The sequence below is a fragment of the Microbulbifer bruguierae genome (assembly GCF_029869925.1).
GTDB classification, from domain to species: Bacteria; Pseudomonadota; Gammaproteobacteria; order Pseudomonadales; family Cellvibrionaceae; genus Microbulbifer; species Microbulbifer bruguierae.
This window is the reverse complement of sequence record NZ_CP118605.1, coordinates 4,298,092-4,385,000: the sequence shown is the minus strand read 5'-3', so window position 1 is coordinate 4,385,000 and position 86,909 is coordinate 4,298,092. Positions and strand designations below refer to the sequence as shown.

Genomic DNA, 86,909 nt, shown 5'->3' with positions numbered 1-86,909 from the left:
CTCAACCACCTCTCGGTGATCTCGAGAAGGGCGCGCATTATATCGAGCTCTTCTCGCTTGGCAAGCTCTTTTTTGAGAGCTTTTTTCAGGCTTGAAACCAGGCTAAACAGCGCTGACTTTCAACTCCTGAAGGGCTGCCGGAGCCCTGCGGTGTCGCCTTGGCGACCCCGTCGAAGTGGCGCGCATTATAGCGACCTCCCCGACCCTGGCAAGCTGTTTTTTGAATTTCTTTTTCAGGGAAAACCCTTTGAAAATCAACAACTTATCCTGCCAACCTCGCCGCCTCTGCAGCGGTGAGGGCGCGAACTATACTTAGTGGACACAAGCTTCGCAAGCAGTTTCAAAAAACTTTTTGCGGCCGCCCAGCGAAGGGTTCGCAAAGACTGGAGCTTCACTTTCCAGCGAACACTTCAGTCATAAAAAAACACCCTCCTGAGAGAGTGTTTTAAAGATGGCGGTGAGGGAGGGATTCGAACCCTCGATGAGTGTTAACCCATACGCCCTTAGCAGGGGCGCGCCTTCAGCCACTCGGCCACCTCACCGTACAACTTTTAAGACTCCTTTTTGCTGGGAGCCACCAGCGCCTCAGACAATTTGTCTTGGCTGCTGAAAGTGAGCGGCATCATACCAACGGCCAGACAAAAATCAATGGGGAATCAACAACTTTTTGTGATTTCTTGAGAATCGATGGCAAATTGTACAGATATAAAAAAAGGCCGCTATGCGGCCTTTTTCTGGCAGGTGTCTCTCAGTCCTGGTTACCGCTCTCGTCGGTGGACTGCTTCTCCCTCTGGATACGCTGATAGATTTCCTCGCGGTGAACAGCGACATCCTTCGGCGCATTGACCCCGATTCGTACCTGGTTGCCCTTAACACCCAATACGGTAACCGTCACATTGTCACCAACCATCAGTGTCTCACCGATACGGCGGGTTAAAATTAACATTACCTACTTCTCCTTGATCATCCTGTGATTTGGTACGACCGGTTATCCCTGGCCCGCACCTTGGATCATAATAACCCGAGATAACTGCAAACCGAGAACCTTGTCCGTCACTTTATTCAGTATTGCCCAGACGCCGGAAATCTCAATAGGTCGTACCGTGCGCCAGACAACCGAATTGCTATGGTTGCCGGCACAATCCATCACTCTGGTTATAGCTATTCTGTGACCTTGGGTTCAGACAGTTCAAACGCACTGTGAAGAGCCCTTACAGCCAATTCCAGATAACGCTCATCAATGATCACCGAAATCTTTATTTCAGAAGTCGTGATCATCTGGATGTTGATATTGTCTTCCCCTAGCGCTTCAAACATGCGCGAAGCCACATTTGCATGCGAACGCATGCCAACCCCGACAATAGAGACCTTGGCAATCTTATCGTCAGATACAACTTCCCGTGCACCCAATTCCTCAGCCACCCTCTCAAGGACTTTGCGCGCCTTGCTCAGATCGTTCCGGTGAACAGTGAACGTGAAGTCGGTTGTTCCGTCGACCGCGCTAATGTTCTGCACGATCACATCAACTTCAATATTTTCAGCCCCCACCGGCGCCAGGATACGGCAGGCCACTCCGGGGGTATCGGGCACGCCTCGGATTGTCAGTTTTGCCTCGTCGCGGTTAAACGCGATGCCGGAGACTACAGGCTGTTCCATCTCGTTGTTTTCCTCATCCAGACTAATCAGCGTGCCGCCACCCTCTTCAAAAGTTGAGAGCACGCGCAACGGCACCTTGTACTTCCCGGCGAATTCAACCGCACGGATCTGCAGGACCTTGGACCCCAAGCTGGCCATTTCCAGCATTTCCTCAAAGGTGATCCGGTCAAGACGACGGGCGCTATCAACTACCCGCGGATCCGTCGTATAGACGCCGTCCACATCGGTATAAATCTGACATTCCGTAGCATCCAGCGCTGCAGCCAAAGCCACCCCGGTGGTATCGGAACCACCGCGGCCGAGGGTGGTTATATTCCCCTCGTCATCAACGCCCTGGAAACCAGCGACCACCACAACCTTGCCAGCGTCCAGATCACGGCGCATACGTTCTACGTCAATACGCTGGATTCTGGCTTTGGTATGGGCGTTATCAGTCAGAATCTTGACCTGACCGCCAGTATAGGAGCAGGCGTCATAGCCACGTTTTTTCAGGGCCATACTCAACAGCGCAATGGTCACCTGCTCGCCGGTGGAAACCAGTACATCCATTTCCCGGGGGTCCGGGTGTTCCTGGATCTGGCGCGCCAGATCAATCAGGCGATTGGTCTCTCCACTCATCGCTGAGAGAACCACGACCATATCGTGCCCCTGGGCTTTGAAGCCGGCCACCTTGTCGGCAACAGCTTCGATACGCTCGATAGAGCCCACCGAAGTGCCGCCATATTTCTGCACGAACAAACTCATCGTTCCAGTGTTCCTTACTACTACCTTGCCCGCGTCACCTGACACGCGTGTGCCGCGCACTTAATCACCAAATTCCGGGCAAATCAACCGATAAACCCGACAATCGGCCCAAATTAACCTGACCAATTCACACTATTTGGCATTTCCAATGGATACTTCAGCGGATATTAGTTTTCACCCACTCGGGGATTGCTTTCAACAGAGCCGGCAACGCATCCACATTGACGCCACCACCTTGTGCCATATCCGGTCGACCACCACCTTTCCCGCCAAGTTCACCAGCGGCAAAACGCATCAGATCTCCAGCAGCCAGTCGACCAGTGAGGTCTTTGGTAACCGCTGCAATCAATGCAACCTTGTCCTCACCAGGCGCTGCCAGTAGCACAATCCCGCTACCCAGCTTGTTCTTCATCTGGTCTGCCAGGTCCCGTAGCGATTTCGCATCAGCACCTTCGACGGAAGCGGCCAGAAGCTTCACTCCACTGACTTCGACGGCCTGGCTGCTGAGGTCCCCACTGGCACCACTTGCCAGACGGGTTTTCAGCTGAGCCAATTCCTTTTCCAGCTTGCGATTGTTTGCCAGCAGCTGTTCCACTTTGTCTGCAACGTGATCGGGACGCGTTTTCAGCAGCGCAGCAGCATGATCAAGTCGCTGCTGAGCCTCATCGAACAGCGCCAGTGCATGTGCACCTGTCACTGCTTCAATTCGACGTTGACCTGAGGCGATACCACTCTCAGCGACGATACGCAGCAAGCCGATATCACCGGTCCGCTCCACATGGGTACCACCACACAGCTCTACAGAGAACGCCGCGTTATTGGTACGCTCCCCCATGGTCAACACACGCACGGTGTCCCCATACTTTTCGCCAAACAAGGCCATCGCACCCTTGGCTCTGGCCGTCTCGATATCGGTTTCTTCGGTCTCGACGGCTGTGTTCGCGCGGATCTGACTGTTCACCAGTGTTTCAATGACACGCAACTGTTTCACTGTCACCGCTTCCGGGTGCGAAAAATCAAAACGCAGACGCTCGGAGTCCACCAGAGACCCCTTTTGGGTAACATGCTCACCGAGCACTTTTCGCAGCGCCGCGTGCAACAGGTGTGTCGCGGAGTGATTCAGAGCGGTGGACTGGCGCACCTCATCAGCAACATCCGCCTCTACGCTATCGCCTACCGCAAGACTGCCACTCAGCATTTTTCCCTGATGTAAATGATGGCTACCGAGCTTGCTACAATCCATCACCTCGAAGCGATTGGCAGACGCCTGCAAATAACCACTGTCGCCAACCTGGCCACCAGACTCGGCGTAAAACGGTGTGCGGTCCAGAATAATCGCGCCGCTCTCCCCTTCTTCCAGGCGCTCAACCTGTTCGCCGTCCCTGAGTATGGCAACCACTTTGCCGGTACCCGCAGTCGCGTCGTAGCCGAGAAATTCAGTAGCACCTTCAAGATCCAGATTACCGGTGTAATCCACTTTGAACTTGCCCGCAGCTCGCGCACGTTCTCGCTGCGCTTCCATGGCTGCATCGTAGCCAGCCATATCCAGGGTCAAGCTTCGCTCGCGGGCAATATCTTGAGTCAGGTCGGTGGGGAAGCCGAATGTGTCGTACAGGGTGAACACCAGTTCTCCGGGAATTTCCGAGCCCCGTAACGATGAGAGCCCCTCTTCCAGTAGCGCCATGCCTTTGTCGAGGGTTTTGGCAAACTGTTCTTCTTCCTTGCGCAAGGCATTTTCAATAATGCTCTGCTTTTCGCGGAGTTCCGGATAGGCTTCACCCATCTGCTCGACGAGCGCGGCAACCAGCTTGTAAAAGAAGATGTTCTCGTGACCCAGTTTGTGTCCGTGGCGCACAGCGCGGCGGATGATGCGGCGCAGCACATACCCACGTCCTTCATTGGAAGGCAAAACACCGTCGGCGATCAAAAAGGCACAGGAGCGAATATGATCTGCGATCACCCGCAAGGATTTCTCTTCCAGGTTGGTGCAGCCAACGATTTCGCCTGCGGCTTTCAACAGCGCCTGGAACAGGTCGATTTCATAATTGGAGTGCACGCCCTGCATCACCGCAGCGATACGCTCCAGTCCCATGCCGGTATCTACTGAGGGCTTGGGCAACGGGTGCAGTTCACCATCGGCGGTGCGCTCGTACTGCATAAAAACGAGGTTCCAGATCTCGATGTAACGATCGAGGTCATCGTTGTCCGACCCAGGTGGGCCTCCCGGCACATCTTCACCATGGTCGTAGAAGATTTCCGAGCTCGGGCCACAGGGTCCGGTATCGCCCATCTGCCAGAAATTATCTTCATCCAGACGGGAGAAACGCTCGGCACTGACGCCAACTTCTTTCAGCCAGATATCTGCCGCTTCATCATCGCTGATATGCACCGTAACCCAGAGCCGCTCTTCCGGTAGCCCCAGTACTTTGGTAAGGAACTGCCAAGCGTACTGAATAGCCTCGCGTTTGAAGTAGTCACCGAAGCTAAAGTTGCCCAGCATTTCAAAAAAAGTGTGGTGACGGGCGGTGTAACCGACATTTTCCAGATCGTTGTGCTTACCGCCGGCGCGCACACAACGCTGAGAGCTGGCGGCACGTACATAGGGGCGGGTTTCCTGTCCGAGGAAGGTATCCTTGAACTGAACCATGCCCGCATTGGTAAACATCAGTGTCGGGTCGTTACCCGGCACCAGAGAACTGGAAGGCACCCGGGTGTGCCCCTGCTCGGCAAAGTAATCAAGAAATGCTTCGCGTATCTGTGCGCTCTTCATCCAGCCAAATTCCACATCGTCAGTAATAATTTTGCGGCGCCGCACGGAGCAGCACCAACCGTTCAGCCTTGCGGGTCCCCAGCAAGGCCAGCCTCAGGCATTTTGCGCTGGGCGAGTAAATGAATATGCAGGTGAAACACCGTCTGGCCGGCGCTGCGGCCGTTATTCACCACAAGCCTGAAGCCATCCTCCAGGCCCAATTGCCGGGACAGCTCGGAGGCCACCCACATCAGATGCCCTAACAGGGGCGCATCTTCCTTTTGCGCCTCCACCAGATTCACCAGCGGTTTACGGGGAATGATCAACAAATGTGTCGGTGCCTGGGGCGAGCGGTCTTCGATGACAATGCACTGATCGTCCTCAAAGATTCGCTTCGCTGGCACCTCTCCCGCCATGATCCGGCTGAATACACTCGGCTCACCCATATGGCTCGACCTCTTGTCTGATGGCAGCAGCGCTACTTTTCCAGCTTTTCGTCCACAGTGAGCTGCCGCGCCTCGGATTCGAGCATGACCGGAATGCCGTCCCGAATCGGATACGCCAGGCCACTGGCCTTACAGACCAGTTCCTGCGCTTCTTCACGGTATTCCAGCGGGGCCTTGCTGACCGGACACACCAGCAGGCTCAGTAATTTTTTGTCCATGATTCACCCTGCATCATCCCGCAGCCGGCAGTATCGCCGGGCTACCGGTCAAAAATGACCGCGTATGGTACAACGCTTTTCCGGGGTTTTCACGATCGACGGGAGAATTCCCGCGGCGGCAATGACAGCGCTGGAAAATCGCGCTCAACCGCCGGCATATCGACGCTCAGGCTGGACGCCGCGTCGGCACAGGGTGTTGAGATGTGCGACCAGCAGGGAGAGCGCTTCCTCTCCCACGCCGGGCTCATTGAATACTTCGTGGTAGGCATCAGGAAAGCGACTCAGGCGATGGGTTTCCCCCTCCAGCCGCTCAAACCAGGCGCGACTTGCCAGGGGATCGACCAACCGATCCCCCTCCGGTAGCAGCATCAAGCAAGGAACTTGGATCGCAGAGGGCTTCTGCAACAGGCGCTCCCTGCACCGCTGATATCCGGTAAACCAGCGCGGTGATACGCGGTCGTGCACCAGATCATCAGCCTCATAGGCTGCGACTATTTCTGGATCGCGACATATTCCATTTACATCCAGGCGATTGGGGAAGGAGAGCGCGGGAAATAGCCTGCCCAGCAGCCGGAGTAACGAGCTCTCCAGGACCCCAGGCTCTTTCGCTCCCCGGAACGCCGGTGCAGAAAGTATAAGGCTCTCCACCCGCCCCCCCTCCGATGGAAAAGCGACACTGCCGCAGGCAATGACCGCCCCCATACTGTGCCCCAGAAGATGTACCGGTCGTCCCGGGTTTTCATGGCGAATCAGGCGAACAAACCGGCACAGATCAATGCTGTAATGTTCAAACGCCTCGATATCCCCACGCCTCCCCGGGGACTGGCCGTGACCAAAATGGTCGGCCGCATAAACACTGTAACCACAGGTGTTGAGCTGCCTGGCAAGGCGCCGATAGCGCCCACTGTGCTCACCCAATCCATGGGAAACGACCAAAACACCGCGCGCATTCTCCACCCACCAACGTCGGTAATGCAGCCGGATACCGCGAGACTCAAAGTACATGGCGCTCTCCTCTTATTTTTGTAACCGCCTCATCGCCGCCTCGTTATCTATAAGCCCGACAGGCCGCCACCGCATTACACCATCCGCCGAGTAGTGCTTGCCGCTGCCCCTCAGGCATTTGCGGCAGAAAATCCTGCTCTATGTCCTGCAGGGATTCAGGTAGCTGCTCGCTCACCCAGATCCCCGCGCCAATCCCTGCCAGTAGTGCTGCCCCCACCGCCGTGGACTCGATCTGCCGGGGACGCTCCACCCGTAGCCGGGAAATGTCCGCCTGGAACTGCATCAAAAAATTATTCGCACTGGCGCCCCCATCTACCCGAAGGCACTGGAGATCTACCCCGAGGGCCTGGGCCATAAGATCTGCCAGTTCGTGGCTCTGATAAGCAATCGATTCCAGCGTCGCCCGAACCAGCTCTGCCCTGCCCGCACCCCGGGTCAAGCCAAAAACCGCGCCCCTGGCATCCGCATCCCAGTGCGGGGCCCCAAGACCACTAAAAGCTGGCACCAGATAAACGCCGCGGGTATCGGGAATACTGAAGGCAATCTGCTCACTTTCCGATGCCTGCGGGATTACCCCCAGATCATCCCGCAGCCACTGTACCGCCGCCCCGGCATTGAACACCGAACCCTCAATCGCGTACTGCGGCTGTCCGTGCTGGTCGCAGGCCATGGTCGCCAGAAGCCCTTCCGGTATCCGGGGGCGCCTGTAGCCTGCAATGGCCAGCATGAAACAGCCTGTGCCGTAGGTATTTTTCAGACTTCCCGGTCTGGTACAACCCTGACCGAACAAGGCCGCCTGCTGATCCCCGGCAACGCCTGAGATCGGAATTTGTGCGCCGAAAAACACGTCTGGGTCGGTAGTTGCAAACAGCCCTGCGGAGGGTCGGATGTCCGGAAGTATCGCCTGCGGACATTCGAACATCGCCAGTAGCTCATCATCCCACTGCTGTTTGTCGAGGTTATATAAGAGTGTGCGGCTGGCATTGGTGTGATCAGTAACATGGGCTTGGCCACCGGTAAGACGCCAGATCAGCCAGCTGTCGACCGTGCCAAAGGCGATTTCGCCGGTGTGCGCCTTTTGCAATAGCTCGGGATTCTCGCGGAAAACCCAGCTTAGTTTGCTGGCTGAAAAATAGGGATCCAGAAGCAGCCCCGTTTTTTCGCGCACCCCCTCTTCCAGTCCGCGGGACCGCAGCCCGGCACAGATCTCTGAGGAGCGGCGACACTGCCACACAATGGCCCGGTGTACCGGTTCACCGGTTTTGCGGTCCCAGAGGACCACAGTCTCCCGTTGATTAGTGATACCCAGCGCAGCCAGCGCACTAGCACCAATACCTGCGCGCTGCAGGGCCGCAGCGCAGACCTGTAAAGTCACTTGCCAGATTTCACTGGCATCGTGCTCAACCCAGCCCGGACGGGGATAATATTGGGGGAATTCAGAGTAACTGCGGCCCAACAGCCTGCCGTCACCGTCAAAAACAAACGCAGTGGTACCGGTTGTACCCTGATCTATGGAGAGAATCATCGCGGCTCGCTTGTTGTTATTCTGCGGAGCGGTTGTTTCTCAGCCAGTATATACCCTCATTAGGGCGCTGCGTCACCAGCGGTATCCAACTCAGCCAGCGCAAACTGAATCGCATCGGTAAAAAAGCCTCGATACGCCAGATACCTATGGCGGCGAGCTCGTTCTTTCTGCTGCGTTGCCCAAGGCAACGCAGGATCGATTCGCTGGCGAAATTTCCGCTGCAGTTGCTCCAGCGCCAACTGATACCAGTCGACGTCCTCCTGTAACTGCTCCATGGCAGTCTGCACAAGTACAGAGCGAACCCCCCGAAGCTGGAGTTCCTGGCGGATTCTCAAAGGCCCCTGCCCACGTTGTACCCGGGAGCGGCAAAATACCTCCGCGAACCGTTGGTCGGACTGATAGTTGAGTTCCTGCAGGCGTAGTAAAACACCATCAAAATCGGCATCAGGATGTTTCGGGAGCAACTTCTGGCGCAATTCGTGGCATGAGTGCTCGCGGCGAGACAGCAGCTCTAGAGCAGCTGTGAACAGTTTTTGGAAAGCTTCGGATGATTCCCGTGAACGAACGAGGGTATCGGGGGGAGAGTCAGAGAGGGATCCTAGCGACGGCCAATCAGAGAGACCGCCGCTGGTGCCTTGGGATGAAGACAAGATCAGTCTTCCGCAACGGCCACTGCTTCAGGCTTTGCGGGAATCGCATCACCCAGTAATTGCGCTCGCAGCTGGGCTTCGATCTCATCACGGATATCGGTATTTTCCTTCAGGAATTTGGCGGCGTTAGCCTTACCCTGGCCGATCTTGTCGCCCTTGTAGCTGTACCAGGCACCCGCCTTATCCACCAGTCCCAGTTTCACGCCGTAGTCGATGATTTCACCCAGCAGGTTGATCCCCGCACCGTACATGATCTGGAAATCGGTCTGCTTGAACGGAGGCGCCACCTTATTTTTAACCACCTTGACCCGGGTCTCGTTACCCACCACCTCATCGCCGTCTTTGACGGAGCCGATACGACGGATATCCAGACGCACGGAAGAGTAGAACTTGAGCGCGTTACCACCGGTGGTGGTCTCGGGCGAGCCGAACATCACGCCAATCTTCATGCGGATCTGGTTGATAAAGATGCACAGGGTGTTGGTGTTCTTGATGTTACCGGTCAGCTTACGCAGGGCCTGGGACATCAGCCGCGCCTGCAAACCAACGTGGGTATCCCCCATCTCCCCCTCGATTTCCGCGCGCGGGGTCAGCGCTGCCACGGAATCCACCACCAGTACATCAACGGCGCCAGAACGTACCAGCATATCCGTGACTTCCAGAGCCTGTTCGCCGGTGTCCGGCTGGGAGACAATCAGCTCGTCGACGTTAACCCCAAGTTTTTCAGCATAGATGGGGTCCAGGGCGTGCTCCGCATCCACGAAGGCGCAGGTACCGCCCTTGCGCTGAGCCTCGGCAATGACCTGGAGAGTCAGGGTAGTCTTACCGGAAGATTCCGGACCATAGATTTCAACAATACGACCCCGGGGCAGACCGCCAATGCCGAGCGCAACGTCCAGGCCCAGAGAGCCAGTGGAAATCGCGGGGATGCGCTCACGGCCCTTATCCCCCATGCGCATGACGGTGCCCTTGCCGAACTGGCGCTCGATCTGTGACAGCGCCGCCTGTAAAGCCTTGTCTTTGTTGGAATCCATGACCCTTCCCGTGTACTTGAAGATTGGTTGTGGGAAGGAGCTTAGAGAAAAATTACTGTATAAGCAACCAGTAATCCGAAATTGGTGTTCGGCCCCCTGGTCGCTACCCACAACCACAGTGCGAGGAAAGTGGATACTGAAAACTCAGCGTTTGCGGTGCTCCCGGGCAATGGCAAGCAGCCCTGTCAGCGCCTCCGCCACGGTCTGCGCCTGAACCTCCGCTCGACTGCCATTGAAGTGCATACAGCGGGCCTCCACCGCTACGGGCTCCTGACCCTGGCCGTGGGCCCAGGCTATCCACACAGTCCCCACCGGCTTGTCATCGCTACCGCCGTCGGGGCCGGCGATTCCGCTTACCGCTACCGCAAGATTGGCATCCAGCCGATTCAACACGCCCACCGCCATTTGCCGCACCACCGGTTCACTCACCGCCCCAAAGACCTCGAGATCCTCTGGATCGACACCGAGCAATCCGCGCTTGATACGATTCGCATAGGCAATGATGGCGCCGTCAAACCAGGCCGACGCACCCGATACAGAAGTAACTGCAGCGGCAACAGCGCCGCCGGTGCAGGACTCCGCCGTCGTCACCCGCCAGCGCAACGCCTGCAAATGCGCCCCGAGCTCCTCCGCCTGGTGCTGAATATTCAGATCAACTGCCACTACCCACTCCGCCCTGCCCCTGCTCGCCGCCGGCTTGCGTACAGGACGAAAACCGATAGGGAATATTACTCACTGGATCAAAGCCCAGCTCCAACGCCGCATCCAGCAGGTCCGACGGGATGCGGTGCAAAAGAATATCGCCCGTTGGCCCGCCACATACCGACGGGTACATGCGATCCGCCCTGACCCCACAGCGAGACTCGATTACCTTGACACCATTGCCAACCAGTTTGCCACGACTCTGCTCCACGGAAAGTCCACCGCCTTCGCACTGACGACTCCCCCGCGGCTCCACAACCCATATCGTTCCCGCCGCCCGCACCACGCCCTGTTCATCCTCACCTGCGGCGGGCATATCCTCCGGCGCGGGATCTGGAGCCGAGGCAGCATTTTTTTCCGGCGAACTATTCTTGGGTAACGCCTGATTACCGCTGCGGTCTCCGCATCCTGCCACACAGAATCCCACCAACATCACAGTGGCTACCGCCAGACTCTGCCAACTTCTCACTATCGCGCTCCTTGCCCAGTCAGTACTAATTTTCCAATTGCCGATCGTTCCGTGTCAGCTTAGTGCCAGCCAGACTCCTACGCCAAGCATCAGGCTGCCGGCGACCCGGTTAATCAGGCGCACACTTTCTGCACGATGGAGCAGCCGACTCAGGGTCCGACCACCACCGGCGTAGATCAGCAGGCACACAAACTCCAATGTGAGAATAATACCCAGCAGCACTGCCATCTGCGGCAACAACGGCTTGTCCTGAGCGATAAATGGCGGTAATAACGCAATGAAAAAAGCCCACCCCTTGGGATTGGCCACCGCGGTAACAAAGCCCTGCAGGACCATGGTTACCGCCCGGATTGGCGCAGGGCCTTGACCCGAGGGCTCCGCCAATACCATCCGCCCCCGCGCGCGCCACATCTGTATCCCCAGATAGATCAGATAAACGCCGCCGCAATACTTGAACAACTGAAAGGCCCCGGGGTACTTCAGCATAAACGCCGCGATACCTAACACAGCCGCAAGCGCCACCACCGCAACGCCACACAGCTCACCGAGCATCATCCACATGGTGCGGCGCACGCCGAAGGCCATCCCCATGGTCAGAGCCAGCGTCATACACATACCCGGGGTAATGGATACGAAGAAAAACGTGGGCACAAACAGCGCCAGTAGAGACCAATCAATCATTGCCCAGCGCACACTCAGTGATGCGTCCCGCTGTGATTGCCGTAGTGGCTGACGAACATACCAGCCAGCATCAGACCACAGCCGATCAGCTCTTTCGCGCTCAACATTTCATTGAGAAACAGCCACCCCGCCGCCACCGCAAAGACAGACTCCAGGCTCATAATCACCGTAGCGTGGGAAGGCGCCGCGCTGCGCTGCCCCAGAAGCTGGAACGTAAATGCAATTGCCGTGGAAAAAATCATCATATAGGCAATGGGCCAGGCGGCATCCAGTGCGGCCTGCAAGGTAGGCTGCTCAATCACAAAAGAGGCGATCGCCGATAGAATCCCGCACACCAGAAACTGGATCGCAGCAAGTCGCAGCGCGTCATAACGGTGTACCAGAAAATCTGCCGACAGCACCTGGATCGCGAACACGAAGGCACTGGCAAACACCATCAGGTCACCAATCAATTGCGCTTCTTCACTGAAGTCCGCCAACCAGTAAAGGCCGAACAGTGCTAGCGTTACCCCCGCCCAGGTCCAGCGATTGGTTTTATGCCCCAGCGACAGGCCGATAACCGGAACCAATAACAGATAAAAACCGGAGATAAAACCCGCGCGGCCGGCCGTGGTGTATAGCAGGCTGGCCTGCTGAAGGGCCGCCCCGAGAAACAGCCAGAAACCGAGCACCGCCCCCCCCGGCAAGCACTTTCGCCAGCGATGATGGACTGCGACCCCGCTACTTTCTCCGGGTTGCACATCACGCCGGGAAGAAAGCCAGTAAACCACCGGTATCAGTACCAGGCCACCGAGGAAAAAACGCCAGGCGTTAAATGCCAGTGGCTCAATATGCGCCATGGCAATTTTCTGCGGCACAAATGCAATACCCCAGAAAAGCGCCGCCAGTAACAACAGCAGTTCGGCCTTTGCCTGTTTCTGTTCCATAACAAAACACCTGTAAACACCAGCGTAAAACCTGCCGGTAGATGAGCACAATTCGGAAGCACTACCCCTCAATCGCCAGAATCTGGACGTTCAGGCGACAAATCAAAGGGGCTGAATAAGACTGACCATCAACTGCAGTGACTGACGCCCGCGAAACTCGTTGATATCAAGTTTGAACGCCAGTTTTACACGCTCCACCGGTACAACCGGTGCCGACCAGAGATCCGGGTCGATATTGAACGCAATAGCATCGATCGCCTGCTGCGGCGCAGATAGCGGTGCCACAGTCATTTTCAAGTGACGTTCGCCGACGATTCTATGTTGCAACAGCAGAAATTCACCATCGAATTCCGGCTCCGGGAACGCCTGCCCCCAGGGCGCACAGGCGCGCAGCAGGGCTGCGGTTTCCATGGAAAATTCACCACTCTCCAGCTCGCCATCGGTTTCGATGATTGCCTGCAGCTGGGATTCCTTGAGCCGGTCCCGCACCGCCTTCTCAAACGCCTCAGTAAACGCGGACAGGTTTTCCGCCCGCAGGCTCAACCCGGCAGCCATGGCATGACCGCCGAATTTGCTGATCAGCTCCGGGTTGGCCGCCGCCACATCACTCAGTGCGTCGCGTATATGCAGCCCGGCGATCGAGCGTGCAGAACCCTTGATCAAACCATTGTCGCCATCGGCAAAGGCAATCACCGGACGGTGAAATTTTTCCTTGATGCGACTGGCGAGAATACCCACCACGCCCTGGTGCCAGGCGGCATCGTACAGGCACAAACTCCAGGGCAATCCCTCCTCCGCCAGCTGTAGCTGATCCAGAGCGGCCATTGCCTCCCGCTGCATGCCCGCTTCAATGGCCTTGCGGTCCCGATTGAGCCCATCCAGTTCTGCCGCCAGCTCCCGGGCCTCCTGTGGATCACGGGTCATCAGACAGCGGATACCGGTGCCGATATCATCGAGACGACCAGCGGCATTGATGCGGGGACCGAGGATAAAACCAATATCTGTAGTGGAAAGTCGGCTGCGGTCCCTCCCCGCCACATCCATCAATGCCTGAATCCCCGGCCGGCAACGGCCGGCGCGGATACGGGCAATGCCCTGGTGCACCAGCACCCGGTTATTGTGATCCAGTGGCACCAGGTCCGCCACGGTTCCCAAGGCCACCAGATCCAGGTACTCCGCCATATTCGGCACCGCGATGCCGGTCTCCTCGAACCAGCCCCCAGCTTGCAGCACGCTCTTGAGGCGGCTCAAAAGATAAAAAATCACACCGACGCCGGCGAGATTCTTACTCGGAAATTCACAGCCTGGCTGATTGGGATTGACGATGGCATCCGCCAGCGGCAACTCGCTGCCAGGCAGATGGTGATCGGTGACGATGACGTTCAGCCCCGCAGCCTTGGCAGCCGCTACACCTTCGATACTGCTGATCCCGTTATCCACGGTAATCAGGAGGTCCGGGTGGTACTCCTGCGCCACCGCGACAATCTCCGGGGTCAGACCATAGCCAAACTCAAAGCGGTTCGGCACCAGGTAATCCACCGGCCCAGCCCCGAGGGCACCGAGCGCGAGGACAGCCAGGGTGCTACTGGTAGCACCATCCGCGTCGAAGTCACCGACAATCAGGATCTTGTGCTGATTGCGCACCGCATTCACCAGCAGGTTTACCGCCGCATCCACACCGCGCATGGACTCAGGGCTGCACAGGCGGGCAAGCTGGTGGTCCAGCTCGTCATCACTGGCGACGCCACGTCCCAACAGCACGCGCTGGAGAATTTTCGGGGTCGAAGAAGTAAAACGGCCAGTGGAAAAATCCACTGGCCGTCGTCGAATAATAGCGTTCATCGCGTCCGGTCGGCTTAAAAGTTACTGACTGTGCTGCAGTGTTTCAGCAGCGCCATTCTAACCCAGCCCCTCGGGTGCGACTCAAGCCAAAGAACGGGCAATAAAATCGTGTACCGCAGACAGTTCGTTATCCAGCACCTGCAAGCGCTCCTCCCGCTGCATAAGATCCTGCATGTGCTGAGGCAACGGGACCTGAGTACCGGGCAGCGCCTTGTCCACCGCCTCGCTGAACTTGGCGGGGTGCGCGGTAGCGAGACACACCATCGGCTCAGCACTGGAGCGGCGCGCCCTTCGGGCCGCCTCCACGCCGATAGCCGTATGCGGATCCAGCAGGTAGCCGGTAGCTTCGAACACTTCGCGAATGACTTCCACAGTACGCTCATCCGCCACTCGCTCGGAGGAGAAAAGGGTACGCGCTTTATCCAGTGCGCTCTCGTCAAGTTTCAGCGGCGCACTGCGATCTGCCAGTAACTCGGCAATCGCCAAGCCATTGCGATCGTAAAGATCGAACAGCAACCGCTCGAAGTTACTCGACACCATAATATCCATACTGGGCGACAGGCTGTGCACCAGTGGCTTGGGTGTATGGTCGTTGGCGCTGATGCAGCGGTGCAGGATATCGTTGGCATTGGTGGCAATCACCAGCTGATTAATTGGCAGCCCCATACCACGAGCCAGATAACCGGCGAAGATATCCCCGAAATTACCCGTTGGCACGGAGAAATTCACCGCGCGATAAGGTGCACCCAGACTCAGGGCCGCGTGGAAGTAGTACACGATCTGAGCCATGATCCGCGCCCAGTTGATCGAGTTAACTGCTACCAGGCGACGGCCATCGGGGAGAAACGACTGGTCTGTAAAACTGGCTTTCACCATGTTCTGACAATCGTCGAAGTTGCCTTCCAGCGCGATATTGAAGACGTTATCCGACAACACCGTGGTCATCTGTTTGCGCTGCACTTCCGACACGCGATTGTGTGGATGCAGAATGAAGATATCGATATTGTCGCAGTGGCGGCAGCCCTCAATGGCCGCAGAGCCGGTATCCCCGGATGTAGCCCCGAGCACGACCACCTTTTCTCCGCGCTTTTTCAGCAACAGGTCGAGTAATTGGCCGAGGAACTGCAGCGCGAAATCCTTGAATGCCAGTGTCGGCCCCTGAAACAGCTCCATTACCCATTCGTTGTGCGCGGTCTGTACCAGTGGCGCAATGGCGTCGTGCCGGAATGTCGCATAGGCGCGCTCGATAATTCCGCGCATCTCCGCTTCACTTAGATCTTCGGCAACAAATGGCCACATAATCCGGAACGCGAGCTCCTGATAACTCAGGCCGGCCATTTCGGCAATTTCCTCACGACTGAAACGAGGCAAGTTTTCCGGTACATACAGGCCGCCATCACTGGCGAGGCCAGTGAGGACGGTATCTGCAAAGCTAAGAGACGGCGCGCGGCCGCGAGTGCTGATAAATTTCACAGTAGTTCTGGTATTGGTTTCTGGTATTGATTCTGACAAATTCTTGAGAGGAAACAGCGAGCACAACACCTGCACCCGCCGGCAATCACCGTTCTGCGCAATCGGCAGTATTACGTATTAGCCCAGGGACTCGACCCGAATGCGTACAACCGGCCCCTGAATAGTATCCAGCGCCTCAATGCGATTAACTGCCTCCTGCAGCTGAGACTCGCGCGCGCGACTGGTCAACAATACGACCGGCACCAGCTCTTCATCTTCGGCCGGCTCGTGCTGGATCAGCGCCTCAATACTGATGCCCTGCTCACTGCAAATAGTGGCAACCTTGGACATGACTCCGGGCTTGTCGAATGCGGATATACGCATGTAGTAACTGGTCTCGGTGTCCCCCATGGGCAGCACTTCGTCCAGGGTTCCCTGACTGTCCTGGGTCACGCCTGCCAGTGGCACGCGTTGATCCGGGCGCACATTCAGGGTACGTGCGACATCGACGATATCGGCAATCACCGCTGACGCAGTTGCCTCGGCACCAGCACCCGCACCGTAATACAGTGTCGGTCCTACCGCATCGCCGTGCACCAGCACCGCATTCATCACACCATTTACATTGGCGATAAGGCGGCGCTGGGGAATCAGTGTCGGGTGCACCCGCAACTCGACACCCTCGCTGGTACGGCGAGCGATCCCCAGATGTTTGATGCGGTAACCCAGCTCATCGGCGTAGCGAATATCTTCTTTGGACACACCACTGATACCTTCGGTATACACCTTGTCGAATGCCAGCGGCATACCAAAAGCCAGGGAAGCCATGATTACCAGTTTGTGGGCAGCATCAATCCCCTCTACATCGAAAGTGGGATCCGCTTCGGCGTAACCAAGTGCCTGCGCCTGTGCCAGGGCTTCGTCAAAACTGCGCCCTTTTTCACGCATCTCGGTAAGAATGTAATTGCCAGTACCATTGATGATACCCGCCAGCCATTCGATGCGATTACCTACAAGGCCTTCGCGCAGGGATTTGATAATAGGAATACCACCAGCAACCGCCGCTTCATAGGCGATGGTGACACCCTTCTCTGCCGCCGCCGCAAACAGCTCATTACCGTATTCCGCGATCAGCGCCTTGTTGGCGGTAATCACATGTTTGCCATTGGCAATAGCTGTCAATACCAGTTCGCGTGCGACAGTAGTACCGCCAATCAGCTCCACCAGTACATCCACATCGGGATTGTTGGCCACATCAAAAATTTCGCGGGTTACTGTCAGCTGACTGGTATCGCAGACGGGGTTATCCCGGCGCGCACCGATCTGTACGATCTCCACCGGCCGTCCACAGCGGGCAGCAATTTCATCCGAATTGCGTGCCATCACATTGACCGTACCGCCACCTACGGTCCCAAGACCACAGATACCAATTCGCACCGCAGGTACTGAACCTGCCGCAGTGGGTTTTTCCGAGACTCTCGTGGTTTCGTCGGCAAATGCGCTCACAACTTCCCTCCGCGCATGACCCTAATGGAATACAGCGCAATAACTGGCGTTTAAATCAAAAAAAGGTCGACAACCATACTGAGAGACAAGGGAAATTGTCAATAAAATTGCGCAGGGCGACCCACCCTGTGAGCATTGTGCACCGGTCTGAGAATGCTATCCGACGCACAAACCGCACAACGACAAAGGCCGGCAAACGCCGGCCTCATAAAACTCCCTCAGGATCAATTAGTATCCGTCAGATACCCAGTGCTTTCGCCAGGGTTTCCGGTGGTACATAGCCCGGCACAACGGTGCCGTCTTCCATCACGATCGTCGGGGTACCACGCACGTCAATCGCCTCATTGCCCAGCTTGTACTGGGCCGCTACCGGATTGTCCTTGCACACATTGAGCGGGACGTTCTTGCGGTTTTTCAGATCCGTAAGCGTTTTATTCGGGTCATCTGCACACCACGCCGTAGCAATTTTTCGATAACCTACAGAGTTCACCCCAGCACGTGGAAAGGCGAGGTAGCGCACTTCGATGCCGCGGCGATTCAGTTCCGGCACATCGTTGTGCAGCTTCTGACAGTAGCCGCAATCCACATCGGTAAATACGTATATACGGGCCTTGGTCTCACCCTTTGGGGAATAGACAATCATATCCTTGAGATCCACCCCCTTCAGCACTGCAGCGCGACTGAGCCCACGGCGCTGTTCAGAGATGTTCACTACTCGCTCAGGCGTCACCTGGAACAGATCACCGGCAATAAAGTGGCCGCCATCCTTGGAGACAAACAGCACATTGCCGCCGTTTACGTCGACCTCATACAAGCCATTCACCGCACTTTCCCGCACCTCGCCAAATTGGGCATTTGGGCTGCTGGCGGCAAGTTTCGCCTTGATCTGACTAGCGACCGCTGCATCTACTTCCGCAACCGCGACCTGCCCGGCCGCGGCCAGCAACAACGAGGCAATAGCGACAAGAGGCTGTTTGAAAAAGGTCATGATTCTATTTGCTCCAGATTATTTGCTCTTCGACCACGGTGGTCGTTGCCGGTTCCAAGGGCGAAATTTCCATAAAGATGGGAACGCTACAGCGCCAATTGCACAGACTATAGCCAGTATGGCAGCAATACCAATGAACCGGACGGCTTGCGGCAGGTTTTACTACACCCACACCCGGATTGCCACCGCCCAGCCAGCCACAAACGATGGAAGCAGCCAGGAATGGGTCGGCAAGTCGCATTTTCGCGGCACAAAAAAAACCGGAGACATGCTCCGGTTTTTCGTGTCGCGCAGAAAACTCAGCCGAGCTTTTCTTTAATACGCGCTGCTTTACCAGTCAGGTTGCGCAGGTAGTACAGCTTGGCCTGACGAACGTCACCACGACGCTTCACGGCAACACTGTCAACCAGCGGGCTGTGCGTCTGGAAAGTACGCTCAACGCCAACACCGTGAGAGATCTTGCGCACAGTGAAGGATGAGTTCAGGCCGCGGTTACGCTTGCCGATCACAACACCTTCAAACGCCTGCAGACGCTCGCGGTTACCTTCTTTTACCTTTACCTGTACGACAACGGTGTCGCCCGGGGCAAATGCAGGCAGTTCAGCTTTCAGCTGTTCTTGTTCCAGCTGCTGGATAATTTTGTTGGTCATTTGGAGTTCTCCAAAAGGGATTTATGTAGCCTCACGGCTAGACCACCGAATTACTCACGCCTCCCGGCGAATTCGATATTACTCATTTTCTCCCGGCGACAGCTCCTGCAGAAACTCCTGCAGCAGTTTGCTCTGTTCCGGGGTCAGCGCCAGCTTCTCAAGAAGATCCGGCCGGCGCTGCTGCGTGCGCCCCAAGGCCTGCTTGAGACGCCAGCGGCGTATTCTCTCATGGTTTCCGGAAAGCAATACTTCCGGCACCTTTTGCCCCTGATAGTCTTCAGGGCGAGTGTAATGCGGGCAGTCCAACAAGCCTTGAGCGAAGGAATCCTCCACCGCAGACTGGTCATGCCCCAGGGCACCCGGTATCAATCGGGTAATGGCATCCACCATTACCATCGCCGCCAACTCGCCGCCACTGAGCACGTAATCACCGATTGACCACTCTTCATCAATCAATGACTCGACGATGCGCTCGTCCACGCCTTCGTAACGACCGGCCAAAAGCACCAGGTTGCCACTCTGTGAGAGCTGCTCGACACCCTGCTGATCCAACTGCCGCCCTTGGGGTGACAGATAAATGGATCTGGTCGGCCCGGCTTCCTCCGCCCAGTTGCGCGCTTCCATCAGCGCCTGCGACAGAGGTTCCGCCAGCATCACCATACCGGGACCACCGCCATAGGGGCGATCATCCACCGTGCGATGACGGTCAGCAGTGAAATCCCGGGGATTCCAACAGCGCACCTCAAGGAGACTATCCTTCACTGCCCGCCCACTAATACCGTAGTCGGTCAGGGCTGCGAACATCTCGGGGAAGATGCTCACCAGCGCCACGCGCTTGGCCGCCATCAGAACTCCGGATCCCAGATTACGGTTATCACACCGGCATCCAGATCCACGTCCGTGATGAATTCCCCGGGCAGATACGGAATCAGGCGCTCGCGCCCGTCGTCGCCGCCGCGAACCACCATCACATCGTTGGCTCCGGTCTCCATCAGTCGCACCACTTCACCGAAGCGGCATTCGCGACCTTCAAACTGACTCACCACCTGCAGGCCCTGCAGCTGGTGCCAGTAGTATTCGCCGTCGTCCAGTTGTGGCATTTCACTGCCGGCAACAGCGATATCCCGCTGACAATACTGGGCCGCGACATCGCGGTCATCCACACCCTTGATATGAACAACCAGGCCTTTGCCGTGGCGTTTGCCCGCGTCAATTTCAAGAGGTTGCCATTTGCCCTGACCTTTTGCCCCGGGATCCTGCAACCACCAGCGGGAAAATTGCAGAATATTTTCCATCGGCTCAGTAAAAGAGTGCACCTTCACCCAGCCTCGGACCCCGTACACCGCAGTGAGGCGCCCGACAGTGACCAGATCTTCGTTAACAACCGAATGTTCAGCCACGGACGTACTCCGGATTCGTAGCGGTCAGAAACGGAATCAGGCGGTTTCTTTCAGCAGCTTGCTGACGCGGTCAGACAGCTGTGCGCCCTGACCTACCCAGAACTCAACGCGATCACGATCAACGCGCAGACGCTCTTCCTGACCGCGGGCAACCGGGTTGAAGAAGCCAACACGCTCAATGAAACGACCGTCGCGAGATTTGCGGCTGTCGGTCACAGTCAGGTGATAAAACGGGCGTTTCTTCGCACCGCCACGAGCCAAACGAATGGTTACCATGTAGCTATCCTGTAGTTTCAACACTAACCGGTCACCTCTGGGTGACCAGAACATCCCGCCTCTCGGCGGTATTTGCGACTTTGCCGAAGCAAAAATCTGCTTTCAAATCAATGAACAGCGGCCAAGGGCCAGCTGAAAGGCGGCGTATTCTAATGTACCGATTGCAATTTGTATAGCGGCGAATACGCACGCCAACCGGCACCGCCAAAACACGCTCTGGCGATCATTACTTCTTGCGGAACCCGGGGGGCAGACCACCCGGCATTCCGCCCATACCACCGAGGCCGCCGGCACCACCCATGCCCGGCAAGCCGCCGAGACCGCGCATCATCTTGCTCATACCACCACCCTTGAGCTTCTTCATCATCTTGCCCATCTGCTTGTGCTGTTTGAGCAGGCGGTTGAGATCCTGAATCTGGGTGCCGGAGCCGGCGGTAATACGACGCTTGCGAGAACCACTGAGAATATCCGGGTTGCGGCGCTCCTCCGGGGTCATGGAGCTGATCATGGCATCCATGCGCCGAAACTCTTTGCCCATATCCGCCTGCTGTGCAGCCTGAGCCAGCCCACCCATTCCCGGCATCTTGTCCATGAGAGCACCCAGGCCACCCATGTTCTGCATCTGTTGCAGCTGATCTCGCAGATCTTCCAGGTCAAATCCTTTACCTTTTTGTACCTTTTTGACCAGTTTTTCCGCTTTACTGCGGTCGATTGTCTGTTCAGCCTGCTCAATCAGGGACAGGATATCCCCCATCCCCAGGATTCGGGAGGCAATACGATCCGGATGGAAGGTTTCCAGCGCATCGGTTTTCTCACCGACCCCGATAAACTTGATCGGCTTGCCGGTCACATGACGCACCGACAGCGCCGCACCGCCGCGGGCGTCACCGTCGGCCTTGGTCAGTATCACACCGGTCAGCGGCAGAGCGTCATTGAAGGCGCTGGCGGTATTCACCGCATCCTGACCGATCATGGCGTCAATCACGAACAGAGTTTCCGCAGGGCTCAACACGCCGTGCAATTCGCGAATCTCGTCCATCAACTGCTCGTCGATGTGCAGGCGACCGGCGGTATCCACGATCAGGACGTCAGCAAACTGCTTCCGCGCCGCCTCCATCGCACCACGAGCTATGTCCACTGGTTTCTGGTCCGGTGCGGACGGATGGAACATCGCGCCCACCTCACCTGCCAGCGTCTCCAGCTGCTTGATCGCCGCAGGCCGGTATACGTCAGCACTGACTACCATTACCTTTTTCTTTTCGCGATCCTGCAGATATTTGGAGAGCTTGGCCACACTGGTGGTCTTACCGGCGCCCTGCAGGCCCGCCATCAGAATCACTGCCGGGGGTTGCACTGCCAGGTTCAGCGGCGTCGCCGCCTCTCCCATCACCTTGACCAGCTCGCCCTGCACGATCTTGACGAACTGCTGCCCAGGGTTCAGCGCCTTGCTGACGTTCTGCCCAACGGCGGCCATACGCACCTGGTGAACAAATGCCTTGACCACTGGTAGCGCCACATCCGCCTCCAGCAGAGCCTTGCGCACCTCGCGCAAGGTATCGCGGATATTGTCATCCGTCAGGCGCGCCTTACCCGTGACTTTTTTCAGTGCTGACGACAGACGGTCGCTCAGATTATCGAACATATCACTTTCTCAAATCGTAAATTCGGCTAGCAGTGAAGGCCCGGCTCCCACCGGATCCCCGAAAACGCGGCAGTATAGCCCAGGCGGGCTTTCCAGCACAGGCGCGCTGTGACACACTGCCCGCCCTAAACATAATCACAAAGCACAACGGATCAACCCCAATGGCGGCTGTAGCCCACTGGACGGCAATTGCACTTTATCTGGCCACTACTGCGGTCGCAGCCCTGTCGCTGTCGCGTCACCAGCAGGCGACCCGACAGCCACTAATGCTGGCACTGTTCGCCGGCGCCATCGTCGCCCATGCCCTGTCCCTGAAATTCATCTTGTTTGCTGACGTTGGCTTTCGCTTTGACCTGTTGGCCATGCTGTCCCTGGTTACCTGGTCCGTAGCCTTACTGCTTTTGATTCTATCCCTGCGGCACCGGCTTACCCTGCTGATCCTGGCCATAGCGCCACTGGCGGCACTGGCAGAACTCGCCGCCGTACACGCCTGGGGAGGAGTTTCGCCACGCACACAGATATCCCCTAGTATCGCCGCCCACGCCCTGCTATCCATCTCTGCGTACTCGCTGCTGACATTGGCCACGCTACAGGCCATTTACCTCTACTGGTTGAACCAGCAGCTGCACAATCACCGGCCGTCTGGTATCAGTCGCCTGCTACCGCCACTACAGACCATGGAGAGCCTGCTGTTTGGCTTGGTGGCTTTCGGACAACTGCTGCTGACCGCGTCCCTGATCACCGGAGCCCTGTTTGTAGAAAATCTGTTTGCCCAGCATCTGGTACACAAAACCGCGCTATCCATTCTGGCGTGGATTCTGTACAGCATTCTCCTGTGGGGCCACTGGCGAAAAGGCTGGCGCGGCAATACCGCTGTGCGCTGGACCCTGTGCGCCTTTGCCATTCTTATGCTGGCTTTTTTCGGCAGCAAACTGGCATTGGAAGTCATTTTGCCCCGAGGCTGAGGCCGCTTGACTTGCGACCTCAGCCGTTCTGTTCCAATATCGCCCTGTCCCAATAAAAAGAGCTCCCCCTTGAACGACATACCGCCCGGCCTTCTGTTTGCACTGATAGGCCTGCTGATAGTTATTTCCGCATTTTTCTCCAGCTCTGAAACCAGCATGATGGCGCTCAACCGCTACCGCCTGCGCCATCAGGCGAAAAGCGGCCACCGCGGGGCCAAACGTGCCATGGACCTACTGTCGCGCCCGGACAAACTGATCGGAGCGATTCTGATTGGCAACAACCTCGTCAATATTCTCGCCACTGCCATTGCTACAATCCTCTTCACCCGGTTATACGGCGAAGCGGGGCTCGGCTATGCGACCATTGCCCTCACCCTGGCAATCCTGATTTTTGCCGAAGTCACGCCAAAAACCATTGCTGCGCTGCACCCGGAAAAAGTCGCCTTCCCCGCCAGCGTGGTATTACAACCACTAATGTGGCTGCTAGCTCCTTTTGTTTGGCTGGTCGGCAGTATTTCCAACGGGCTCGCCCGCCTTGTCGGGGTTGAAGCCGGGAAAGAGTCCGAGGCAGAACACCTCGCCCCGGAAGAACTGCGCACCGTCGTATTCGAATCCGGCGCCCTGCTTCCGACCAAGCACAAGGGCATGCTATTGAACGTGCTCGATCTGGACCAGGCCACCGTGGAAGACATCATGATCCCGCGCAACGAGGTCATCGGGGTCGATTTGGACAACTCCGCAGATGCCATCCTTCACCAGCTGGCAGAGAGTAGCTATACCCGCCTGCCCGTCTACCGCGGCGATATCAACAACGTGGTGGGTATACTGCACCTGCGCCGCGCCGCACAAATCCTGCGCGACGGGACGGAGAAGCTGACCTCAGACACCCTGAAAACACACCTCGACGAACCCTATTTTGTGCCCGAGGCCACACCGCTACCGACCCTGCTGATGAACTTCCAGCAGAAAAAGCGGCGTATGGGCCTGGTGGTGGACGAGTACGGCGAGGTGATGGGTATAGTGACCCTGGAAGACCTGCTGGAAGAGATTGTGGGCGACTTTACCGCGAGCCCGATACCCAGTGATGACGAGGAAATCGTGGCCCAGGAGGATGATTGGTATCTCGTGGATGGAGGCACATCCATCCGCGACATCAACCGCACCCTGCACTGGGAATTACCCACCGATGGCCCCAAGACCTTTAACGGGTTGATCATGGAGCATCTGGAAAGTATCCCGGAAGGCAACATCAGCCTTTATATCGGCGAGTATCTGATCGAAATTGTCGCAGTGTCAGACAAGATGATCACCAGCGCACGCATCCGCAAAGCGCGAGGCTGATTCGATCGGGTACACCAGCCCCCTAAACCGGGCGAGCCACTCGTAACGGCTGCCCTCGCCTCTTAATTTTCAGGGTCAAATTAGTTCCAGCTGGCGACGCACCGGCGCAAAGCTCTTGCGATGGACCGGACTTGCACCGAGGCGCTCCAGCGCCTCCATGTGTACCTTGGTGGGATATCCTTTGTGACCCGCCAGGCCATAACCCGGGTAAACCCGATCCAGATCCACCATTTCCCGGTCCCTGGTAACCTTGGCGAGAATGGATGCCGCCGCGATTGCCGCGACACGGTCATCGCCCTTTACCACCGTATCGCAATCGTAATGCCACATCGGCTTGCGATTTCCATCCACCAGTACGAATTCCGGCTGCACCGATAACCCCTCTACCGCCCGCTTCATTGCCAGCAAACTGGCATGGAGAATATTGAGCTGATCGATTTCCTCCACCGTCGCACGCGCAATGGCATAAGCAAGCGTCTTTTCGCGAATCTCGTCAAATAGCGCCTCGCGCTTTTTCTCGCTGAGCTTTTTTGAATCTGCCAGGCCTTCGATCGGGTTTTCCGGGTCAAGGATGACCGCTGCGGCCACCACATCCCCCGCCAGCGGCCCGCGGCCGACCTCATCAACCCCAGCCAGCAGGGTTCCAGTGTAGGGGCAGACGTACGCAGGCAATGCAGTTTTGGATTTCATGGGAAGATAACCAGGAAAGCGACTATTCAAAGAAGGGTAAGAGCGTGGCTTATTTGTCGAGTAACGTGCAAACGGCTTCAGCCGCTTTTTCCGACGCATCCCGACGCAATTGCTGGTGCAGTTCGCTGAATTCCCGACGCAGCCGGTCTCCCAGCAACGGATCATCAAAATAATTCAGAATTGCCGCACCCAGCGCTTCCGGAGTTGCATCATCCTGAAGGATTTCCGGCACCAGCTCGCGCTGCGCCAGCAGATTCGGCAGCGACACCCAGGGGGTGTGCAGCATACGGGAGAAAATCGCATAGGAAAGACCGGCCATTTTATAGGCCACCACCATGGGCTTATTCATCAACATGGTTTCCAGTGTCGCGGTACCCGACGCGATCAATACGGCATCCGCCGCAGCGAGTGCCTTCTGGGACTGGCCATCCAATACGGTCAAAGGAAGATCTTCCAGCCCCGTCAATTGCGCCAACTGCTGCTCGATTTGCGCCCTGCGCTCAGGACTCGCGGCAGGAAGCACGAATTTTAAATCTCGGCGCCGCTGATGGCACCAGAGCGCAGCCTGCAGAAACAGTGGCCCCAGCAGGCGTACTTCACCGCCGCGACTGCCTGGCAGCAATGCAACTACCTTATCTTCAGGAGCAAAACCGAGGTCGCGCTTGGCCGCATCCACATCCACATCCAGCGGTATTTCGTCTGCAAGAGGATGACCAACAAACGTCACCGGCACCTGGTGTTCGCGGTAAAAATCCGCTTCAAATGGCAACAATGTGAGAATGTGATCCACTGCCCGCGCTATTTTCTTGATCCGCCCCTGACGCCATGCCCATACCGACGGACTCACGTAGTGCACCGTCGGAATTCCCGCCGCACGCAATGCCTCTTCAAGGCCGAGGTTGAAATCAGGGGAGTCGATGCCGATAAAAATATCCGGCGGATTGGCGATAAAATGCTGCCGCAGGGTACGGCGGATTTTCAGTAACTCCGGCAAACGCTTCAGTGGCTCTACCAGCCCCATCACCGATAGCCGCTCCATGGGAAACCGGGAGTCGGCACCGAGTGCCTGCATACGGGGACCGGCGATCCCGGTTACTTCTACTCTGGCGAAGCGTTTTTGCAGGGCCGCAATCAGACCTGCACCGAGGATATCGCCCGAAGCTTCGCCAGCAAGCATGCCGACGCGCAGGGTTCGAGCTTCAGCGTTACCCTTATTTCCATTCTGATCAAGCAAGGGACTACCTCAGCGGACGATACCGCGCGTGGAATCGTTCAGGGAATCGATCCAGGGCTGGATAACCGCAGACTCCTGACGCAGCTGCGCCAGGGATTCCAGCGCTTCGTCGGCCGTCAAACCGCGGCGATAAACCGTTTTGTAGGCTTTGTTGATCAGGGCGATTTCTTCCCGGGTAAAGCCTCTGCGGCGCAACCCCTCGGCATTGATCGTCTTGGCCTCAGCCGGATTTCCCGCCACCATCACATAAGCCGGCACGTCCTTACCAACCCCGGCCCCCATACCGGTGAACGCGTGTTCGCCGATGGTACAGTGCTGATGCACCAGGGTGTAGCCACTGAGGATCGCCCAGTCGCGCACGTATACATGGCCGGCAAGCGCAACATTGTTGACCAGAATCGTGTGATTCCCAATTACGCTATCGTGGCCGATATGCGCATAGGCCATCAGCAGGTTGTCGTTTCCGATAGTAGTTTCGCCGCGATCCTGAACGGTACCGCGATGAATCGTGACACCTTCACGGATAACATTGTTATCACCGATCACCAGGGTGGTGGGCTCGCCCCGGTACTTTTTATCCGGGGTATCCTGACCCACCGAAGCAAACTGGTAAATCCGATTGTTTTTACCCAGCTTGGTCGGGCCACTCAGTACCACATGGGAAGCGATTTCGCAGCCATCGCCGATCTCAACGTCAGGCCCCACAATACTGTAAGGACCGATTTGCACCCCATCACCAATCTTTGCCGAATCATCAACAATTGCGGTCGGGTGAATTCTGGTTTGCATTTTGTAACTATCTCCTCACTGGTGCCGGTCCACACCAGCCCCAAAGAATCTGGTGGCGAACCGATCCCGTTGCGCCAGCAACATCCGTAATACGTTCACAACAATCTGCAAAGGTTTCGCCTTCACCGGATGCCGCCTTCCCATGCGCCGCATCTGGAGTCAACCGACGTTGATCCTCAGATTTTTTTAACCGCACAAAGAATATCTGCGGATGCCGCCAACTCGCCATCGACGCTGGCTTTCCCGGCAAATTTCCAGATACCGCGGCGCTCTGAAATCACCTGGGACTCCAGCTGCAGGCGATCACCCGGGACCACCTGACGCTTGAAACGCACGTTGTCGATACCGGCAAACAAGTAGAGATATCCGTCTGCAGGCTTTTGATCAAGGGTCTTGAAGCCCAGGATACCGGAAACCTGCGCCAGCGCTTCTACGATCATGACACCGGGAAAAATCGGCATCTCAGGAAAATGACCGTTGAATACTTCCTCGTTGATCGAGATGTTTTTGTAGCCTGTGATCGACTTACCCTTCTCCAGTTCGACAACCCGGTCTACCAGAAGGAAAGGATAGCGGTGCGGCAGGTATTGACGAATTTCCTGTACGTCCATCATGGCGATTTGTCCCCAGAAACCACTTCGGGGCGCCGAACGCCCCGAATTAACTAATAAAATCTGATTGTTTAACTTGAACCGGGTCCGCTACTCGGAACCGGATGCCTGTGACTCCGTTGAAGTCTCTGTCGACAGCATTGCAAGCGTAGTCTCCAGCTCTCTCAAGCGACGGGCCATCTGATCCAGCTGCCCGTAGCGCACCGCATTGCGACGCCAAGCGCGACTTTCCGAAAACGGCGTGCCGCTGGAATAGGAGCCGGCGTTTTCAATGGACTTGGTAACCAGCGTGCGGGCAGTAACATGGGTGCGGTCGGCAATGGTCAGATGGCCTACGATACCTACGCCACCGGCAATGGTGCACTGTTTGCCAATTACCGTACTACCCGCAACCGCGGAGCACGCAGCCATGGCTGTATAGTCACCGATCTGCACATTGTGCGCGATCTGCACCATATTGTCGATCTTGACACCCCGGCCGATCACCGTGTTACCGAGAGCCCCGCGATCAATGCAGCTGCAGGCCCCTATCTCCACTTGATCAGAGATTTCCACACCACCGAGCTGATGAATTTTATTCCACCGCCCTTCACTGGGAGCAAAACCGAAACCATCCGCACCAATAACGGTGTTGGCGTGCACTATACAGTCGGTGCCGATGTAGCAGCCGTGATAGACAACCACACCAGGAAACAACCTGGAGCGCGCACCAATTTCACTTCCGGCACCTACAACACAGCCGGGACCAATAACAACGCCCGCCGCAACCTTCACATCCTTCTCGATGACGGTTCCGGGACCAATAGCGGCACTCTCGTGAACCTCCGCCGTTGGATGAACCGACGCGGTGGCGTCGATACCCGGCGCATATCGCGGAGCGTCATCGTAAATGGCCGTCGCCTGGGCAAAGGCCAGGTAAGGATTGGCGACCACCAGTGCCGACACAGGACAGGCTTCAGCCTGGTCGGCTGTCACTAATACTGCACACGCCCGGGTCTCCGCCAAAAAGCGGCGGTAATTTGCACTGGCGAGAAAACTGACCTGATTTTCACCGGCATCCTGTAAAGTATTGAGGCCAGTGGGGATTTGATTGCCACTGGCCCCATTCACCAGGCGCAACTCAGCGCCCAGTTTCTCAGCCAACTGAGCCAGTGTCAGCTGTTCGCTCATACTGACAGTCTCTTGCAGCGAGGTTATTTTGCGGCGTTAAGACGCTTGACCAGATCTTCGGTAAGACTTGCTTCAGCGCCGGCATAAACCGCGGCATTGGCATCCAGCACCAGGTCCAGTTTGCGCTCTTTAATGATTTCTTCCAGCACGGTCTTGGCCTTGGGCAACAGATCTTTCTGGATATCCTGAACGGCCTGTCCTTCTATAGCGCGCAGTTTTTTTACTGCCGTTTCAAAGTCCGAGCGCTTGAAGTTCATTTTGCGCTGATGCTCGGCTTTTTGTTCATCAGACCAGGTCACACCATTTTTCTGTGCGTCTTCCGCCATTTTCTGCACTTCCGAACGAATGCCTTCAGCGCTGTTCTGCAACTGGGAGTATTCGGAACTGGTTTTCAGGGCGTTGATTTTGGAGGACGCTTTTTCTGTGCTCATGATGGCTGCCTGAATATTGACGACAGCCACTTTGGTTTGCGCCGCGGCAGCACCAGAAAACAGCAGACCTGCCAGCAAAATCGCACTTACTTTTACAAATTTGAACACGTTAGTTCTCCGTATCTCTGTAAATTGCCGGCGCCCATCCGAGCGCCCGTTATTATGAAGTCCACTAACTACCCTCATACCGCCACGATCGGACAGCAAAGGGCAATCAATGATCAGAAGCTGTTACCCAGAGAGAACTGGAACACTTCCACATCGTCATCCTCATTTTCACGCAGGGCCTTGGAAAGACTGAACGTTAGCGGGCCAAACCCGGTAATCCAGGTCAGGCCGATACCCGCGGACACGTTGATGTAATCGACGTCGATATCGTAACAGTTGAGCTGAGATTCGCCACAGTTGCTGCTGAAAACATTACCGGCATCAATAAAAAATGCGGACTGCATGGAGCGCTGATCTTTTACAAATGGAATCGGGAAAATCACTTCCGCACTACCCTCAACGAGAATATTGCCACCAAAAGGTTGCGGCCTACGCGAGGGATCCGTTGTTACAAACTCACCGGTGCTGTCATCCAGGACGTAGCAATACTTAGACGTGTCACCCTCCGCATTCACCGCACATGGTTCAGGGATATAACTTACTGCTGGAGTCGAACGCGGCCCAAGGGTGTTTCGCTCAAACCCTCGCACAGAGCCAAAACCACCACCGTAAAAATTTTCAAAAAATGGCAGCTCATCGATATCGCCATACCCCTCCGCATACCCGAGGCGGGTGCGAAGACGCAAAGTGAGATCCCTGGTCAGCGGACGAAAATACTGGGCGGTATATATGAGTTTGTAGTACTCGAGGTCACCACCGGGCAGAGCCACCTCAATAGATGCGCGCTGCGAGGCACCACGGGTCGCAAGAATACCGCGGTTCAATGTCGACCGGGCATAGGAAGAAGTCACGGACCAGGTGTCAAATTCATCCCCGTACAAATCGACAAAACCATCGGGATCATTATTCAAAAAATCCGGCCCGATAGGCATGCTCAGATCAAGGGCTACGCCGTCGGTTTTGGCTTCTCCCAGTTCAGCCCGGATAGCCTCCAAATCATCCCGGTTAATTTCACCGGTGACATAATCAAGGGGCAGCGGACTATCCTTGATTTCCTGCACTGAGCTGCTGTGGGTACTCAGTTCCATATGGTTAAAACCGATATTCAGCCCAACCCGGGAGATTTCTGAAATCGGATAACCGAAGCTCAGGCCTGCACCATAGGTAGTGGTGTTATAGCTAGACAGGTTGATCTCGGAATAATCGCGTTCCTGGTAAAACACGTTGAAACCACGACTGACACCATCCGGAGTAAAGTACGGATCGGTATAGGAAAAATTGATCACCGTCTGGTAGGTAGAGGTATTCACCGCAAAACCGACGGACTTACCGGTACCTAGCCAGTTGTTTTCCTGAACATTAGCGCCCAGTACCAGACCGCTGCCCTGAGCATATCCAACAGTGCCGCCAATGGTACCGGAGGGCTGCTCCTCTACAGTGTATTCCACATCAATCTGATCCGAAGTACCTGGTACTTCGGTGGTTTCGACCTGCACTTCTTTGAAAAAGCCAAGGCGCTCCAGACGTACCTTGGACTGCTCAATACGTGCTGAAGATGCCGATGCGGACTCCATCTGACGCATCTCGCGGCGCAACACGTCATCAGAAGTACGCGTGTTGCCCCGGAAATCAATGCGGCGCACATAGGCGCGCTTACCCGGATCGATAAAGAAAGTAACCTTTACGGTTTTATCCTCTTCATTGGCCTCCGGCATACCATTGACTTCAGCAAAGGTATAACCCTCGTTCCCCAGACGCTTGGTAATGTAATCCGAGGTGGTGGTCATCAGCACCTGAGAGAATGTCTGCCCTTTACGCACCAGCAACAGGCGACGGATTTCTTCTTCCGACACCACTGGATCGCCGGCGAGTTCCACGTCGGAAACCGTGTAGACATCACCTTCGGTGATATTCACGGTGATAAAAACACTTTGCTTATCAGGGCTCAGAGATACTTGGGTAGAGTCAATCTTGAACTCGAGATAACCTCGATCAAGATAGTAGGATTCCAGGCGCTCCAGATCCCCGGTCAGTTTTTCCCGGGAGTATTTATCGTCACTGTTCAACCACGACAACCAGCCGGTGGTCTGCAGTTCGAAGATTTCTGCGAGCTCGCTGTCAGAGAAGGCGCGGTTACCGACAACATTGATGTGCTTGATGGCAGCGACGGAGCCTTCATCCACCACAACCTTCAGTTCCACCTGGTTGCGCGGCAACTCCTTCACTTCGGTCTTTACGCTGGCGCCGTAGCGCCCCTGCGCAACATATTGACGCTGTAGTTCCTGCGCCAGTCCTTCCAGGGTCGCGCGCTTGAAAATCTGACCTTCAGCGAGACCATTGTCACTCATGCCCTTCAGCAGATCTTCGCTTTTGATCGCTTTGTTACCGGTAATCTCGATCTTCGAGATCGCCGGGCGTTCGCGCACCGTAATGACCAGCACGCCGCTTTCACGACCAATCTGGATGTCCTGGAAGTAACCGGTTCGGAACAGTGCGCGGGTGGCACTCTGGATTTCCAGACTCTCGATCTGATCCCCCACCCGCACCGGCAAAGCGGCAAACACGGTGCCCGCTGAAACCCGCTGAAGACCTTCAACGCGGATATCATTGACCACAAACGACTGGGCGTAAGCGGCGATTGGCAAAGCCAGACCAAGCGAGGCCGCTTTCAGGAAATTTTTCATCTACTAAATCCGAGTTTTTATTCGCAATTCCAGCCGGGCTACCCGCCCGTTCAATTTCAACGCACCCGAAATTTTGGCTACAGGCGCAAAATATCGTTGTACAGCGCCAGGGCCATGATCCCCAGCACCATCGCCATCCCCACCTGCATACCAATCATCTGCACCTTCTCCGATACCGGAGAACCTTTTATGGCCTCAATACCGTAGTAAAGGAGATGCCCACCATCGAGCACCGGGATGGGCAGCAGGTTCAACACACCGAGACTGATACTCAATAGAGCCAGCAACGAGAGGAAGGATTGCCAGCCGGCGTCCGCCGAGGTGCCGGCCACTTTAGCAATGGTGATGGGGCCACTCAAGTTACGGGTGGACAACTGTCCGAATAGCAGCTTCTTCAGACTATCCAGAGTAAAGGCCGTTTTGTTCCAGGTCTCATCAAGCCCCTTACTCAGGGCCCCAAGAAGACCGTAGTGGTACCGACGCACCTTGTCTTCAGGCCATGATGCTGCCGTCGGCAACACACCGATACGGCCAATGCGTTCACCGTTATCGAGAACGACCTCGTCCGGGGTAAGCGTGAAGCTCCGCTCCGCACCATCGCGGACCACGGTAACAGCTACCGCCTGCTCCGGGCGTGCTTTGATATAGCTTGTCCAGCTATCCCAGGTGGTAAAGTCCCGTCCGTCACTGGCAACAATTTCGTCGCCCACTTGCAAGCCACCGCGCTCCGCGGGGCTTCCCGACACCACCTGGGACAGCGTCATACTGACCTGTGGCACCCACAATTTGACGCCGATTTCCTTCAGAGGATCCGCTACTTCCCTACCGGACAGCCAGCTGTCGATATCCGCATACATATGGTATTCAAGGGTCGAGTCCGGGTAGCGTACGGAAAATTTGATATCGCCACTCTCCCCAAGGCGTTTGGCAAGCTGCCAGTTCAGCGCCTGCCAGGTGGGAGTGGGCTGATCGTCGATAGCAAGGATTTCCTGGCCTTTCTCCAGCCCCGCGTAGGCCGCGAGGCTGCCGGCTTCCACTTCATCCACCACCGGCACCGGGCCGGAAGTTCCACCGAGAAATACACCCCAGAAGAGCACAATCGCCAGCAGAAAATTGGCTACTGGTCCCGCCGCCGCAATCGCCATACGAGCCCAGACACTTTTACGGTTGAAGGCTCGGTCCAGCTCTTCCGGCGCGACATTGCCTTCCCGCTCATCCAGCATCTTTACATAGCCGCCCAGGGGAATAGCGGCAACAGTGAATTCGGTACCGTGGCGGTCGTAGCGGGATACCAGGCGGCGGCCAAAGCCCACGGAAAAACGCAATACTTTTACCCCACACCAGCGCGCCACAATAAAGTGGCCGAACTCGTGGAAGCTCACAAGTACACCGAGGGCCACCAGTGCCCAAACTGCGGTTTGTAAGATATCTAGCATGAAGTCAGTTTACTTTGATCTCATTGATAAGCGGTGAGCCTGTACCGGCGCCTAGAGCGCCGCCAGCATTTCCACTGCCAGTTCACGCGCCTTTTGATCAGCCTTTTCGACTGCGTCCAGGTCTGTCAGTTCAACCACTGCCGTGGATTTCATGACCTTTTCTATCACCCGGGCAATCCCGGTAAAGGGTAGCGCCCCATCCAGAAACGCCTGCACCGCCACTTCATTCGCCGCATTCAGGGTAGTCGGCGCACTGCCGCCTGCCTCCATCGCTTCCCGCGCCAGGCGCAAGCAGGGAAAGCGAACCTCGTCCGGCGCCTCGAAATCCAGGCGTCCCTGGGCGATCAGATCCAGCGCGGCGACACCGCTGTCGATACGCTGAGGGAACGCCAGTGCATGGGCAATGGGCGTGCGCATGTCCGGATTGCCCATCTGTGCCAGCAGCGAGCCGTCTCGATACTGGACCATGGAGTGCACGATACTTTGCGGGTGGACCACCACCTGAATATCCGCTGGCGCTGCGCGAAACAGATAACAGGCTTCGATAAACTCCAACCCCTTGTTCATCATGGTGGCAGAATCCACGGAAATCTTGCGCCCCATGGACCAGTTGGGATGATTGCAAGCCTCTTCCGGAGTCACCCGCTCCAGCGCCGCCGGATCGGTAGTGCGGAATGGCCCGCCGGAACCGGTCAGCAGAATCCGCTCCACTCCCGCTTCATCGAGGCTATCACAGGGATAGGGCAGACACTGGAAAATGGCGTTGTGCTCACTGTCGATAGGTAGCATTTGCGCGCCGCTGCGCGCCAGCGCATCCATAAACAGGGGGCCGGCCATTACCAGGGATTCTTTGTTGGCCAGCAACACTTTCTTGCCCGCCTTTACCGCCGCCAAGGTCGGCTTGAGACCGGCAGCACCGACAATGGCGGCCATGACCACTGAGACCCGCTCGTCGGAGGCCACCTGGCAGAGCCCTTCGATACCGCTCAAGACTTCGGTTTCAATGCCATCTGTCCGCAGGGACTGCCGCAGACTCTGCGCTCGAGTTTCGTCCAGCACAACCGCATAGTGGGGCCGAAATTCACGACACTGCTGCGCCAGTGCCTCTACCCGCTCTCTCGCTGTCAGCGCAAATACCCGGTATTGCTGCGGGTGCCGCGACAATACATCAAGCGTGCTAACACCAATGGAGCCGGTGGACCCGAGTACACAGACTGATTGTGGATGAGAGGAGTACATGGAAACCGTTTACCTCTGTAGCCTGTCCGGACCGCGACAGCTATCGCCGCAAGCCACAACCCTCAGCTACCGCTCGGGTCGCAATGAAAGGGGAACAAGCTACTCGTTTCTGATAATTACAGCGTTTGACTGCTACTGGCACAGATATCTGTTACCGATGCCAGTCACAGATATTTGGGCAGCTCGCTGGCCAGTGCGGCCATGGTAAAGACCGGCAGCGCAGCAGTCAGGCTATCGAGCCGATCCAGAATGCCGCCGTGACCAGGCAGAATCCGGCTACTGTCCTTGATGCCCCGGTGGCGTTTGAACATGCTCTCCACCAGATCACCGATAACCGATGCCAATGCAGTTACCAGCACGCCGAACGAGAACAGCACCGTGTTTTTCAACGGTAACTGAAATGCCACAGAGACCGCCAAAGCAAGTACCAGACATGCAGCCAGCCCGCCGAAAAAGCCCTCCCATGACTTACCCGGGCTGACTTCCCGCGCCAGCTTGTGCTTGCCAAATTTACGTCCGACAAAGTAAGCACCTACATCTGCAGCGACAACGACGGCCACCACAAACAACACAAGCCAGGCGCCATGCTCCTGCCCACGCAAAATCACTACCGACAACCATGCGGGCACAAGTACAACCAGCCCGATCAGCCCCCGCGCCCAGCGATTGCCCCACAACATTGCACTGGCCGGATAACCTTGCACCCACAGGAATGCAAGCGCCCACCAACCACAGGCGACCGCCAGGATTTGCCGAGCGTGATCGATATCCGGGGTGGAAAAGTCGAAATCAAATACATAGCGGGCAGTGCCGACGAGCGCGGCACCCAGGGCGGCAAGAAACACAAAGCGCAGAGCGCGATTGAGATTGGAGAGGTTGGCCCATTCCCAGCCACCGAGAAGAATGATCGCGCCCACGATCATGGAGAACCACTGCATGGGGACAAAAAACAGCAGCCCGAGAAAAAAGGCAACCAACACCAGCGCGGTAATTATTCTTTGTTTTAGCACCGTTCAACCCTTAATCAATTTAACCGGGTAATCGAAAACGCCGACGATCACGCCTGCGCCTCAACCCCATCTTCACTGCGCCCGCCATAACGGCGATCCCGCTGCCGAAAAGCTGTCAGAGCCGCATCCAGCTCAGCAACCCCGAAATCCGGCCACAGCGTTTCGGTAAAGTAAAATTCACTATAAGCGGCCTGCCACAGCAAAAAATTACTGATGCGTTGCTCGCCGCTGGAGCGGATCACAAGATCCACTGCCGGCAGATCCGCCAGCTGTACTCGCTCACCCAGGGCGGCATCGTCAATGGACTCCGGCGCGCGTGCACCGCTGGCCACCTCTTCCGCCAGGGAGCGTGCTGCCTGCGCGATATCCCACTGGCCACCGTAATCCGCAGCGATCACCAGTGTACCCGTGGTACCGCCAACCGTGAGGTCCTCTGCGTCTGCAATTGCACGCTGCAAACGTGCAGAAAAGCGGTCGCGACGGCCGATCACACGCAGTCGAATCCCCTGCTCCTGCATACGCCGCGCCTCGCGGCGCAAATAGGAGTGGAACAGACTCATCAACAACTCCACCTCTTTAGGCGGTCGCTGCCAATTTTCACTGGAAAATGCGAATAGCGTGAGCACTTCGATTTCGCGGTCTTTGCAGGCCTCGATCAAATCGCGGATCCGCTCAACACCAGCTTTGTGCCCGGCAGATGGCGACAGCCCTTTGCGCGCAGCCCAGCGGCCGTTGCCATCCATGATAATGGCGACGTGTCGCGGTCCCGCCAGCTCGTGCACTGCCACACCAGTACCGCTTACAGACATCAGATTTCCATCAAGTCCTTTTCTTTTGCTGCCAGCGCTTTTTCCACTTCAGCAATATATTTGTCGGTCAGCTTCTGAATATCATCCGCTGCACGACGCTCATCGTCCTCAGAGATTTCCTTCTCTTTTTCCAAAGCCTTGACTTCCGCCAGTGCATCGCGGCGCACATTGCGAATGGCAACACGGGCGTTTTCCGCTTCACTCTTTGCCTGGCGAATAAAATTTTTGCGGGTCTCTTCCGTCAGCATCGGCATCGGGATACGAATGACACTGCCTGCAGTGCTCGGATTCAGACCGAGATCAGACTTCATGATTGCCTTTTCAATGTCGGGAACCAGATTCTTTTCCCACGGCGTGACCGACAGGGTGCGCGCATCTTCGACGTTGACATTGGCTACCTGCGACAGCGGCGTGTCTGAACCATAGTAGGAAATCTGAATTCCATCGAGAATGCTCGGGTGCGCGCGACCGGTGCGAATCTTGTTGAAGTTGGTTCCCAACGCGTCGATGGTTTTGCTCATGCGCCCTTCGGCGTCTTTCTTGATGTCGTTGATCACTGATTCACATCCTCTTCGATAAGTGTGCCCTCTTCACCGCCGACAACAATATTCAGCAGCGCTCCGGTCTTGTCCATCCGGAAAACCCGCACCGGCATATTGTGTTCGCGGCAGAGGCAGATTGCCGTTAAATCCATAACTCCGAGCTTTTTGTCGAGCACCTCGTCATAGGTGAGGCGGTCATAGCGGGTGGCATCAGGTACCAATTTCGGATCGGCAGAGTAGACGCCGTCAACCTTTGTGGCCTTGAGTACCAGTTCCGCATCGATCTCAATTCCGCGCAAACAGGCGGCGGAGTCGGTGGTGAAAAAGGGATTGCCGGTACCCGCAGCGAAGATCAGTACTTCACCGCGTTCAAGATAGCGGATGGCCGCGCGACGATCGTAATGATCCACGATACCGCTCATCTGGATCGACGACATGACCCGGGAAGAAATATTCGAACGCTCGAGCGCATCACGCAGGGCCAATGCGTTCATCACCGTCGCCAGCATGCCCATATGGTCACCGGTAACGCGGTCCAGGCCTGCGGCATTAAGTGCAGCCCCGCGGAACAGGTTGCCACCGCCGACCACCAGGCCGACCTGTACACCAATCCCAACCAACTGCCCGATTTCCAGTGCCATTTTATCCAGCACTTTGGGGCTGATTCCAAACCCCTGCTCGCCCATCAGCTCTTCTCCGCTGAGCTTTAACAGGATTCTCTTGTACTTGCGGTCTTTAATACCTGGCATCCCTTGGTCCTCAACTGTCATGGGCTAAATTCTGTGTTGAGACGCAACCCGCTTGCGGTTCGCGCCCGCCGAACATTACAACAAATCCGGCGCTTTACCTATGGTTTTACCTACACCTTTGCGGATCCGGCCGAATTATAAACGGTAGTTTCGGCTACCCGGGCAGCCCAATCGATCAGTTTATAAACAGCACTTGCCGTAGGCCAGATACTACAACGGGGCGCCCCGGCAGCATTCGTATGAACACACCGGGAGCACCCCGCGAGTGCCGGCAGCACAACGCCGCCGGCGAGTCCAGGCATCAGGAACTGGTTTTTACCTGAGCAGCCACTTCCGCTGCAAAGTCCACCACTTCCTTCTCGATGCCTTCGCCCACTTCAAAGCGGACAAAACCGAGAACATCCGCGCCCGCGTCTTTGGCCAGCTTGCCGACGGTCACGTCCGGGTTCTTGACGAAAGGCTGTTCAACCAGGCTGTTCTCTTTCAGGAACTTGTTGATACGGCCACCCATCATCTTCTCGACGATTTCAGCAGGCTTGCCTTCCATATCCGGCTGCGCCTTGATGATCTCCTTCTCCTTCTCGACCACTTCCGGAGACATATCTTCAGGCTTCACAACCTGCGGGTTTACCGCGGTCACGTGCATAGCGATGTCACGCGCAGTCTCCACATTGGCGCCGCTCAGGGCAACCAGTACCGCAATGCGGCTGTTGGAGTGTACGTAAGCGCCAACAACCGGAGCTTCTACTACCTGAATGCGACGCACGCCGATGTTTTCACCGATTTTCTGTACCAGTGCTTCGCGGTCTGCTTCCAGCGCACCTTCCATCAGTGCGGCAACATCCTGCTGACGATCAGCAAATGCTTTGTCGACAACCTTGCCAACAAACGCCAGGAAGTTGTCATCGCGGGCAACGAAGTCGGTTTCAGAGTTCACTTCAACCAGAACGCCGTAGCTGCCATCTTCAGCAACTTTGGCTGCAACAACGCCGTCAGCGGCGGTGCGGCCAGCTTTCTTGGCAGCTTTCAGGCCAGATGCCTTGCGCAGATCTTCAATCGCTTTTTCGATATCGCCATCAGCTTCGGTCAGTGCTTTTTTGCACTCCATCATCGGCAGACCGGTGCGCTCGCGCAGTTCTTTTACCATTGACGCGGTAATCGCCATGATTCAATCCTCGGGTTCAGATTCAAATTCTTTGATGGATTTGAAAAAAAGGGGCCGGATAAGAGGCCCCTTTTCCCTGCAGCGTAACTCAGTTTTGTTACACCGCCAGTTGTCTGCAACTTATTCCGCAGCTGCTTGGTCGTCGCCGGCCTCAACGTATTCGCTTTGGGCAACAGCGCCACCAGCTACCGCCGCACCAGCTACAACAGCGTCGGCAACAGCAGTGGTGTACAGCTTGATTGCGCGGATGGCGTCATCGTTGCCTGGAATAACGTAGTCAACGCCTTCCGGGCTGCTGTTGGTATCAACAATACCAATTACCGGAATACCCAGCTTGTTGGCTTCCTGAATGGCGATACGCTCGTGTTCAACGTCGATCACGAACAGCGCGTCCGGCAGACCACCCATTTCCTTGATACCACCGATGGAGCGCTCCAGCTTCTCCATTGCGCGAGTGCGCATCAGGGCTTCTTTCTTGGTCAGCTTCTCGAAAGTACCGTCCTGAGACTGAGCTTCGAGATCACGCAGACGCTTGATGGAAGCGCGGATGGTTTTGTAGTTGGTGAGCATACCACCCAGCCAGCGGTTGCTGACGTAGGGCTGACCTGCACGTTCCGCCTGCTCTTTAATGGCTTTCTGCGCAGCGCGCTTGGTGCCAACGAACATAACCTTCTTCTTCTGAGCAGCCATACCCTTGATGATCTGCAGAGCTTCATTGAAGGCCGGAACAGTGTGCTCCAGGTTGATGATATGAATTTTGTTGCGAGCGCCAAAGATGTATTGACCCATCTTCGGGTTCCAGTAGCGAGTCTGGTGACCAAAATGGACACCAGCCTGCAGCATATCGCGCATGCTGACTTGCGGCATAGTAAACCTCAGTTTTCAAACAGAAGTGCGAGCGAAAGATTAGAGGCTCGACAACTTCCTGGGTTGTATCCTCCATATACCCCATTCACCAATCCCCACCTCACAATCAAACTGTGACTGCAGAGACACCCAGGCGAATGTGTCGGTATATGTGCGGCGTTTGTTCAGAGCAGTGACTGCCCCGTATTAGGTTTCACTCCGGGCACTGCCCAAAGCGGCGCGCTTTATACCACAGATATCGCCATGGCGGAAGCGCAACTACCGCCACACGGCCGAATGCCGACACATCGGACTATTCTGCAAAAGTCTGCCGCAGCCCCCGCCAGGCGGCGCTACTCCATTGCTACTTCTATTGCCACCATAGAGAGAGCTTAATGCCGCAGCCCTGTAATTCCGCTACAATACCGCGCCGCGCGCAAGCCGGAACTGCAGCCAGCGACGACGGTATCGTCCACTCCAGCACCTCGCGCAACCGAACCAACTTCAACCTGTGGGAAGATTCATGACCAACGCCGTAAAGACACCGGAACAGATTGCCAAAATGCGCATTGCGGGCCGCCTGGCAGCAGAAGTACTGGAAATGATTGGCGAATATGTGGTTCCCGGGGTCACCACGGAAGAACTGGACAGGCGCTGTCACGACTATATCGTCAACGTCCAGCAAGCCATTCCCGCTTGCCTCGGTTATCGCGGCTTCCCAAAATCGATCTGCACCTCGGTCAACGAGGTGATCTGTCACGGCATCCCCTCCGAGGCCAAGGTGCTGAAAAAAGGCGACATCATCAATATCGATGTCACGGTGATCAAAGACGGCTGGTACGGTGACACTTCCAAGATGTACTTCGTCGGCAAACCTGCCGCGCACGCTGAACGCCTGGTCAAAGTGACCCAGGAGTGCCTGTACAAGGCGATCGAGATTGTCCGCCCCGGAACCACCCTCGGCGACATTGGACACGTGATCCAGACCCATGCGGAGAAGAATTACTACTCGGTGGTAAAAGACTTCTGCGGCCACGGTATCGGCGATGTATTCCACGAGGATCCGCAGGTTCTGCACTACGGCAGGCCAGGCACCGGGCAGGTGCTGGAAGAAGGTATGACCTTCACCATCGAACCCATGATCAACGCCGGCAAACCCGGCAGTCGCGTGCTGCGGGACGAGTGGACCGCGGTTACCGTAGACCGCCGCCTGTCCGCCCAGTGGGAACACACCATGGCGGTTACCAGCGACGGCGTGGAAATCCTCACCGCCCGCAAAGAAGAATCGTTTTAAACGGCTGCCCTGCCGGGGCGACGGCATCGCCCCGACAAGCGCGTTAAGCCGGCCCCTCCATGAGGCCGGGAAAGGAACACCCGGCCCGGAGCAGTACCGGTGTCGAATCCAGTATCAAAGCAGATGAATTCCATGCAACTGGCGCATATCCCGCACTTCGAAAAACCCTTGTTTTTCTTCGACCAGTCGCGCTTTCGCCGCGACCTGGCGGAGGGAGCCAAATCCACGCTGGAGATTTTCAGGGATGCGGTCGGCGCTGCCAGTACCCATATGGCGCGCCGTTTTCGCGAGGGCGAAGACGTGCGCACCCTCGTCTACGAGCGCGCCCTGTTTGTGGACTGCCTGTTGCACTACGCCTGGTACCAGTTCCAGTGGCCCGACAATATCAGCCTGCTGGCGGTAGGCGGCTACGGGCGCGGCGAGCTACACCCCAAATCCGATATTGACCTGCTTGTCCTCACTTCGGACAAACCAGACGACGCCACCATCGACAATATCGAGCGCCTGGTCGCCTTCCTCTGGGACCTGAAACTGGATATCGGCCACTCGGTTCGCACGATCGAACACTGCCTGGAAATGGCCGCGGAAGACATCACTATCGCCACCAACCTGCTGGAATGCCGCACGGTAGTGGGCAACCCGGCACTGTGCGAAACCCTGACCGAGCGCATGACGCCAGACCGCATCTGGCCCGCGGACGAGTTCTTCAGCGCCAAATACGCCGAGCAGCAGCAACGCCACAGCAAGCAACAGGGTGCCGAGTACAACCTGGAACCCAACATCAAGAACGCCCCCGGCGGCTTGCGAGACATCCAGACCATCAACTGGGTAGCGAAGCGCTACTTCCAGGTTCGCACCCTTAAACAGCTGCAGGGCAAAGGTTTCTTTACCGAGGAAGAGTTCGCCATCCTGCAGTCCGGGGAAGATTTCCTGTGGCGGGTGCGCTACGGACTGCATTTGCTGGCCGGTCGGCCGGAGGAGCGCCTGCTGTTCGATTACCAGCGCGAGCTGGCCCGGGAGTTCGGCTATCGGGACAATGAGTCCAATCTCGCCGTCGAACAGTTCATGCACAATTACTACCGCATCGTTATGGCCCTGCGGGAGCTGAATGATGTGCTGCTGCAATTCCTCGACGAGGTGATTCTGCAACGGGGCAAGCACCTCCCGGTAACTCCGATCAACGAGCGCTTCCAGCTACGCGGTAACACCATTGAAGTGGCGGTAACCCGCACCTTCATCGAGCACCCGCCAGCGCTGCTGGAGATCTTTGTGCTGATGTCCAATCACCCGGAAATCCAGGGTGTGCGAGCATCCACCATCCGCCTGATCCGTGAGCATCGCCACCTGATCGACGACCAGTTCCGCGCAGACCCCGCCAATACGCGGTTGTTCATGCAGCTGCTGCGCAGCCCCAAGGGGCTCTCCACCCAACTCACGCGCATGACCCGCTATGGTGTACTCGGTCGCTACCTGCCTGAGTTCGGCCGCGTGACCGGACAGATGCAACACGACCTGTTCCACATCTATACCGTGGATGCCCACACCCTGCAGGTGGTGCGCAATATGCGCAGCTTCCTCGACGAAGACGCCTGGGAGAAGTTCCCCCTCGCGGCGGAAGTGCTGTCGCGCATGCGCAAGCCGGAGCTGCTCTACATCGCCGGCCTGTACCACGATATCGCCAAAGGTCGCGGTGGCGACCATTCCAAACTCGGCGTGATGGACGCAGATGCCTTCTGCCGCCGCCATGGCCTCTCTGCCCGCGACCGCCGCCTGGTGTGCTGGCTGGTAGAAAAGCACCTGCTGATGAGCGCGGTGTCGCAGAAACAGGATATTTCTGACCCGGAAGTGGTCCACGCCTTTGCCGCCGAAGTGGGTGACCGCGAGCACCTGGATTACCTCTACGCGCTCACCGTTGCCGACATCAATGCCACCAACCCGGACCTGTGGAACAGCTGGCGTGCCAGCCTGATGCGCCAGCTCTACCAGTACACCCAGCGCGCCCTGCGCCGCGGGCTGGAAAACCCCATCGACCGCGACGAAATCTACGAGGAAACCCAGGCTCAGGCACGCAACATGCTTCGCGCCATCGGACTGCCTAGCAACGCGGTGGAAGACATCTGGTCAGAAATGGGGGAAGACTATTTCGTGCGCGAGAGCGCCGACAATATTGCCTGGCATACCGCCGCCATCTACCAGCTGCAGAAAGACCCGGCACGTAATGCCGACAGCGATACCCTGGTGCTAACCCGCAATTCGGGCCCCGGTGAACACGATGGCGCCACCGAGGTATTCGTGTACACCCCGGACAGGCCGAACGTCTTCGCGGCGGTAGTGACCGGCCTCGACATGCTGAACCTGAATATCCACGACGCACGCCTGTACAGTTCCGCCGGCGGTTACACCTTGGATACCTTTTATGTCTTGGACGAATCCGGCCAGCCGCTGCTGGACGAACCGCAGCGCCTGGAGCAGATCCGCAACACCCTGCAAAAGGAGCTGAAACTGGTGGAGGATTACTCCAAAGTGATCAAGCGTCGCACTCCGCGTCGCCTGAAAATGTTCCACCTGCCAAGCCAGGCCCACATTTCCACCGAACCCGGCGACAGTTACAGCACTCTTGAAATTACCAGTGCCGACCGCCCTGGTCTGCTGGCGCGTATCGCGCGTATTTTCATCAGCCACGACCTGCGCCTGCACAATGCCAAGATCTCCACCCTGGGAGAGCGGGTGGAGGATATTTTTCATATTACCGATGCCAACAGCGAACCGCTGACGGATATGGCTCTTATCGAAATCCTGGAACAGTCCATCTGCCAGGAGCTAGATGCCCACCAGGCAACCCTGCCGCCGCAGCCATAAAACTGGAATAACGTTAAAGCGACCATGAATCCGAATTTACAACAGCTGCAACCCTACCCTTTCGCCAAACTGGCAACACTGAAGGAAGGAATTGAAGGCCCTGCAGATCTTGCGCACATCGCACTATCCATCGGTGAACCCAAACACGCGCCGCCCGCTTTCGTACGCGACGAACTGATCGACAACCTGGACAAGCTGGCCTCCTACCCGCTTACCAAAGGGCTGGATTCCTTGCGCCAAACCATCGCGCAGTGGCTGTGTCAGCGGTTTAATCTCGAGTCCGTCTGTGCCGATACCGAGGTCATTCCCGTCAACGGCACCCGCGAAGCATTGTTTGCCTTCGCCCAGGCAGTCGTATCCCCGGGCGCAAAAGTGGTGATGCCCAACCCCTTCTACCAGATCTACGAGGGCGCGGCCTTTCTCGCCGGCGCCACACCGCACTTTATCAATTGCAGCGTGGAAACGGGTTTCAAGCCAGATTTCGACGCCGTTCCAGCTTCCGTCTGGGAGGCCTGTGAGCTGCTGTATATCTGCACACCGGGCAATCCAACTGGCGCACTACTGGAGATGGAGGATTTCAAACGCCTGATCGCACTCGCCGACCAGTACAATTTCACCATCGCCTCCGACGAGTGCTATTCGGAACTCTACTTCGACGAGCAGAACCCTCCCCTCGGCCTGCTACAGGCCTGTGCTGACCTGGGCCGCAACGACTACCGTCGCTGCGTGGTGTTTCACAGCCTGTCGAAACGCTCCAACCTTCCAGGACTGCGCTCCGGTTTTGTCGCTGGCGATCGCGAAGTCCTGGAAAAATTTCTGCTGTACCGGACCTATCACGGCTGCGCCATGCCGGTACCTACCCAGTTCGCCTCGATTGCCGCCTGGCAGGACGAGCAGCACGTAATGGAAAATCGCGCGCTGTACCAGCAGAAGTTCGACGCTGTGCTGGAAATCCTCGACGGCTGTCTGGATGTCGAAAAACCCCAGGCCAGCTTTTATCTCTGGCCCAAGGTGGGCGATGGCGAGCACTTCGCCCGCGAGCTGTTCCGCCAGCAAAACATCACCGTTCTGCCCGGAGCATTCCTCGCCCGTGAGGCCAATGGCATAAACCCCGGTGCGGAATATGTGCGCATGGCCCTGGTTGCCACTCTCGAAGAATGTATTGAAGCGGCGCAACGCATTCGCCGTTTCTGCCAGTAGGAGCCTCCTTGCCGGCGAACACCATGAGCGCAAAAAACCTACTAAAACAGGAACGAGTGGATTACATCCTCAACCGCCTGGAAGAACTGTATCCAGAGACCCCGGTTCCCCTTGACCACTTCGATGCCTACTCGCTGCTGGTGGCCGTCTTGCTGTCCGCACAGTGCACCGACGAGCGAGTAAACCAGATTACTCCCGCATTGTGGGAACTGGCGGACAATCCCTACGACATGGCGAAGGTGCCGGTAGAAAAGATCCAGGAGGTTATCCGTCCCTGTGGACTCTCGCCGCAAAAATCCAAGGCTATCCAGAAACTGTCAGAAATTCTGGTTAACGAATACCACGGTAAAGTACCAGAGAATATGGCGGCACTGGAAACCCTGCCCGGTGTCGGACACAAAACCGCCAGCGTGGTGATGGCACAGGCCTTCGGTCATCCCGCGTTTCCGGTAGACACCCATATTCACCGCCTGGCCCAGCGCTGGGGACTTACCAGCGGCAAGAATGTAGTGCAGACGGAAAAAGACCTGAAGCGTGTATTCCCTAGCGACAAATGGAACAAGTTGCACCTGCAAATTATTTTCTACGGACGGGAGTACTGCAGTGCCCGCGGTTGCGATGGCACCGTTTGTGAAATCTGCACCACCTGCTACCCCGCACGTAAAAACCCCAAGAAAACCAAAAAAGCCTGATCTCCCGATCTGGCCCGTCGACAATTGACAGGAACTGCGATGATTACCCTTTATGGCATCAAAAATTGCGACACCGTAAAAAAGGCCCGCAAGTGGCTGGAACAAAATAATGTGGAATACAACTTCCACGATTTCCGCGAAAACGGTATGGACCAGGTACCGTTGGCGGACTGGCTGAAAGAATTCGGCTGGGAGCAGGTGCTTAACCGCCGCTCCACCAGCTGGCGCGCCCTCGACGAAGCCCAAAAAAACGCTCTGGACAATTCCAGTGCGGAAACGCTCGCTGAAGAAACCCCAACGCTGATCAAGCGTCCGGTCATCACCAGGGGCGGTGAGACTCTGTTTGGCTTCAAGGCCGACAGCTACACCAGCTTCGTCAAATAGCCGTCGCACAAACAAAATCAGATAGCACACACGTACAGAATCACAAAAAGGAAACCAACATGAGTAACGTTTACAGCATCGGCTTTGGCGTTGGCACGCAAAACAGCAAAGGCGATTGGCTGGAAGTCTACTTTCCCCAGCCCCTGCTGAACCCGGCAGATGCCATCGCCAACGCCGTTACCGGTGCACTCAGCATCGGCGGTGGCAATGTGGCCGTTGCACTGGAACAAGCGCAATTACAGCCGCTGGCAGATCAACTGGAAAGTGCCGGCGCCAGCGAACAAGCCGCAATCCTTCGCCAGTTCGCCAGCAGCCAGCGCCCACTAGTCGCCGTTGTTCTGCACAGCGATGAAGCTCCCCAGTCTGTGCCCGAGTCCTATCTGAAGCTGCACCTGCTGTCTCACCGCCTGGTAAAACCCCACGGCACCAAACTGGACGGTATTTTCGGCCAGCTGGCCAATGTGGCCTGGACCAACCAGGGCGCCATCGATCTGCAAGAGCTGCCGCAGCGCCAGCTGGAAGCCCGCCTCAAAGGCGAGTTACTGGAAGTGTCCTGCGTGGACAAGTTCCCGAAAATGACCAACTACGTTGTACCTACGGGTGTACGTATCGCACACACCGCGCGCGTGCGCCTCGGTGCTTACCTGGGTGAAGGTACCACCATCATGCACGAGGGCTTCGTAAACTTTAACGCGGGCACCGAGGGTCCGGGCATGATCGAAGGCCGCATTTCTGCAGGTGTATTCGTCGGTGCCGGTTCTGACCTCGGCGGCGGCAGTTCCACTATGGGCACACTGTCCGGTGGCGGTAACATCGTGATCTCCTTGGGCGAAGGCTGCCTGCTGGGTGCCAACGCCGGCACCGGTATTCCGCTGGGTGACCGCTGCACGGTCGAATCTGGCCTGTACATCACCGCCGGCACCAAGGTCTCCGTACTGGACGACAAAGGCTCCGTGGTTGAATCTGTGAAAGCACGCGATCTGGCCGGCAAATCCGACCTGCTGTTCCGCCGCAACTCCAGCACCGGTGCTGTTGAGTGTCTGACCAACAAGAGTGCGGTTGAACTGAATGCTGAGTTGCATAGCAACTGATTTTCAGCCGGATAGCTACCGGGTCCGCATTAAGCTGGTCCGGTGGCGGCAAAGCATCAAGTGGACTATTTCGGAATCGGGCTAGGCGCCCCCTTAAATACGTCCCGTCGCCGACGGTTCCGAAAAGCTCCCCCAGATGCTTCGCCTTCGCACTAACTATTGCGCTTCGACAATTACAAGCTAGTAATTTCAACTGAAATTGAAAAGTAGTCTGAAATTCAACGCGAAGGCCCGCCTGCCGGGGACTCTTCGCGAGACCTTCTAAAACAGGGATGTTTTAGAAGAGCCCCCATGGATGGGTTCACGGCGTGTCTCGCGAAGAGTCCCCGGCAGGCGGGCCGCTACTCAATAGGAATAGTGCTCCGACAAACAATCACGGAGCCCAAAAATATGACCCCGACAGTACAACTGGCCTGCGACCTCATCCGCAGACAATCCGTCACCCCCGAAGACGCCGGCTGCATGGAGCTGATGCTCGAACGTCTGGAAAAAATCGGCTTCAAAACCGAGCGCCTGCGTTTCGGCGATACCGATAATTTCTGGTCCGTGCGCGGCGAAAAAGGTCCGCTATTTGCCTTTGCCGGCCACACCGACGTGGTACCAACCGGCCCACAGGAAAACTGGCAATACCCACCCTTCGAACCACAGATCGTAGACGGTATGCTTTACGGCCGCGGTGCCGCAGACATGAAAGGCTCTCTGGCTGCCATGGTCGTAGCCTGTGAAGAATTCGTTGCCGCGCATCCGGATCACAAAGGCCGCATCGCCTTCCTGATCACCAGCGACGAAGAAGGCCCGGCCAAGCACGGCACTGTCAAAGTGGTCGAGTGGCTCGAGGGTAAAGGAGAGAAAATCGACTGGTGTCTGGTCGGAGAACCCTCCAGCACAGCGCTCGCCGGCGATGTCATTAAGAACGGCCGCCGCGGCTCTCTCGGCCTGGAACTCACCGTATTTGGTATCCAGGGACATGTGGCCTACCCGCATCTGGCGGAAAACCCGGTACACAAACTGGCACCGGCACTGGCAGAACTCACTGCGGAAGAATGGGACCACGGCAATGACTTTTTCCCGGCCACCAGCTTCCAGGTTTCCAATATCAACGGCGGTACCGGCGCGACCAATGTGATTCCCGGCGATGTAAAAGTCGTGTGCAACTGGCGCTTCTCCACCGAAACAACCGCAGACCAACTGGAAAGCCGCGCCCGCGCGATTTTTGACAAACACGGACTCAAGTACGAAGCCAACTTCAATCTCAGCGGGCAGCCGTTCCTCACTGCCGAAGGCCCGCTGGTTGAATCCGCACAGACCGCGATCAAAAAAGTCACCGGCCGCGACACGGAACTTTCCACCGCTGGCGGCACTTCCGATGGTCGTTTTATCGCGCCCACCGGCGCCCAGGTGGTAGAGCTGGGTCCGGTCAATGCCACCATTCACAAAGTGGATGAATGTGTTAAGGCCGATGATCTGGACCTGGTTAAAGATATGTACCGCGAAATCCTGTGCGGTGTATTCGTCGATAGTTAACACTTCATTACAAGAATTAACATATTGCTGGAAAAATGAAGATTGGCCTGTTCAAACTCAATGGCAGGCCATCTTCTCAACCATTTCAAAAGACCATTGGCAATCAACGAGCGAATAGCTCCCCCCGTACTTAGCACTTGCTAACCGCCCACACTCCGGTCTTGTTATCCTCCTTCCTCTCAACACACTTCAGCGAAACCTCACTTCACCTCAGCCCCATAGCAACACACTTCTAAACCGTTTACTTACATTTCTTAATCCATGTAAAGCATATTGACTGATAAGTTAGACAGGATGTTTTTGCAAAAATAATCGGAGTAAACATGCATTTCGATCGCTGGAAAATTTCTTCTCTGGCTTCAGTCCTTATACTTTCCGGATTCCTGGGCGCCTGTTCCGGCAGCGGCAGTGATGACGATGATGAGGACTCAACCCAGAGTCCGATTATTGGTGCATTCAACGCAGTATCCGATCTAGAAAGTGTCACGCTGTTTACGTTCGATAACGACGATGAATACGGCTGGGGAACGCTGGGTTTTGGCGGCAGCGTCTCATCTGGTGTCTCCAAAGGGGAGCTGGGTATCCGCGCTGAGGTTATTCTGCCCACAGACGACACCACCGCCTGCGCTGGTGACGCAGATGAAGATGGAGTGAAAGACGACGACGAGTGTACGGAAATCGCCAGCACGTCATTCAATGTGCAGAATGACACTGACTACATGGCAATACTGTATGGACAATATGGCGATCTGGAATTTCTCCAGTACAGCAAGCCTCTCCACGTTTTCGACACTGAAGACGAGGACGAAGACGGCGATCCCGAAGATGAAAACCTGGAAATCTGGTTCTTCCACCTGGCAAAAGATCTGGGCCAGGTAGACGTCTATCTGGAAGCGCCCGGCACCAATCTGTCGCCGGTTCAGGTCAAAGGTACTGTTTCACCAAAAGACGCCTTTGACGGTCTTGTGGATGAGGGTGAGTATGTCCTTACTCTAACCGAAGTCGGTAACCCGCAAGAGGTTCTGTTCATCTCCAACACCTTTACTCTCAACGCGCAAACCCGTGTGGGTTTTGCCATTCGCCAAGGTGCCGGGGTCGGCACAGCGCCAGTTAAAGTCACCATGTTCCGTGACCAGAGTAAAACCCTGACGGATCGCTATGCCACCACCGAATTGCGTTTTGCCCACGCAGTCCCGGAAGGCGACGACATCGATGTCTACATCGACAACGAATTTGAAGAAACCTTCACCAGCGGCCTGGCCTTTGGCAGCGATTCCGTATACGGGGAAATCAGCAAGAGCCAGCTGACCGACCTGTCCGTTGATGTAACACCAGCGGCTTCCCCCGGTGTCTACCTCGCACGCAAGGAACTGGACCTGACCCAGGGCGACAAAGCTACTTACTTCTTTGTCGGCAAATCCTATGACTGGAACGGGGTCAAGGTAACCGACAATGTGCAACGCTTGGCGACCCATGCAAAACTACGCCTGATCAATGGTGCCAGCGACGCATTTGATTACTATCTGGTAGAACAGGATGAGAATATTTCGTCTCTCTACCCGGAAGAGTCCCTGGACTACCGCGAAAGCAGCGGCTGGGTGAAATACAATCCTGGCACCTACGATCTGGTAGTGACCTTCGACGGCTCGGACACCATTGTCTATTCCGATACCATTGAACTGAACGCCGGTGGAATCTATAGCATCATCACCACGGTCAATTCCGCGGATCCGAACGCGGCGGACGCCATCTATTACGATGACTTCCTGACGGCAGAAGCCGAAACTGAGGCCGCCGCAGAGTAAAAACTGTAAGCAAAAAAAAGCCCCCGCCTTATCGGCGAGGGCTTTTTTATTGCTCCACAGCTTAGTTCCGCAGATCAATTATGCGTAACGACGTCAGTGCAGACTGTCGTGTTGCGACGGCGTATCGGCCTCTACACCGTGAGACATTACAAAGTAATAGAGTACCTGCTCTTCACCATCCGCCTCGGCCATCAAATCAAAAATTACTTCATCCTTGTCGCCAGGGGATACCCGGACGCTACTGACAAACTCGGGCTCGACAAACACTTCCCCCACCAGGCGCTTGCCGCGCACCAGTTGAATCAACAGCGTACGTGGATTTTCATTGGTGAAACGCCAGTGATAATCCTCATCGTCGTAAAGAATAGAGTCCGGTGTTCCCACCCGCAGAACGCAATTGCAATGGTCCATCAACCAGTGCCAGAACTCTTCCAACGAGAGCGTGTGTGTGCTTTGCGGGGTATCTATCTGCGGTCTGGGCATTGGTGGGCTAGTCCTCGAGCAAAGTGATGCTATCTGCACCACCTTCTAGATCGAAAGCATCAGCTATCTGCTGGCACCAGCGGTTGAGGCGCTCACTGGTGAGCTCTTCCTGCTGGTCTTCATCAATGGCAAGACCAACAAATACATTCTCCCCAGGTACTTCGGCTTTGGAGGCCTCGAAGTCGTAGCCTTCGGTCGGCCAGTATCCGACAATGGTGGCACCATTGGCGACAATCACATCATGCAGCATACCCATGGCGTCGAGAAAATAGTCGCCGTAACCAAACTGGTCACCAAGACCAAACAGGGCCACGGTCTTTCCCGTGAAATCAATTTCCTGGACATCCTCCCAGAAGTCTTCCCAGTCAGACTGAATCTGGCCGAAATCCCAGGTAGGAATACCAAAGATCAGTTGGTCGTAGTCCGCGATTTCCAGCTGAGTGACATCGGCGATATCGTGGATATCGACCCGGGCGTCCCCCAGGCGGGCGGCAATGCGTTGGGCAACGCCCTGGGTATTGCCTTCATCGCTGCCGTAAAACAGGCCGATCTTGCTCACATTCTCTCCTCAAACTACTACGCATACTGCCCTGCCCATTTCTGCAGGCTACCCGGGGTGTTGTGCATAGATAGCCCCAGTGGGCGGGCATTTTCCCAGTAATAGGGGGGCACAGCAAGGATCCCGGGGCAAGTTAACCATTCCGGAAAACCGCGAATAAAAAAGCCGCGCAAAAAGCGCGGCTATAAAAAGGTAGTCGGACACTACCAAGTCTCACAGAGCGGGGCGTGGGGTACGCCCCAGAAGAGAACCTTTTTCATTCGCCAGGGGTCATCCCCTGGCTCCTTTTCTCCAGCCTCCTGGGGCTGGTTAGGCAGCCACCTCGGACTCCACAGCAGATTTTTGCAGTGCCAGCTTGGGATCCACGTATTCGTAGCCCAGCACATCGGCCACCGCTTTGTAGGTCACCATGCCGGCGTGGACATTCAGTCCCTCCAGCAGGTTGGCATCGTCCATCAGTGCCTGTTTGGCGCCTTTGTTCGCCAGAGCCACGGCAAACGGCAGGGTGGCGTTGTTCAGCGCCATGGTAGAAGTACGCGCTACACCGCCCGGCATATTCGCTACACAGTAGTGAACCACGCCATCTACGACATAAGTCGGATCGGTGTGGGTGGTGGCCTTCGAGGTCTCGAAGCAACCGCCCTGGTCGATGGCCACGTCCACAACCACCGCACCTTTTTTCATGCGGCTGATCATGTCGCGGGTCAGCAGTTTCGGTGCTGCAGCACCTGGAATCAGCACGGCGCCAATCACCAGGTCAGCTTCCAGCGCATGCTGTTCGATGGCGTCATTGGTGGAGTATTCGGTACGCACCGCGCCGCCAAAGATATCGTCCAGCTGGCGCAGACGCGGCAGGGAGCGATCCAGAATGGTGACATCAGCGCCCATACCCAGCGCCATCTTGGCCGCGTTGGTACCGACCACACCACCACCGATAATCAATACCTTGGCGGGAGCCACACCAGGTACGCCGCCCAACAGCACACCCAGGCCACCCTGGGCTTTTTCCAGGTGATGGGCACCGCACTGCACGGACATGCGACCGGCAACTTCAGACATGGGCGCCAGCAGCGGCAGGCCACCGAAACGGTCGGTTACGGTTTCATAAGCAATACAGGTAGCACCGGATTTCACCAGCAGTTCAGTCTGCTTGGGATCGGGAGCCAGGTGCAGGTAGGTGTACAACAGCTGGCCGGGACGCAGCATCTCGCACTCTTGGGGCTGGGGCTCTTTCACTTTAACGATCATGTCTGCAGTGGCAAAAATTTCTGCCGCATTGTCGATGATCGTGGCGCCAGCCTGTTCGTACATCTCGTCGGTAAAGCCGATGGCTGAGCCACCATCTTTTTGCACGACCACCTTATGGCCATGGCTTACCAGCTCGCGGACGCTTGCCGGAGTCAGGCCGATACGGTATTCGTGGTTTTTGATCTCTTTTGGGACACCGATCAACATAACGACTTCTCCTCGTTAACTCTGTGAGCGCAATCTCGCGCGCCCCTTTTTGTTGGATTTCCGCAGTATAGGCGCCCTTTTAAAGTGGATTTTCATAAACTTATCAATATGATTAGTGGAATCCACTGGAAAAATGGCGGGAAGTACGTTATTTAGCCAACCGGAACCAGAACAGATACTACAGACAAGTCAAGCGCCAGTTCACCATGGTCTGCCCAGCGAGTCGTGACCGGGCCAACAGAGAAACGGCCGGATTTAGCAATGAGAAATGCATAGTGGGAATCGCAACAAAATGAAAAGACGCGCCAATGAACTCAGCACCATCGACCGCAATATCCTGCGGGTATTGCAAAAGAATGGTCGCACCAGCTACGCCGAACTCGCCCGTCATGTAGGGCTGACCGCAACACCCTGTGTGGAGCGGGTAAAGAAAATGGAGTCTGACGGTGTCATCCAGGGTTATACCGCGCTGGTCAACCCGGAATTTCTCGATGCCGCACTGGTGGTCTTTGTGCAGATTCGCCTGAATCGCTCTGCCCAGGACGCCTTCGAAGCGTTCCGCAATGCGGTATCCGAACTGCCGGAAGTACAGGAGTGCTATCTGGTATCCGGCAGCTTTGACTACCTGATCAAAGCCCGGGTGGCGGACATGAGTGCCTATCGCAGGTTCTATGGAGAAACACTGCTCACCCTGCCGGAAGTTCAGGAGTGCACCAGTTATGTGGTGATGGAGCAGGTCAAAGAGACCCTGGAGGTGCCGGTGCACTACAATCGCTAAGAAATCGCTAAGACGTCATCAAACTGCGGTTGCAGCAAGGCCCCGCCACTTCCCTTGCTGCAACAAATCAAATCCCCCGCCCCCCTGCCTTGACGCTCATCGCTCCGACTTGCCTTTCCATTGCCGCCCCAGAACCGAGCGACACCCGTATTACCGCAAGGATAAACGCGCTTAAAAATTAAATTCGCGCCAACTATCGATCAACTTCTCACCGGCTGACGCCCCGCCCTCTAGGATTAATGGAGATAGGTTTATTAACTCAAGTTGCGGGAAATGATGTACCAATCTCTACGTAACCATCTCCATTGGCGGAATCTTTTTTTCGTAGCCTGTCTGCTGCCGATTGGCTGCGGAGAAAAAGAAGCCGCCAAACCAACCCCACCGCCGAAAAAAGTGGAAGTGGTCGAAGCCAAACACATGCGCTTCAGACCCAGCTTTGAAGTGCCCGCGGTGGTGGAAGCTGTGGAGACCGCACAGATTTTTCCCCTCGTCGCCTCCAGAATCCTGTATCAAAACATCGAGCCCGGTAAGTATTTCAAACAGGGTGAAGAACTCGTAAGACTGGACCCCTACCCTTTTGAAACCAAGGTTGCCACAGCGGAATCCAGCGTCGCGGAAGCGATGTCCAATTACGAAGAAGCGAAAGCCAACTTCAATCGCGCACAAAACCTGCGCCCACAGGGATACATTTCCGCGAAGGATTTCGATACGGCCAAATCCGCTATGCAGGCGGCGGAAGCGCATCTCAACACCGCCCAGACCTCACTCCACCAGGCCAGACAGGATCTCTCTCACACCTCGATCGTCGCGCCATTTTCCGGACGAGTGGGGCACCCCAACTACGCTGTGGGCGACTTTTTCATCCTTCCCAACTCGGTGCCTATTACACAACTCATCAAAGTGGACCCGGTGTATGTACTCGCCCACATTGGCCAGAAGGCCTACAACGAGTTTTATGGCGCGGTCGAAAAGCTGCGACAGCAAGGCCTCGCTATCCCCAATATGGAGCTCTACATCGTATTGCCGGGCGGTACGGTGTATCCGTACAAGGGAGAGTTCTTCTCCTGGGACGCCACTGCCGCCTCTACCCGGGGCACCGTCGCTGCCCGCGTCCTGTTCCCCAACTCAGAGGGTCTGCTTCTGCCCCAGGAAAATGTCACCCTGCATGGAAAACTACTGGAAGAAATACAGCGCATCGTGATTCCACAAAAGGCGGTATCCCAAGATCAGCAGGGACATTACGTCTACCTGTTGGACAAGGAAAACAAGGTCAAGCGGGCCAATATTGAAGTCGGTATGCGCATCGGGCCCAACTGGGCTGTGCGCAAAGGGCTCAAAGTAGGCGACAGAGTACTCGTAGAGGGACTACAGAAAGTCAGCGCGGGCGACGTTGTCGAAGTCACACCGGTTGAAATCAAGCAATTCGACGATCCAGTACCACCCAACCTTCGCCCACCGCCCTACTCCCTGCGCGAACAGTTGCGCAAAGAGCAGGAAGCTTTTCAGGAATATCAGAGATCGACCATGGAAGCGAGACAGCGAAACCAGCCGGGCGATGTCTACACCCCCTATGAAACCGGCAAATAGCGCGGGAAAGTGATCTGTGAGCGAAAATACCCACCTGTTTATCCGTCGCCCGCGCTTCGCCTTTGTGATCGCCATATTGATCACCTTCATGGGTATACTCGCGGCGATCGTCATGCCGGTAGACCAGTACCCGGATATCGCGGCACCGAAAATTTCCGTGGTCGCCGTCTACCCGGGCGCCGATGCCGAAACGGTCAAAAACGCGGTTGCAATACCCATTGAAGAGCAGGTGAACGGTGCCGAGGGCATGGTTTACATGACCTCCAACTCCGGCAGTGATGGCACCTACACGCTATTCATGACGTTCGACATGAATACTGATGACGACATGGCGCAGGTCGATGTCCAGAACCGGGTGGCCCTGGCTGAACCGTCGCTACCACCGGAGGTGCTGAAGCGCGGTATCAAGGTGCGTAAACGTTCCTCCGACATGCTGATGGTGGTCAACCTGTTTTCTCCGGATAACCGGTTTGACGGCGTGTTCCTGTCGAACTTTGCCTCGCTGAATCTGCTCAATGAACTTGCGCGCGTACCCGGCGTGGGCGAGGCAAAAATCATCGGCCCCCTGGATTACGGCATGCGGATCTGGCTCGACCCGGTCAAGATGGCAAATCTGGAGATTTCCGTACCGGAAGTGCTGGGGGCGATTCAGGAGCAGAATATCCAGGCAGCTGTAGGCCAACTGGGTTCACCACCATCCCCCGAATCCACCCAATTCCAATATGTGCTCACCACCAAAGGCCGACTGACTTCAGAGGAAGAGTTCGGCGATATCGTGCTGCGCGCCGATGACAAAGGCGGGGTAATTCGCGTCAAGGATATCGCGCGGGTAGAACTCGGCGCCCAGATTTACAAGGGGTACGGCGAATACAACAACGGTCCCGGTGTGCTGCTGGCCATTTACAAACTGTCTGACGCCAACGCGCTGGAAGTTGCCGAGAATGTCAAAGCCAAGGTAGAGGAATTATCACAATATTTTCCCGAAGGCGTTGAAGCAGTCATCGGCCACGATACCACCGAGTTCATCGCTGTTTCCCTGGAAGAAACCATTTTCACCCTGATCGCGACGGTCATTCTGGTCATCATTGTGACCTACCTGTTCCTCGGTAACGTGCGCGCCGCACTGGTACCGACCCTGGCGGTACCAGTGTCTATTGTCGGTACACTTGCCGTTCTGTATGCCATGGGCATGACCATCAATACGGTCACCCTGTTCGGCCTGATTCTCGCCATCGGCGTGGTGGTGGACGATGCCATCATCGTGGTCGAGGACGTAGAGCGGATCATGCACGAAGAGGGCCTGGACAAGCGCGCTGCCACCGCCAAAGCCATGAAGGAGGTATCCGGGCCGATTGTCGCGACCTCCATGGTGCTGGTGGCCGTATTCGGTCCAACCATGTTGCTGCCCGGTATGACCGGGCGAATGTTCGGTCAGTTCGGCACCACCATTACGGTGTCGGTACTGATCTCCATGATCAACGCACTGACCCTGAGCCCGGCGCTGTGCTCGACGGTATTGAAGGAAGGTCACAGTAAACCAAATCCGGTGATCCGCGGCTTCAACTGGGGGTTTGAAAAGGTTTCCAGCGGCTACCTCAAAATCGTGGACTGGCTCGCCCGGCACCTGATCATAAGCCTGGCGATTATTGCCGGTCTGTTCGTCAGCCTGTTCCTGCTTTTCCAGTCCGTACCCAAAAGCTTTATCCCGGATGAAGACAAGGGTTACTTCATGATCGACGTACAGTTGCCCGAGGCCGCGGCGCTGGAGCGTACGGCCGCAGTCATCGACCAGATCAACGAAGTGCTCATGAAGGATCCCGCCGTCGACAAAGTACTGTCGGTGAATGGATTCAGCCTGCTCAACGTCATGCTGCAATCCAACGCCGGGATGGTGATTGCCAAACTCAAACCCTGGGACGAGCGCAAAGCACCAGAGGTGTCACAGCAGGCTTTGCAACAAAAATACCAGGCACAATTCGCCCAGCTGCCGGAGGCGCAGATTCTCGTATTCGGTGCACCCGCGATTCCCGGCCTGGGTGCCATGGCCGGCTTTTCGTTCATGCTCGAAGACACCCAAGGGGTCGGTGCGCAGGAGCTCTTCAAAGTGGTGCAGGATTTCTCCGCAGCCGCCACAGAGCAGCCTGAAATCGCGCGCGCCTTCTCGATATTCAAGGCAGGCTCACCGCAAATCCGCCTGGACATTGACCGTGTGAAAGCGAAAACGCTGGGGGTAAAAATCAGCGATATTTTCCTGACGCTGCAAACCCAGCTCGGTGCCATCTACGTCAATGACTTCAACCTGTACAACAAAACCTTCAAGGTCATGGTGCAGGCCGAATCCAGATTCCGCCAGCAGGAAACCGATCTGGAGAAAATCTATATCACCAACAACAAGGGCGAACCCATACCGCTGCCTGCAATTTTGAGCACTGAACCCATCCTCGGTGCCGTCACCCTCAAGCGCTACAACACCTACGACTCAGCCAAAATCAGCGGCGGCCCGAATATCGCCGGGGGATATAGTTCCGGTGACGCCATGGACGCACTGGAACGTGTGGCGATCGAGACACTTCCCGATGGTTTCAAGTACGACTGGTCCGATTCCAGTTACGAGGAACGCAAAGCCGGTAATGCGTCCACTATTGCCCTGGTGCTGTCACTGATCTTTACCTTCCTGTTCCTCGCCGCACTGTACGAGTCCTTCCTGACCCCGTTCGCGATTATCCTTTCGGTGCCGATCGCCATCGTCGGCGCCATTGCTGCGTTACTAATCGCCAGGGAACCCCTTAGTTTGTATGGTCAGATTGGTCTGGTACTACTGGTAGCCCTGGCAGCTAAAACCGCGATCCTTATTGTCGAGTTTGGAAAAACCCAGCGCGAAGTGGAAAGGCTATCCCTGCACGATTCGACGGTGACCGCTGCAAAACTGCGCTTCCGCCCGGTGATCATGACAACCCTCTCGTTCGTGGTGGGTTCCATTCCCCTCGTGATCGCCTCAGGCGCTGGTGCTGCCAGCCGGATATCGCTCGGAACGGCCATCATGGGTGGCACCATTATGGCGTGTGTCGCGGGTACGCTGCTGGTACCCATCTTTTTCAAGCTCGTTCAGGGACTGCGCGAGAAGGTGCATAGAGGGGAAACCGGCGCTCGCCATGATGAGCCTGGAAGCGATGCAAACGATGGATATATGGAAAGCGACGACAATCACCCACATGTCTAGAAGGTTCGCGAGCAAAAGGCAGCGACAAAATACGATTAACCTGGAAGATCCTGTTCATGCCAGTAGCCCACCGGTAAGTGAGGCGTTCGTACCAGTTAACGCCAAATTGTAGTACTTAAATACAATATTAGATAAACTCCCGCCGCCGGGGCTTTCTGTTCCCCGGCCCACGCTGCCTGAAACGCGCTGTAGCCTCTCTTTTTGCCAACGATTTTTTTGGTCCAGGTTGACGTTTGAAGTCCCGCGGCTTCACGACGGCTTTGGCTCGCATCTTCGCAAGAGTTCAAATCCAAAAATAAAGAAATACAACATGGAATCTAGTGATGAGAAAAATCCTCATAACTCTGGCCCTGCTGGCGTTCTGCGCCAACGCAGCCGCCATTTCATCTGGCAGATATGTCATCGTCTCCAAACTGAACGGCAACGCGCTGGATGTGAACAGTTTCGACACATCCGATGGCGCCAACGTCATGACCTGGTTCACCCTCGGTTACAACAACCAGCAATTTGATGTGACCCAGTTGAGCGACGGCAGTTACTCCATCCGCCCGGTACACAGCGGCAAGTCCCTGGATGTGTGGGAATGGAACACCAACGACGGTGCGGAAGTCCGCCAGTGGACCTACACCGGTGGCGACAACCAGCGCTGGTGGATCGACGATCAGGGCAGCGGCTATTACTCGATCACGTCGAAGCTGAGCAACAAGGCCATCGATGTGTGGGGAATGAGCATGTATGCCGGCGCCGACGCTCGCCTGTATACCTACTGGGGTGGAGCAGGCCAGCTGTGGGCCTTCCAGCAGGTCGGAAGCTCCAGTGAATGCTATGCGGGTGCATCCATCAGCGGCAGATTTGTGGACTGTGGTGGCAAAACCATTGGCCTCAGTTGCGTCGGTGACAGTGAAAGCCAACCCCCCGTAATCACCCTGAACAATGCCTCTATTCGCAACGTAAAACTCGCCGCCAACGGCGGCTCCGATGGCATCCACTGCACCGGCGGCAACTGCACCATGGCGGACGTTGTCTGGAACGACATCTGTGAAGACGCCGCTACCAATAAATCCGAAGGCGGCACCATGACGATTGTGGGCGGCAGTGCTTACAACAGTACCGGCGGCTACGGCGGAAAGCCGGATAAAATCTTCCAGCACAACTCCAAGAACAGTACCACCATCATTTCCGGTGGTTTTACCGCAACCGGTACCCACGGAAAATTGTGGCGTTCCTGCGGCAACTGCAGCAACAATGGTGGCCCCCGCAACGCGCTGATTTACGATGTAAACATCAACGCCAGTATTGGCTCCATCGCCGGCGTTAACCGCAACTTCGGCGATCGCGCTACCATCAGGGATTTGCGCATTCTGAACTACAGTTCCGGCAACCCGCCGGTGTGCGAAGAGTACCAGGGCGTTCAGAGCGGTAGCTCGTCAACCAAATACGGCGCCTACTGGAACACGTCCAACTGTGACGTTTCCACGTCGGATGTCACCCAGTATTAACACCCGCCAACAAAAGAGACCGGGCGAATTGCCCGGTCTCTTGTTACTCGCGCTGATTTAGTTCGCCGAAAGGGAAAAACCAGCAACCCGGCAAGTATTAACTCAGTATTTGATGCCGAGTTTGCGGTAGAGAAATGCGATCACCCAGGCGGGACCGATCAGTAGAAATTGCACGTCTTTAAAGAACGACGGCTTCTTCCCCTCGATGTGATGCCCCAGGAACTGGAAGATCCACATCACCACAAACACCCCCACAGACCACCACAACACGCTCTGCCCCGCAGCCTGCAGCGCGCTGCATATCCACAGGCAAAGCGCTGACAGTCCCAGCATCCCAAGCGCCAGTGGCAGCGACATCACCAGATAAAACAGCAAGGTAGGCACCAGTGCCACGACGGCCCAATTGAGCCAACTGAACCCGGCCATCCAATGGGGCTGTGGAAGTGACCAGAACAGCCCCACCACCGTCGCATAAATCAGGGGGACTGCGATCCAGTGGATCGCCTTGTTGGTGGCATTCCGATGGCTCTCACCGTATTCACTGAACCACTGTTCTGCTGAGCGCATGTCTGAATATCTCCGGCAAAGGTAATTATTGTTGGTTGTGCAATTGCGGCGGCGAGGCCAGCTGCGGATTCCATATCGAGCAACAATCGCAGCTGGCAGGTAATACATCCTGCCATAAAGGGCGCGGGGCGCAACAATTTATGCAGTGGCTACCGTATATACAACGGCTACCTGCGAACGACAGTGTCCAGCTGCATCCGGTACAGCTCGGCCATCTCTTCATCAAAGCAACAGAAAACGACATGGCGCGGACCACCGTCGCGGTCGAGGTGGCTTTGCACCTGCTCTACCGCAATTTCAACCGCGAGCTCAGGGGGGTAATCGTAAACACCGCAGCTGATGGCGGGAAAGGCAATGGAATGGATATTTTCACGGCGGGCGAGATTGAAGCAGTGGCGATAACAACTGGCGAGCAGCTCGGGCTCACCGAGACTCCCGCCACGCCACACAGGGCCAACGGTGTGATAGATGCGCTTGACCGGCAGCCGGAACCCCGGCGTGACGCGCACCTCTCCCACCGGACACCCGCCGATCTGCCGACAAGCCTCCAGCAATTGCGGCCCTGCCGCTCGGTGAATGGCGCCATCAACGCCTCCGCCACCAAGGAGCCTCTGGTTGGCTGCATTGACGATTACATCTACATGCAACCGAGTGATATCACCGAGGTGTACTTCAATCACTCCAATAACTCCAACCGCGGCACCACCGATCAATCGCGCAACTATGCGGCGCGCCGTGCTCAGACTACTGTGACTGCCCCACTAATTGACGGTGGCGCGTTGATACTTGTTCGGGGCAATCCGTCACGGCACTTACTAAAACAATAGCAGCTGCGGAGAACACGAAGCCCGGTAACAGCTCGTATATATCAAAGACACCACCGGACAACTGTTTCCATAGCAAAACCGTAACCCCGCCCACAACCACTCCGGCGATGGCTCCAGCACCGGTCATGCGCGACCAGTACAGGCTAATCAGGACCGCCGGACCAAATGCAGCACCAAGGCCGGCCCACGCATAGGCCACCACATCCAGTACCTTGGATCCCGGATCCATCGCCACCGCCACTGCCACCATAGAAAGCGCCACCACGGCCCAGCGCCCCACCCCGACCAGTTGCTCTGACGATACCTTGCGGCCAAACCACACGTGGTAAATATCCTCAGCCAGCGCCGCGGAAGACACCAGCAACTGGGAGTCCGCGGTACTCATGATGGCGGAGAGAATGGCCGCCAGCATGATGCCCGCAACCAGCGGATGAAACAGCGCCTCAACCAGTGCCATAAACACCCTCTCCCCATCGGGCAGGGCCTGGCTCAGTTCGAGATGCCCGAACAGTCCCACCGCGAGGGCGCCGAGAAAACCCGCCAGCGACCAGATAGCGGCCACGCTCGCCGCTACCGGCATATCGTCAGGGTGTCGCAGGGCTTTGAAGCGCGCGAGAATATGCGGCTGGCCAAAATATCCGAGCCCCCAGGCAAGCGAGCTGAGAATTGCCGCAACACTCAACGCTTTGCCGGTATTGTCCGACATCCAGTGCATCAGCTCGGGATGCTGCTGCTTCATCGCCACCCAGGCGTTACCCATGCCACCTTCATCGGACATCACCATCACCGGCACGATGACCAGTGCCAGGCTCATCAACAATCCCTGAAACACATCGGTCCAGGACACTGCCAGAAACCCGCCGAACAGGGTGTAGGAAATCACCGCCAGCGCACCGATGACCACGGCCCATTGATAGTCCCAGCCAAACACTGTCTCAAATAGTTTGCCACCGGCAATCAGGCCCGAAGCGACATAGAAAAGAAAAAACAACAAAATAAAAATCGCGCAGATAGTCCGCAGGTATGGGTGCCCCATATTGAAACGACGGTGTAAATAGGCCGGTACCGTGAGGGCATCATCCAGGGCATAGCTGTATATCCGCAACCGACGCGCCATCGTGATCCAGCTCAGCACAATGCCACTGAACAGACCCAGTGCGATCCACGCAGAGGACAAGCCTGTTGCATAGGCCGCACCGGGCAACCCCAATAGCAGCCAGCCGCTCATGTCTGAAGCGCCAGCACTCAACGCCGCCACCGCCGGCGGCAGCGAGCGACCACCAAGAAAATAATCGCTGGCATTTTTGGTGCGTAAATACGCATAAACGCCGATCGCGAAAATCAAAGCCAGGTAGGCAATAAACGTAAGTGCTACAAGCCACGGTCCGGACATGTGAGGTTCCCCGTCAAATTTGGAAGATTCTGCCTATTTTGGCGAAAGAATAGGCTGATTCCGTCGTTATTGGTCTTAATTGCGCGTAAATCTACCCATTCGCTGGCGTTTACTCAATCGGCAAACTAAACCAAGGGTGAGAGTACAGATATTGAACGGTGCCAAGGAAAGGCACTTTCAAGCTCGGCAGTAAAGGATTAGCAAAACGCTATGAGTATTTGTTTAGACGAACTGCGGCTACTGGTAGTTCGTCCCACCTTGAAACAACTGCGCGCCTGGTCACCGGGGATGGAAGCCCTGCTGCTTGGCACCGCAGCACAGGAATCCGAACTCGGCTTCCACCTGAAACTGGGGCGCCGGCACGGTCTGGGAATTTTCCAGATACAGCCCAGTACCCACCGACAGATCTGGGACAAGTACCTGATCGACTTCCCCGCGCTCGCCTCCAAGGTACGCGGCCTCGCCAGCCAACGGGATTTCCTGCAACACCCCCACTCCGAACTCGCCACCAACCTGCGCTACGCGACCGCCATCGCCTGGCTGGTTTACCGCGCGGCCGGCGTCGGCGAAGTGGAGAGCGAAGATCTGCCGAAGATGGCCAAATTGTGGAAAAAACACTTCCATCACGGCCCCAGCGCCAGCCTGCGAGATTTTGTCGACAGCTACTGCCGTCTGATCAGGCCCCTGGAAAGCAGGCAGCGAGGAAACCCCGTCTCAGGACACAAACCTGAGCATAAAAAAGCCGCGGCAAACACCGCGGCTCGTGAAACAGATGCGCTGCAGGCACCCACTACCACCACTACAGATTGCGGGCCTCAATATACATTGGCTGCGCAACCTCAGTCTGCTCCTCATCGCGAGCATCCGCGGGAATCCAGGAATCCACAGACTGCTCGATCGATCGCGCGTCCACCTCGGGCGCAGGCATAGAGCGGTCCAGTTCCAGACTCTCAAAATCGTACAGATCCCGATCCGCCAACTGTGACGGCGACACCCGGGTGAGCGCTGCGAAAATATTGTCACTGCGGCCGGGAAACTTGCGATCCCAGTCATTCAGCATCTGCTTGATCGCCTGCCGCTGCAGGTTTTCCTGACTGCCGCACAGATTGCAGGGAATAATCGGGAACTGCTTGTGATCCGCAAACGCAACCAGATCCGATTCGCGGCAGTAAGCCAGCGGGCGAATCACGATGTTGCGTCCATCGTCCGCACGCAGCTTCGGCGGCATCGCCTTCAGGCGACCACCATAAAACATATTCAGGAACAGTGTCTCGACAATATCATCCTTGTGATGCCCCAGCGCCACCTTGGTTGCACCGATCTCCTCGGCAAAACCGTACAGGGTCCCGCGGCGCAGGCGCGAACACAGACCGCACGTCGTCTTGCCCTCCGGCACCACCTCCTTCACCACACTGTAGGTATCCTTGTTCACAATGTGGTACGGCACCCCCACATTCTGCAGGTACTCCGGCAGAATGTGCTCCGGGAAACCCGGCTGCTTCTGATCCATATTCACCGCCACCAGCTCAAAATGCACCGGCGCGGTCTTCTGCAGGTTCATCAGGATTTCCAGCATCGCATAGGAATCCTTACCACCCGACAGACACACCATCACCTTGTCGCCTTCTTCAATCATATTGAAGTCGGCGATCGCCTTGCCCACATTGCGGCGCAGGCGCTTTTGCAGCTTGTTGAATTCCAGCCGCTCGCGGCGGTTTTCCAGATCAGACATGGGTAAATCTCAAATACAGAACAGCAATTTGTTGAGCGCGATGTTGGGCACGCCTGCGGCTTTGCCCAACCTACAGAAAATTGACTACGAAGTTCAAACGTCGATGCGAAGGCGCTGACGCCGGGCAAACCTTTGCGGTACCGTCTGTGGCCATGGATGGCCACAGCCGAGCGTTCAGGGATGAACTCGTAGCGTGTCCCGCAAAGGTTTGCCCGGTGGCAGCGCCGCCACCGAACCCGCTACGAAGCAGCCCCAACTACGGAGCCGCCTAGCCGGGCCCCGTAAAAATCAGGGCGCGATTGTACGCTTTCCGATCAAGAAGTGCACAGGCTATCGGACCGGCTATTCCCATTGCCTGTCAGTATGGTTTCCAGGCAGGGCCATACATGGTCCAGCAGTGCCGGCTGGGCCTTGGCCGTGGGGTGAATACCATCGGACTGCATGGCCCCCTCCTCCAGCGCCACCGTTTCCAGAAAAAATGGTACCAGCGGCACCTGCTCCGCCTCCGCCACCTTCGGATAGACGTCCGCAAACGCCCGGGTATACGCCTTACCGTAATTGGGCGGCATCTGCATCCCCAGCAGCAGCACCTCCGCACCACCATCCCGCGCCAGCTTCACAATCTGCAGCAGGTTATTCTGCAATGCCCGCGGCGGATATCCCCGCAAACCGTCATTGCCCCCAAGCTCCAGCACCAACCAATCCGGAGAATGCTCAGACAGCAGTCGCGGCAACCGCACCAGGCCACCCGCAGATGTCTCCCCGCTCACACTCGCATTCACCACCGCGATATCCAGCTCGCGCTCCGCCAGCCGCTCCCGCAGCAACTGCACCCAGCCCTGGCGCTCATCGATCCCGTACGCCGCGCTGATACTATCCCCCAGTACCAGCAGCGTCCTGCGCCCTTCCTCCCGGTCATCCGCCAACGCCTGACCAGCGTAAAAAACCGTGACCAGCGCGACAAAGCGCAGGCAACGCAAGATAAAAGCAGGCACTGGATACCGGAAAAAGACTGCCGCCATGTCATACTCTCCACTTCATATTTATTACGCATTTTGCAGGAATTACAGGGACTTGCCATGTCAGTGATGCTCAAAGCCGAAAACCTTCACCACCGCGTCACCACCAGTGAAGGCCCTTTGACCCTGCTCAACGACATTTCATTGCAGCTCCCGGCCGGCCAGAGCCTCGCCATTACCGGCGCCTCAGGCTCGGGAAAATCCACCCTGCTCGGCCTGCTCGCCGGCCTCGACCGCCCCACCGAGGGCAAGATCTGGCTCGCCGGCGAAGAGATCACCGCCATGGACGAAGAACAGCGAGCGGCCGTGCGCGCCCGCTGTGTGGGCTTTGTGTTCCAGACCTTCCAACTGCTGCCGGGCCTGACCGCGCGGGAAAATGTCATGCTGCCCAGCGAACTGCGCGGCGAGCGCAACGCCGGCAAGCGTGCAGAAGACTTCCTCGAACGGGTGGGACTCGGCCACCGCCTGCACCACTACCCGCGCCAGCTCTCCGGGGGAGAACAGCAGCGAGTGGCTATTGCGCGGGCATTTTGCAGCATCGCCAATACAGATAATGACCAGCGCAACGGCATTCTGTTCGCCGATGAACCCACCGGCAGTCTCGACGCCCACAACGGCGAAAAGGTCATCGACCTGCTGTTCAAACTCAATGCAGAAACCGGCACCACCCTGGTACTGGTTACCCACGAACAGCGCCTCGCCGAACGCTGCGGAGCGCATCTGCGAATGTCCGCCGGAGAAATTTCTACCGCCGACCTCCCCGACGCCCCTTTCGGTGAACAGGCGGAGGTATCCGCCTGATGCTGCCCCTGCGACTACTGAGCCGCGACTGGCGCGGCGGCGAACTGGCACTTATCGCCACCGCACTGATCCTGGCGGTGAGCTGCGTCACCGCCATCGCCCACTTCTCCGATCGCCTGACCCGTGCCATGCACATCCAGTCCCAGAGCTTTCTGGCCGCCGAACGGGTACTGAAAAGTAGCAAGGAAGTACCGCAAGAATGGCTGGAAAAGGCCAATTCCCTCGGCCTGCAGCGGGCGAAAACCGTCACCTTCGCCTCCATGCTTGCCGCCGGCGATGAATTCCAGTTCGCGTCGGTCAAAGCCGTCAGTTACGGCTACCCACTGGTTGGCCACCTGGAGATACGACAATCCGTCGAAGAAGAGTCACGCGTGGTGCAGCGAGGCCCAGAACCCGGCACAGTTTGGCTGGAAGAGCGCCTGCTGCCATTGATGCGGCTCGGTATTGGCGACCAACTGCAACTGGGTGACAGCAGTTTCACCATCAGCGGCATCATCGACCACGAACCGGACCGCGGTGCCAACCTGTTCTCCATGGGAGCGCGGGTTATGATGCACACCAGCGATCTCGCCGCCACCAACATTCTGCAGCCCGGCAGTCGCGTCAACTACAACTACCTGCTCGCCGGCGACGACGCTGCGCTGGACAACTACCTCAAATGGCTGCGCCCCAAACTCACCCTGCACGAACACATCACCGACCTGAAGGAGGGACAGCCACGGGTCGCCATGACGCTGGAACGCGCGGAAAGCTTCCTGTATCTGGCCGCCAGTCTGGCGGTCCTGCTCGCCAGTGTTGCCGTCGGTCTCGCTGCCAGACGCTACGGCCTGCGCCACGCGAATTACGTTGCCGTGATGAAAAGCCTGGGCGCCGGTAAACACAAAATCCTCGGAATCTACATCGGCCAGATGGCGGCCCTCACCCTGATCGCCACGGCCATCGGCCTCATCATCGGCTCCGTGGTGCAGTCCCAGGCTGTCAACCTGCTGCAAGGTTTCTTCCCGGTCACTCCGCCCCCGAGCAGTTGGCAGCCCCTGCTGGTCGGTATCGCCACCGGCCTCGCCTGCGTGGTCGGCTTCGCCCTGCCGCCCCTGTTCCGCCTCGCCCAGACCGACCCGATGCAGACCCTGCGACAGGACTGGAGCAACCCGGACAGACGCGAATGGCTCGGCCTGTTACCCGGTCCCATTTCCATGCTGCTGCTGATCTGGTGGCTGTCCGGCAGCCTCGCCATCACCGTCGCCCTGCTCGCCGGGCTAGGGCTCCTGGTGGCTGGCGCCGCTGCCGTCAACCGCCTGCTGGTCAGAGGCAGGCTCGCCGCCCTCGGCGGCAGCTGGCGCATCGCCCTCGGTAGCCTGCAGCGCCGTGCCGGCTTCAACACTCTGCTGATCGCCGCGTTTGGCACCGGCCTGCTGGCCATGCTCGCCATGTTCTACGCGCGCACCGCATTGATCGACGAGTGGAAAATGCAGCTGCCGGACAATGCACCCAACCACTTCCTCGTCAATATCGCTCCCTACGAGCTCGACGCCGTCAAACGCGCCATCGCCGACAAACACCTCGAAGGCACCGAGTTCTATCCCATGGTCCGCGGCCGGCTTATCGCCGTAAACGGCACCCCGGTTACCGAGCGTGAACAAAATGACGGCGCCATCCGCCGTGAGCTCAATTTGAGCTGGACCGACACCCTCCCCGCCGACAACAAAATTGTCGCAGGAAAATGGTGGAACGAAGAAACCAGCGAAGACGACTCTTCCCAAGGGATTTCAGTGGAAGTCGAAGTCGCCGCCCGCCTCGGCCTGAACCTCGGCGACGTGCTGCGTTTCTCCATCGGCGGTCTTGAAACCGAAGCGCCCGTTACCAGTCTGCGCACCCTCGACTGGAACAGCATGCGCCCGAACTTTTTCATGATCTTCGCTCCCGGCAGCCTCGACAGCTTCCCAGCAACCTACATTCAGAGCTTCTACCTGCCCCCTGAAGACAAACTGTTCGTCAACGAACTGGTGCGAAACTTCCCCAGTGTCAGCATCATCGAACTGGACAAGATCCTGGAAAACATCCGCGAAACCATCAGCCAGGTCGCCTTCGCCATCGAAGCCGTTCTCGCCCTGATGCTGATCGCCGGCGTACTCGTCCTGGTTGCCGGCGTGCGCGCCAGCATTGCCGAGCGTTTGCAGGAGGCCGCTGTCATCCGCACACTGGGCGGCCGCCGGCAGTTACTTATTCGCAGCCTGATCATCGAATTTGGATTGCTGGGAATTGCCGCGGGACTGCTTGCGGCTTTTGGCACCGAAGCGACACTTGCGGTGCTTTCGCAGCGAGTATTTGAGTTACCGTTTAATTTCCACCCTGGGCTGTGGGTACTTGGCCCTGCGGTTGGTGCGCTACTGGTTGGTACTGCGGGGACGCTGGCCTGTCGCAGTGCGGTTAGTGAGCCGCCATTGAAAGTTTTGCGTGAGCTTGCCTGACTAGGGCCTGTTAACAGCTTCGTAGCGCTGGATTCCGGTACCGGATCAAGTCCGGCACAGGCTCTTCGCGCCGGAATGACGATGTAGTTAGACTTATTCGCTTACGAAGTACAAATATTTGAATTGCAGGGGGAGTGCCGGGGATCTGTTTTTGAAAGCGTCGCTTACAGGATGTTTGCGCCGCAGCGCCCAGGGATGGGTTGAAGGGGGGCGCCTAGCCCGGTTTCAAAAACAGATACCCGGCGCTTCACCGCCACCACACTTGCTTAAGAAGACCACTCGACAGAACCATGATGGATTTAGAGTTCGATAAAAACCACATCTGGCATCCCTACTCTTCCCTGATCAATCCCCCGCCCGTCTACCCCATCGCAAGAGCCGAAGGTGTACGAATTTATCTCGAAGACGGCCGCGGATTGATCGACGGCATGAGTTCCTGGTGGAGCACCCTGCACGGCTATAACGTCCCCGAACTGAACGCCGCCATGCAGGCGCAGATGGAAAAAATGAGCCACGTCATGTTCGGCGGTCTCACCCATGAGCCCGCCATCGAACTGTGCAAAAAACTCGTGGCACTCACCCCAGAACCACTGCAGAAAGTCTTCCTCGCCGACTCCGGCTCAGTCTCCGTCGAAGTCGCCATCAAAATGGCCCTGCAATACTGGCACTCCCAGGGCAGGCCAGAGAAAAACAAACTGCTCGCCTTGCGCAACGGCTACCACGGCGACACCTTCGGTGCCATGGCCACCTGCGATCCCGTCACCGGCATGCACCACCTGTTCGCCAGTCAGCTCACCCAGCACCTGTTTGCGCCGGCACCAGAACCGAAATTCGACGAACCCTGCACCGATGCCGACATCGCCGAGCTGCAGCAAACGATTGCACAGAATCGCGAACAACTGGCCGCGGTGATTCTGGAACCCATTGTCCAGGGCGCCGGCGGTATGCGTTTTTATTCCCCGGACTATTTGCGCAAAGTCCGTGAGCTCTGCGACAGATACGACCTGCTGCTGATCGCCGATGAAATTGCCACGGGCTTCGGCCGCAGTGGCAAGATGTTTGCCTGCGAACACGCGGGTATCAGCCCCGATATTCTGACCCTTGGCAAGGCGCTCACCGGCGGTACCATGACGCTGGCCGCGGCACTGTGTACCGATAAGGTGGCGGAGGGGATCTGCAAGGGCGAGGCGGGTGTGTTTATGCACGGCCCGACGTTTATGGGCAATCCGATGGCCTGTGCGGTCGCCAATGCCAGTGTTGATCTGCTGCTGGAGCGTGACTGGCAGCAGCAGGTGAACAATATCGAGGCGCAACTGATTAAAGAGTTGGCCCCTCTGAAAGAGGCCAGTGGCGTGGCCGATGTGCGTGTGCTTGGTGCCATCGGCGTGGTGGAGATGAAAGCGCCTGTGGATAACCGGACGCTGCAGGAAAGCCTGATCGAGCGCGGTGTGTGGCTGCGCCCGTTCGGCAAGTTGGTTTATGCAATGCCGCCTTATGTTATTTCTTCCGAAGACCTTAGCCGTCTGACCGGTGCAATGGTCGAAACCCTTTCCTCGCTCTGAGTATCTCTCTAAATATTCCAAGTCCGGTGGCGGTGCCGCTACCGGGTACGGTCTTGCGAGACGCGCCGTACACCCATCCCTGGGGGCTCTTCCGCGAGGTCCCTCTCGCGGAAGGTCTCGCAAGACCGTACCCGGCATCGGCACCTTCATTCCTAACCTCACTACTCTCGTAGCAAGCCTTTTTGCATCTCATCACAAAACGTAAAAGCTGGCGGAAAAACCGTTCCAGTGAAACCTTTCCGCACGTCCTTCCTTTGCCGTACCCAGAACCCCCGATGGTTCCTATTAAAAATAATTCACAAAAAAGGAAGTTCCATGAAGCGATTGATCAGAGTCAGCAAACCACTCAGTGTAGCCATTGCGGCAGTCTCAATGGCAGCGACCTCCCTGTTTTCCGCAGGTGCCCTCGCCGCCAACTACGGCGAAGCGCTACAGAAATCCATTTATTTTTACGAGGCCCAGCAGTCGGGTCCTATTCCCGGTTGGAACCGCAACGAGTGGCGCGGTGATTCCGGTATGGCGGACGGTGCCGACAGTAATGTCGACCTGACCGGCGGCTGGTACGACGCCGGTGACCATGTGAAGTTCGGTTTCCCCATGGCTGCCAGTGCCACCATGCTCGCCTGGGGCGTGGTGGAAAACCGCGAGGCCTACGCGCAGACAGGCCAGCTGGAACATATCCAGAATAACCTGCGCTTTGTGGCGGATTATTTTGTGAAGGCCCATACCGCACCCAACGAACTCTGGGGGCAGGTCGGTAACGGTGGTACCGACCACGCCTGGTGGGGCTCGGCGGAAGTGATGCAGATGGCGCGCCCGTCCTACAAGGTCGATGCGAGTTGCCCGGGGTCGGATATTGCCGGTGAAACGGCGGCGGCGCTGGCGGCGATAGCGATGGTGTTCGAGTCCACCGATGCGAGTTATGCGGCGAATTTGCTGCAACACGCGGAACAGCTGTACAGCTTTGCCGACAATTATCGCGGCAAGTATAGTGACTGCATCACCGACGCCGGCAGCTATTACAACTCCTGGAGCGGCTATAGCGACGAGCTGGTGTGGGGGGCGGCGTGGCTGTATCGCGCAACCGGTAATCAGGTCTACCTCGACAAGGCCAACAGCTACTACGCGAATCTCTCCACCGAACAGCAATCCACTATCAAGTCCTACAAGTGGACCCACGCCTGGGACGACAAGAGCTACGGCAGCTACGTGCTGATGGCGCAGCTGACCGACAACGCCGAGTACCGCGCCGATGCCGAGCGCTGGCTGGATTTCTGGACCACCGGCTATAACGGCAACCGCGTCACCTACACCCCCGGCGGCCTTGCGCATCTGGATCAGTGGGGCGCCGCGCGCTATTCCTCCAACACGTCCTTTATCGCGCTGGTCTATGCGGACTACCTGAACCAGGTCGATCCCGGCAACAGCCGCGCACAGACCTACTACGACTTTGCCGTCGGCCAGATGGAATACCTGCTCGGGGATAACCCGATGAACATGAGTTACCAGATCGGTTACGGCTCTGTGTACCCCACCTCGCCCCACCATCGCACCGCGCACGGCTCCTGGAACGACAGCCTCGCCGATCCAGTGGACAGTCGTCACACGCTGGTCGGCGCTTTGGTCGGCGGCCCGGATACGTCGGACAATTTCCAGAACGACCGCGGTGATTATGTACTGAACGAGGTAGCGACGGATTACAACGCGGGCTTTACCGGCGCACTGGCGCGGCTGTGGCTGGATTTCGGCGGCAACCCGATTGCGGATACAAACTTCCCGGTTGCGGAAACCCGCGATACGGAATTTTTCGTCGATGCCAAATTGAATTCCACTGGTCCGCGCCACACGGAAATCAGCGCGCGGCCGCACAACCGCAGCGCCTGGCCGGCGCGGCTCACCGACAACCTGAGCCTGCGCTACTGGATTGATATTTCCGAACTGGTGGACGCGGGTTATTCAGCCAGCGACCTGCAACTCTCCAGCGCCTACAGCCAGGCCAGCGGTTTCACCGGCCCGCATCCGTGGGGCGACCCGGCGGACAATATTTACTACGTGGAAGTGTCCTTCGCCGGTGTGGATATTTATCCCGGCGGCCAGTCGCAAACCAAGAAGGAGGCCCAGTTCCGCGTCGCGGTGCCGGAAGGCCTGCCGTGGGACCCGAGCAACGATCCGTCATGGGATGACTACGGCAGTGAGCGCCTGGAGGCACCACTGATCGCACTGTATGACGACGGCGAACTGATCTGGGGACAGGAGCCCGGCGAGGGCTGCGGTGGCGATTCCGGTATCAACTGTGTGCCAACGGCGAATGATGTGAGCGTACAGACCGGCTTCGAATCCCAGGTGATGGTAACCCTCAGCGGTGCAGACAGCGATGGCAGTATCACTGCCTACAATGTGGAAAGCGATCCCGCCAATGGCAGCCTGAGCGGCAGCGGCGCCTCGCGCCTGTACACCCCCGATGCCGGCTTCTTCGGCAGTGACAGCTTCACCTACACCGTTACCGATAACAGCGGTGCCGTTTCCCCCGCAGCCACGGTGACCATCGATGTGGAGTCGCCACCTATTCCTGCCGTAAGTATCACCTCTCCGGCCAGTGGCAGCACCTTCGATGAGGGCGAAGACATCACCGTGCAATACACCCTGCAGTACGCAGATGGTGTGAACCTGTATTTCGATGGTGCACTGACTTCAAGCGCGAGCGGCGCGGTGGATCTGACCATTCCCGCACCTGCGGTGGGCAGCCATCAAATAGAAGTGCGCGCGGTGGATGACGGCGAAGAACTTACCGCCAGTGACAGTATTTCCATTTCCGTGGAGGCGGTATCCACCGGTGGTGGAGAAGGCGGTGGAGTCTCTTGTGAAGCCATCAGCGCAGACACCTGGAATACCGGCTTCGTACTGAACAATATCACCGTCACCAACGACGGCAGCGAAGCGATCCAGAGCTGGGAAATCGAACTCACCTTTGCCGACCCGATTACGTTGGTGAACGGCTGGAGCGGCGTATTCAGCCTGTCCTCCGACGGCCGTGTGGTAACCATTTCCAATGCGCCCTGGAACGGCGGACTGCAGCCGGGTGGTTCCACCGTGCTTGGTTTCCAGGGCGGCCACAACGGGAATTTCGCCCTGCCCACCTGCAGCGGCAACTGATTGTTGTAGTTGTTTAGCGCCGGAACTGTTGTGAACACATTGTCGTATTCACCGCAGTTCCGGCTCGCAACCACCGCTGCCCTCCGCACACGCGCAGCAAAAAACAAAAAAACGAATAAAAGCAAAATGACGAGAGACTAAAAACCATGAACCAGGAAACTGAATTTCTCCGTGTCCGTTTCTGGGCTGCGCTTGCCGCCTGCGGCTGGCTGTTACCCCTTCAGGCGCAATCGCAGGAAACCATCTCCTGCGATGTGGATTACCCCATCAGCGACTGGAACGGCGCCTATCAGGTCAACGTTGGCATCACCAATACCGGCAGCAGCCCCATCGCCGGCTGGGCATTGGAATGGGACGTTGGTGCAGGTGAAACGCACAGTGGCGGCTGGAACGCCACCATCACCCAAAGTGGCACCCACATCAGTGCCGCCAATACGGCGAATCACTGGAACGGCACCATCGCCCCCGGTGCCACCCATCAATTTGGCATTCAGCTGAGCGACGCCGCGCCACCGGCGCAGGTGCCCGGCACCTTTACCCTCAACGGTACACCGTGCAATGGCGGCAATTCCTCGAGCTCGTCCTCTTCAAGCAGCTCGTCCGGTGGCAGCTCCTCAAGCTCTTCCTCGAGTAGCAGTGGCGCCAGTTCCTCGTCCGGCAGTTCTTCCAGCGGTGGCAATGCGATCACCCTGCAGGAAAACGCTGCAGGATTCTGTGGTGTGGACGGCAGTGTCGACAGCAACAATGCCGGGTTTACCGGCGACGGCTTTGCCAACACAGACAACCTCAATGGCACGCGCATTCGCTGGAGTGTGAATGCGGCCTCCAGCAGCGATTACCTGCTGGACTGGCGCTTCGCCAACGGCGGCAGCGCCGCTCGCCCCGCCGGTGTGCGCGTTAACGGCGCCGACCTAGCCAGCGTGGACTTCCCCACTACCGGCGGCTGGACCAGCTGGAGCCAGGCCAGTGCCGTGGCGTCCCTGCAAGCCGGGGAAAATACCGTGGAGCTAGTGGCCAGCAGCGATAGCGGCCTCGCCAATATCGATGCGCTTACCGTGACCGGCGATGCCCCCAACGCCGGGACATGCGTATCCAGTGGTAGTGGCACCTACCGGATGGAAAGCCTGACTCGCGGTGTCACGGTGGTGCCCACCGGCAGTGGCAACCTGGTGAGCTGGCGCATTCTCGGTAACGACGATCCGAGTGTGGCCTTCAACCTCTATCGCGACGGCCAGAAGATCAACAGCGCCACCATCACAGGGGCGAGCAACTATCTGGACAGCGGCGCATCTGCCAGCGCCCAGTATTCGGTGCGTCCCATCACCAATGGCAGCGAGGGTGCGCCGGCACCGGCAGAAGTGGTGTTCAACGGCAGCGGCTATTTTGACGTGCCCCTGCAGCGTCCGGCGGCCGGTTCCGATTACACCTATTCCGCCAACGACGCCAGCGCCGCCGACCTCACCGGCGACGGCCAGTACGAGTTGATCGTGAAATGGGACCCGAGCAACTCCCGCGACAACTCCCAGAGCGGCATTACCGGCAATGTCTACATCGATGCCTATCGCCTGAATGGCGAACGCCTGTGGCGCATCGACCTCGGTCGCAATATCCGCGCCGGCGCCCACTACACCCAGTTCCAGGCCTACGACTACAACGGTGACGGCCGTGCGGAAGTGGCGATGAAAACCGCCGATGGCACCGTGGACGGCAACGGCAATGTGATTGGCAGTGCGAGCGCGGACTACCGCAATTCCTCCGGCTATATCCTCTCCGGCCCGGAGTTCCTCACCATTTTTGACGGCCTCACCGGTGCCGCCATCGATACTGTCGACTACCAGCCGGCGCGCGGTAGCGTTAGCAGTTGGGGCGACAGTTACGGCAACCGCGTCGACCGTTTCCTCGCCGGCACCGCCTGGCTGGACGGCTCGACGCCCAGCCTGATTTTCTCCCGCGGCTACTACACCCGCACAGTGATCTGGGCGGTGGATTTTGATGGCCAGAATCTCTCCACCCGCTGGATATTCGACTCCAACCAGGCCGGCAACGAATACGAGGGACAGGGCGCCCACAGTCTGTCCATCGCCGATCTGGATGGCGACGGTCGCCAGGATATCGTGTTCGGCGCCATGGCCATCGGCTCCAATGGACAACCTCTGTGGAACACCCGCATGTACCATGGCGACGCGCTGCACGTGAGCGATTTTGTGCCCAGCCGTCTCGGCCAGGAAGTCTTCATGCCCGCCGAACACAGCGACCAGCCCTCGTCGCGTTTGATCGACGGCAGTACCGGCTCGGTGATTTTCCAGACCCCGGCCAATGGCGACAACGGCCGCGCAGTGGCCGGCAACGTGTGGGCCGGTAATCCCGGCGGTGAATACTGGTCTTCGCGGGTCAGTGGACTGCTGAATGCCAGCGGTACCAGCGTCGCCTCCAAACCCGGCTCTACCAATTTCCTGATCTGGTGGGACGGGGACGGTGAACGCGAACTGCTGGACGGTACTCACATCGACAAATACGAACCGTCCGCACGCTTGCTCACCGGCGCCAATGTGGTGTCCAACAACAGCACCAAAGCCACACCGTCCCTGTCCGCCGACCTGTTCGGCGACTGGCGCGAGGAAGTCATCTGGGCCACCAGCGACAGTTCCGCCCTGCGTATTTACGCCACGCCGTATGTTACGGAACTGCGCATTCCCACCCTGATGCACGACCCGCAATACCGCGCCGCCATCGCCTGGCAGAACAGCGCCTACAACCAGCCGCCGCATCCGAGTTTTTATATTGGCAGTGAGGTAACTTCCTATCCGTGGCCGGATATTTATACCCCTTGACGATTTGGTAAAACTTGTTCAACACAGACGAAAAAGGGCTCCGCTATGGAGCCCTTTTTTACCTCACCTCGATCTTCAACCCGCCGGCTGGATAAAGCGGAAATCTTTTACGTCGATATAGTTTTCCGCACTCACCCGCGCCGCGTCATCGGTGCGCACAAACAACCCGACCTTGGCGCCCACCCAGCGTCCGGGACGGGACTGGAACAATTCACCCAACCCGCGGAAGCGACCGTTTTCTTTCTGGTAGCTGAACACCGTCTGGCCGCCCTGGCCCACGGTCATGCGCAGGGTCAGCGCACCGGCTTTGACCCGGGTGTGAGGCTCGAAATGTTCACTGCAGCCCTTGCGCGCATCGCGGCAGCTCACTTCCCCGATTTCCACCTCTCCGGTACCCGGCAGGTTGCGGAAACCAATCCAGGCGTAATCTTCACCAAACATCAGCAGGCCACCTTCCGCTTCGCCGAGTGTTTCCGGGATTTCCAACGTGGTCTGCAGAATAAATTCCGGTGCCGGCAGTTTCTGTAGCAACAGTGACGGCTGCATCCAAAGATTATCGGTATCCGGGTCCACGTTCTGTTGCGCGAACAAACGCAGATACCCTTCCCGCTGGCTCAACGAATACCAGCTGTTGTCGTAGTTGGCATTCCACTGCCACTGCAGCGCCAGCTCGTCAGCGGAGAAGTCGTCTTCAAACGGCAGGGCTTTTACCGGGCTCGGTTTACTAACTTCCGGCTTGCGGTAACTTGTCACCGGGTTGCCCACACCATCGCCATCTTTATCCACACCGATTACCGGCCAGCCGTCTTTCCACTGCATCGGCTGCAGATGCACGATACGGCCGTAGGGACCGCGCGCCTGGAAGTGCACAAACCAGTCTTCACCGGCGGGCGTGTGTACCCAGGCGCCCTGGTGTGGGCCGTTGGTGATACTGTCGCCCTGCTCCATCACGATGCGGTCTTCGTAGGGACCGTAAATATTTTTGGCGCGAAATACCGACTGCCAGCCCACGGGCACACCGCCAGCAGGGGCGAACACGTAGTAGTACTCGCCGCGCTTGTAGAACTTAGGTCCCTCTAACGTGCGGTAGCCTTCGAGTTCATGGCCATTGATCACCACTTCGCCTTCCGCTTCCACTTCAGTGCCTTCGGCGTTCATTTTGTGCAGCGTGAGGATATTGTTTTTGCCAGAACGACTTTTTGCCCAGCCGTGCAGCAGGTAGGCCTGGCCATCGTCATCCCACAGTGGGGTGGGATCGATAATGCCTTTGCCGGGTAGAATCAGTTTTGGTTCGCTCCAACCCTGTTTGGGGTCAACGGTGTTGGTCATGTAAATGCCGTGGTCCGGATCGGGGAAGAAGATCCACAGCTTGTCGTCGTGGTACCGGATATTCGGCGCCCAGATACCATTGCCGTGTTGCGGTTTGGCAAAGGTTTCCGCGGGCACATTCTTGTCCACCACGTAATCGATCAGTTCCCAGTTCACCATGTCGGTGGAGTGCAGCAACGGCAGGCCCGGGGAGGCATTGAAACTGGACGCGGTCATATAAAAATCGTCACCCACCGCCACTACGTCCGGGTCGGAATAATCCGCGTACAGGATCGGGTTCTGGTAGCGGCCGTTGCCCAGGTCCGCCTGCCACAGAGCGGCGGTTTTCGCCAGTGTATCTATACTCACCGGCTGGCTGTTTTCCACCGCCGGCTGGTCACACCCCACCATACCCACGGTCATCGCCAGCAAGCTCGCACACCACGTCAACGGTGTACTCCGCAATTTTTTCATCCGTCTCTCTCCGTCTTTCTATCGTTTTATTTATTCAGTTCCAGGCTCGCGAGAATAAACGGGCCTATGCCTTTGGGATCGTTGTCCCGCACCGGCTCGCTGATGTAGTACTCGTAAGAACCATCCCGGTAGGGGGTTCCACCGAGCCCGGCAACAGCACAATTACTGGTCAAATGAATTTCTCGATCATCACCGTCGATGCGGATAAGGTTTCCCATCAGGCCGTTATAACTTTCTTCTGCCAGCACCCTATAGCGTGGCGGCAGGTAACCGCGGTTGGCACCCTTCGCCATGGCATACACGAACATCACACTACCGGTAGCCTCCAGATAATTTCCTTCCCGCCGGCCCTGATCCGTTACCTGATACCAGAGTTTGGTTTTTTCATCGCGGAATTTCAGCGCCGCATCCAGCACCTGTTGCAGGTATCCGGAAAGGACCTGGCGGCCGTTGTGGTCTTCGGGAAAATATTCAATAGCATCGACCAGGGCCATCACGTACCAGCCAATGGAGCGCGACCAGAAATTCGGTGATACCCCGGTCTGCGGGTTCGCCCATTGCTGTTGGCGACTCTCATCCCAGGCGTGGTAGGGCAGACCGGTGTCCGGGTCGATATGGTGCTGCATTACCAGGTCGAACTGGCTCTGTACATCGTCAAATGCGGCTGCGTCCGCATCGGTACTGCTCAGGTACTGGGCATAAAACGGCGCGCCCATGTAAAGGCCATCCAGCCACATCTGGTGCGGGTAGCGCTGTTTGTGCCAGAAGCCGCCCTCGCGGGTTCGCGGCTGCCCTTCCAGTTGAGAGACCAGCGTGTCCAGGGCCTTCTGGTAACGGGGCTTCGGGCTGAACTGCTGCAGGAACAGCAGCATGCGGCCAGGCGTCAGGTGGTCGATGTTGTAGTTTTCCAGTTTATAGGTGGCGATATTGCCGTCGGCATCGATCAGGGTATCGGCGTATTTACGGAGGTAGTCCACATAGCGCTGATCGCCGGTGGATTCATACAGTCGCTGGTAGGCGGTCATCATCAGACCGTGGGTATAGTTCCACTTGGGCGTTTCGCGGAAATCGATCTGCCAGGGCTCTGGATTGCGCTGCATGTCCGACAGCGCCACGCGCTCGGCCCAGCTGAGATCTTCGGGAACAGGTGTGGCGAAAACACGCCCCGCGGCCAGGACCAATGCCAGGGCAACAATGAAAACGTTTACATTCATGGTCATACTTCTGCGCCATTCCATTCTTATTTTGCGGTGCCTACCGCTGAAATATCGCCTGAGTGATACGGAATCACGATTGTCATAATGACAATTATGGCAGGCAATTCAACTCATTCATCGAGCGCACCAATATATTTGGCCTGACCACAAATGTAAACCTGGCGACCATGGATTGCGGCGGGACGAGAAATCAGAAGGAAGTGACGGGACGCGGATAGCGGGAAAATACGAGAGATACAAAGGAGATGGTGATGGCCACCCGACCCCGGGAGACAGGGTCAGGCAACTTGCCGGCGATCAGTATTTCACACTGCAGCCATAGGCACGGGACGAAGCCGTGTCCACCGCTTTGCCCGCCAGTGATGCATCCAGTGCGGCGGCGACGTAGTTATTGGAATCCGGAATTACCGCGGGGTTGGCGGAGTCATTGTCATCAATGGCGCCGGCGTACACCACCTGCCCCTGCGGGTTGATAATGAACATATGTGGCGTGGTCTTGGCACCGTAAGCGCGGCCCATGCTGCCATCGGCATCGAGCAGAAAAGGCGCGCTGGCGTTCAGGTTATGACTCTTTGCGACTTCCAGGGCCTCGGCCGGTTCCAGGTATCCCTGCTTGCCCTTGGCGGAGGAGATCACCGTCAGCCAGTTGATATCCGCGTCGGTGTATTTTTTCTGCAGCGCCTGCATATTGCCGCTGCCGTAGTGCTTTTTCACATAGGGGCAGTCTTTGTTGAACCACTCGACCACCAGCCACTCACCGGCATAATCCGCCAGGCTGTGGGTTTTGCCGGCCGCGTCCACCTCGGAAAAATCCGGCGCTTTATCACCGGGAGTGGCGGCGGCCATCACCAGGGTTGGGAGCGCCATTAAAAATGCACAAGCGGTATTGCGCAGGTTTTTACGGTACCGATTCCCTCGGATCTGATTCCCATTCATGTCGAATTCCCTCTTTCCTTTTCCTCTAGTGTTGAGAGCCTGACTCGCCGGCAAACAGCGCCTCGATCATGCTCGCCTGTAAAATCTGTGGCAGCAGCACCGGTGTTTTGCGACCCGGGGCATACCAGGCGTACACCGGAACGGAGTTGCGCCCGAGCGCGGAAAGCGCGGCGGTAATCGCCGGGTCCTGATCCGTCCAGTCCGCCCGCACAAGATAGACATCATTGCTCGCAAACAGTGCGGTAATCTCGTCGGTATCCAGCACCAGTTTCTTGTTCACCTGACAGGTGATACACCAAGCCGCGGTGTAATCGATAAACACGCCCTGCCCCCGCGCCAGTGCGCCGTCGATCGCGGCTTTGTCATAGGGCTGCCACCCTTCCCCGGCAACAGCGGACGCTGCCGGCGCAGGTCGATCCTGCAGCGAATTAGCCGCGAACAACCCCATAACGATAACCGCCAGAACCGCGCACCAGGCAAACAACTTGCCGAACCGGTGCAGATGCTGCGCCAGCCACAGGGCGAACACCACCGCCAGCAGCACAAGAGCGCCCAGCAGCCAGCCATCGTCCCCCACCAGACGCCCCAGCACCCACAGCAGCCAGATCACGGTGGCGTAAAGCGGAAAAGCGAGAAACTGACGCAGGGTTTCCATCCACGGACCGGGTTGCGGCAAGCGCCGCAGCAGTGCCGGGAACAGGCACAACAGAACGAACGGCAACGCCAGACCGAGGCCCAGGCCGACAAAGATCGCCATGGCGGATATCGCCGGCAACAGGGTAGCCGCCCCCAGGGCCGCGCCCATAAACGGGCCGGTGCAGGGCGCGGCAACGAATACCGCGAGCACGCCAGTGGCGAAACTGCCGGCGCGACTGTGGCCGGCGAGATTCATCAGCCGGTGTCCGAATTCATAGACGCCGCTGAAGGAAAGCGCCATCAGCCAGAACAATACAATCAACGCCAGTACGACCGGTGCCGACTGCAACTGGAACCCCCAGCCGATGGCGGCACCACCGGCGCGCAGTATCAACAACAGACCACCCAGCAGGGCAAAGGTCACCAGCACGCCGGCGCCGTACAGGAAGCCCGCTTTCAATCGCTCCTGTGTCGAGGTCCCTGGCCCCATCAGCCCGAACAGCTTGATCGACAATACCGGAAAGACACAGGGCATCAGATTGAGAATGGCGCCACCGGCGATGGCCGCCAGCAACAACAGCCATAGCGGTTGTGGCGGCGCTGCCGCAGGTTTTTCGAAGGTAGTGGCGGTGACAGAATCCTGGTCCGGCGAATCCGGCACTGCATCAATGGCCACATCGTCGAATTGCCAGGCCTCGCCCCCCGAAGCCACCACAAAGCCCGTGGTATTGGCGGCGGGTGCACCGGGGACGCGCACAAAGGAATAGGCAACGTATTTGCCGTCCGGAAAAATTTCCGGCGCGGCGGCAGTCAGCAGCGCGCCGTCCATAGGAAACACCTCTGGTGGTTCCTGTGCACCGCTGCTGCTTTCCAGTGCCAGATTTACCTGTTCGCCGTCGCGCTGCAAGCCGGCGATACGCCAGGGACTTTGGCTCGCCGCTTTCGGTACCCGGGACAAAAATCTGTCGCGCAGAGCGCGGTCCGCGGAAGACCACTTTGCGGAATCGCCACGGGGGCGTTCCAGTGTCATGGTACCGAAGCCCGGAATACAGTCCTCCTTGCACACCAGCCATTCCAGATTGACCTGAAGCTGTACAAGGTCCGCCGCGGGTGTGACATCAAACAGATACGCCACATCACCTTCGTAACCGAGATTGGTCAGGTGCGCGATAGGCAGGCGCACCGGGAAGGGCCACTGGATATCCCCTACGTCGGCACTGGTGGCAGTGATCGCAAACCGCGGTGCCGCGCCGGAATCGCCTGCGTTGCGCCAGTACACATGCCAGCCGGGATCGACTTCAAAATAGAAACCGATGGTTTCGGATGTTTGGCCAAATTGCTCGGGGGCCAGCCAGCGTACCTGCACATGGTCGCCGGACGTGGAGTCCTGAGCCTGCGCCACAGCGGCAAACACAGCGGTAAGCCAGAGCACCGTTACGAATAGAATTCTTCTCGTTATTTTTAGCGACAGCACGCAATCCTCGCCTTACGGTATAGAGACCATACCGTTTGTATACTCAGCATTCATTCAAATGGATTACCGTGCTGGCTGCAAGCGGGCCATGACCGGGTGAGCCGTCCTCCAGTCTTCAGTACGTCTGAACAGCTCGCCTGAATTTCGCATTCGTCCTCAGCCCCAGCCACACAATCCATAGTGCGACCCCGGCAAACACCAGATTTACTGCGAGACCCGCCCCGGCCAATGCGGCGCTTTTGAACAGCGCGATATGCACGGCAATCAGCAACGCCAGCAGCGCGGCGGTGGCGAACTGCAGCCAGGCGCTTGTGCGCAGTTCATTGTCCAGCCACAACCCCAGAGCAACGGCGACGATCAGCGGCAACCAGAAATAGCCGGCAGCACCACTGTGCAATAGCAGCGCCGCCAGTGCGGAAATCGCCATCGCCGGCGGCGTGCCCCACACCAGCCCGGTCCAGAGGTTATTGATGAAATCCCGTTTTTTGCGCTTCACCAGCCAGATATTGATACCGGTCACTGACACCACCGCCAGGGCGATGCCGAATACCACGTACAGGATCATCACCGGCAGGCCGCCGAAATGCCCGAAGTGCAGACGGTACAGGGAAAACAACACCTGCTTGCCGGGCTCGCCATCGGAGTAACCGACTTTATCCAGGAAATTCCCCTGCTGGTCGAAGCGATACTGCTCGACATAGATCAGGCGGTCAGGATGCTGGGCACCGAGCAGGATGTACTGCGCGGGGGAATTCGCATTCTCCACGTTGAAATAGATCGGACGTGCATCCGGAGCGAGCGTTTCCATGGTATGCAGCGCGCGGCCGACATCCGCCACCTGCACCTGTTGATCCAGCGTTGGTGCGGCCCCGTGAATGGATGCGATAGCGGCATCGCGGTCGCCGTCGAAAAACACATTTCCGAACAGGGTATACATCAGGATAGCGAGACCGAACCAGGCCCCGGTCACGCCGATCAGCAGATGGAAGGGTGCGCCCCATACGCTCAGACGATTGTGAATATCGGCCTGTTCGAGGTGCCGCGAGCCACCGAGGCGGAAATTAAACGCATCGCGGAAAATCCGCGGGTGCGCGAGAAATCCAGAGACGATCAGACTGCACAGCATCACCCCCACCACGCTGACGAGAATTTCCCCCCAGTCACTGGGTATATGCAACGCATCGTGCAGGCCCACCATGGAATTACTCCAGGGCGTGGCAATATCACTGCCGCGGCTGCCGTCTTCATTCAGGTAGTAGACCCCGCCGGCGGAGACCAGCATGCCCCGGGGCTGATCGTCCCGCGGCAGCATCATCAGGATATCTCCGGAAATATCCGGCTTGCGGGCCAGCAGTTCCTGGTACGCCGCGGTTGCCGCCGCAGGCGCCAGTGTCTGGTACTCCGCCACCGCTGGCTGCTCCCAGCGTTTCAGATAGCCGGAAAACACCACAAGGCTGCCGGACACACAGATCAGATACATCAGGAAGCCCACCAACAGGCCAACCCAGGAATGGCTTGCCAGGGAGCTTTTGACCAGTGCGGGAGAGAGGCTGAATTTCATCGGAAAAACTTTTTCAGGTTAGCCCCGCGGCCCGTAAAACCGTGACAGACCGCAAGAGCGAAGGAAGTCAGAACAGAGCGACGGCGCTCGCGATTAACACGACAAAGTGTACCGCTGCCGGCCGCAGGGGACGGGAATCAGCGCACTGCCAGTAAGCACCACAGCCCCACAACACCGGTGCCAGCAACATCGCAAAGCTCAGGGCATTGCCCTGTTGCCACGGCAGAGCGGTGGCCAGCGCGGTACTGCCATACAGCGCCGCAGCACCCGCCAGCGGCACCGCAGCGAGCAGCAACAGCAGGTGTTTGCCCAGCGTTGGCAATGTCGGCCAGCGCAGTTTGCCGGCGGCCAGCGCCGACGGGCGTTGCGGGCGTTGTTCACGGTTGTACCCGACCAACAGCCAGGCGCAGGCGGTGAGTGCAAGCAGCGCATAGCAGAGTCCCAGCTCAATGCTGGCCGCACTGCCGGCCCACAGGAAACCGGACAGCAACAGCAGACTCCAGCCCGCCAGTGTGCCCCAGCGCTGTAACAGTGACCAGTTGCGCCAGCTGCCGTACAGGCCCAGCACGCCAGCGCTACTCAGTAGGGAGGCAAAGATCAACCCCATCAATCAGAACTCGACAGAAGCGGAAAGCAGGAAAGTGCGCGGTTGCCCTAGCACCAGATAATTGGCCCCGGGATAACCACCGACCGAAACCCAGTTGTTTTCATCGCTCACATTCTGCACCCGCGCCTTCAGGGTCAGGTCTTTGTTTTCCACCTGGGTCAGGTAACGGGCGCCCAGGTCAAAACGGTTCCAGCTGTCCACCTGGATGATGCTGGCAGCGTCCGCGTATTGAGATCCGGTGTGAATGCCGCGGGCTTCCAGGGTCAGTCCCGGTACCGCCGTCAGATCCCACTCCGCATTGATGTTGAACTGCAGCTCGGGCGCGCCAATCGCGTCCTTGCCCTGGTTCAGTCCACCCGCAGTGCGGGTCATTTCCGCATTGAGCCAGGTAGCACCGCCAATCAGGCGCAAACTTTCCAGGGGCTGGCCGAATACGCTCAGCTCCAGGCCGCGATTGCGCTGTTCGCCATAGGTATCGAACACACCGTTTTGTACGTAGCTGCTGGGCTTGCTGGTGGTAAAGGCGCTCAGTGTGCCCCCCAGGTTGCCCGCGTCGTATTTGACTCCGGTCTCGAACTGTTCAGTCTTGTAGGGCTCCATGACTTCGCCGGCGTTGACCACCTCCACAGAACCACTCATTTCCGGCGCGACATCACCGGCAACCAGACCCTCGATGTAATTCGCGTACACGGAAACCTGCGCGGAGGGTTTAAACACCACAGCCGCCACCGGCGTCAACGCGCTTTCGTCATAGGAAGACAGGGCCGCGCCGGTGTTGTAATTGAAGGAGCCGGTTTCGATGTTCTGCTGACGCACCCCCAGGCTCACCAGCAACCGGTCATCCAGTAGTGACACCATGTCGGAGATGGCCACACTGGAAACATCGGTTTCCTCGGTCACATTCGGATCCGACAGGGAACCGCCGACGAAGAAATCCGCTGCCGGCTTCTCCACCGCGGTCGGATTGTACAGGTCACCTGCGAAACCCGCGAAGTTGGAGAAGGCATAGGCGTTGGCAGATTCCAGAGAATACGTCGCCACAGAAACCGTCACGGTGTGCCCCACCGAGCCGGTATCAAAACTGGTACGCACACCGGCCTCCCCGGACAACACTTTGTCTTCCCGGGCGTTGTCGAAGCGGTAGGCAGACGTCACTCCGTCCGCAGATGCACTGGGATTGGAAAGCACATTGGCTTCACTGCCGTCACGCATGCCCGTAGCAATCCATGCGGTAGTGGTCTCGGTCAGGTCGTACTCGCCACGCACTACCCCGAACAACTGTTCCTCATCGGTATAGGTCCAGGGCTGGGCGAAGTTGCTGTCCGCATCCGGCGCTTCGGGGATTTCGCCCCAGGGCGTAACTGCCGGGCGCGGTGCATCGATACGATGGTTCTGATATCCGAGATCCGCAGACAGACGCAGGCGCTCGCCGCTGTAGTCGTAGCCGAGGGAGAACACGCTCAGCGCACGGTCCTGGTCTTCAATTGCGGTTTCACCACTGCGTTCCAGCAGGTTCACACGGATACCGGAGCT

72 protein-coding genes and 1 tRNA gene (1 of these 73 running past the window's edge) are annotated in these 86,909 nt (G+C 57.3%); 20 read left to right on the top strand and 53 right to left on the bottom strand.

Annotated features, from left to right (window positions below):
* Positions 1-452: 452 nt before the first annotated feature.
* From PVT68_RS17900 to PVT68_RS17815, 18 genes are all read right to left on the bottom strand, one after another.
* Positions 453-542, bottom strand: a tRNA-Ser gene (locus tag PVT68_RS17900).
* A 206-nt stretch (positions 543-748) separates the two neighbouring features.
* Complete coding sequence (gene csrA, locus PVT68_RS17895) at positions 749-946, bottom strand: carbon storage regulator CsrA (RefSeq protein ID WP_280320441.1); 198 nt, start codon at positions 944-946, stop codon at positions 749-751.
* Between the two features lie 215 nt (positions 947-1,161).
* Positions 1,162-2,400, bottom strand: coding sequence for an aspartate kinase (locus tag PVT68_RS17890; protein ID WP_280320440.1), 1,239 nt, complete (start codon positions 2,398-2,400; stop codon positions 1,162-1,164).
* A 157-nt stretch (positions 2,401-2,557) separates the two neighbouring features.
* Positions 2,558-5,170: an alanine--tRNA ligase gene (gene alaS / locus PVT68_RS17885; protein WP_280322559.1), complete on the bottom strand. Its 2,613-nt coding sequence runs from the start codon at positions 5,168-5,170 to the stop codon at positions 2,558-2,560.
* Positions 5,171-5,232: 62 nt separating this feature from the next.
* The gene (locus PVT68_RS17880) at positions 5,233-5,595 is read right to left on the bottom strand and encodes a histidine triad nucleotide-binding protein (protein WP_280320439.1); all 363 of its coding nucleotides are present in this window, start codon (positions 5,593-5,595) and stop codon (positions 5,233-5,235) included.
* Positions 5,596-5,627: 32 nt separating this feature from the next.
* Entirely contained in the window at positions 5,628-5,816 is a 189-nt protein-coding gene (locus tag PVT68_RS17875) for a Trm112 family protein (protein ID WP_280322558.1), read from the bottom strand.
* A gap of 141 nt (positions 5,817-5,957) precedes the next feature.
* A complete protein-coding gene (locus PVT68_RS17870) occupies positions 5,958-6,818 on the bottom strand; it encodes an alpha/beta hydrolase (RefSeq protein WP_280320438.1) in 861 nt (286 codons plus the stop codon).
* Between the two features lie 43 nt (positions 6,819-6,861).
* Positions 6,862-8,343, bottom strand: a complete 1,482-nt coding sequence (glpK, locus tag PVT68_RS17865; protein WP_280320437.1) for a glycerol kinase GlpK — start codon at positions 8,341-8,343, stop codon at positions 6,862-6,864.
* 59 nt (positions 8,344-8,402) lie between these two features.
* Positions 8,403-8,993 carry a regulatory protein RecX gene (locus tag PVT68_RS17860; protein WP_280320436.1) on the bottom strand — a complete coding sequence of 197 codons (591 nt, stop codon included), beginning with the start codon at positions 8,991-8,993 and terminating at the stop codon, positions 8,403-8,405.
* A gap of 2 nt (positions 8,994-8,995) precedes the next feature.
* Positions 8,996-10,027 carry a recombinase RecA gene (gene recA, locus PVT68_RS17855; RefSeq protein WP_280320435.1) on the bottom strand — a complete coding sequence of 344 codons (1,032 nt, stop codon included), beginning with the start codon at positions 10,025-10,027 and terminating at the stop codon, positions 8,996-8,998.
* A 144-nt stretch (positions 10,028-10,171) separates the two neighbouring features.
* Complete coding sequence (locus tag PVT68_RS17850) at positions 10,172-10,690, bottom strand: CinA family protein (RefSeq protein ID WP_280320434.1); 519 nt, start codon at positions 10,688-10,690, stop codon at positions 10,172-10,174.
* Entirely contained in the window at positions 10,680-11,198 is a 519-nt protein-coding gene (locus PVT68_RS17845) for a hypothetical protein (protein WP_280320433.1), read from the bottom strand. The genes PVT68_RS17850 and PVT68_RS17845 overlap by 11 nt, the downstream gene beginning before the upstream one ends.
* Positions 11,199-11,252: 54 nt before the next feature.
* Positions 11,253-11,879, bottom strand: coding sequence for a LysE family translocator (locus PVT68_RS17840; protein WP_280320432.1), 627 nt, complete (start codon positions 11,877-11,879; stop codon positions 11,253-11,255).
* Between the two features lie 14 nt (positions 11,880-11,893).
* Positions 11,894-12,805 (bottom strand): DMT family transporter, encoded by a 912-nt coding sequence (locus PVT68_RS17835; RefSeq protein ID WP_280320431.1) that lies wholly within the window; start codon positions 12,803-12,805, stop codon positions 11,894-11,896.
* Positions 12,806-12,907: 102 nt separating this feature from the next.
* Positions 12,908-14,647: a single-stranded-DNA-specific exonuclease RecJ gene (gene recJ / locus PVT68_RS17830; RefSeq protein WP_280320430.1), complete on the bottom strand. Its 1,740-nt coding sequence runs from the start codon at positions 14,645-14,647 to the stop codon at positions 12,908-12,910.
* Positions 14,648-14,728: 81 nt separating this feature from the next.
* Positions 14,729-16,120 (bottom strand): threonine synthase, encoded by a 1,392-nt coding sequence (thrC, locus tag PVT68_RS17825; protein ID WP_280320429.1) that lies wholly within the window; start codon positions 16,118-16,120, stop codon positions 14,729-14,731.
* A gap of 117 nt (positions 16,121-16,237) precedes the next feature.
* Positions 16,238-17,482 (bottom strand): homoserine dehydrogenase, encoded by a 1,245-nt coding sequence (locus PVT68_RS17820; protein ID WP_407666162.1) that lies wholly within the window; start codon positions 17,480-17,482, stop codon positions 16,238-16,240.
* 361 nt (positions 17,483-17,843) lie between these two features.
* Positions 17,844-18,593, bottom strand: coding sequence for a DsbC family protein (locus PVT68_RS17815; RefSeq protein WP_280320427.1), 750 nt, complete (start codon positions 18,591-18,593; stop codon positions 17,844-17,846).
* Here PVT68_RS17815 and PVT68_RS17810 point away from each other — a divergent pair.
* Positions 18,580-18,912, top strand: a complete 333-nt coding sequence (locus PVT68_RS17810; protein ID WP_280320426.1) for a hypothetical protein — start codon at positions 18,580-18,582, stop codon at positions 18,910-18,912. The genes PVT68_RS17815 and PVT68_RS17810 overlap by 14 nt on opposite strands.
* Here the strand turns inward: PVT68_RS17810 and rplS are convergent.
* The 5 genes from rplS to ffh all read right to left on the bottom strand — a co-directional run bounded on the left by rplS (position 18,893) and on the right by ffh (position 22,561).
* Positions 18,893-19,243 carry a 50S ribosomal protein L19 gene (gene rplS, locus PVT68_RS17805; protein WP_280320425.1) on the bottom strand — a complete coding sequence of 117 codons (351 nt, stop codon included), beginning with the start codon at positions 19,241-19,243 and terminating at the stop codon, positions 18,893-18,895. The genes PVT68_RS17810 and rplS overlap by 20 nt on opposite strands.
* A 78-nt stretch (positions 19,244-19,321) precedes the next feature.
* Complete coding sequence (gene trmD / locus PVT68_RS17800; protein WP_280320424.1) at positions 19,322-20,089, bottom strand: tRNA (guanosine(37)-N1)-methyltransferase TrmD; 768 nt, start codon at positions 20,087-20,089, stop codon at positions 19,322-19,324.
* A complete protein-coding gene (gene rimM, locus PVT68_RS17795) occupies positions 20,089-20,643 on the bottom strand; it encodes a ribosome maturation factor RimM (protein WP_280320423.1) in 555 nt (184 codons plus the stop codon). Before rimM ends, trmD begins: the two co-directional genes overlap by 1 nt.
* Before the next feature lie 36 nt (positions 20,644-20,679).
* The gene (gene rpsP, locus PVT68_RS17790) at positions 20,680-20,919 is read right to left on the bottom strand and encodes a 30S ribosomal protein S16 (protein ID WP_280322557.1); all 240 of its coding nucleotides are present in this window, start codon (positions 20,917-20,919) and stop codon (positions 20,680-20,682) included.
* Between the two features lie 226 nt (positions 20,920-21,145).
* The gene (gene ffh, locus PVT68_RS17785; RefSeq protein WP_280320422.1) at positions 21,146-22,561 is read right to left on the bottom strand and encodes a signal recognition particle protein; all 1,416 of its coding nucleotides are present in this window, start codon (positions 22,559-22,561) and stop codon (positions 21,146-21,148) included.
* A 161-nt stretch (positions 22,562-22,722) separates the two neighbouring features.
* On the opposite strand from ffh, the gene PVT68_RS17780 reads away from it, so the two are divergent.
* Both PVT68_RS17780 and PVT68_RS17775 read left to right on the top strand, forming a co-directional pair.
* The gene (locus PVT68_RS17780; RefSeq protein WP_280320421.1) at positions 22,723-23,526 is read left to right on the top strand and encodes a cytochrome C assembly family protein; all 804 of its coding nucleotides are present in this window, start codon (positions 22,723-22,725) and stop codon (positions 23,524-23,526) included.
* Positions 23,527-23,595: 69 nt separating this feature from the next.
* Positions 23,596-24,867, top strand: a complete 1,272-nt coding sequence (locus PVT68_RS17775; protein ID WP_280320420.1) for an HlyC/CorC family transporter — start codon at positions 23,596-23,598, stop codon at positions 24,865-24,867.
* Positions 24,868-24,942: 75 nt separating this feature from the next.
* Here the strand turns inward: PVT68_RS17775 and rnhB are convergent, their stop codons facing one another.
* From rnhB to rpsB, 15 genes are all read right to left on the bottom strand, one after another.
* The gene (gene rnhB / locus PVT68_RS17770; protein WP_280320419.1) at positions 24,943-25,557 is read right to left on the bottom strand and encodes a ribonuclease HII; all 615 of its coding nucleotides are present in this window, start codon (positions 25,555-25,557) and stop codon (positions 24,943-24,945) included.
* A 49-nt stretch (positions 25,558-25,606) separates the two neighbouring features.
* Positions 25,607-26,791 carry a lipid-A-disaccharide synthase gene (gene lpxB / locus PVT68_RS17765; RefSeq protein ID WP_456085774.1) on the bottom strand — a complete coding sequence of 395 codons (1,185 nt, stop codon included), beginning with the start codon at positions 26,789-26,791 and terminating at the stop codon, positions 25,607-25,609.
* Between the two features lie 9 nt (positions 26,792-26,800).
* Positions 26,801-27,580 (bottom strand): acyl-ACP--UDP-N-acetylglucosamine O-acyltransferase, encoded by a 780-nt coding sequence (gene lpxA, locus PVT68_RS17760; RefSeq protein ID WP_280320418.1) that lies wholly within the window; start codon positions 27,578-27,580, stop codon positions 26,801-26,803.
* Between the two features lie 176 nt (positions 27,581-27,756).
* The gene (fabZ, locus tag PVT68_RS17755; protein WP_280320417.1) at positions 27,757-28,194 is read right to left on the bottom strand and encodes a 3-hydroxyacyl-ACP dehydratase FabZ; all 438 of its coding nucleotides are present in this window, start codon (positions 28,192-28,194) and stop codon (positions 27,757-27,759) included.
* 87 nt (positions 28,195-28,281) lie between these two features.
* The gene (gene lpxD / locus PVT68_RS17750; RefSeq protein ID WP_280320416.1) at positions 28,282-29,361 is read right to left on the bottom strand and encodes a UDP-3-O-(3-hydroxymyristoyl)glucosamine N-acyltransferase; all 1,080 of its coding nucleotides are present in this window, start codon (positions 29,359-29,361) and stop codon (positions 28,282-28,284) included.
* Between the two features lie 23 nt (positions 29,362-29,384).
* On the bottom strand, positions 29,385-29,900 hold the full coding sequence (locus PVT68_RS17745; RefSeq protein WP_280320415.1) for an OmpH family outer membrane protein: 516 nt from the start codon (positions 29,898-29,900) through the stop codon (positions 29,385-29,387).
* Between the two features lie 113 nt (positions 29,901-30,013).
* Entirely contained in the window at positions 30,014-32,584 is a 2,571-nt protein-coding gene (bamA, locus tag PVT68_RS17740; RefSeq protein WP_280320414.1) for an outer membrane protein assembly factor BamA, read from the bottom strand.
* 77 nt (positions 32,585-32,661) lie between these two features.
* Complete coding sequence (rseP, locus tag PVT68_RS17735; RefSeq protein WP_280320413.1) at positions 32,662-34,020, bottom strand: RIP metalloprotease RseP; 1,359 nt, start codon at positions 34,018-34,020, stop codon at positions 32,662-32,664.
* 51 nt (positions 34,021-34,071) lie between these two features.
* Positions 34,072-35,259 (bottom strand): 1-deoxy-D-xylulose-5-phosphate reductoisomerase, encoded by a 1,188-nt coding sequence (gene ispC / locus PVT68_RS17730; RefSeq protein WP_280320412.1) that lies wholly within the window; start codon positions 35,257-35,259, stop codon positions 34,072-34,074.
* A gap of 164 nt (positions 35,260-35,423) precedes the next feature.
* Positions 35,424-36,269, bottom strand: a complete 846-nt coding sequence (locus PVT68_RS17725; RefSeq protein ID WP_280320411.1) for a phosphatidate cytidylyltransferase — start codon at positions 36,267-36,269, stop codon at positions 35,424-35,426.
* 47 nt (positions 36,270-36,316) lie between these two features.
* Positions 36,317-37,078 (bottom strand): polyprenyl diphosphate synthase, encoded by a 762-nt coding sequence (gene uppS / locus PVT68_RS17720; protein WP_280320410.1) that lies wholly within the window; start codon positions 37,076-37,078, stop codon positions 36,317-36,319.
* Positions 37,078-37,635 (bottom strand): ribosome recycling factor, encoded by a 558-nt coding sequence (frr, locus tag PVT68_RS17715; RefSeq protein WP_280320409.1) that lies wholly within the window; start codon positions 37,633-37,635, stop codon positions 37,078-37,080. Before frr ends, uppS begins: the two co-directional genes overlap by 1 nt.
* Entirely contained in the window at positions 37,632-38,369 is a 738-nt protein-coding gene (pyrH, locus tag PVT68_RS17710) for a UMP kinase (protein ID WP_280322555.1), read from the bottom strand. The genes frr and pyrH overlap by 4 nt, the downstream gene beginning before the upstream one ends.
* Positions 38,370-38,670: 301 nt before the next feature.
* A complete protein-coding gene (gene tsf / locus PVT68_RS17705) occupies positions 38,671-39,534 on the bottom strand; it encodes a translation elongation factor Ts (RefSeq protein WP_280320408.1) in 864 nt (287 codons plus the stop codon).
* A gap of 120 nt (positions 39,535-39,654) precedes the next feature.
* On the bottom strand, positions 39,655-40,401 hold the full coding sequence (gene rpsB, locus PVT68_RS17700) for a 30S ribosomal protein S2 (RefSeq protein WP_280320407.1): 747 nt from the start codon (positions 40,399-40,401) through the stop codon (positions 39,655-39,657).
* A gap of 502 nt (positions 40,402-40,903) precedes the next feature.
* Between rpsB and map the strand changes: the two genes are divergently transcribed.
* The 8 genes from map to PVT68_RS17660 all read left to right on the top strand — a co-directional run bounded on the left by map (position 40,904) and on the right by PVT68_RS17660 (position 51,229).
* A complete protein-coding gene (map, locus tag PVT68_RS17695) occupies positions 40,904-41,674 on the top strand; it encodes a type I methionyl aminopeptidase (protein WP_280320406.1) in 771 nt (256 codons plus the stop codon).
* 123 nt (positions 41,675-41,797) lie between these two features.
* Positions 41,798-44,533 carry a [protein-PII] uridylyltransferase gene (locus PVT68_RS17690; protein ID WP_280322554.1) on the top strand — a complete coding sequence of 912 codons (2,736 nt, stop codon included), beginning with the start codon at positions 41,798-41,800 and terminating at the stop codon, positions 44,531-44,533.
* A 24-nt stretch (positions 44,534-44,557) separates the two neighbouring features.
* On the top strand, positions 44,558-45,733 hold the full coding sequence (gene dapC, locus PVT68_RS17685; RefSeq protein WP_280320405.1) for a succinyldiaminopimelate transaminase: 1,176 nt from the start codon (positions 44,558-44,560) through the stop codon (positions 45,731-45,733).
* Between the two features lie 23 nt (positions 45,734-45,756).
* A complete protein-coding gene (gene nth, locus PVT68_RS17680; protein WP_280320404.1) occupies positions 45,757-46,425 on the top strand; it encodes an endonuclease III in 669 nt (222 codons plus the stop codon).
* Positions 46,426-46,464: 39 nt separating this feature from the next.
* Positions 46,465-46,809: an ArsC family reductase gene (locus tag PVT68_RS17675; RefSeq protein ID WP_280320403.1), complete on the top strand. Its 345-nt coding sequence runs from the start codon at positions 46,465-46,467 to the stop codon at positions 46,807-46,809.
* 59 nt (positions 46,810-46,868) lie between these two features.
* Positions 46,869-47,900: a 2,3,4,5-tetrahydropyridine-2,6-dicarboxylate N-succinyltransferase gene (gene dapD / locus PVT68_RS17670; protein WP_280320402.1), complete on the top strand. Its 1,032-nt coding sequence runs from the start codon at positions 46,869-46,871 to the stop codon at positions 47,898-47,900.
* A gap of 390 nt (positions 47,901-48,290) precedes the next feature.
* Entirely contained in the window at positions 48,291-49,424 is a 1,134-nt protein-coding gene (dapE, locus tag PVT68_RS17665; RefSeq protein WP_280320401.1) for a succinyl-diaminopimelate desuccinylase, read from the top strand.
* A 323-nt stretch (positions 49,425-49,747) separates the two neighbouring features.
* Complete coding sequence (locus tag PVT68_RS17660) at positions 49,748-51,229, top strand: DUF4397 domain-containing protein (RefSeq protein WP_280320400.1); 1,482 nt, start codon at positions 49,748-49,750, stop codon at positions 51,227-51,229.
* Between the two features lie 93 nt (positions 51,230-51,322).
* Here PVT68_RS17660 and PVT68_RS17655 read toward each other — a convergent pair whose 3' ends face one another.
* From PVT68_RS17655 to ald, 3 genes are all read right to left on the bottom strand, one after another.
* A complete protein-coding gene (locus tag PVT68_RS17655; RefSeq protein WP_280320399.1) occupies positions 51,323-51,712 on the bottom strand; it encodes a hypothetical protein in 390 nt (129 codons plus the stop codon).
* Between the two features lie 7 nt (positions 51,713-51,719).
* Positions 51,720-52,271 carry a flavodoxin gene (locus tag PVT68_RS17650; RefSeq protein ID WP_280320398.1) on the bottom strand — a complete coding sequence of 184 codons (552 nt, stop codon included), beginning with the start codon at positions 52,269-52,271 and terminating at the stop codon, positions 51,720-51,722.
* Positions 52,272-52,580: 309 nt separating this feature from the next.
* Positions 52,581-53,726: an alanine dehydrogenase gene (gene ald / locus PVT68_RS17645; RefSeq protein WP_280320397.1), complete on the bottom strand. Its 1,146-nt coding sequence runs from the start codon at positions 53,724-53,726 to the stop codon at positions 52,581-52,583.
* A gap of 292 nt (positions 53,727-54,018) precedes the next feature.
* Between ald and PVT68_RS17640 the strand changes: the two genes are divergently transcribed.
* The 4 genes from PVT68_RS17640 (at position 54,019) to PVT68_RS17625 (ending at position 60,810) form a co-directional block, all read left to right on the top strand.
* Positions 54,019-54,504: an Lrp/AsnC ligand binding domain-containing protein gene (locus PVT68_RS17640; RefSeq protein ID WP_280320396.1), complete on the top strand. Its 486-nt coding sequence runs from the start codon at positions 54,019-54,021 to the stop codon at positions 54,502-54,504.
* A gap of 273 nt (positions 54,505-54,777) precedes the next feature.
* Positions 54,778-56,091: an efflux RND transporter periplasmic adaptor subunit gene (locus PVT68_RS17635; RefSeq protein WP_280320395.1), complete on the top strand. Its 1,314-nt coding sequence runs from the start codon at positions 54,778-54,780 to the stop codon at positions 56,089-56,091.
* 16 nt (positions 56,092-56,107) lie between these two features.
* Positions 56,108-59,311 (top strand): efflux RND transporter permease subunit, encoded by a 3,204-nt coding sequence (locus PVT68_RS17630; protein ID WP_280320394.1) that lies wholly within the window; start codon positions 56,108-56,110, stop codon positions 59,309-59,311.
* A gap of 323 nt (positions 59,312-59,634) precedes the next feature.
* Positions 59,635-60,810 carry a pectate lyase gene (locus PVT68_RS17625; protein ID WP_280320393.1) on the top strand — a complete coding sequence of 392 codons (1,176 nt, stop codon included), beginning with the start codon at positions 59,635-59,637 and terminating at the stop codon, positions 60,808-60,810.
* Between the two features lie 102 nt (positions 60,811-60,912).
* Here the strand turns inward: PVT68_RS17625 and PVT68_RS17620 are convergent, their stop codons facing one another.
* The 5 genes from PVT68_RS17620 to PVT68_RS17600 form a co-directional block, all read right to left on the bottom strand.
* A complete protein-coding gene (locus tag PVT68_RS17620) occupies positions 60,913-61,377 on the bottom strand; it encodes an Mpo1 family 2-hydroxy fatty acid dioxygenase (protein WP_280320392.1) in 465 nt (154 codons plus the stop codon).
* Between the two features lie 167 nt (positions 61,378-61,544).
* Positions 61,545-62,057 carry an O-acetyl-ADP-ribose deacetylase gene (locus PVT68_RS17615; RefSeq protein WP_280320391.1) on the bottom strand — a complete coding sequence of 171 codons (513 nt, stop codon included), beginning with the start codon at positions 62,055-62,057 and terminating at the stop codon, positions 61,545-61,547.
* 64 nt (positions 62,058-62,121) lie between these two features.
* A complete protein-coding gene (putP, locus tag PVT68_RS17610; RefSeq protein WP_280320390.1) occupies positions 62,122-63,597 on the bottom strand; it encodes a sodium/proline symporter PutP in 1,476 nt (491 codons plus the stop codon).
* A 799-nt stretch (positions 63,598-64,396) separates the two neighbouring features.
* On the bottom strand, positions 64,397-65,329 hold the full coding sequence (gene ttcA / locus PVT68_RS17605; RefSeq protein ID WP_280320389.1) for a tRNA 2-thiocytidine(32) synthetase TtcA: 933 nt from the start codon (positions 65,327-65,329) through the stop codon (positions 64,397-64,399).
* Between the two features lie 314 nt (positions 65,330-65,643).
* Positions 65,644-66,351 carry an arylesterase gene (locus PVT68_RS17600; protein ID WP_280320388.1) on the bottom strand — a complete coding sequence of 236 codons (708 nt, stop codon included), beginning with the start codon at positions 66,349-66,351 and terminating at the stop codon, positions 65,644-65,646.
* Positions 66,352-66,408: 57 nt separating this feature from the next.
* Here PVT68_RS17600 and PVT68_RS17595 point away from each other — a divergent pair, with 57 nt between their 5' ends.
* The 5 genes from PVT68_RS17595 to PVT68_RS17575 all read left to right on the top strand — a co-directional run bounded on the left by PVT68_RS17595 (position 66,409) and on the right by PVT68_RS17575 (position 77,163).
* A complete protein-coding gene (locus tag PVT68_RS17595; protein ID WP_280320387.1) occupies positions 66,409-67,149 on the top strand; it encodes an ABC transporter ATP-binding protein in 741 nt (246 codons plus the stop codon).
* Positions 67,149-69,617, top strand: coding sequence for an ABC transporter permease (locus PVT68_RS17590; protein WP_280320386.1), 2,469 nt, complete (start codon positions 67,149-67,151; stop codon positions 69,615-69,617). The genes PVT68_RS17595 and PVT68_RS17590 overlap by 1 nt, the downstream gene beginning before the upstream one ends.
* Before the next feature lie 290 nt (positions 69,618-69,907).
* The gene (gene bioA, locus PVT68_RS17585; protein ID WP_280320385.1) at positions 69,908-71,179 is read left to right on the top strand and encodes an adenosylmethionine--8-amino-7-oxononanoate transaminase; all 1,272 of its coding nucleotides are present in this window, start codon (positions 69,908-69,910) and stop codon (positions 71,177-71,179) included.
* Between the two features lie 315 nt (positions 71,180-71,494).
* Positions 71,495-74,332, top strand: coding sequence for a glycoside hydrolase family 9 protein (locus tag PVT68_RS17580; protein WP_280320384.1), 2,838 nt, complete (start codon positions 71,495-71,497; stop codon positions 74,330-74,332).
* Between the two features lie 146 nt (positions 74,333-74,478).
* The gene (locus tag PVT68_RS17575; protein WP_280320383.1) at positions 74,479-77,163 is read left to right on the top strand and encodes a rhamnogalacturonan lyase family protein; all 2,685 of its coding nucleotides are present in this window, start codon (positions 74,479-74,481) and stop codon (positions 77,161-77,163) included.
* A 75-nt stretch (positions 77,164-77,238) separates the two neighbouring features.
* On the opposite strand, the gene PVT68_RS17570 is transcribed toward PVT68_RS17575, so the two are convergent.
* The 7 genes from PVT68_RS17570 to PVT68_RS17540 all read right to left on the bottom strand — a co-directional run.
* Complete coding sequence (locus tag PVT68_RS17570; protein WP_280320382.1) at positions 77,239-78,945, bottom strand: glycoside hydrolase family 43 protein; 1,707 nt, start codon at positions 78,943-78,945, stop codon at positions 77,239-77,241.
* A gap of 26 nt (positions 78,946-78,971) precedes the next feature.
* On the bottom strand, positions 78,972-80,159 hold the full coding sequence (locus PVT68_RS17565) for a glycoside hydrolase family 88/105 protein (protein ID WP_280320381.1): 1,188 nt from the start codon (positions 80,157-80,159) through the stop codon (positions 78,972-78,974).
* Between the two features lie 300 nt (positions 80,160-80,459).
* Entirely contained in the window at positions 80,460-81,098 is a 639-nt protein-coding gene (locus PVT68_RS17560; protein ID WP_280320380.1) for a thioredoxin family protein, read from the bottom strand.
* A gap of 25 nt (positions 81,099-81,123) precedes the next feature.
* A complete protein-coding gene (locus PVT68_RS17555) occupies positions 81,124-83,166 on the bottom strand; it encodes a protein-disulfide reductase DsbD family protein (protein ID WP_280320379.1) in 2,043 nt (680 codons plus the stop codon).
* A gap of 157 nt (positions 83,167-83,323) precedes the next feature.
* Positions 83,324-84,769, bottom strand: a complete 1,446-nt coding sequence (locus tag PVT68_RS17550) for a PepSY-associated TM helix domain-containing protein (RefSeq protein WP_280320378.1) — start codon at positions 84,767-84,769, stop codon at positions 83,324-83,326.
* 67 nt (positions 84,770-84,836) lie between these two features.
* The gene (locus PVT68_RS17545) at positions 84,837-85,376 is read right to left on the bottom strand and encodes a hypothetical protein (RefSeq protein ID WP_280320377.1); all 540 of its coding nucleotides are present in this window, start codon (positions 85,374-85,376) and stop codon (positions 84,837-84,839) included.
* Between the two features lie 3 nt (positions 85,377-85,379).
* Positions 85,380-86,909, bottom strand: the 3' portion of a protein-coding gene (locus PVT68_RS17540) for a TonB-dependent receptor (protein ID WP_280320375.1). The gene runs 702 nt beyond the window's last position; 1,530 of the gene's 2,232 nt are visible here — the last part of the coding sequence; the start codon falls outside the window, past its right edge; it ends in the stop codon at positions 85,380-85,382.

Coding starts and splice junctions, on each gene's coding strand:
- recA (WP_280320435.1), bottom strand. CDS start 10,027: ATGGATTCCAACAAAGACAAGGCTTTACAGGCGGCGCTGTCACAGATC.
- glpK (WP_280320437.1), bottom strand. CDS start 8,343: ATGATTCTCTCCATAGATCAGGGTACAACCGGTACCACTGCGTTTGTT.
- ttcA (WP_280320389.1), bottom strand. CDS start 65,329: ATGTCTGATCTGGAAAACCGCCGCGAGCGGCTGGAATTCAACAAGCTG.
- PVT68_RS17815 (WP_280320427.1), bottom strand. CDS start 18,593: ATGACCTTTTTCAAACAGCCTCTTGTCGCTATTGCCTCGTTGTTGCTG.
- putP (WP_280320390.1), bottom strand. CDS start 63,597: ATGTCCGGACCGTGGCTTGTAGCACTTACGTTTATTGCCTACCTGGCT.
- PVT68_RS17870 (WP_280320438.1), bottom strand. CDS start 6,818: ATGTACTTTGAGTCTCGCGGTATCCGGCTGCATTACCGACGTTGGTGG.
- lpxD (WP_280320416.1), bottom strand. CDS start 29,361: ATGAGCGAACAGCTGACACTGGCTCAGTTGGCTGAGAAACTGGGCGCT.
- dapE (WP_280320401.1), top strand. CDS start 48,291: ATGACCCCGACAGTACAACTGGCCTGCGACCTCATCCGCAGACAATCC.
- ispC (WP_280320412.1), bottom strand. CDS start 35,259: ATGTACTCCTCTCATCCACAATCAGTCTGTGTACTCGGGTCCACCGGC.
- rplS (WP_280320425.1), bottom strand. CDS start 19,243: ATGACCAACAAAATTATCCAGCAGCTGGAACAAGAACAGCTGAAAGCT.
- lpxA (WP_280320418.1), bottom strand. CDS start 27,580: ATGCAAACCAGAATTCACCCGACCGCAATTGTTGATGATTCGGCAAAG.
- PVT68_RS17840 (WP_280320432.1), bottom strand. CDS start 11,879: ATGATTGATTGGTCTCTACTGGCGCTGTTTGTGCCCACGTTTTTCTTC.
- recJ (WP_280320430.1), bottom strand. CDS start 14,647: ATGAACGCTATTATTCGACGACGGCCAGTGGATTTTTCCACTGGCCGT.
- rpsB (WP_280320407.1), bottom strand. CDS start 40,401: ATGCCGCAAGTCAGCATGCGCGATATGCTGCAGGCTGGTGTCCATTTT.
- rseP (WP_280320413.1), bottom strand. CDS start 34,020: ATGCTAGATATCTTACAAACCGCAGTTTGGGCACTGGTGGCCCTCGGT.
- PVT68_RS17635 (WP_280320395.1), top strand. CDS start 54,778: ATGATGTACCAATCTCTACGTAACCATCTCCATTGGCGGAATCTTTTT.
- nth (WP_280320404.1), top strand. CDS start 45,757: ATGAGCGCAAAAAACCTACTAAAACAGGAACGAGTGGATTACATCCTC.
- PVT68_RS17655 (WP_280320399.1), bottom strand. CDS start 51,712: ATGCCCAGACCGCAGATAGATACCCCGCAAAGCACACACACGCTCTCG.
- rpsP (WP_280322557.1), bottom strand. CDS start 20,919: ATGGTAACCATTCGTTTGGCTCGTGGCGGTGCGAAGAAACGCCCGTTT.
- PVT68_RS17835 (WP_280320431.1), bottom strand. CDS start 12,805: ATGGAACAGAAACAGGCAAAGGCCGAACTGCTGTTGTTACTGGCGGCG.
- PVT68_RS17625 (WP_280320393.1), top strand. CDS start 59,635: ATGAGAAAAATCCTCATAACTCTGGCCCTGCTGGCGTTCTGCGCCAAC.
- PVT68_RS17565 (WP_280320381.1), bottom strand. CDS start 80,159: ATGAATGTAAACGTTTTCATTGTTGCCCTGGCATTGGTCCTGGCCGCG.
- map (WP_280320406.1), top strand. CDS start 40,904: ATGACCAACGCCGTAAAGACACCGGAACAGATTGCCAAAATGCGCATT.
- PVT68_RS17590 (WP_280320386.1), top strand. CDS start 67,149: ATGCTGCCCCTGCGACTACTGAGCCGCGACTGGCGCGGCGGCGAACTG.
- PVT68_RS17890 (WP_280320440.1), bottom strand. CDS start 2,400: ATGAGTTTGTTCGTGCAGAAATATGGCGGCACTTCGGTGGGCTCTATC.
- PVT68_RS17600 (WP_280320388.1), bottom strand. CDS start 66,351: ATGGCGGCAGTCTTTTTCCGGTATCCAGTGCCTGCTTTTATCTTGCGT.
- PVT68_RS17675 (WP_280320403.1), top strand. CDS start 46,465: ATGATTACCCTTTATGGCATCAAAAATTGCGACACCGTAAAAAAGGCC.
- fabZ (WP_280320417.1), bottom strand. CDS start 28,194: ATGATGGACGTACAGGAAATTCGTCAATACCTGCCGCACCGCTATCCT.
- PVT68_RS17640 (WP_280320396.1), top strand. CDS start 54,019: ATGAAAAGACGCGCCAATGAACTCAGCACCATCGACCGCAATATCCTG.
- PVT68_RS17820 (WP_407666162.1), bottom strand. CDS start 17,482: ATGGCACGCAATTCGGATGAAATTGCTGCCCGCTGTGGACGGCCGGTG.
- PVT68_RS17570 (WP_280320382.1), bottom strand. CDS start 78,945: ATGAAAAAATTGCGGAGTACACCGTTGACGTGGTGTGCGAGCTTGCTG.
- PVT68_RS17550 (WP_280320378.1), bottom strand. CDS start 84,769: ATGAAATTCAGCCTCTCTCCCGCACTGGTCAAAAGCTCCCTGGCAAGC.
- uppS (WP_280320410.1), bottom strand. CDS start 37,078: ATGTCTGTAAGCGGTACTGGTGTGGCAGTGCACGAGCTGGCGGGACCG.
- PVT68_RS17690 (WP_280322554.1), top strand. CDS start 41,798: ATGAATTCCATGCAACTGGCGCATATCCCGCACTTCGAAAAACCCTTG.
- PVT68_RS17880 (WP_280320439.1), bottom strand. CDS start 5,595: ATGGGTGAGCCGAGTGTATTCAGCCGGATCATGGCGGGAGAGGTGCCA.
- dapC (WP_280320405.1), top strand. CDS start 44,558: ATGAATCCGAATTTACAACAGCTGCAACCCTACCCTTTCGCCAAACTG.
- dapD (WP_280320402.1), top strand. CDS start 46,869: ATGAGTAACGTTTACAGCATCGGCTTTGGCGTTGGCACGCAAAACAGC.
- PVT68_RS17575 (WP_280320383.1), top strand. CDS start 74,479: ATGAACCAGGAAACTGAATTTCTCCGTGTCCGTTTCTGGGCTGCGCTT.
- trmD (WP_280320424.1), bottom strand. CDS start 20,089: ATGGCGGCCAAGCGCGTGGCGCTGGTGAGCATCTTCCCCGAGATGTTC.
- PVT68_RS17560 (WP_280320380.1), bottom strand. CDS start 81,098: ATGAATGGGAATCAGATCCGAGGGAATCGGTACCGTAAAAACCTGCGC.
- ald (WP_280320397.1), bottom strand. CDS start 53,726: ATGTTGATCGGTGTCCCAAAAGAGATCAAAAACCACGAATACCGTATC.
- alaS (WP_280322559.1), bottom strand. CDS start 5,170: ATGAAGAGCGCACAGATACGCGAAGCATTTCTTGATTACTTTGCCGAG.
- PVT68_RS17545 (WP_280320377.1), bottom strand. CDS start 85,376: ATGGGGTTGATCTTTGCCTCCCTACTGAGTAGCGCTGGCGTGCTGGGC.
- PVT68_RS17595 (WP_280320387.1), top strand. CDS start 66,409: ATGTCAGTGATGCTCAAAGCCGAAAACCTTCACCACCGCGTCACCACC.
- pyrH (WP_280322555.1), bottom strand. CDS start 38,369: ATGCCAGGTATTAAAGACCGCAAGTACAAGAGAATCCTGTTAAAGCTC.
- ffh (WP_280320422.1), bottom strand. CDS start 22,561: ATGTTCGATAATCTGAGCGACCGTCTGTCGTCAGCACTGAAAAAAGTC.
- PVT68_RS17580 (WP_280320384.1), top strand. CDS start 71,495: ATGAAGCGATTGATCAGAGTCAGCAAACCACTCAGTGTAGCCATTGCG.
- bioA (WP_280320385.1), top strand. CDS start 69,908: ATGATGGATTTAGAGTTCGATAAAAACCACATCTGGCATCCCTACTCT.
- tsf (WP_280320408.1), bottom strand. CDS start 39,534: ATGGCGATTACCGCGTCAATGGTAAAAGAACTGCGCGAGCGCACCGGT.
- PVT68_RS17620 (WP_280320392.1), bottom strand. CDS start 61,377: ATGCGCTCAGCAGAACAGTGGTTCAGTGAATACGGTGAGAGCCATCGG.
- bamA (WP_280320414.1), bottom strand. CDS start 32,584: ATGAAAAATTTCCTGAAAGCGGCCTCGCTTGGTCTGGCTTTGCCAATC.
- csrA (WP_280320441.1), bottom strand. CDS start 946: ATGTTAATTTTAACCCGCCGTATCGGTGAGACACTGATGGTTGGTGAC.
- rnhB (WP_280320419.1), bottom strand. CDS start 25,557: ATGAAATCCAAAACTGCATTGCCTGCGTACGTCTGCCCCTACACTGGA.
- PVT68_RS17780 (WP_280320421.1), top strand. CDS start 22,723: ATGGCGGCTGTAGCCCACTGGACGGCAATTGCACTTTATCTGGCCACT.
- PVT68_RS17660 (WP_280320400.1), top strand. CDS start 49,748: ATGCATTTCGATCGCTGGAAAATTTCTTCTCTGGCTTCAGTCCTTATA.